Annotated in this window: 104 protein-coding genes, 2 pseudogenes and 3 riboswitches (2 of these 109 cut by a window edge); of the genes and pseudogenes, 24 read left to right on the top strand and 82 right to left on the bottom strand. The window is 27.2% G+C overall.

The window, feature by feature from the left end; all coding sequences use genetic code 11:
• The 4 genes from clpX to Q1K13_RS08810 all read right to left on the bottom strand — a co-directional run.
• Nucleotides 1-1,081 carry the 5' portion of an ATP-dependent Clp protease ATP-binding subunit ClpX gene (gene clpX / locus Q1K13_RS08825; RefSeq protein WP_300349681.1) on the bottom strand. The gene continues 227 nt to the left of window position 1, outside the view, so 1,081 of the gene's 1,308 nt are visible here — the first part of the coding sequence; its start codon is at nt 1,079-1,081; its stop codon lies off the left edge, out of view.
• A 39-nt stretch (nt 1,082-1,120) separates the two neighbouring features.
• Nucleotides 1,121-1,705, bottom strand: a complete 585-nt coding sequence (clpP, locus tag Q1K13_RS08820) for an ATP-dependent Clp endopeptidase proteolytic subunit ClpP (RefSeq protein ID WP_300349678.1) — start codon at nt 1,703-1,705, stop codon at nt 1,121-1,123.
• A gap of 191 nt (nt 1,706-1,896) precedes the next feature.
• Nucleotides 1,897-3,174 carry a trigger factor gene (gene tig / locus Q1K13_RS08815; RefSeq protein WP_300349674.1) on the bottom strand — a complete coding sequence of 426 codons (1,278 nt, stop codon included), beginning with the start codon at nt 3,172-3,174 and terminating at the stop codon, nt 1,897-1,899.
• Nucleotides 3,175-3,300: 126 nt separating this feature from the next.
• Nucleotides 3,301-4,089: a sugar phosphate isomerase/epimerase family protein gene (locus Q1K13_RS08810; RefSeq protein ID WP_300349671.1), complete on the bottom strand. Its 789-nt coding sequence runs from the start codon at nt 4,087-4,089 to the stop codon at nt 3,301-3,303.
• A gap of 204 nt (nt 4,090-4,293) precedes the next feature.
• Here Q1K13_RS08810 and Q1K13_RS08805 point away from each other — a divergent pair, with 204 nt between their 5' ends.
• Nucleotides 4,294-5,883, top strand: a complete 1,590-nt coding sequence (locus tag Q1K13_RS08805) for a DEAD/DEAH box helicase (RefSeq protein ID WP_300349668.1) — start codon at nt 4,294-4,296, stop codon at nt 5,881-5,883.
• Nucleotides 5,884-5,926: 43 nt separating this feature from the next.
• On the opposite strand, the gene Q1K13_RS08800 is transcribed toward Q1K13_RS08805, so the two are convergent.
• A complete protein-coding gene (locus Q1K13_RS08800; RefSeq protein ID WP_300349665.1) occupies nt 5,927-6,163 on the bottom strand; it encodes a hypothetical protein in 237 nt (78 codons plus the stop codon).
• A gap of 198 nt (nt 6,164-6,361) precedes the next feature.
• On the opposite strand from Q1K13_RS08800, the gene deoD reads away from it, so the two are divergent.
• Nucleotides 6,362-7,069 carry a purine-nucleoside phosphorylase gene (gene deoD / locus Q1K13_RS08795; RefSeq protein ID WP_300349662.1) on the top strand — a complete coding sequence of 236 codons (708 nt, stop codon included), beginning with the start codon at nt 6,362-6,364 and terminating at the stop codon, nt 7,067-7,069.
• 39 nt (nt 7,070-7,108) lie between these two features.
• On the opposite strand, the gene Q1K13_RS08790 is transcribed toward deoD, so the two are convergent.
• From Q1K13_RS08790 to Q1K13_RS08765, 6 genes are all read right to left on the bottom strand, one after another.
• Nucleotides 7,109-8,404 carry a TcaA 3rd/4th domain-containing protein gene (locus Q1K13_RS08790; protein ID WP_300349659.1) on the bottom strand — a complete coding sequence of 432 codons (1,296 nt, stop codon included), beginning with the start codon at nt 8,402-8,404 and terminating at the stop codon, nt 7,109-7,111.
• A 10-nt stretch (nt 8,405-8,414) separates the two neighbouring features.
• The gene (locus Q1K13_RS08785; RefSeq protein ID WP_300349657.1) at nt 8,415-8,759 is read right to left on the bottom strand and encodes a hypothetical protein; all 345 of its coding nucleotides are present in this window, start codon (nt 8,757-8,759) and stop codon (nt 8,415-8,417) included.
• Between the two features lie 333 nt (nt 8,760-9,092).
• Nucleotides 9,093-10,004, bottom strand: coding sequence for an exonuclease domain-containing protein (locus Q1K13_RS08780; protein WP_300349654.1), 912 nt, complete (start codon nt 10,002-10,004; stop codon nt 9,093-9,095).
• A gap of 229 nt (nt 10,005-10,233) precedes the next feature.
• Nucleotides 10,234-13,155: an insulinase family protein gene (locus Q1K13_RS08775; protein ID WP_300349652.1), complete on the bottom strand. Its 2,922-nt coding sequence runs from the start codon at nt 13,153-13,155 to the stop codon at nt 10,234-10,236.
• 267 nt (nt 13,156-13,422) lie between these two features.
• Complete coding sequence (locus tag Q1K13_RS08770; protein WP_300349650.1) at nt 13,423-13,617, bottom strand: hypothetical protein; 195 nt, start codon at nt 13,615-13,617, stop codon at nt 13,423-13,425.
• 94 nt (nt 13,618-13,711) lie between these two features.
• Complete coding sequence (locus Q1K13_RS08765; protein ID WP_300349647.1) at nt 13,712-13,981, bottom strand: hypothetical protein; 270 nt, start codon at nt 13,979-13,981, stop codon at nt 13,712-13,714.
• 165 nt (nt 13,982-14,146) lie between these two features.
• On the opposite strand from Q1K13_RS08765, the gene Q1K13_RS08760 reads away from it, so the two are divergent.
• Nucleotides 14,147-15,301, top strand: coding sequence for an amidase domain-containing protein (locus Q1K13_RS08760; protein WP_300349644.1), 1,155 nt, complete (start codon nt 14,147-14,149; stop codon nt 15,299-15,301).
• A 136-nt stretch (nt 15,302-15,437) separates the two neighbouring features.
• Here Q1K13_RS08760 and Q1K13_RS08755 read toward each other — a convergent pair whose 3' ends face one another.
• Nucleotides 15,438-16,160 (bottom strand): N-acetylmuramoyl-L-alanine amidase, encoded by a 723-nt coding sequence (locus Q1K13_RS08755; RefSeq protein WP_300349641.1) that lies wholly within the window; start codon nt 16,158-16,160, stop codon nt 15,438-15,440.
• A 191-nt stretch (nt 16,161-16,351) separates the two neighbouring features.
• On the opposite strand from Q1K13_RS08755, the gene Q1K13_RS08750 reads away from it, so the two are divergent.
• The gene (locus tag Q1K13_RS08750; protein WP_300349638.1) at nt 16,352-16,936 is read left to right on the top strand and encodes a flavin reductase family protein; all 585 of its coding nucleotides are present in this window, start codon (nt 16,352-16,354) and stop codon (nt 16,934-16,936) included.
• Nucleotides 16,937-17,084: 148 nt separating this feature from the next.
• On the opposite strand, the gene Q1K13_RS08745 is transcribed toward Q1K13_RS08750, so the two are convergent.
• Nucleotides 17,085-18,656, bottom strand: a complete 1,572-nt coding sequence (locus tag Q1K13_RS08745; RefSeq protein ID WP_300349635.1) for a ClC family H(+)/Cl(-) exchange transporter — start codon at nt 18,654-18,656, stop codon at nt 17,085-17,087.
• Between the two features lie 260 nt (nt 18,657-18,916).
• Between Q1K13_RS08745 and rsxC the strand changes: the two genes are divergently transcribed.
• Nucleotides 18,917-20,230, top strand: coding sequence for an electron transport complex subunit RsxC (rsxC, locus tag Q1K13_RS08740; protein WP_300349632.1), 1,314 nt, complete (start codon nt 18,917-18,919; stop codon nt 20,228-20,230).
• A 13-nt stretch (nt 20,231-20,243) separates the two neighbouring features.
• On the top strand, nt 20,244-21,236 hold the full coding sequence (locus Q1K13_RS08735) for an RnfABCDGE type electron transport complex subunit D (protein ID WP_300349775.1): 993 nt from the start codon (nt 20,244-20,246) through the stop codon (nt 21,234-21,236).
• Nucleotides 21,237-21,544: 308 nt separating this feature from the next.
• Here the strand turns inward: Q1K13_RS08735 and Q1K13_RS08730 are convergent, their stop codons facing one another.
• The 4 genes from Q1K13_RS08730 to Q1K13_RS08715 form a co-directional block, all read right to left on the bottom strand.
• Nucleotides 21,545-21,799 (bottom strand): DUF1653 domain-containing protein, encoded by a 255-nt coding sequence (locus Q1K13_RS08730; protein ID WP_300349629.1) that lies wholly within the window; start codon nt 21,797-21,799, stop codon nt 21,545-21,547.
• A gap of 169 nt (nt 21,800-21,968) precedes the next feature.
• A complete protein-coding gene (locus tag Q1K13_RS08725; RefSeq protein WP_300349626.1) occupies nt 21,969-22,406 on the bottom strand; it encodes an ACT domain-containing protein in 438 nt (145 codons plus the stop codon).
• Between the two features lie 285 nt (nt 22,407-22,691).
• Entirely contained in the window at nt 22,692-25,271 is a 2,580-nt protein-coding gene (locus Q1K13_RS08720) for an alpha-mannosidase (protein WP_300349623.1), read from the bottom strand.
• A 207-nt stretch (nt 25,272-25,478) separates the two neighbouring features.
• Nucleotides 25,479-26,321: a homocysteine S-methyltransferase family protein gene (locus Q1K13_RS08715; RefSeq protein WP_300349621.1), complete on the bottom strand. Its 843-nt coding sequence runs from the start codon at nt 26,319-26,321 to the stop codon at nt 25,479-25,481.
• Nucleotides 26,322-26,688: 367 nt separating this feature from the next.
• On the opposite strand from Q1K13_RS08715, the gene Q1K13_RS08710 reads away from it, so the two are divergent.
• The gene (locus Q1K13_RS08710; protein WP_300349618.1) at nt 26,689-27,420 is read left to right on the top strand and encodes a lysophospholipid acyltransferase family protein; all 732 of its coding nucleotides are present in this window, start codon (nt 26,689-26,691) and stop codon (nt 27,418-27,420) included.
• Nucleotides 27,421-27,464: 44 nt separating this feature from the next.
• Here the strand turns inward: Q1K13_RS08710 and Q1K13_RS08705 are convergent, their stop codons facing one another.
• Nucleotides 27,465-28,856 (bottom strand): alanine/glycine:cation symporter family protein, encoded by a 1,392-nt coding sequence (locus Q1K13_RS08705; RefSeq protein ID WP_300349615.1) that lies wholly within the window; start codon nt 28,854-28,856, stop codon nt 27,465-27,467.
• A 73-nt stretch (nt 28,857-28,929) separates the two neighbouring features.
• A riboswitch (glycine riboswitch) is annotated at nt 28,930-29,014 on the bottom strand.
• Nucleotides 29,015-29,016: 2 nt separating this feature from the next.
• Nucleotides 29,017-29,096, bottom strand: a riboswitch (glycine riboswitch).
• 61 nt (nt 29,097-29,157) lie between these two features.
• Nucleotides 29,158-29,817: an HD domain-containing protein gene (locus tag Q1K13_RS08700; RefSeq protein WP_300349613.1), complete on the bottom strand. Its 660-nt coding sequence runs from the start codon at nt 29,815-29,817 to the stop codon at nt 29,158-29,160.
• 296 nt (nt 29,818-30,113) lie between these two features.
• On the opposite strand from Q1K13_RS08700, the pseudogene Q1K13_RS13045 reads away from it, so the two are divergent.
• The 4 genes and pseudogenes from Q1K13_RS13045 to Q1K13_RS08685 form a co-directional block, all read left to right on the top strand.
• A pseudogene (locus tag Q1K13_RS13045) lies at nt 30,114-30,536 on the top strand (ECF transporter S component); the annotation flags it as partial.
• 63 nt (nt 30,537-30,599) lie between these two features.
• Nucleotides 30,600-30,866 (top strand): ECF transporter S component, encoded by a 267-nt coding sequence (locus Q1K13_RS13040; protein ID WP_366522627.1) that lies wholly within the window; start codon nt 30,600-30,602, stop codon nt 30,864-30,866.
• A 78-nt stretch (nt 30,867-30,944) separates the two neighbouring features.
• Nucleotides 30,945-31,922, top strand: a complete 978-nt coding sequence (locus Q1K13_RS08690) for a P1 family peptidase (protein ID WP_300349607.1) — start codon at nt 30,945-30,947, stop codon at nt 31,920-31,922.
• Nucleotides 31,923-32,203: 281 nt separating this feature from the next.
• Nucleotides 32,204-32,383 carry an alpha/beta-type small acid-soluble spore protein gene (locus Q1K13_RS08685; protein ID WP_300349605.1) on the top strand — a complete coding sequence of 60 codons (180 nt, stop codon included), beginning with the start codon at nt 32,204-32,206 and terminating at the stop codon, nt 32,381-32,383.
• Between the two features lie 41 nt (nt 32,384-32,424).
• Here Q1K13_RS08685 and Q1K13_RS08680 read toward each other — a convergent pair whose 3' ends face one another.
• The 5 genes from Q1K13_RS08680 to clpB form a co-directional block, all read right to left on the bottom strand.
• Nucleotides 32,425-32,865: a gamma-glutamylcyclotransferase family protein gene (locus tag Q1K13_RS08680; RefSeq protein ID WP_300349772.1), complete on the bottom strand. Its 441-nt coding sequence runs from the start codon at nt 32,863-32,865 to the stop codon at nt 32,425-32,427.
• On the bottom strand, nt 32,865-33,506 hold the full coding sequence (gene pcp, locus Q1K13_RS08675) for a pyroglutamyl-peptidase I (RefSeq protein WP_300349603.1): 642 nt from the start codon (nt 33,504-33,506) through the stop codon (nt 32,865-32,867). The genes Q1K13_RS08680 and pcp overlap by 1 nt, the downstream gene beginning before the upstream one ends.
• Before the next feature lie 131 nt (nt 33,507-33,637).
• Complete coding sequence (locus tag Q1K13_RS08670) at nt 33,638-34,567, bottom strand: DUF979 domain-containing protein (protein WP_300349601.1); 930 nt, start codon at nt 34,565-34,567, stop codon at nt 33,638-33,640.
• A gap of 3 nt (nt 34,568-34,570) precedes the next feature.
• Nucleotides 34,571-35,263 carry a DUF969 domain-containing protein gene (locus Q1K13_RS08665; RefSeq protein ID WP_300349598.1) on the bottom strand — a complete coding sequence of 231 codons (693 nt, stop codon included), beginning with the start codon at nt 35,261-35,263 and terminating at the stop codon, nt 34,571-34,573.
• A 244-nt stretch (nt 35,264-35,507) separates the two neighbouring features.
• A complete protein-coding gene (gene clpB / locus Q1K13_RS08660; RefSeq protein WP_300349595.1) occupies nt 35,508-38,108 on the bottom strand; it encodes an ATP-dependent chaperone ClpB in 2,601 nt (866 codons plus the stop codon).
• Nucleotides 38,109-38,490: 382 nt separating this feature from the next.
• On the opposite strand from clpB, the gene Q1K13_RS08655 reads away from it, so the two are divergent.
• Entirely contained in the window at nt 38,491-40,032 is a 1,542-nt protein-coding gene (locus tag Q1K13_RS08655) for a GTP pyrophosphokinase (protein WP_300349592.1), read from the top strand.
• A gap of 83 nt (nt 40,033-40,115) precedes the next feature.
• Here Q1K13_RS08655 and hemL read toward each other — a convergent pair whose 3' ends face one another.
• From hemL to Q1K13_RS08615, 8 genes are all read right to left on the bottom strand, one after another.
• Nucleotides 40,116-41,393, bottom strand: a complete 1,278-nt coding sequence (gene hemL, locus Q1K13_RS08650) for a glutamate-1-semialdehyde 2,1-aminomutase (protein ID WP_300349770.1) — start codon at nt 41,391-41,393, stop codon at nt 40,116-40,118.
• A 32-nt stretch (nt 41,394-41,425) separates the two neighbouring features.
• Entirely contained in the window at nt 41,426-42,391 is a 966-nt protein-coding gene (hemB, locus tag Q1K13_RS08645) for a porphobilinogen synthase (RefSeq protein WP_300349590.1), read from the bottom strand.
• Nucleotides 42,392-42,445: 54 nt separating this feature from the next.
• Nucleotides 42,446-43,924, bottom strand: coding sequence for a uroporphyrinogen-III C-methyltransferase (gene cobA / locus Q1K13_RS08640; protein ID WP_300349587.1), 1,479 nt, complete (start codon nt 43,922-43,924; stop codon nt 42,446-42,448).
• A 10-nt stretch (nt 43,925-43,934) separates the two neighbouring features.
• Complete coding sequence (gene hemC / locus Q1K13_RS08635; RefSeq protein ID WP_300349584.1) at nt 43,935-44,810, bottom strand: hydroxymethylbilane synthase; 876 nt, start codon at nt 44,808-44,810, stop codon at nt 43,935-43,937.
• A 24-nt stretch (nt 44,811-44,834) separates the two neighbouring features.
• Nucleotides 44,835-45,509, bottom strand: coding sequence for an NAD(P)-dependent oxidoreductase (locus Q1K13_RS08630; RefSeq protein WP_300349581.1), 675 nt, complete (start codon nt 45,507-45,509; stop codon nt 44,835-44,837).
• Nucleotides 45,473-46,675: a glutamyl-tRNA reductase gene (gene hemA / locus Q1K13_RS08625; protein WP_300349579.1), complete on the bottom strand. Its 1,203-nt coding sequence runs from the start codon at nt 46,673-46,675 to the stop codon at nt 45,473-45,475. Before hemA ends, Q1K13_RS08630 begins: the two co-directional genes overlap by 37 nt.
• A 248-nt stretch (nt 46,676-46,923) precedes the next feature.
• Nucleotides 46,924-47,544: a DUF2238 domain-containing protein gene (locus tag Q1K13_RS08620; RefSeq protein ID WP_300349576.1), complete on the bottom strand. Its 621-nt coding sequence runs from the start codon at nt 47,542-47,544 to the stop codon at nt 46,924-46,926.
• Nucleotides 47,522-47,800 carry a GIY-YIG nuclease family protein gene (locus tag Q1K13_RS08615; protein ID WP_300349574.1) on the bottom strand — a complete coding sequence of 93 codons (279 nt, stop codon included), beginning with the start codon at nt 47,798-47,800 and terminating at the stop codon, nt 47,522-47,524. The genes Q1K13_RS08620 and Q1K13_RS08615 overlap by 23 nt, the downstream gene beginning before the upstream one ends.
• 139 nt (nt 47,801-47,939) lie before the next feature.
• Here Q1K13_RS08615 and Q1K13_RS08610 point away from each other — a divergent pair, with 139 nt between their 5' ends.
• Entirely contained in the window at nt 47,940-50,000 is a 2,061-nt protein-coding gene (locus tag Q1K13_RS08610) for a helix-turn-helix domain-containing protein (protein WP_300349573.1), read from the top strand.
• Between the two features lie 318 nt (nt 50,001-50,318).
• Here the strand turns inward: Q1K13_RS08610 and Q1K13_RS08605 are convergent, their stop codons facing one another.
• The 8 genes from Q1K13_RS08605 to Q1K13_RS08570 all read right to left on the bottom strand — a co-directional run bounded on the left by Q1K13_RS08605 (nt 50,319) and on the right by Q1K13_RS08570 (nt 58,591).
• The gene (locus tag Q1K13_RS08605) at nt 50,319-51,584 is read right to left on the bottom strand and encodes a helix-turn-helix domain-containing protein (protein WP_300349571.1); all 1,266 of its coding nucleotides are present in this window, start codon (nt 51,582-51,584) and stop codon (nt 50,319-50,321) included.
• Between the two features lie 16 nt (nt 51,585-51,600).
• A complete protein-coding gene (locus Q1K13_RS08600) occupies nt 51,601-52,902 on the bottom strand; it encodes a helix-turn-helix domain-containing protein (protein ID WP_300349569.1) in 1,302 nt (433 codons plus the stop codon).
• A 300-nt stretch (nt 52,903-53,202) separates the two neighbouring features.
• Nucleotides 53,203-53,364 (bottom strand): YtxH domain-containing protein, encoded by a 162-nt coding sequence (locus Q1K13_RS08595; RefSeq protein ID WP_300349566.1) that lies wholly within the window; start codon nt 53,362-53,364, stop codon nt 53,203-53,205.
• 80 nt (nt 53,365-53,444) lie between these two features.
• Nucleotides 53,445-54,083, bottom strand: a complete 639-nt coding sequence (locus Q1K13_RS08590; RefSeq protein WP_300349564.1) for a ribonuclease H1 domain-containing protein — start codon at nt 54,081-54,083, stop codon at nt 53,445-53,447.
• 11 nt (nt 54,084-54,094) lie between these two features.
• Nucleotides 54,095-55,066: a YkvA family protein gene (locus Q1K13_RS08585; protein WP_300349562.1), complete on the bottom strand. Its 972-nt coding sequence runs from the start codon at nt 55,064-55,066 to the stop codon at nt 54,095-54,097.
• Between the two features lie 242 nt (nt 55,067-55,308).
• On the bottom strand, nt 55,309-56,346 hold the full coding sequence (locus Q1K13_RS08580; RefSeq protein ID WP_300349560.1) for a rhomboid family intramembrane serine protease: 1,038 nt from the start codon (nt 56,344-56,346) through the stop codon (nt 55,309-55,311).
• Between the two features lie 17 nt (nt 56,347-56,363).
• A complete protein-coding gene (gene pepF, locus Q1K13_RS08575) occupies nt 56,364-58,163 on the bottom strand; it encodes an oligoendopeptidase F (RefSeq protein ID WP_300349558.1) in 1,800 nt (599 codons plus the stop codon).
• 29 nt (nt 58,164-58,192) lie between these two features.
• Nucleotides 58,193-58,591: a DUF6762 family protein gene (locus Q1K13_RS08570; protein ID WP_300349555.1), complete on the bottom strand. Its 399-nt coding sequence runs from the start codon at nt 58,589-58,591 to the stop codon at nt 58,193-58,195.
• 164 nt (nt 58,592-58,755) lie between these two features.
• Between Q1K13_RS08570 and Q1K13_RS08565 the strand changes: the two genes are divergently transcribed.
• The 3 genes from Q1K13_RS08565 to Q1K13_RS08555 all read left to right on the top strand — a co-directional run bounded on the left by Q1K13_RS08565 (nt 58,756) and on the right by Q1K13_RS08555 (nt 60,655).
• Nucleotides 58,756-59,091 (top strand): hypothetical protein, encoded by a 336-nt coding sequence (locus Q1K13_RS08565; protein WP_300349552.1) that lies wholly within the window; start codon nt 58,756-58,758, stop codon nt 59,089-59,091.
• A 73-nt stretch (nt 59,092-59,164) separates the two neighbouring features.
• A complete protein-coding gene (locus Q1K13_RS08560; protein ID WP_300349549.1) occupies nt 59,165-59,839 on the top strand; it encodes a metal ABC transporter ATP-binding protein in 675 nt (224 codons plus the stop codon).
• A 3-nt stretch (nt 59,840-59,842) separates the two neighbouring features.
• Nucleotides 59,843-60,655, top strand: coding sequence for a metal ABC transporter permease (locus Q1K13_RS08555; protein WP_300349547.1), 813 nt, complete (start codon nt 59,843-59,845; stop codon nt 60,653-60,655).
• Nucleotides 60,656-60,722: 67 nt separating this feature from the next.
• On the opposite strand, the gene Q1K13_RS08550 is transcribed toward Q1K13_RS08555, so the two are convergent.
• The 3 genes from Q1K13_RS08550 to Q1K13_RS08540 form a co-directional block, all read right to left on the bottom strand.
• On the bottom strand, nt 60,723-63,146 hold the full coding sequence (locus Q1K13_RS08550; protein ID WP_300349544.1) for a chitobiase/beta-hexosaminidase C-terminal domain-containing protein: 2,424 nt from the start codon (nt 63,144-63,146) through the stop codon (nt 60,723-60,725).
• 179 nt (nt 63,147-63,325) lie between these two features.
• Entirely contained in the window at nt 63,326-64,720 is a 1,395-nt protein-coding gene (locus Q1K13_RS08545) for an NCS2 family permease (RefSeq protein ID WP_300349768.1), read from the bottom strand.
• A 109-nt stretch (nt 64,721-64,829) separates the two neighbouring features.
• A riboswitch (purine riboswitch) is annotated at nt 64,830-64,931 on the bottom strand.
• A gap of 73 nt (nt 64,932-65,004) precedes the next feature.
• A complete protein-coding gene (locus Q1K13_RS08540) occupies nt 65,005-65,415 on the bottom strand; it encodes a Fur family transcriptional regulator (RefSeq protein WP_300349542.1) in 411 nt (136 codons plus the stop codon).
• Between the two features lie 381 nt (nt 65,416-65,796).
• Here Q1K13_RS08540 and Q1K13_RS08535 point away from each other — a divergent pair, with 381 nt between their 5' ends.
• The gene (locus tag Q1K13_RS08535; RefSeq protein WP_300349539.1) at nt 65,797-66,999 is read left to right on the top strand and encodes a 6-phosphofructokinase; all 1,203 of its coding nucleotides are present in this window, start codon (nt 65,797-65,799) and stop codon (nt 66,997-66,999) included.
• Nucleotides 67,000-67,109: 110 nt separating this feature from the next.
• Here Q1K13_RS08535 and Q1K13_RS08530 read toward each other — a convergent pair whose 3' ends face one another.
• On the bottom strand, nt 67,110-68,402 hold the full coding sequence (locus tag Q1K13_RS08530; RefSeq protein ID WP_300349536.1) for an aminotransferase class V-fold PLP-dependent enzyme: 1,293 nt from the start codon (nt 68,400-68,402) through the stop codon (nt 67,110-67,112).
• Nucleotides 68,403-68,563: 161 nt separating this feature from the next.
• On the opposite strand from Q1K13_RS08530, the gene abc-f reads away from it, so the two are divergent.
• On the top strand, nt 68,564-70,495 hold the full coding sequence (gene abc-f, locus Q1K13_RS08525; RefSeq protein ID WP_300349533.1) for a ribosomal protection-like ABC-F family protein: 1,932 nt from the start codon (nt 68,564-68,566) through the stop codon (nt 70,493-70,495).
• Nucleotides 70,496-70,676: 181 nt separating this feature from the next.
• Here abc-f and Q1K13_RS08520 read toward each other — a convergent pair whose 3' ends face one another.
• The 3 genes from Q1K13_RS08520 to Q1K13_RS08510 all read right to left on the bottom strand — a co-directional run bounded on the left by Q1K13_RS08520 (nt 70,677) and on the right by Q1K13_RS08510 (nt 72,400).
• The gene (locus tag Q1K13_RS08520; RefSeq protein ID WP_300349531.1) at nt 70,677-71,141 is read right to left on the bottom strand and encodes a dUTP diphosphatase; all 465 of its coding nucleotides are present in this window, start codon (nt 71,139-71,141) and stop codon (nt 70,677-70,679) included.
• A 114-nt stretch (nt 71,142-71,255) separates the two neighbouring features.
• A complete protein-coding gene (locus tag Q1K13_RS08515) occupies nt 71,256-71,771 on the bottom strand; it encodes a hypothetical protein (protein WP_300349528.1) in 516 nt (171 codons plus the stop codon).
• A 74-nt stretch (nt 71,772-71,845) separates the two neighbouring features.
• On the bottom strand, nt 71,846-72,400 hold the full coding sequence (locus Q1K13_RS08510; protein ID WP_300349525.1) for a DUF1836 domain-containing protein: 555 nt from the start codon (nt 72,398-72,400) through the stop codon (nt 71,846-71,848).
• A gap of 230 nt (nt 72,401-72,630) precedes the next feature.
• On the opposite strand from Q1K13_RS08510, the gene trhA reads away from it, so the two are divergent.
• A complete protein-coding gene (trhA, locus tag Q1K13_RS08505; protein WP_300349523.1) occupies nt 72,631-73,278 on the top strand; it encodes a PAQR family membrane homeostasis protein TrhA in 648 nt (215 codons plus the stop codon).
• A gap of 44 nt (nt 73,279-73,322) precedes the next feature.
• Here trhA and Q1K13_RS08500 read toward each other — a convergent pair whose 3' ends face one another.
• Nucleotides 73,323-74,207, bottom strand: a complete 885-nt coding sequence (locus Q1K13_RS08500; RefSeq protein ID WP_300349520.1) for a LysR family transcriptional regulator — start codon at nt 74,205-74,207, stop codon at nt 73,323-73,325.
• 11 nt (nt 74,208-74,218) lie between these two features.
• Nucleotides 74,219-74,509, bottom strand: a complete 291-nt coding sequence (locus tag Q1K13_RS08495; RefSeq protein WP_300349518.1) for a hypothetical protein — start codon at nt 74,507-74,509, stop codon at nt 74,219-74,221.
• 182 nt (nt 74,510-74,691) lie between these two features.
• On the opposite strand from Q1K13_RS08495, the gene Q1K13_RS08490 reads away from it, so the two are divergent.
• Nucleotides 74,692-75,429 (top strand): polysaccharide deacetylase family protein, encoded by a 738-nt coding sequence (locus Q1K13_RS08490; RefSeq protein WP_300349516.1) that lies wholly within the window; start codon nt 74,692-74,694, stop codon nt 75,427-75,429.
• A gap of 18 nt (nt 75,430-75,447) precedes the next feature.
• Here Q1K13_RS08490 and Q1K13_RS08485 read toward each other — a convergent pair whose 3' ends face one another.
• Both Q1K13_RS08485 and Q1K13_RS08480 read right to left on the bottom strand, forming a co-directional pair.
• On the bottom strand, nt 75,448-75,981 hold the full coding sequence (locus Q1K13_RS08485) for an N-acetylmuramoyl-L-alanine amidase CwlD (RefSeq protein WP_300349513.1): 534 nt from the start codon (nt 75,979-75,981) through the stop codon (nt 75,448-75,450).
• Nucleotides 75,982-76,175: 194 nt separating this feature from the next.
• Nucleotides 76,176-76,808, bottom strand: a complete 633-nt coding sequence (locus Q1K13_RS08480) for a hypothetical protein (protein ID WP_300349510.1) — start codon at nt 76,806-76,808, stop codon at nt 76,176-76,178.
• A gap of 216 nt (nt 76,809-77,024) precedes the next feature.
• On the opposite strand from Q1K13_RS08480, the gene Q1K13_RS08475 reads away from it, so the two are divergent.
• The gene (locus Q1K13_RS08475) at nt 77,025-78,677 is read left to right on the top strand and encodes a SulP family inorganic anion transporter (RefSeq protein WP_300349507.1); all 1,653 of its coding nucleotides are present in this window, start codon (nt 77,025-77,027) and stop codon (nt 78,675-78,677) included.
• A 52-nt stretch (nt 78,678-78,729) separates the two neighbouring features.
• On the opposite strand, the gene Q1K13_RS08470 is transcribed toward Q1K13_RS08475, so the two are convergent.
• The 7 genes from Q1K13_RS08470 to Q1K13_RS08440 form a co-directional block, all read right to left on the bottom strand.
• The gene (locus tag Q1K13_RS08470) at nt 78,730-78,882 is read right to left on the bottom strand and encodes a hypothetical protein (protein ID WP_300349504.1); all 153 of its coding nucleotides are present in this window, start codon (nt 78,880-78,882) and stop codon (nt 78,730-78,732) included.
• An 84-nt stretch (nt 78,883-78,966) separates the two neighbouring features.
• Nucleotides 78,967-79,932, bottom strand: coding sequence for a carbohydrate kinase family protein (locus tag Q1K13_RS08465; protein ID WP_300349501.1), 966 nt, complete (start codon nt 79,930-79,932; stop codon nt 78,967-78,969).
• A gap of 39 nt (nt 79,933-79,971) precedes the next feature.
• Entirely contained in the window at nt 79,972-80,166 is a 195-nt protein-coding gene (locus Q1K13_RS08460) for a DUF4250 domain-containing protein (protein WP_300349498.1), read from the bottom strand.
• Between the two features lie 256 nt (nt 80,167-80,422).
• Complete coding sequence (locus Q1K13_RS08455; protein WP_300349495.1) at nt 80,423-81,751, bottom strand: MATE family efflux transporter; 1,329 nt, start codon at nt 81,749-81,751, stop codon at nt 80,423-80,425.
• Nucleotides 81,752-82,058: 307 nt separating this feature from the next.
• A complete protein-coding gene (locus Q1K13_RS08450; protein ID WP_300349492.1) occupies nt 82,059-82,244 on the bottom strand; it encodes a hypothetical protein in 186 nt (61 codons plus the stop codon).
• Nucleotides 82,245-82,320: 76 nt separating this feature from the next.
• On the bottom strand, nt 82,321-82,512 hold the full coding sequence (locus tag Q1K13_RS08445; protein ID WP_300349489.1) for a hypothetical protein: 192 nt from the start codon (nt 82,510-82,512) through the stop codon (nt 82,321-82,323).
• A gap of 142 nt (nt 82,513-82,654) precedes the next feature.
• Nucleotides 82,655-83,512: a hypothetical protein gene (locus tag Q1K13_RS08440; protein ID WP_300349487.1), complete on the bottom strand. Its 858-nt coding sequence runs from the start codon at nt 83,510-83,512 to the stop codon at nt 82,655-82,657.
• A gap of 166 nt (nt 83,513-83,678) precedes the next feature.
• Here Q1K13_RS08440 and Q1K13_RS08435 point away from each other — a divergent pair, with 166 nt between their 5' ends.
• On the top strand, nt 83,679-84,101 hold the full coding sequence (locus Q1K13_RS08435) for a hypothetical protein (RefSeq protein WP_300349485.1): 423 nt from the start codon (nt 83,679-83,681) through the stop codon (nt 84,099-84,101).
• Nucleotides 84,102-84,344: 243 nt separating this feature from the next.
• Here Q1K13_RS08435 and Q1K13_RS08430 read toward each other — a convergent pair.
• From Q1K13_RS08430 to uraA, 9 genes and pseudogenes are all read right to left on the bottom strand, one after another.
• Nucleotides 84,345-85,208 (bottom strand): annotated as a pseudogene (locus tag Q1K13_RS08430) (tRNA 2-thiocytidine biosynthesis TtcA family protein); the annotation flags it as partial.
• A gap of 154 nt (nt 85,209-85,362) precedes the next feature.
• A complete protein-coding gene (locus Q1K13_RS08425) occupies nt 85,363-85,866 on the bottom strand; it encodes a QueT transporter family protein (RefSeq protein WP_300349480.1) in 504 nt (167 codons plus the stop codon).
• A 306-nt stretch (nt 85,867-86,172) separates the two neighbouring features.
• The gene (locus Q1K13_RS08420) at nt 86,173-87,006 is read right to left on the bottom strand and encodes a ComEC/Rec2 family competence protein (RefSeq protein ID WP_498038041.1); all 834 of its coding nucleotides are present in this window, start codon (nt 87,004-87,006) and stop codon (nt 86,173-86,175) included.
• A 227-nt stretch (nt 87,007-87,233) separates the two neighbouring features.
• On the bottom strand, nt 87,234-88,562 hold the full coding sequence (locus Q1K13_RS08415) for an ATP-binding protein (protein ID WP_300349474.1): 1,329 nt from the start codon (nt 88,560-88,562) through the stop codon (nt 87,234-87,236).
• Nucleotides 88,556-89,266, bottom strand: a complete 711-nt coding sequence (locus Q1K13_RS08410; protein ID WP_300349472.1) for a LytR/AlgR family response regulator transcription factor — start codon at nt 89,264-89,266, stop codon at nt 88,556-88,558. The genes Q1K13_RS08415 and Q1K13_RS08410 overlap by 7 nt, the downstream gene beginning before the upstream one ends.
• 152 nt (nt 89,267-89,418) lie before the next feature.
• Entirely contained in the window at nt 89,419-90,471 is a 1,053-nt protein-coding gene (locus Q1K13_RS08405) for an N-acetylmuramoyl-L-alanine amidase (protein ID WP_300349470.1), read from the bottom strand.
• Nucleotides 90,472-90,683: 212 nt separating this feature from the next.
• Nucleotides 90,684-91,613 (bottom strand): glutaminase A, encoded by a 930-nt coding sequence (glsA, locus tag Q1K13_RS08400; protein ID WP_300349466.1) that lies wholly within the window; start codon nt 91,611-91,613, stop codon nt 90,684-90,686.
• A 345-nt stretch (nt 91,614-91,958) separates the two neighbouring features.
• The gene (locus Q1K13_RS08395) at nt 91,959-92,972 is read right to left on the bottom strand and encodes a resuscitation-promoting factor (protein WP_300349463.1); all 1,014 of its coding nucleotides are present in this window, start codon (nt 92,970-92,972) and stop codon (nt 91,959-91,961) included.
• A gap of 398 nt (nt 92,973-93,370) precedes the next feature.
• Nucleotides 93,371-94,672 carry a uracil permease gene (gene uraA, locus Q1K13_RS08390; protein WP_300349460.1) on the bottom strand — a complete coding sequence of 434 codons (1,302 nt, stop codon included), beginning with the start codon at nt 94,670-94,672 and terminating at the stop codon, nt 93,371-93,373.
• A 190-nt stretch (nt 94,673-94,862) separates the two neighbouring features.
• On the opposite strand from uraA, the gene Q1K13_RS08385 reads away from it, so the two are divergent.
• Entirely contained in the window at nt 94,863-96,446 is a 1,584-nt protein-coding gene (locus Q1K13_RS08385; RefSeq protein WP_300349457.1) for an ABC-F family ATP-binding cassette domain-containing protein, read from the top strand.
• 74 nt (nt 96,447-96,520) lie between these two features.
• On the opposite strand, the gene Q1K13_RS08380 is transcribed toward Q1K13_RS08385, so the two are convergent.
• From Q1K13_RS08380 to Q1K13_RS08320, 13 genes are all read right to left on the bottom strand, one after another.
• Nucleotides 96,521-97,504, bottom strand: a complete 984-nt coding sequence (locus Q1K13_RS08380; protein ID WP_300349454.1) for a polysaccharide deacetylase family protein — start codon at nt 97,502-97,504, stop codon at nt 96,521-96,523.
• 185 nt (nt 97,505-97,689) lie between these two features.
• Nucleotides 97,690-99,873 (bottom strand): DNA topoisomerase III, encoded by a 2,184-nt coding sequence (locus Q1K13_RS08375; protein ID WP_300349451.1) that lies wholly within the window; start codon nt 99,871-99,873, stop codon nt 97,690-97,692.
• A gap of 146 nt (nt 99,874-100,019) precedes the next feature.
• Nucleotides 100,020-101,438: a PH domain-containing protein gene (locus tag Q1K13_RS08370; RefSeq protein WP_300349449.1), complete on the bottom strand. Its 1,419-nt coding sequence runs from the start codon at nt 101,436-101,438 to the stop codon at nt 100,020-100,022.
• A gap of 9 nt (nt 101,439-101,447) precedes the next feature.
• A complete protein-coding gene (locus Q1K13_RS08365; protein ID WP_300349446.1) occupies nt 101,448-101,882 on the bottom strand; it encodes a PH domain-containing protein in 435 nt (144 codons plus the stop codon).
• A 141-nt stretch (nt 101,883-102,023) separates the two neighbouring features.
• Nucleotides 102,024-102,416 (bottom strand): hypothetical protein, encoded by a 393-nt coding sequence (locus Q1K13_RS08360; RefSeq protein ID WP_300349443.1) that lies wholly within the window; start codon nt 102,414-102,416, stop codon nt 102,024-102,026.
• Nucleotides 102,417-102,560: 144 nt separating this feature from the next.
• Entirely contained in the window at nt 102,561-105,851 is a 3,291-nt protein-coding gene (locus Q1K13_RS08355) for a ligand-binding sensor domain-containing protein (RefSeq protein WP_300349441.1), read from the bottom strand.
• A gap of 79 nt (nt 105,852-105,930) precedes the next feature.
• Nucleotides 105,931-107,031 carry a DHHW family protein gene (locus Q1K13_RS08350; protein ID WP_300349439.1) on the bottom strand — a complete coding sequence of 367 codons (1,101 nt, stop codon included), beginning with the start codon at nt 107,029-107,031 and terminating at the stop codon, nt 105,931-105,933.
• Nucleotides 107,032-107,054: 23 nt separating this feature from the next.
• On the bottom strand, nt 107,055-108,419 hold the full coding sequence (locus Q1K13_RS08345; protein WP_300349436.1) for an MBOAT family O-acyltransferase: 1,365 nt from the start codon (nt 108,417-108,419) through the stop codon (nt 107,055-107,057).
• Between the two features lie 148 nt (nt 108,420-108,567).
• Nucleotides 108,568-109,062, bottom strand: a complete 495-nt coding sequence (locus Q1K13_RS08340; protein WP_300349433.1) for a DUF4358 domain-containing protein — start codon at nt 109,060-109,062, stop codon at nt 108,568-108,570.
• A gap of 244 nt (nt 109,063-109,306) precedes the next feature.
• The gene (locus tag Q1K13_RS08335; RefSeq protein ID WP_300349431.1) at nt 109,307-110,554 is read right to left on the bottom strand and encodes a DEAD/DEAH box helicase; all 1,248 of its coding nucleotides are present in this window, start codon (nt 110,552-110,554) and stop codon (nt 109,307-109,309) included.
• A gap of 35 nt (nt 110,555-110,589) precedes the next feature.
• Nucleotides 110,590-110,901, bottom strand: coding sequence for a hypothetical protein (locus Q1K13_RS08330; RefSeq protein ID WP_300349428.1), 312 nt, complete (start codon nt 110,899-110,901; stop codon nt 110,590-110,592).
• A 248-nt stretch (nt 110,902-111,149) separates the two neighbouring features.
• Nucleotides 111,150-112,496, bottom strand: coding sequence for an NADP-specific glutamate dehydrogenase (gdhA, locus tag Q1K13_RS08325; RefSeq protein WP_300349425.1), 1,347 nt, complete (start codon nt 112,494-112,496; stop codon nt 111,150-111,152).
• A 43-nt stretch (nt 112,497-112,539) separates the two neighbouring features.
• On the bottom strand, nt 112,540-113,034 hold the full coding sequence (locus tag Q1K13_RS08320) for a DUF6106 family protein (protein ID WP_300349423.1): 495 nt from the start codon (nt 113,032-113,034) through the stop codon (nt 112,540-112,542).
• A 204-nt stretch (nt 113,035-113,238) separates the two neighbouring features.
• On the opposite strand from Q1K13_RS08320, the gene Q1K13_RS08315 reads away from it, so the two are divergent.
• Nucleotides 113,239-114,264 (top strand): branched-chain amino acid aminotransferase, encoded by a 1,026-nt coding sequence (locus tag Q1K13_RS08315; RefSeq protein ID WP_300349420.1) that lies wholly within the window; start codon nt 113,239-113,241, stop codon nt 114,262-114,264.
• Nucleotides 114,265-114,437: 173 nt separating this feature from the next.
• Here Q1K13_RS08315 and Q1K13_RS08310 read toward each other — a convergent pair whose 3' ends face one another.
• On the bottom strand, nt 114,438-114,983 hold the full coding sequence (locus tag Q1K13_RS08310) for a hypothetical protein (protein ID WP_300349417.1): 546 nt from the start codon (nt 114,981-114,983) through the stop codon (nt 114,438-114,440).
• Nucleotides 114,984-115,271: 288 nt separating this feature from the next.
• Nucleotides 115,272-115,343, bottom strand: the 3' portion of a protein-coding gene (locus tag Q1K13_RS08305; protein ID WP_300349414.1) for a hypothetical protein. 861 nt of this gene lie beyond the right edge of the window; the window shows 72 of its 933 coding nt (coding positions 862-933); the start codon falls outside the window, past its right edge; its stop codon occupies nt 115,272-115,274.

The following is a 115,343-nucleotide window of genomic DNA, read 5'->3' as shown; positions in this document are numbered from 1 at the left end:
CAATAGCCTCATCAGCGATTGCTTTTAAAGCATCATCTGTAAACTCTAGCTTTACATTATCAAGTTCAAATAACTTTTTATATTGTTTAACTAAAGCATTCTTAGGCTTAGTTAAAATACTTACAAGAGCTTCATTGTCTAAAGCTTCTAAAGTTACTAATACAGGAAGTCTTCCTACAAATTCAGGAATTAATCCAAATTTTAATAAGTCTCCAGGCATTATTTCTTTTAAAAGTTCTCCAACATTTTTCTCATGTTTTCCTTTAACATCAGCACCAAATCCTATTGAACTCTTGGTACCTCTTTTTTCTATTATCTTATCAACACCATCAAATGCTCCACCACAAATAAATAAAATATTTGAAGTATTTATTTGTATGAACTCTTGATGTGGATGTTTTCTTCCTCCTTGCGGTGGTACTGAAGCAGTTGTTCCCTCTAATATTTTTAATAGAGCTTGTTGAACCCCTTCTCCTGAAACATCCCTTGTAATAGATGGATTTTCTGATTTTCTTGCAATCTTATCAATCTCATCTATATATATTATTCCTTTTTCAGCTCTCTCAACATCATAATCAGCATTTTGAATAAGCTTTAAAAGAATATTTTCAACATCTTCTCCAACATAACCAGCCTCTGTTAATGTAGTAGCATCAGCAATCGCAAAAGGTACATTTAACATCTTTGCAAGTGTTTGTGCAAGTAATGTTTTACCAGAACCTGTTGGCCCTAATAAAAGAATATTACTTTTTTGAAGTTCAACATCATCCTCTGCTTTATTAGCATTGATTCTTTTATAATGGTTATAAACAGCTACAGCTAAAGATTTTTTAGCTCTTTCTTGACCAACAACATATTGATCTAAGTATTCTTTTATTTCTTGTGGTTTTGGTAAACTACTTGAATCTAGTGATGTAGATGATGTGTTTCCCTCAAATTCATCTTCTATTATTTCTGAACAAAGTTCTATACACTCATCACATATATATACACCAGGTCCAGCTATTAATCTTTTAACCTGTTCTTGATTTTTACCACAAAAAGAACATCTTAATTGCTTTTTATCTTCAAATTTTCCCATCTTATCCACCTCAACTTTCAATAAGACTTAAGTTGTAGATTATTTTCTCTCTATAACTTTATCTATTAATCCATATTCTACAGCTTCTGATGCTTCCATGAAATAATCTCTTTCAACATCTATCTTTATTTTATCAAGAGGTTGATTTGTATTCTCGCTTAATATTTGATTTAATTTATCTTTAATTCTTAATATTCTTTTAGCATGAATATCTATATCAGTTGCTTGCCCTTGGAATCCACCTAAAGGTTGATGTATCATTATTTCAGCGTTAGGTAATGCAAATCTCTTTCCTTTTGCTCCTGAAGATAGTAAGAATGCTCCCATTGAAGCTGCCATACCTACACATATTGTAGATACATCAGGTTTGATATATTGCATTGTATCATAAATCGCCATCCCTGAAGTTATAGAACCACCTGGAGAATTTATGTAAAGATATATATCTTTATCTGGATCTTCACTCTCTAAAAATAATAGCTGTGATACAACAAGGTTAGCTGATACATCATTAACCTCTCCACTTAACATTATTATTCTATCTTTTAATAATCTTGAGAATATATCATAACTTCTTTCGCCTTTGCTTGTTTGCTCAACTACCATAGGTACTAAATTACTCATGAAATTCCCTCCTTTTAAAACTATAATTATAATATTGCCATTTATACTACTAAAACATACATCATCATAATTATTATATAAAAAAAATAGTATTTTGTTAATTAATGTTTTTTCAACATTCTTTTAAATTTTAAAATAATTGCCAAGAAATACTTCCTGGCAATTATCTGAAAGTTCTATTTTATTATTAATTATTTTAATAACATATTTAAAGTTTTTTCTCTTTTAACATCTAACTCTAAAGCATCTCTTTGAGCGTTTAATAAAAGTTCAACCATTTTCTCTGATTGCTCTCCATTTGAGTACATTTTAGCAACCTCTTCAGCCTTAGCTTTTAATTCTTCTTCAGTAGCTTCTATGTTCTCAGCTTTCATGATAGCATCCATAACTAATTCAGTCTTAACTTTTCTTCCTGCATTTTCTTTCATGTAAGACTTCATTTTATCTTCTGAGCTTCCAGTGAACTCGTAGTATTGCTCTAAGCTTAGTCCTTGTTGTCCTAATCTCATTTCTAAATCTCTTACCATGTTTTCAACTTCTCTGTTTACCATAGCTTCTGGAATTTCTACTGTTGCGTTATCAACTATTGTATTTATAACTTTTTCTTCTTTTTCTCTCTTAGCTCTTATTTCGTTAGCTTTTTCAGCTTTTTCTTTTAAATCAGCTTTTAAAGCTTCTAAAGTATCAAACTCTGAAACTTCTTTAGCGAACTCGTCATCTAAAGCAGGTAATTCTTTAACTTTTATTTCTTTTACAGTTACTTCGAATTTAGCTTCTTTTCCGTTTAAATCTTCTTTTCCGTAAGCCTCTGGGAAAGTAACAAGAACGTCTTTGCTTTCTCCAGCTTTTAATCCGATTAATTGCTCTTCAAAGTTATCTATGAAGCTTCCTGATCCGATTTCTAATGGGTAATCATGTCCTTCTCCACCTTCGAACGCTTCGTCACCTATAAATCCTTTGAAGTCTATAACAGCTATGTTTCCATTTTCAACTGTTCCTTCTTCTTTAACTTCTACTCTAGCATTTCTAGCTTGCATATCAGCTAATTGTTTTTCTATATCTTCTTCTTTAACTTCGTATGAAACTTCTTCAACTTCTAATCCTTTGTACTCTCCTAAAGTAACTTCTGGGTAAGTAGTAACCTTAGCTTTGTAAACTAAGTCTTTTCCTTCTCCAACTTCAACTACTTCTATTTGTGGGTAATCAACAGGTTTTATGTCATTAGCTTCTAAAGCAGCTCCATAAGTTTTATCTATACAAGTATTTATTGCATCATCAAATAAAACTTCTACTCCGTAGAACTTCTTAACCATGTTCATTGGAACTTTTCCTTTTCTGAATCCTGGTATGTTAAAGTTCTTTGCATTTTTATTGTAAGACTTCTTTAAAGCTTCGTTAAAGTCTTTAGCATCAACTTTGATTTCTAATTCCACAACATTTGTGTCTATTTTGTTCATTTTAGCTTCCATTGTATATTCCTCCTGTAAATAGCCTTTAAATTCATAATATATATGAATTAACTAGGCAATTATAACATATAATTTCTTTTTTTATCAAATATTTCTTAAATTTTATGCTTACATTTATACATTTTATCATAATAGTAGATTTTTTTCTATAAAATATTTGACTTCTTTTAATTCTTCATATTTTTTAAAATTTTCTCTATAAACTTCAAGTATTAAAGGACCATTATAATTAACTTTTTTCAGTTTATCTATTATCTCTTTATAATTAACATTCCCTTTTCCAGGCAACATACAAACTTTTTCTTCGTTTCTATCATTTATGTGAAAGTTTATAAGTTTATCCCCCATAATATCTATATATTTAAGAGGATTTTCATTAGCCTTGTATGCCTGTTTAATATCAAATGTATATTTTATATCATATTTTATGTTGTTTTTTAAAAGTTTTAAAAACTCTAAATCTGAAGACATGCACCAAGATACATTTTCTTGAGATAAATATATATTATTTTCTCTAGCTATATACGCTAATTCATTATATATATCTAAAATTTCTTTCCTATTAATAACACCTAACTCTCTTTTTCTCATTCCATGAAAAGTATATGATTTAGATCCTAGTTTATTTGTCGCTTTACAAATTTCTTTAAATATTTTAAAAGAATCATCTCTTCTTCTTTTGTAATCATCAAACAAATACGGTTCATACATTGATGAAAAGAAATGTAGAGATTTTATATCAAAATTATATTTTTCTTTTTCTTCTATTAACTTTTTTAAAAATTCCTCGCTATATTCATAATATGTGTTTAAAAATAATTCTCCAAAATTAAATCCTAATTTTTTCATTGTTCCAATTGATTTTTCAAGTTCAAAATCAGGATAAAAACAAGCTGATGAAATTCCTACTTCCAATATTTTTCAACTCCCTTCATTTCATTTCCTATTATTATACATTATAGTAAACCATTAAATAAACTTTTAAATTTCATTTTAAATAATACCATTTGCTAATCTAATAATACTGTGATATGATTAGCTTTGTTTGATTGTGAGAATTTTTTAAAAATAAAATAAATTAAAAAAAACTAAAATATACGAAAAGAAAGAGGATAAAGAATGAACAATATAAAATTTGATGACTTAGGTCTTAAGGAAAGCTTACTTAAAGCTATAAAAGATATGGGATTTGAAGAACCATCTCAAATACAAGCTGAAAGTATTCCTGTAGCCCTAGAAGGACACGATATTATCGGTCAAGCTCAAACTGGTACTGGTAAAACAGCTGCTTTTGGATGTGCAATAATAAACAATGCTGATTTTTCAGGAAAGAAGAAATCACCTAAAGCACTTATTTTAGCACCAACTAGAGAGCTTGCTATTCAAGTTAACGAAGAACTTGTAAGACTTGGAAAACATGAAAAACTTTCTGTATTACCTATATACGGTGGTCAACCAATAGATAGACAGATGAGAGCATTAAGAAACGGCGTTGATATAGTTGTTGGAACTCCTGGTAGAGTTTTAGACCATATAAGAAGAAAGAGTTTACCACTTAAAGATATTAAATTCTTAGTATTAGATGAAGCTGATGAAATGTTAAACATGGGATTCATCGATGATTTAGAAGAAATTGTAAAATCATTAAATACTGACAGACAAACTCTTTTATTCTCAGCTACTATGCCTCAACAAATTAAGAAATTATCTAAGAACTACATGAAAGAAGATACTAAGCATATAGCTATCAAGAAAAGTTCTTTAACAGTTTCAAAAATAGAACAATACTACTTTGAAATAAAACACAGAGATAGATTCGAAACACTTTGCAGAGTTTTAGACTTTGATGAACCAAACGCTGCTATAATCTTCTGTAAGACTAAAAAAGGTGTTGATGAAGTAGTAGAAAAAATGCAAGCTAGAGGATATATGGTTGAAGGTATGCACGGAGATATGAGTCAAAACCATAGACTTCAAACTTTAAGAAAATTCAAAGAAGGAAGCTTAGACTTCTTAGTTGCTACAGATGTTGCTGCTAGAGGAATCGACGTTGAAAGTGTAACTCATGTTATAAACTACGATTTACCTCAAGATAATGAAAGCTATGTACATAGAATCGGAAGAACAGGAAGAGCTAACAGAGAAGGTGTTGCTTACTCATTAGTTACTCCAAAAGAATACATAATGCTTAAACAAATACAAAAACATACTAAGAGTAAAATAGTTAGAAAAGCTGTTCCTACAGTTGATGAAATATTCCAAAATAAGCACAATAACATAATAAACAATGTTAAATCAACAATTGAAGAAGCTTCAGAAGATTTCCAAAAATTCATTCCAATAGCTACTCAATTAGATGAAGATTATAGCTTAGTTGATGTTGCTGCTGCTCTTCTTAAGATAGTATTTGATAAAGAATCATCATTTGATTATACTTCAAATGCTTTAGAATCACCAGAAATGATGGAGGAAACTAGATTATTCTTATCAATAGGAAGAAGAGATGGGGTTACTCCAAAATCACTTGTAAACTTCTTAAAAGAAACTGCAAGAATAAACCCTAAGCAAGTTGGAGATATAGATTTAAAAGAAAACTTCTCATTTGCTAATGTTGCTACAGAAAGTGTTAACAACATAATGAAAAAATCAAATGGTAAAAAACTTAACAGAAGAACTGTTAATATAGAAGTTGCTAAAAAAAGAAAATAATAATGTAATATAAAAAAACATACTCAATTGAGTATGTTTTTTATTATCTCTTTTTACAACATCCACCTAATTTTTGAGAACAACTTCCACATCCATCCTTAGAGTTTTTAGGGCAACCTCCATTCTCTTTTTTAGAACATCCTCCTCTACTACAACAACTTTTCTTTAAACCAAGTTCCATTAACTCTTCCTCAGTTAAGTATTTTAATGGAAATTCATTCCCCCCAAAACTTTCATATTCTGGAGTATTCTTTATATTATTTTTATCTATATTTATCAAAATAATCTCACCTCATAAATTATAATTTTAAAAAATATAATCATATTAATTAATTTCATATTAAATTATTAATAATATAACATACTCTAATTTTATTAACCATAAAATTATTTTAATTTTTTCTATTATTTTAGATTTTTTCATTTATTTATGTTAAAATTTACTTATAAAAACATTTACATTTTAGGAGGTATTATTATGAGCGTTCATATAGGTGCAAAAGAAGGTCAAATTGCAGAAACTATTTTATTACCAGGAGATCCTCTTAGAGCTAAATTTATAGCTGAAACCTTTTTAGAAAATCCTGTTTGCTATAATAATGTTAGAGGTATGCTGGGATTCACAGGAACATACAAAGGAAAAAGAATATCAGTTCAAGGTACTGGTATGGGAGTCCCTTCAATCTCTATTTATGTTAATGAACTTATAAAAGACTATGGAGTTAAAAATCTTATTAGAGTAGGTACTGCTGGAAGTATGCAAGAGAATGTACATGTTAGAGATTTAGTTTTAGCAATGTCATCACATACTGATTCAGCTATAAACAAAGTTAGATTTAATGGTCTAGACTTTTCTCCAACAGCATCATTTAAGCTTTTAAAAGCTGCCTATGATACTGCTATAGAAAAAGGATATGATCCTAAAGTAGGAAGTGTATTCACAGCTGATAGCTTCTACAATGATAATCCAGATGCTTGGAAACAATGGGCTAAATTTGGAACTATTGCAGTGGAAATGGAAACCTCTGCCTTATATACATTAGCTTCTAAATATGGAGTTAATGCCTTAACTATACTTACTATAAGTGATCACTTAATCACAGCTGAAGAAACTACTTCTGAAGAAAGACAGACTACCTTTACTAAGATGATGGAAGTTGCTTTAGATACAGCTATAACTTTATAATAAAAAACCAGATTGAAATACTCAATCTGGTTTTTGTATTTACTCTTTTTTATTAATTGATGTTCCTGCTTCATCTAATCCTGGTAATGAAAAATCTTGAATATTATAAACTATCCAACTTCCATTTTCATATTTCATCTTAGTAAAAAAGTTCTTTTCCTTTGATTCACTCTTAATATCAATTCCTAAAAGTTTTTTCTTTATTTTATATGATACATTAACAACTATATTAGCTTCATATACCCCATGATTAAGCTCTATTGAACTATTCTCCATTTTTATTTGTAAATCACTTATATCATAATTATTTTTAAATAAGAAATACTTTTGGCTTAGTATTGAATAAACATTCTCCTTAACATCACTTGTTGAATTTTTTATACCATTCTTATCTTCAGAATTTAATGAATAAAATACACTATTATAAAATTCTCCTACTGCCTTATCTATCTCATCTTTTACAGGAGTATTTTTTAAATCTAAATCTATTTTTAATTCTGGATGATCTTTAATATAAACTTTTTCACTGTTAAGTTCTCCCCATGGAGTATCACATTTTATTGTTAAATACGTTGTTCCATCAGTTGGAAAAGGACCTACATCCTTAAAATCTTTCACCTTTATCTTAGAATTTTCTCCATTTATATAGACAATTCCATCCTGAAAACTACTTCTAACAGTTACCAAAACCCCATTTAAAGGAATATCAAACTTTTCTTTATCCATAAAAACAATTTTTTTCTCTTCTTTCAGATTAGAATTATATGATTTTTTCTCAACTTTAACATTATATAAACCTGGAAACTTGTTTACTATATTAAGAATTCCAGAACTGTTAGTTGTACCAATAAAATTCTCATCTAAATAAACATTAGAATCTTGAAAATTAGAACTTATTTGCATGTCTTTTTCTTTTAAACTAACAAACCATTTTTTCCCCCAAAAAGTATTTCTTGATTTTAATTTAGTTGAATATAATTCTTCACCTTTATCTAAGGCATAAACCAATTTATTAACCCTATTTTTATCTTCTTGAAAGAATCTTATGTATGGCACTAACTCTCCCTGAGTTATATGATTTCCATCATTTCCATCATTTAAAAGATTAATAAGTGCTCTCTCATTCCCTTTATTTAATGAGTTTGCTAGCTGTTCTACCACATCACTTTTCTTGCTAGTTACATTACCATATAAGAATATTATAACCCCTATAATTACAATTACTCCAACTATAATAACCTTTGGATTTTTTTCCTTTATTATAAGTTTTCCTCTGTCAGTATAATCTAAAACCTTCTCTTTAACTCCTCTTAAACTCTCTTTAAACTTTTCCATATGTTAAAGTTTACTCCTCTAATAAATTTATCATCCACTTGTTACATCCTATACATTTATAAACTTGAATTCCAAAAGGATATAACATTTCATCTTTAAACTTATCATAATTGCTTCTTAATTCTTTCAATGTATAGAAGTCATCATCTTCTGTTAAAGCTCCAACAAGCTCACATATGTAATTTTCTTTTGTGCTAAAACAGCAATCATTTTTATCAGTACACTGTATTTTCTCTATTTTCAACTCCCCTTGGAAGTCTTTTAATATGCTAACTATATCTTGAAACTCATTTATATCATCTTGAAATTCCTCTTCAAAAAACTCTATTCCATTTACTTCAAATAATTTATTCATTTTACCACCTCTAAAATATAAATATTTCATAATTACTATTTAAGTTTATTATTACATAAAATAATTAATTTTACTAACTTATTTTAGCATAATAATACTTATTGTAAATATATAAGGTTCTAAATAAGATTTATTTTTATGAATTAATTTTACTAGTATAGAAACAGATGTCTTATATAACGGCTATAAAATTATTTTTAGCCATGATCTATTTAAATTTTTTATTAACTTTTTATAATCCACAATATAGAAGATGCTTTATCTTTCTCATTCACCTTACTAAATAATCTTAACCCTAAAACAAAAAGAAGTACTCATATTAGAGCACTTCTTCTACTTTCCTATCATCAATAAAAATTCATCTTCATCAATTATTCTAATCTTATTGAAATCTTTTTTTAATTTTTCTGCCTTCTTTAACTTTAAACTTTTTTCTGATTCTTTAAGTTTTTCTACATCTCTTATCCCTGTAATAAGAATATCTGTTTTTTTACTTACAGAATTTGCAACGTCTCCTCCACATCTTATAACATTTCCAATAGCTTCAGCTCTAGACATAGAACTTAAAGGCCCAGTGAAAACAACATTCTTACATTTTAAAGAACTTGCCTCATTATTTACTTTTTTCTTATAATTTAAAGAGCTTATATATCTACATTCTCCCATTCTTCCAGCTGATTTATATCCTTTTTCGTAAACCTCTCCTATTCTTAAAGCTAATTTGCTTGATAACTCATCTAAAGTCCTTATATTTAATTCATCACATATATTCATAAGTATATTAGCACAAGCCTTTGCATCCTCTCCTGCATGGTGATGAGAAAATTCAAATCCTAAAGCTTCACTTACAGTTCCAAGCTTATGATTAGGTAAATTCTTATAAAAATTCTTAGCCATAGTAACTGTGCATGCATATTTAAAGTTTGGATAAGGAATATTATAAAAATCCAAAGTTTTTCTTAAAACACTAATATCAAAAGCTGCATTGTGAGCAACCACTAAACTTCCTTCAAAATCATCCTTTATTTCATTCCAAATCTCATCAAATGTTTTTTCTTTCTCAACATCTTCTGGTCTTATGCCATGTATCCATATATTCATAGGTTGAAATCTCATTTCACAAGGTTTTATTAAAAAATATTTTTCTTCACAAATCTTATTATCCTTAACAATAGTCAATCCAATAGAACAGGCACTATTCCTCTTCTCATTAGCTGTTTCAAAATCTATTGCAATAAAATCCATCTTCTGTCCTTCTCCCTTTCCATTTAGCAATAGTACTATTATAACATAAATCTTTTTTTATTTTTAATAAATTAAAATATACTATTTTCCCCGCTAACTTATAAATACATAAAATATAAATTCTGTTTAATGATAAACTTAAAATTTAATTATTATTTTCAAATAAAAAAATCCTAGTTTATAGATTTTATAACTTCTACCTAACTAGGATTTTTAAATATCTACTTAATTATTTAATTACTTTTTTTATACTATTAAATAAATTTTTATTTTCTTTTATCTTTTCTTCATTTCCTATTACACAGATATAATCTTCTTTCATTAAATCTCTTATCATAGGAGCAAAAGATTTAATAGTATTAATATCTGCTGAAAGTATTTCTTCTCTTTCTTTTTGAAGCTCTTCATAACTAAAATTACTTAAATAATAAGAAACAGCTATATCCCCTTTTATTCCATTGCTTATAGGTTGATCATACTTTCTTATTGTTCCAATTATATATTTAGTCATTTCTCTTTCATCAGCCTTAAACTCTTCTAAATATGATGGTATGTTATCATATGCATTTAATGTATCTAAAATATTAGGATCTCTATAAGAAACAAAGTATGCTCCTCCATCTCTTCTAAAGTTAGAGAACACCCCATAAGCTCCACCTTTTACTCTCACTGTATTCCAAAGATAATCAAATCCTAAAATACTTTCAAGTAATGATAATGCACCTGAATATTTATATCCTTCTGATTTATAGTTTCCACCTTTAGCAACATATTGAACATTCCCTTGAGTTAGAAGCCCTTCATTTTTATTTCCTAAATCAAAATTATATTCTACCTTATGGAAAGTTTCATCGCTTATATTATCTAGTAATATTGATGCTTTTTCTTTGAAATTTTGAAACTGCTCTTCTTTTCCTGAAAAACTTATAAGCATATTTTCCTTTGTAAATATTAATTCTCTTACTTTATTTAACCTTTCAGAAATTATAGCTTTTTTAGAATCATCATCTATTGAAACTAAGAAATCATAATAATCTAATCCATTTATCTTCTCTTCATATGCACCTCTACTTGTACAATATGATAAAACTTTTTTCATAGAAACTCTATGACCACCATCAAATATAGCACCTTCTAATCTTGATTTCTTTTCTCTTATGATTTGCATTATTCTATTAGTATCATTTAAATCAGTTTTATTTATTATTTCATGGACTAACTCTAAAGCTTTATGAGTTTTACTACTTAAAGCTTTGTATGATACTTCTAAATATGGAAGGAACACATCTTTTTCATTTAAGTTTGCAAAGGTTATTGCTCCGAAACTTACTCCTCCAGTATTTATATTTGTCATATTAGAAAGCTTTGAATAATCATAATCATAAGTACCACACTTACCTAATATATCACATAAAAGCCCTATATAAGGTATTAAATCTTGTGGAACAGCCTCTGTTTTAAAGAAGAAGTTAACATAATCAATTTTATTTGTCTGAAAATCATGATGAAGTGCTTTAATGCCATTTATATTCTTTTCTTCCATCGGTATTTTTTTAGCTTTTTTATCTATATCATCTAAAGATAACATAGGAATACTTTCTAAATCCTCTTTCTTATCAGGAGTACTTTGTCTTTTTTTAAGCTTCTTACAATTTTCAATTATTTCTTCTAATGTTTTTTCATCAAAACTATTTTTTAGTTTTTCTAAGTTTTCTTTTAAATTTCTAGCTTTCTTTTCATTTACCCCTCTCTCAGGATGAAGAGAAACTAAAGAAGCATGCTTATTATTAATCATATATTTATCTATTAATTTCTCAAAATAATCTGTAGTTAATGCAGTTTTTATCTTTTTAAGATTTTTCTCAAACTCTAAATGAATAAATGGATTTCCTTCATAAAGCCAACTATCCATTATTTTTAAATAATAAATAAGTCCTTTTGGATATGAACCAAAATCTCCTTCTCTTAATTCAAATTCAACTCTATTAATAGAAGCCTCTATTAGTTCTTTGTCTATACCTTCACTAACTAATTTTTTAAGAGTTTCCATTACTATATTTTTAAATTCTTCTTCCTTGTTAAGTTCTGCATTTTTAACTAAAACAGAAAAAGTTGATTGTCTAGATGAATTATCAAAATCTCCTGAAACAGCATTACCTATTTTAGAATCTATTAAGGCTTTCTTTAAAGGTGCTGCATTGCTTCTAGTTAAAAGATAAGCTAATACATCAAAAGCCAATCCTAATTCTCCTTCTGTTGCATCTCCAATAGCAAAATTAAAACTATAATAACTTTTATTATTTAAATCTTCATTTTCAGCTATTCCATAAGTAAAACTTTCTTCTCTAATTTTATCAAAAGGTTTCTGTGATTTTATTTCTGAATTTATTTTCTTATATTCAAAGTCTTTTAAATATTCATCATTTATAAAACCTAACTCTTTTTCTGTATCCCCATTACCATATAAAAATATATATGAATTTGATGGATGATAATACTTTGAATGAAAATCTAAGAATTCCTCATAACTTAAGTTTGGAATTTCATCTGGATCTCCACCTGAAGATAAAGCATAACAAGTATCTGGATATACTGTGCCTGCAATTTTTCTATAAAGAAGGGAATCTGGTGAAGAATATGCCCCTTTCATCTCATTATAAACAACACCATTATACTTTAATTCATCCTCCTTATTTTCTATATAATAATGCCATCCCTCTTGCATAAATATTTCCTTATGCTTATATATATTAGGATAAAGAACTGCATCTAAATATACATCCATAAGATTCCTAAAATCCTTATCATTTCTTGAAGCTACAGGATATATTGTTTTATCAGGATATGTCATGGCATTTAAGAAAGTGTTTAAAGAACCTTTTAAAAGTTCTACAAAGGGTTCTTTAGTGTTAAACTTTCTTGAACCACATAAAACCGAATGTTCTAATATATGTGGAACTCCTGTGCTATTTTCAGGAGGAGTTCTAAATCCTATAGCAAAGCATTTATTATCATCTTCACTCTCTATTTTTATAAGTTTAGCCTTTGTTTTTTCATGTTCAAATGTTAAGGCTATTCCTCCTATTTCATCTAAATTTTCTATTTTTAAAAGCTTAAATCCATTATAACTACTATTTTCTTTAAAAATCATATGTCACACTCCTATGGAAAAATATTCTTTTCTCATCGTTTTAAATTATTGTACCATAATTATACTTTATTAAAAAGTTAGTTGCTACCATATATTTATTTATATCCAAAGAAGTTTTAATTTATTTAAATTTAATTTATATTTTATATTCATAAAATAGTAAAATCCTCTAAAATATGCTTTTCTCTAAAAACAAATAAAATTTTCAACATATATCCTTAAATAAAAAAGAAACAGTGTAAAAATTACACTGTTTCTTTTTTATTTTTAATGTTCTTTATAATTATTTAATGTTGTTTGAGCACATTGACATGCTTTTTCAACAGCTTCTAAAGTATTTTCGATAGCATGCTTATTCTCTGATTTTTCAACAGTTTTTAATGCATCTTCTAAAGAACATTTTTCTTGTTTTAAATTACATAGTGTTGATTCAACTCTTTCTCTAGCATTTTTCTTTAGCATTTTTAAACGCCTCCTCTTAAAAGATTCATTAATATTATGTGCTTTTAAGAAAATTAAATACTAGAAATTAAAACCAATATTATAAAAACATTTCCTACAACACCCCAATTGCCCTTGCAATAACATAAAGTATTATTGCACCTCCACCTAAAAAACTATATTTAGCATTTCTTTCAGATTTAGCAATCTTAAGTTCAAATACTCCTCTTAAAATAAGTATTACCCCTGTTACAATTCCAATCCATTGATTAGTTATAAACCACAAAGGCCTTGTATATGTATAAAAATATCCTATTATCAATGGAAATATGAAGCTTCCAAATATACTTCTTATAAATGGTACCTTACCTTTTCTTAACTTCATCCTTTGTAATTCTCCTTTACTTTTTCATTTACACAATTAATTTTAACAATAATTCTTTTAAATTTAAAGGTTTTCTATTATCTATATTAATATTTTTATAAGCTATTATTTTTTCTTATTATGTATCATATATATAATTGAATTATTTCTTGTAGGGGGAAAGGAATGCAAAAAAAACGAAAATATATTTTAATTACTACTTTATCTGTTCTTACCATATTTATAATTTCTTTAGGGGTATTTTTAAGAAAGGAAAATAATCCTGAAATTTCTAAAGAAATTATATCTCTTTTAGAAACACCTGAAACCTGTAAAAATAGTGAGTTAAAGATAAAATTTGAAGAAATATTAAATAAATTGTTTAAAAATAGAAACATATCAATACTTAATAATGATTTAGAAGAATTAAAAAACTTCTATAACTTAAATAAGAAAATTAGCCTTTTTGCTTATGAAAGTGAAAGTAAAAAGATTAAATATTTAAATAACTGGTCTCAAAAGCAAGGTGTTGTATTTAATGATATAAACTCCAAAATACTAATAAAAAAAATTAAAGAAAGAGAACCCGGACTCTATGGAATAATATGTAGTGTGTCTACTGAATTTACATATTATTATTTAAATGACCAATTCAATAATAATAAATTTAACCTTGGAACATACCATTATTTGAACATAAAAGAGGATCGTGATAGATATATTATTGAAAAGGAATGGTATACAGACCCATTTTCCGATTCTTTAGATTTAAATAATATAAAATCTGACGAAATAAAATCCTATATATTAAACAGTTCAAAACCTGATTATAGTATTGATGAGAGAACTCAAAAAGCTTTAGATTATGCACATACTTACTGTGGTGTACCATCTAATGATGAACTTTGTTTTAAATATAATAAAAATTATACTGATTTTAATTCAGCTGGTGGAGATTGTGCAAACTTCGCTTCTCAAATTCTCTTTGAAGGAGGGGGTTTTAAGAAAAATTCAACTTGGAACTACTCAAATGGTGAAGGTTCTAAAGCATGGGTAAATGCACAATCTTTTAAAAATTATATGGTTTATAGTGGACGTGCTTCATATATATCAAAAGGAAAATATTCTGAAATATATAAAGCTTCATATAATCTAAGACCAGGTGACTTTGTAGCTTATGAAAAAAACGGCCGTATTACTCATATTTCAACAGTTACTGGATTAGATAGCAAAGGGTATCCTCTTGTTACCTGTCATAACACAGATAGACTTCTTGTTCCCTTTGATTTAGGCTGGAGTAACGATAATATAACCTTTCATCTTATAGATGTTCACTATTAACAAAAAATTTCATATTTATGCTTTCAATATATTTAAAATAAATCTTTTTATTATTTTATTTCATAAATTAAGGAATATATTTATTTTTATTTTATAATGTCTTAAACAAATAAAAATTTAATATATTCCTTTTTTCTTATTTATTTTCTACATATTTATTGATTGATTTTATTATTGAATTTACTATTTTCTCTTGATATATTTTATCTCCTAACATCTTATCATCTTCAAAATTACTCATAAATCCCATCTCTAAAATAACAACTGGTCTTTGTGACCAGTTAAATCCTGTCATATCCTTTCTTTCAAACACTCCATTTATCTTTATACCATCTTCTTTAAAACTATTTTTTAAAATATCACCATATTCTTTACTACTCATATAAATACTATTTAGCTCCTTAGTTTCTGAGGATGGTATAAGAATAGATGCCCCTCTTTTTCCTCCATCCTTTGATCCATCACAATGAAGTTTTAATGTTAAATCAGCTTTAGCATTATTAGAAATCTCTGCCCTCTCTCTATTACTTAAAGAAACCTTATTATTTTCTCTAGTCATAACAACTTTATATCCTTCTTTTTCCAAAAAACTTTTTAACATCATACCAACTTCTAGGTTTATTTGATACTCTTTATTTTTCGTCCATACCCCTGCTGTTCCAGAAGATACTCTAGGTTTCTTTAAATTTGACCAAGGTGCCATAGATTCTAGTCTTCCATCACCATGTTCTTGATGTCCTGGATCAATACAAATTATTATTTCTTTCTTTTCTTTACCATAGACATTTGTTCCACACCCTAAAACTATTCCACTAGCAATTATTAAAAGTGTAAAAACTGATAATATCCTCTTTTTCATATACTAAATTCCTTTCTAAATTCAAATAATATTAGTATGTAAAATTATACTAAAAATTATTTATTATTTTACATATATTTTTTTCATGTTATAATTTTAAAGTCATAAACATAAAAAAGATTTCAATAAAAATTTTATATATGATAATATTTTTAGTATAAATTTAATACTTTATTTTAAAGGAGATACATATGAAAAAAGTTAATTTTAAAGGAAGTGTAATGCTTAACCCTACACCAGTAGTTCTTGTTACTTCAAAAAATAAAGAAGATAAAGTTAATGCATTTACTGTTGGTTGGGTAAGTACAGTATGTACAAAACCTCCTATGATAGCTATGGGAATAAGACCTGAAAGACTTTCTCATGAATATATAAAAGAAAGTGGAGAATGTGTTATAAATCTTCCCTCAAAAGATATGGTTAAATTTGTAGATTTCTGTGGAGTAAAATCTGGTAGAAAAGTAGATAAGATTAAACACTTTGGATATGAATTAAATAAAGGCGTTGCCATAGACACCCCTTCTTTTGAGAAAGCAAAAGTAGCTTTAGAATGCAAAGTTAAATCAATAACTCCACTTGGAACTCATGATATGTTCCTATTTGAAGTTTTAAATGTAAAAGTAGATGAAAGTCTTATTGATGAAAAAGGCAAAATCCACTTTAACAAAGCAGATTTAATGGCATATAGCCATGGAGAATACTTTGGTCTTAATGCAAAACCACTAGGTTCCTTCGGTTATTCAATAAAGAAAAAGAAAAAAACTACTAAAAGATAAAAAGAAGGTTAAAATTAACCTTCTTTTTCATTTCTAACAATTTAATATAATTCATAATATCCTCATAATATAAGCTTAACTTAATTATCCAAATTATATTTTTTTAAATACTTATGCATAAAAATAAAGCTGTGAATAAATCACAACTTTAAATTTCTTCTTTAGCAGATGTTAAGAACTGAATTTCTTCAAGCACAGAACTTGCTCTACTTTCATCAACCATTACAACTAAATAATCTCCACTGTGTATTTCAGTGTTTCCTTTAGGCATAATTTCATTATTTCCTCTTTTTATAGCAACTAAAAGTGCAGCTTCTGGCCATTGAATATTTTTTATACAATTACCTGCTACATCACTTCCTAATTCTACAACAATTTCTAATAATGTTTTATTATTAGAAGTTTCATCAGGTTCAGATCCTGCCTTTTCTATCCATCTATCTAATAATGATTCGTAGATTGGCTCACTCTTTAATAAATCCGATGTTACATATGATATTATAACAACTACTGATAATGCTAGCATATGCTCAAATGATCCAGTCATTTCAGTAATAAGTATAATACCTGTTATTGGTGCCTTTACTATGGAAGCAAAGTTACCAGCCATAGCTAGAATTATAAAATCAATTATGTAATGACTTGGAATTCCAAATGCATTAACACTTATTAATCCAACTATATTTCCTATTACTGCACCTAAAAGTAGTAATGGGAAGAATATACCTCCTGGTGTTCCTGCTCCAAAACTTGTTATTGTTAGTAAGAATTTCACCAATAATATGGCTAAAAGAATTTTAAGAGTAAAGTTTTGAGTTGTTAAATCCATTATAAGCTCATGGCCACCACCTAATATTATAGGTGCAAATATTCCTAATATACCTGTTAATAAAAATGGTACCATAACTTTAAATTCAACTGGCACTTTCTTAAAACTTACATATAAACTTTGTACTTTTAAAATTCCTTTAGAGAATATAGCTCCTCCAACTCCTAATACTACTCCTAATATAACCAAAATCCAATAATATTTTAATGGTAGAACAGGGATACTTCCCATTCCTAAACTAGGATTCATACCTAAAAACTGCTTTGAAACAAAGTCAGAAACTAGGGATGCAGCCATTGCAGATACTAATACTAAAGGTGAAAAGCTCTTATGTACTTCTTCTAAAGCGAATATAACTCCTGATAATGGTGCATTAAATGCTGCTGCTAAACCGGCTGATGCCCCTGAAGTTATAAGATATTTCTTTTCTATGTTTATTCTTTTTAAGCTGTTGCTAAATCCTTCACCAACGGCAGCTCCCATTTGTACTGATGGGCCCTCTCTTCCTAATGATAGACCAGCTCCTAAAGCTATTACTCCACCTAAAAACTTATAAACTAATACCTTTATCCAATTCATTCTAAGTTTACCTATTAATTCACCCTCAACTTGTGGGATACCACTTCCTGAGATCATAGGTTCTCTTCTAACCATAAATCCTACTATAGCACCTAATAATGCTAAAATACCTAAGACTACTATTAAATTTAAAGCACTTAATGATGCCCATGCATATAGTTTCTTAAATAAAGGAAATATATAATTTACTATTAATCTATTTACAACCAACACCAATGAACTTAAAAGACCTATAGCAGCTCCTTCCAGAACTAGCTTAAATCTTAAATCCTTTCTATGTGACAGTACTTGTTTCGTACTCTCATTACTCAAAGTTTTTCCCTCCTCACTTTACATTTTATTAACATTTTTATTATACTCTTATGTTTTTACATATTCAAATTTAATTAAACTACAAAATTAAATCTTTTTTCTAAAAATATTGAATGTAAACATTATCTACTCCATTTAATATACTTTTTACATAATTATTAAATTTATATTTTAAAACAATATTCTAAAAATATGTAATTTATTAAATTTAATAAACATAGTATTAAAATATGAAGATTATATGAAAGGATGTGCATTGAATGAGTCTTTTTACATTTAAAAAAGGGATCCATCTGCCTTACAATAAAGAATTTAGTAAAGATAAATCTATTGAATATGTTGCTCCAAAAGATGAATTAATATTCCCTCTTTCCCAACATATAGGTGCACCATGTGAAAGTTTAGTAAAAATAGGTGATAAAGTTTTAGTTAACCAAAAAATTGGTGATTCAAATAGTTTTATTTCTTGCCCTATCCACTCTAGTGTTTCTGGAATAGTAAGTGAAATAAAAGATATAAAATATTTTAACGGTTCAAAGATAAAGGCAATTATAGTAAAAAATGATTTTAAATATGAATCTATCGAGATTAAAGAGTCACCTTTTGACTATAAAACTTCTTCTCTTAAAGATTTATCTTCATTTGTTAAGGAATCTGGTATTGTTGGGCTTGGAGGTGCTACTTTTCCTTGCCATGTAAAACTTAATGTTAAAGATGAGAAAAAAGTTAAATATATAATTATAAATGCTGCTGAATGCGAACCTTATTTAACTTGTGACCATAGAGTTATGGTTGAATATACTAATGAAATAATTACTGCTTTAAATATATTGCTTGAATTTTTTAAAGAAGCTAAGGTTTACATAGGAATTGAAGATAATAAACAGGATGCTATAAATTCATTTAATAAAATACTCCTTAATAATTCTAAAATAAAAGTTATTCCCCTTGAAACTAAATATCCTCAAGGCTCTGAAAAACATTTAATATATGCTATGACAAAATTAGAAGTTCCATCTGGAAAACTGCCTTTAGATATTGGGTGTATAGTTCATAATATTTCAACAATCTACCAGCTTTATAAGAGTTTAGTATTAAATCTTCCATTAACAGAGAGGGTTTTAACTGTTACTGGAGACTCTATAAATTCGCCTAAAAACTTATTAGTAAAAATAGGTACTCCATTAAAAGAAGTCATTAAATATTGCGGTGGTTTTAAAACCCCTCCATCAAAAATAATTTTAGGGGGTCCTATGATGGGATTTACAGTAAATTCTTTAGACCTTCCTGTTACTAAAGGAACTTCTGGAATACTTTGCTTAGGAAACCCTGATACATCTTTAGAAAGTCATTGTATACGATGTGGAAAATGTATAGATGTTTGTCCTATGAATTTGCTCCCTCAAAAACTTAATGAACTATCTAATAAAAATAAGCTTAATGAATTTAAAGAGTTTAATGGTATGGACTGTATTGAATGTGGATGTTGTGCCTTTTCCTGTCCTGCTAAAATTCCACTAGTTCAAAATTTTAAAAAAGCTAAAATATCAATTAGAAATAATTCTAAAAAATAAAGAGGTGAAAAATATTATGGAAACAAAACAAGAAAACATGGATTCACTCCTATTAAACAATGAAGATTTATTAATAACATCATCTCCTCATATAAAAGAAAAACATTCAACTAAATCAATAATGAGAGATGTTATAATAGCTTTAATTCCAACTTCATTAGTGGGAACTTTCTTTTTTGGTTTAAGAGCAATATTTTTAATAGCAACCTGCGTTATATCAGCTGTACTTTCTGAATATATCTTTCAAAAGATAACAAAAAAAAGTATTACAATTAGTGATTTAAGTGCCGCTTTAACAGGAATCTTACTTGCATTAAATCTTCCTGTAAACACACCTCTTTGGGTTGCTTTTATAGGTTCTATTGTGGCTATAATACTTGTTAAACAAATTTTTGGTGGTATAGGATGCAATTTTATGAATCCTGCATTAGCTTCTAGAGCCTTTATCTTAGCCTCTTGGCCTGAAGCTATAAGCATTTTTGAATTAGATGCTGTTACTACAGCTACTCCACTAGCTATATTAAAAAGTGGAGAAGGAAATCTCCCTTCTATAAGTAATGCATTTTTAGGAAATATTCCTGGATGTATTGGAGAAGTTTCAGCTTTAGCTATATTAATAGGTGGGATTTATCTATTATATAAAAAGATAATAACTTGGCATATTCCTGTTGTTTACATTGGAACTGTACTTATATTAACTACAGTAATAGGAAGAAATGGATTCTTTAGTGGAAATGGAATTTATGAAATATTTACAGGTGGATTATTCTTAGGTGCATTCTTTATGGCAACAGACTATGTAACAAGTCCAATGACTAAGAATGGGCAAATATTATTTGCCTTTGGATGTGGTTTAATAACAACTCTTATTAGAATTTTTGGTGGATATCCAGAAGGAGTTTCTTATTCTATATTATTAATGAACCTATTAGTTCCTGTTATTGATTATTATTTTAAACCAAAAGCCTTTGGTCATGTTAAAGAAATAAATAATTTTAATATATAATTTATCTAACTAAAAAAATTATATAACTTAGTATATAAATATTATTATTGTCAATAATAATATTGTAGAGTATTTATCTAGACAGCTGTTCCTATAAAAATTTCTCTACCTTTAGAGAGTTTTTCTTTAAGGCTACACTCTAAAATGTACGTGTTATTATTTTAGTGTCTTAAAGTTCTCTAAATATATTTAATTATTATAGCTATTTATGCTATAAATTCTTTTTCATTAAGATAGCTCAGAAAAAGTTCCTAATTCTTTTTCTGAGCTATTACGTTTTTTAATATAAATTATAATAAAACTCTTATTTATCTATTTAAACTCTTAACTTCAAATTCCTCAAATCTATATTTTTGCCCTGTTGGATTTTCTTTTCCTTTTGGAACCTCTTCTAAAAACATTTCATAAGGTCTAACAAATTCTCCACACTGACCATATAAAGCTTTATAAAGTACAAGTTTCTCTCTTGTTTCAGAATGAGTAACAATTCCCTCTACTAAATATAAGTCTCCTTTAAAATGTCTAAAAATTTTTCCTATTCTATTTTCTATATTTCTACTCATATTTTCCTCCATAATTACAGATTAAAACCTAACTTATTCTTTTTAACTTGAATAATACTCTAATTTTAATGTGTTATCAAATTTAATTGCTTATTATATATTTTTAAAATATACCTCTCTTCTATTAAAAGAAAAAGACCTAATCTTTCTAGACTAAGTCTTTCTTATTTTATTCCATAGCAACAAATTCTACTTTTTCAACACCACGTACAAGTTCAACTTCATTTAACATTTCCTTTATGTCACATTTCATTGATGATATATCTATTGTGAAACTTACATGAGCTAATCCATGTATAGGTAATCCTTGATCTATTGTAAGTATATTTCCTCCAAACTCTGATAAAAGGTTTAGTACTGATGATAACACTCCCTTTTCATGAGTAACTACCATATTAAATATAACTTTTCTTCCTTGAAGAGTTTCCACAAATTCAAATATGTAATCCTTATATTTATAGTAAACACTTCTACTTATACCAGCTTGCTTTGTAGCCTCTGTTATCTCTTTTACTTTTCCTTCTTTTAAAAGCCTTTTAGCATTAATAACCTTCTCGAAAACCTCAGGCAATACTCTTTTATCTATAACTAATAAATTTCCTTCCATAGGACTTCACCTCTTCTGATTTTATAAAATAAAAAATTTTTAATATTAAAATTATTTTTATCTTAATATAAAATATCATCTATATAAATTTTTTTCAATAATAAGATTCTTTTTAAAGTTTTAATTATACCTTAAAACTAAACTTAAAAATCTAACTTTGAATTTTATTACTCTTTAAAAAAAGTATATCACTTAGAGAAAATAAATACAAATGTTCTTCTTATACATACACAATAAATTAATAAAAGGGATGCCTAAATCTCAAGCATCCCTCAAATAAAAGTATTAAAGTACTATTTCAAATGTTTTTATTTGTTTCTTAGAAAGTACTCCATTTATACTATTTTCTTTAACTTCCATAGCCTTTAATATTTCTTCATTTAAATTTACTTCGTTTATTTCTTTAACATCTCTCTTAACTTTTATTTTAAAATTTTCTTCTTTATCTGAAATATTAAATATTCTTAATATTATAGAGTCTCTATCTTCAGCTTTCTTAAATGCTGATAGCAAAACATTTTCTCCTCCTATAGATATTAATGAATCTTCCCCCTTAGAATCTCCTTGAAGAGCAAGCATTGGAGTATTTAAGTTGTAAGCCTCTTCATATGCTTTTTCTCCAGTATAATCTCCTTCATGAGCTATAACTGAGTATTTTGCTACATTCTTTCCTAAGCATTGAGCTTCTGGTGTAGGGAATACTCCCCAATCACCTAATTCTCCTACAGATCTTAATATTGTTAGAGCTATAGTATTTTCTCCATCTCTTAAAACTTCGTATTCAGGTAATCCTTTATTAGCAATCATAAGACCAATCTTAGAATCATTTACATCAACAAAGTTAGTTTGCTTTTGACAGTTAGATGGATTTTGCCATCCTTTCCATGGAGTTGTTTCTCTTTCTATAACATCAAAATGTCCTTCTGCAAAATGAGTGCTTGTCTCTATTCCCGTTGGGAATAAAGCTCTTATTCTATGATCTTTTGCTGTGTTATCTATTTCAACTTTAATATCTACTCTCTTAGAAACTTCACTTAAAATTATTGTAGAAACTAACTTAACTTCAGTAATTTCTTGAGCTCTTCTACTTTCTTTTTTAATAGCTTCTACTGGAACTTCTAATATATTTTTAACTTCTATTACCTTTTCTATGGCATTATCTTTTAAAACTTTAATCTCTGCTTTATTTTCTAAAGTATTTACTACTAAATCTTTCTTAGGAGCTATAAATATATACTCATCTCCAACATCTCCACAATCTTCAAAGGCATTTAAGTTTTTATACTCTTTCTTTGTTCCTTTATGAAGTAAATCAAATGTTCCATTCTCATTAAACTTTAATGAGAAGAATTTATTTTCAAAGGTTAATTCTTGTTTAACTTCTTTTTCTTCTAGTTTTTCACATGGAATTATTTTGAATGATTTAAATCCTAAAGCCTTAATATTACTTGCTAAGAATTTAACCTTAAATCTATTTGCATACTCAGGCTGTCTAAATCTATTATTTGGTAAAGTATATTTAAAAGTTTCTCCTAAAGCTTCTACTACTGATGGAACTTCTTCTCCACTTTCTGTTAAAACTTTAAAGTTTTCTATTCCTGAATCTTTATTTAAATCAACAGTAGCTTCTACTACCTCACTTCTATCCCATCCTAATGTATTAAATACTACTAAACTTTCTCTATCAGTAGTTGTTCCATTTATTAGATTTAGCATATAATCTGTACTTCTATTAATCATTTCTTCTGATATTTGCATACTAGCTTTAAATCTAGTTACCATGTCTTGATGAACTTCATCAATACTACATCCACAAATTGAATCATGAGGATGATTTTGTATTAAATATTTCCATGATTGAAGTATGAAATCACTTTCGTATTTTTTTCCTTCTAATGAAGCCATAACTCCTAGTGGCTCAACATATCTTTCTAAAAGTACTTGTGATTTATTGTTCATTTGCTTTAAATAAAGTCTTGCTGAAGCAGTGTTACATAAAGTCCACCAACCATCTGTATATTGGCCATTTAATTCTCCCCTAACTTCTTTTAAATCCCTAACCTCTTTTTTAACATCATTAATATAATCAACTAAGTTGCTATGAACTAACTCAAAATCAACGTCTTCTTTTACATTATCTATGATATCCCCAACATTTGTTTGAACTGGTTGGTGGTCACATCCATTCATTAATAATATTTGGTTTGTTGTAGCATACATATCTGCTTTATTTACTCTATCATTTAAAAATTCAATTGCTTCTTTTTTATCCTCTGGAATTTCATTTCCATTACTATACCAGTTAGCCATAAGTATTCCTAATACTTCTGATCCATCTGGAGATTTCCATAAGACCTCTGAATGATATTCATTTTCTCCAACTTCTTCAACTTTTTTATTATCAAAGGCAATTGGAGTTATTCCTCTTCCAAAGACAGCATTGTCAATTCCAAATCCTCTTAATATTTGAGGGGCTTGAGATATATTACCAAAAGAATCTGGAAAGTATCCTATTTTAACAGGCTCTCCAAATCTCTTTGCAAATCTCATTCCTAAAAGCATATTTCTTACATTTGCCTCTGCACTTATTAAATACTCATCTTGAAGAACATACCAAGGTCCTACATGAAGTCTTCCTTCTTCTATTAATTTCTTAACTCTATCAAACATATATGGCTTTATCTCTAAGTAATCATCTAAAGCTATAGTTTGTCCATCTAAGTGAAAATATTTAAAATGTTCATTATTCTCTAAAGTATCTACTAATGAATCCATAAAATCTACTAATTTAACTCTATGTTTTTGAAATGGTATGTACCATTCTCTATCCCAATGACTATGTGAAACTACATGTACTTTTTTCATACCTAATCTCTCCTTATAAAAAAGTTCTTTAAACCTCACCTAGATTATATACGTTTACAATACATTTTTTCAATTTTCATTCTTATATGTTTAGTGGACTTTTTATAGGTTATTTATTTTTTTACTTTATTTATTATGACACCTATAACACATTCCTCTTCCTAACAATGTAACTATTTTTAATATTACCAAAATATTTTCTTAGTTTTATATATTTTTTATAGACTCTATATAATCTTTAGTAGTTCCACAACATCCTCCTATTATTTTAACTCCTAGTTCTTTAGCCTTTTTTGAAAACTCCTTAAACTCCCTAATCTCTTGAGAATATTTAAGTTTTTCTCCCTCTCTTTTAGGTATTCCTAAATTAGGTTTTATCATTATTGGGAGTTTTGTATTTTTCTTAAAAACCTTTATTCCTTCTAACACCTTACTATATTCAGTACAATTTATCCCTAAAGCACTTATTCCACTATTGTTTAAATTTAAACATACATCTTCTAAAAAACACTTAACATTAATTTTCCCAGCTAATGTAAATGAACATATTATAGGTTTAAAAGTTAATTCTTTTGCTTTTTTAATAGCTATTTTACTTTCTTCTAAACTCCCAAATGTTTCGAAAATAACTAAATCAAAATTATCTTTACCAGCTTTTATTATTCTTTCTGTATTATCCTCAATAATTTTCTTAAAAGATCCATCTTCATTATTCATATAATATGAAAGCGGACCTATATCCAAAGCTAGAAATGTTTCATCCTTGCAAACCTTTCTTCCAATAGATAATGCTTTTTCTACAACTTCTTCTAATTTATAATTATTTTTCTTTTCATTTATTATATTACACATAAAAGTATTAGAAAGTATTATATTAGAACCTGCCTCTACATATTCCTTATGCACTTTCTCAATTAATTCTGGATTATTTAAGTTTAAGGTTTCCACTGAATTTTTTCTTAAATCAACTCCAAGTTCCATAAGTCTAGTCCCCATAGCTCCATCCCCAATTAAAAATTCTCTATTTAAATCAATTTTATTTTTTAACATCTATACACCTCTTATATTTTATTTTGTTTATTAATCATAATTATAAAACTGAAATTATACTTATACTAATACCTTTTATTTAATAGATAACAGCTAACTAAATTTAAAACAAAAGTACTACTTACATTCTTATAATAAATCAATACTATTTAAACTGTTTTAAATTAATAAGTAGTAACCATTTCTTTTTAAAGCTAATTTATTAATCTAACTTTTTATAAATCTTCCTTTATTATATCTTAAAATTATTAATTTTAGCTTTTGAAAAATTTATTAATACACATAATAATTCACTCTCATTATTTGATATTTTTTAAAACCTGTTATAATATTACTTAGTACTAGTTAAATTAAAGGGGCGAAATATATGTTTAGATCTATATATTGGTATGGAAAAGGATATGCATGGACATTAATAAAATCAATATCTGATATAAAGAAAATAGATAAACTTGAGGTAGAAGGAAAAACAGAAGAACGTGAAGAGTATATTTATAAGTGTAGTAGAAGAATAGTTAAAGATTTCTTAGATCATGCAAATGTTAAAGTAAATGTAGAAGGATTAGAAAATATTCCTAAAGGACCAGTTTTATTAGTTGGTAACCACCAAAGTAATATGGATATTCCTGTAATTATGTACTACATAGATAAACCTAAAGGATTCATAGCTAAAAAAGAACTTGAAAAAATGCCAATCCTAAAATACTGGATGAAGTTTTCAAGAGGAATTTTCATAGATAGAGAACATCCAAAGAAAGCTATGGCTGGTATTTTAGAAGGAATAAAACACCTAAAAGAAGGATATTCAATGGTTGTTTTCCCAGAAGGAACAAGAAGTAGAAGTAGTAAAATGGCAGAATTTAAAGCAGGTAGTTTCAAGCTAGCTACTAAATCAAAAGTTCCAGTACTTCCATTTACTATTGATGGAACATACAAAATAATGGAAGCAAATCATTATTTTATAAAGGGAGGACAAGAAGTAAATCTTTATATCCACCCACCAATCTACACTGATAAACTTACTAAGGAAGAAATTTTAGAACTTCCAAAAAAAGTTGAAAACATAGTTAGAAGTAAACTTCCTAATGAAGGAAGATAAAATAAAAACCATGAGTAATTATTTTACTCATGGTTTTTCATATATTAACTTAAGACAGTTTCATTTAATCCTATCTTTTCTCTTTCTTCTTTTAATGATTTTTCCTTAAAGAATTCCTCTGTTTCTTCAACCACTACTTTTCTAAGGCCTAAAATACCTACAAGGTTTGGTATTGCCATTAATCCATTAACTATGTCTGCCACTATAAATATTAATGTTAGTGGTAAAAATGAACCTACTCCAACTAAAACAATATATAAAATTCTATAAGGTTTTATAGCTTTTACTCCAAATAAATACTCAATGCATCTTTCTCCATAATAATTCCATCCTAATATAGTTGTAAAAGCAAAAAACATAAGTCCAATGTTTACTATATATGTTCCTATATTACTAATTGGAAGTCCCATTTCAAAAGCTTTTGTTGTTAAAGCTACTCCCTCTAAATTTCCTGCATAAGCCCCTGTTAGAACTATTACTATTCCTGTCATTGTACATATTAAAATTGTATCAAAGAAAGTTCCTGTCATAGAAATTAAACCCTGTTTTACAGGTGATTTAGTTTTTGCTGCCGCTGCTGCTATTGGTGCACTCCCAAGTCCAGCTTCATTTGAAAATATTCCTCTTGCTATTCCGCTTTTCATAACAGTTATTATACTAATTCCAACGGCCCCACCTATGGCAGCCTTAGGATTAAAAGCACTTTCTATTATTAATTTTATGGCATTTGGTATATTATTAAAATTAAATGCTATAACTAATATTACTCCTAGTATATAAAGTCCAGCCATTAAAGGAACAACTTTTTCTGATACACTAGATATTCTTTTTATTCCACCTAATATAACTAAAGCAACTAATATTGTTACAATAGCTGCCGTTACTAAAGTAGGCACATTAAAGGTAATACTCGCTGCGTCAGTAATTGATTTAACTTGTCCAAAAGTTCCTATTCCTAATAAGGCAACTCCTACTCCAAAAAATGCAAAAAGATTAGCAAGCCAATTTAAACCAAGACCATTTTTTATATAATACATTGGTCCTCCAGCCATTTGACCATTTTCATCTATTGTTCTATATTTTATAGCAAGTACACCCTCTGCGTATTTAGTTGCCATTCCAAAAAATGCAGCTATCCACATCCAAAATAATGCACCAGGTCCTCCAGCCTTTATGGCTGTTGCAACTCCTACTATATTTCCAGTACCAATAGTTGCTGAAAGTGCTGTACATAAAGCTCCAAAACTTGAAACATCTCCCTCTACATCAGAAGAAATCTCATCATCTTTTCCAAAAACATATTTTAATGCTAATGGTAGCCTTATAATTTGTAATAATTTTAATCTTATAGTCAGGTAAACACCTGTTCCTACAAGTAGTATAAGAAGTGGTGCTCCCCATACTAAATTGTCGATTTGATTTAATAAGTTTTCCAAAAAAAAATCCTCCTAAAAATTAATTTGCGGAGGAGAATAAGGATACTTAAAAAATTTAAGTAACTAGCCTTATCCTCTGTCCTTTTACCTGAGAGTTTCAGTTAATAAAATTTAACCTTGCTCCTTCGGTGCTCTTCTTACAAGAGTCTCTCCAGAGGCTCGTCCAGTAACGGTCCTAATACCTGAAAGATTTCCCTCTTCGGTGGATATAAAAATATATCTCTCTCCCATTACCTTCATCCGAACATATTGAATTTTAATTTATAATAATTATTATATGAGTTTATTTAATGAAAATCAACTAGTTATTTTTTAGTATATTTAATATTTTATAGTGTTTATTGGTTATTGAGTTTATCTTTTCTATAAATTTATTTATAGATCTAATTATTTCCCTCTTCTCTACTAATGTTTTTTCACCTCTTCCAACCCTATCACAATATGTTAATAAAGCCACATCATATATATCAGAGTCTAGTATTATATCTTCTGGTTTTACAAATGGTAAATTCTTAACAATGTAAAGGTATGACATATGATATTTTATTAAGTTTTTAACATCACTTATAAACCTTTCATCTTCAACTACTTTTTTTAAAAGAACATAAGACCTCTCAGCCCCTACTTTATCATGTTCATAAGCTGTCCATCTCCCTTTTCTCATTTTAGTAGTTTCCTTTTTTCCTATATCATGAAGCAATGCTGCCCACATAAATTCCCTTTTATTATTAGCATTATTTCTTAAATTTGCTGCCTCATCAACAACCTGCATACTGTGAATCCATACATTTCCCTCTGGATGATATTTCTTTTCTTGTTGAACTTTTTCTAAGTCTTCTAATATGCTTAAAAATGATTTTTTCAAATTCCCACTTTCTTTTAAATCTTCTAAAAAAACTGATGGCTTTTCATCTTCTAATAAATGTTTTTCTATTTCGTAAAAAAGTTCTTTGTCATTCATACTCTTTCTCCTAAATAGTGTTTTTTATCTATTTTAACACTTTTTCTAAATAAAATTCATCTTTTAAATTATCAGAAAATTACTTCTTTATGCATTACAATCCTCTAATTACGCCATTTTGTCTTTTTTACCTTATATATATTTGTACAAATTTTCCTTTTTATATTGAATTACTTAAAAAGATAATGTTAAAATATTATCGTCGGTATTCTATTATTAGGAGCTGAACACATTTTACGGTTAAAAATTTAACAACCGAATTATATCCTAAAAGGAATAAGAACGGAGGAGAATCAATGAGCGCAGTTTATCAAACACGACAAAAAACAAGAAAACTAGTTATTGTTGGTATGCTATCTGGTATATCAATCTTTCTAGGTTTAACAGGGTTAGGATTTATAAACATCCCACCTGTAAAAGCTACTATAATGCACATACCTGTAATTATAGGTGCTATTATTGAAGGACCCATAGTAGGTGGCTTAATAGGTTTAGTATTTGGTCTATTTTCAATGTACCAAGCTTTCACTGCCCCACTACCAACTAGTTTTATGTTTTGGAATCCTATTATAGCTTTAATTCCAAGAGTACTTATAGGTGTTGTAAGTTACTATGTTTATAAGTCTATGATTAAAGGAACTAAGAAGAATTTAAAAATTACAGCTTTAATAAGTTCAATAATTTTAGCACTACTTTTATTTTTAAGTATTGAAGGATTAACAAATTCTTTAATACCATCAGCTATTATTTCTGTAATATTCTTCTTAATAAGTGTAGTCTTTATGATAAAATTTAAACACAACAATAAAGAAGAGGCCTTATCAATAGGTACAGCTTCAGTCCTTGCAACTTTAACTAATACAGTTGGTGTTTTAGGTTTAACATATATTTTCTACTTAGAAAGATATGCTACAGCTTTAGGAATTTCTGAACATGCTGCTAAATTAACTTTATTAGGAATAGGTGTAACAAACGGTATTCCAGAAGCATTTATATCTGCTTTAATTTCAATACCTGTTATACTTGGAGTTAGAAAAATATTTAAATAGTCTTATATAGAATTCATTTTAGCGTATAACTTTTAGTTATGCGCTAAAACTTTATTATTTTAAAGAGGTGTACTAAATATGTTTGAAATAAAAATTACTGATATAGAAGGATTTAAACTTGGACATGCACAAAATAAAGAAGGTGCTACAGGATGCTCTGTTTTAATATGTGAAGAAGGTGCATCAGGTGGTGTAGATGTTCGCGGTGGTGCACCAGGGACAAGAGAAACAGACCTTTTAAATCCTATGGAGATGGTTGATAAGGTCCATGCCGTTTTATTGTCAGGTGGTTCAGCCTTTGGACTTGATGCTTGTTCAGGAGTTATGGAATATTTAGAAAATAAAGAAGTCGGATTTGATGTTGGAGTTTCCAAAGTTCCTATAGTTTGTGGTGCTGTTTTATTTGACTTAATCTGTGGTAATCCTAAAATAAGACCTGATAAACAGATGGGGATTGATGCTTGCATAAATGCTGAATTCTTTGATGACTCCATAAATGGAAATATTGGATGTGGAACAGGTGCAACAGTTGGAAAAGCTATTAATCCTAAATTTGCAATGAAAGGTGGATTTGGAAGCTACGCGGTTCAAATTGGAGATTTAAAAGTTGGTGCTATTGTTGGAGTTAATAGCCTTGGTGATATAGTAGATCCAAATAACAACAATAAAATAATCGCAGGTGGATTAAGTGAAGATATGATGTCATTTATAAATACTGAAGAAAGTTTAATAAAAAGTTGTTCTAAACCTAAAAATGTATTTAAAGGAAATACCACAATAGGTGCAATTGTTACTAATGGTAATTTTAATAAAGCTCATATGAATAAAATTGCTTCTATGGCCCAGAATGGATTTGGAAGAACTATAAGACCAGCTCACACTATGTTTGATGGTGATACAATTTTTGCCTTATCTTCTAACCATGTTGAAGCTGATATAAATGTTGTTGGCCTTCTAGCAGCTAAGGTTATGGAAAAAGCTATTTTAAAAGCTGTTAAGGAGGCTGATTCTTCTCATGGCTTCACTTCATTTAAAGATTTAAATTTTATTGTATAAAATTTAAGGCTCAAGCAAATAGTAATTTTGTTTGAGTCTTTTTTATGTTTTAAATCATTTTTATTTAAATTTATTCTTAAAAGAAACTATTTTTTCTTCTCTACATTTTTTATTTTATCATTTTTTATATTCAGATATTTTTACCATATATAATTATTTTTACCCCAATTGGTGTTTATTTTATAGTTTATAAAAAACATTTCTGCACATCATAATAGCGAAAGGAAAAGAAAAACTTATCCTTTCAAAAGATCTTATTAACTTAAAAGGAGGAATTCAAAATGACAAAATTAGTTCCAGAAGCAAAAAACGGATTAGCAAAATTTAAAAATGAGGTAGCAAACGAAATGGGTGTACCATTCTCAGACTATAATGGAAACCTAAGTTCAAAACAATGCGGAAGCGTTGGTGGAGAAATGGTTAAAAGAATGGTAGAAAAATACGAAAAATCAATGCACTAAAAATAAAATAAGAAGAGAGGAAAATTCCTCTCTTCTTATTTTTAATAAACCTTTTTAAGCATAAAATCTCTCCAATTTCCATTTTCTATTAAAATACTATTTTCATAGAAAATCTCTTTATTATTCATAGCATAATAATAAACATAACATTTTTCAGTTGTTTTTTTCCCGATTACCTCAACTTCCATCTCTAATCTATCGTACTCATTATTTTTATTATTAATCCCTAAATATCCTTCCATTAAGTCCATTTCATTTATAACATTTTCATAATCTAAAATTGTCATAACTTCTCCATAAACCCAAGTATCACCTTCAATCAAAGCAGGATATCCTTTGTTATTCATATGAAAAAGCTTACCTTTAATTCTTCCTAATTCACTTTTTAAAACTTTTCCTTTTAAGTATTTATCATAGTTGAAAAATCCTGTTCTTAAACTTCCATACACAAAAATTTTTCTTTTTATCTTAGGTTCTAACATTAGCAAACAGTTCCTCCTACCACTTTAATATCCTCTTTATTTAAAACTATAGCTTTTATAGAAAGTTCTAACCCTTTTGATATATCAGTAATTGACATAGAAGGTGTATTAGGTTTATTTATAACTTGATTTGGTATATAAGGTACATGAATAAATCCTGCCCTTATATTTTTATACTTAGTATTTACCAAATATAAAACTCCATACATAACATGATTACATACAAAAGTTCCTGCTGTATTTGATACCGTTGCTGGAATACCTCCCTCAATCATTTCTTTCACCATAGCCTTTATTGGAAGATTACTAAAGTAAGCAGACTCACCATCATCATATATTGAAATATCTATTGGCTGATTTCCTTCATTGTCTTTTATTCTTGCATCATCTATATTTATAGCAACTCTCTCTGGGGTGATTCCAAATCTTCCACCAGCTTGCCCTACTGATATTACAACATCTGGATTTACTTCCTCTATTTTTTCTTCTATTTTCTCAAGAGATTTTCTGAAAACTGTAGGTATTTCTAATTTTATAACCTCAGCTCCTTCTATATTTTCTGGTAACATTTTTACAGCTTCTAAAGCTGGATTTATACTTTCTCCTCCAAAAGGATCAAATCCTGTAATTAATACCTTCATTTTTTAATTCTCCTTTTAATAAAATATGTTTTTTTCTAAAAACTTATATAAAATCCAAAATTATATTAACCATTGTTAATTTTAAGAGAGTAATTTTTTATATTCTCATAAAAATAAACTTTTAAATATTTTTAAAATGCTAAAAAGTACATTAATCCTATATGTATAATAAGTAGTAATATAGCAAATAAACTCTGACACTTCATAACTATATTTTTATCCTTAGTTTCTAAAAGTGCTGCTGGCATAACATTAAAATTAGCTGCCATAGGTGTAAGTAATGTTCCGCAATATCCAGCAGTCAAAGCCAAAGCCCCTGCTATTGCTACATTTGCCCCTTGTGAAAATACAAATGGAAATCCAATTCCAACTGTTATAACCGAAAAAGCTGCAAAGGCATTTCCCATTATCATTGTGAATACTGCCATACCTACACAATATGCAGTTACTCCTATTAAAATATTTCCTTCTGGTATAAAGTTTGATATTCCTGAAGATATAACATCACCTACCCCAGCTGCCGTAAATACAGTTCCTAAAGCAGCTAAAAGCTGAGGTAATATACTTGTAGAACCAACTGACTGAACCATTCTATTACTATCTTCTAGTAAATGTCTAGGCTTAGCTTTTAATATAGTAAAGCTTGATATGACTGCTGCTAAGGATGCTATTCCAATTGCTACAGTACCTGATAAATTCGTAAACTGAGCTATTACTAAAGATCCAATAGCTATTACTATTGACGGTATAAATATTTTATTTTTCAGCTTTTCAGCTTGCATTTCAGCAAAATCTATATTAGGCATTTTAAGATTTCCTATATTAACTTGTTTGCTGGCTGTTAATACACCTATTACTAAAAGTAATATCCCTACTATTACTGGTGGAATATTTGATCCTGCAATGAAAATTACAGCTAATATACCCCAAAAAAATGCCGTTCCAATTCTTGTTTTATGATTCTTATCCTTTAATGTATCTATTGTAGTATTTAACATTAAAAGACCAACTACTATATAAAAGATTTCAAGTAATACATTAGAAATCATTTTCATATCCATATCTTACTTCCTCCTTACTTTAATATTCTCTTTATTCTTTGATAAATTTTTACTTAATCTCTTATCTAAAATATAATTTTGTAAAAAACCTAGAATTAAAGCCACTATAGCTATTGGTATTGATGCTTTTGCTATTTCTAAAGTGCTAACATTATAACCTAATTCTTCTAAAGTTCCTGCTATTAAAAGAACTCCTGAACTTGCTAAAAAAACATTCTGACCAAAGAAATTACCATAGTTATCCATAGCTGCCGCTGTTCCTTTTATTAAATCTTCATTTTTATCATCTATTTTTCCATATTTACTAACAGCCGCTCCTTGAGCCATTGGATTTATAAGAGGTCTTATAAACTGAGCTTGTCCACTTAATCTTAAAGATACAGCTGTTCCAACTTCTCTAATAAGAAGATAACAACTTAGAAGTTTTCCAGTAGACATATTTTTGATACCTTTTATTAAAGTTATAGCTCTTTCTTTAAGTCCAAATCTCTCACACATTCCTATTACAGGAAGTGTTAAAATAAATAAAGTCATATGTCTTTGACTTACAAAAGTTGAACCTAACTTTTCTAATATTTCAAAAACACTCATATTTGCAACTATCCCTGTTGCTAGCCCTGCTACTAGTACAACTGCTATTGTGTCAAGCTTTAAAGCAAATCCTATTATTACGATTAATATCCCTATTAGTTCCACTTTTCTCACTCTCCTTTTTAAATTTATCACAATTTAATTTTTAAAAATTCATCTTATGCAAACAATTATAATAATAAATTTATTAATTTTCCACAATATTTTATGAATATATTTTAAAAAATTACTGTTTTATTTAATATTTCCATAATATTTTTATTTCTTTTTCAATTTATTAAAAATTTCCATAATAAAAAGAGCCTATATATCCGCTTAACACATATATAGACTCTTTATTTTCAGCTTATTATTTTCTTGTAACAGTTATTCTTCCATCTACTCCATTTATTAATGCAATAGATCCATCGTAGATTTCTCCACCTATTATTTTTTTAGCTATTTCAGTTTCTAATACATTGCTTATATATCTTTTTAATGGTCTAGCTCCATAAATTGGATCATATCCTTCCTCTGCTAATATTTCTTTAGCAGCATCAGTAACCTCTAAAGTTATATTTCTTTCTCTTAATCTATTTTCAACATCTCTTAAGAATATATCTATAATCTTCTTAATTCCTTCACTACTTAATGGTCTAAACATTATAATGTCATCTACTCTGTTTAAGAATTCCGGTTTGAATCTTAACTTCATTTCATTCATTACATTATCTCTAACATCTTCTTCAACACCATCAGCAGACTTATTTTCTAATAAGTAACTACTTCCTATATTAGAAGTCATTATAATTATAGTATTTTTAAAGTCAACAGTTTTACCTTTGTTATCTGTTAATCTTCCATCATCTAATATTTGAAGGAATAGATTAAATACATCATCATGAGCTTTTTCTATTTCATCGAATAATATTACTGAATATGGATTTCTTCTAACAGCCTCTGTTAATTGACCACCTTCTTCATATCCAACATATCCTGGAGGAGGTCCTATTAATCTAGATACTGCATGTTTCTCCATGTACTCTGACATATCTATCCTTACAATATTTTCCTCACTATCAAATAGATTTCTTGCTAATGTTTTTGCAAGTTCTGTTTTACCAACACCAGTAGGTCCTAAGAATATAAATGAACCAATTGGTTTTCTTTCATCTTTTAGTCCTGCTCTTGCTCTTATTACAGCATTGGCAACAGCTGTAGTAGCCTCATCTTGACCTATTACCCTTTCTCTTAATTCCTCTTCTAATCTTAAAAGTTTTTCTCTCTCACTTTCAACAAGTTTAGTAACAGGAATTCCAGTCCATTTTGAAATTATTTCTGAAATTTCATTTTCAGTAACTTCTTCTTTTAATAATGCACCCTCATTATCTTTTTCCATGTTTTCTTCTTGTTCTTTTATTTTACGCTCAAGTTCTGGAATTTTTCCATATTTAAGTTCTGCAACTTTATTTAAGTCATACTCTCTCTCATATTTCTCAGCTAATCCTCTAGCTTCATCTAACTCAGCTTTTAAATCTCTTACTGCTGAAATATGAGATTTTTCTTTTTCATACTTAATTGTCATTTCATCATTTTTATCTTGAAGTTCAGCAAGTTCTTTTTCTAAAGAAACAAGTCTTTCTTTTGAAGCTTCATCACTTTCTTTTGATAATGCTTCTTTTTCAGTTTCAAGCATTAAAACTTTTCTTCTTATAATATCTAATTCAGTAGGTAGAGAATCTATTTCACTTCTTATCATTGCACCAGCTTCATCTATTAAGTCAATAGCTTTGTCTGGTAAATATCTATCTTGAATATATCTATGAGAAAGTTTAGAAGCAGCAACAATTGCTGAATCATGTATTCTAATTCCATGGTGAATTTCAAATCTTTCTTTTAATCCTCTTAAGATTGATACAGTTTCTTCAACTGTTGGCTCTTCAACTATAATTGGTTGGAATCTTCTTTCTAAAGCCTTATCTTTTTCAATGTATTGTCTATATTCATCAAAAGTTGTAGCACCTATACAATGAAGCTCTCCTCTTGCAAGTAATGGTTTGATTAAGTTACCTGCATCCATAGCCCCGTCTGTTTTACCAGCTCCAACTATTGTGTGAATCTCATCTATGAATAAAAGTATTTTACCTTCTGAACTTTGTACTTCTTTTAATACAGCTTTTAATCTTTCCTCAAATTCTCCTCTGTATTTTGCACCAGCAATTAAAGCCCCCATATCTAATGAAATAATTACTTTATCTTTTAGTCCTTCTGGAACATCTCCTCTTACAATTCTTTCTGCTAATCCTTCTACTATAGCAGTTTTACCTACACCAGGTTCTCCTATAAGTATTGGATTATTCTTAGTTTTTCTTGAAAGAATTCTAACAGCTCTTCTTATTTCTTCATCTCTTCCTATAACAGGATCTAATTTATGTTGTTTAACAAGTTCAATTAAATTAGTTCCATATTTATCTAAAGCTTCATAAGTTCCCTCTGGATCTTGTGAATCAACTCTTTGACTTCCTCTAACCTCAGTTAAAACTTTAAGGAAACCATCTTTAGTTATATTGTTTTTACTTAATATACTTCCTACTACTCCATTTTTATCTAATTCCATAATAGCAAGCATTACATGCTCAACACTTATATATGAATCTTCAAATTGTTTTGAAATTTCTTCTGCTTTTATTAAAACTTCATTTATTCTTCTTGTAGCAGTAACCCCTGAAGATTGTGCTGCCTCTCCTAAAACTTTAGGCATTCTATCTATTTGAACATGAATGTCTCTTTTTAATGACTCTATATTAACACCCATTTTTTCAAATATATTAGGAATTAAACCATCTTTCTGATTCACTAATGCTGAAAATAAGTGAACTATATCTAATTGTTGATTGTTATATTTAACTGCTATTTCATAAGCATCATTTAAACTTTGTTGTACTCTTAATGTCATTTTATCTGCATTCATTTTATCACCTCAATATTCTCTCGTGTTTTTTTCTATGTATTAATAATACTATAAAAGTCAAAGAAAGTCAAAGTCTATTTTTATTTTTTTGAATTATTATTATTATTTATTATGAAATCATTTTAAATTCATTTTTTAATATTAAATCCCCTTTTTTATTAAAAAATTAATTATAAAAATGGATATAAGTCTAAAATTTTAAATGGCTTTAGTAAAAAATTATTTTAAAATTTTATTTAAAGTCAATTTTCTCTTGTTAATTAAACTTCTTATTAAATTAATTAACATATTCATCTTATGCTACTTTTATACTTACTATATCTTTGATATTATTAAAATATAATGACTTTTTAACGACAACTACAAGGATGGTGTTTTAAATTTGGAATTAAAAGTTTTTGAATTTACTAAAAGTACTTTAGATTTACTAAAAGATATAAAAAAAGATTTAGCTTATAGTGCAAACTTACTTGATGATTTTTTCTACTCCCTACTTGAAAATTCTTGTGAAGGATTCTTTAATATTTCAACTAGAGTAAAATCAGCATCAAGCTTAAAAGAAAAAATAATAAGACATAATTATTATTTAAAATACAATACACCTAATGAACTTTTTAATAATTTATCTGATTTAATAGGTGTACGTATAGAATGTAGATTTATTGAAGATGAGGAACACATATTTAAATTTATAAAAACTATTTTTAATTGCAAAGATGAAAATGGATACTCCTACTCTTCTCAAAATCCAACTATATTTTTAGACCTTAATGAACATCAACCTTTAAAACAAAAAAATGGTTTTGAACTTTATAGGATAGATGGGTTTATATTTAATGAGGGTGAAAAATATAACTTCGAACTTCAAATAAAATCAATGGTAAATAACTTTTGGGGAGAAATAGAACATAAGATTATTTATAAAAACTATAATATGATTTTTGGAGATAAATTTTATAAAAATATACTTCATTCTATAAAAAACAATCTCTGTTTAATAGATAATCAGCTTTTAACAATATTTAATCATGTTAATTCACATATGGAAAATTCTCATGATATGAGTTTAAAAAAAGAAGAAATAGAAATCTTACTTTCCAAAATGATATATGATATTTATTCATCTAAAGTAAAACATGATTTAGGAATATCAGTTGATTTTAGAAATGCCTGCGATATTATAATTGACTATATTTTCTCAAAAAACAACTGTAATACTCCTCAAGAATACTATAATACCTTCGTTAATACTTCTGTTAGGTTAAATGAAGTGTTTAAGGATTCTATTTCATTTAAGAATAAACTAAGCATAGGGAATAAACCCCTAGACTTTGATTCAAACTTCTCTAACTCTGTAGGAAGTAACTTAGCTAATGCCATGAATTATGATTTTCACTGGAATTTATTCTTTAAAATATTATTCCAAATAGAACCTGGTAATAACAGAGAAGACTTTGATTCATTTATTAAATATTTAGAAACAATATTCTCAAAAAGAGACTCTTACTTAAACCTATACTTAAAATTCAATTCTGATGAAGTATATACAATTAAAGAAGATATTCTTTCTGTTTTAAGTAAAGCATTCTTAGAAATTAATTCATTAAAATTTATTTATAGAGATAGACTTTCTGAAATATTTAACAACATAGACGAATACGTTAAATTTCTTTGTGATAATTTAGATACTTATGATGATTATAAAAATCATAAATATCTTTATACTCAATATTTATACCTAACTATTTTAAGTGTATTTAACAAAGATATAAAAACTCAAGCTGTCTTAGAATTTGCAAATGCACTAAAAAATAGTAGCTGTAAGCTTAGAATAAGCTATAAAGGAATCAAACTTTTAGCATCATCTAATGGTAATCAAACAGTTAACACCAATGAACTATTAGAACAAATATATATAAGATAGAAAAAAAGAGGGCATGTATCAAAATATAATAATAAAACTTATTTTGATACATGCCCCTTTTTTTAATTATAAGTTTAATTTTACTATCCCTCAAAGGATTCAAAAGCTTTTAGGAATTTTTCTACATGTTCCTCTGTATGTTTTACACTTAAGAACATAGCTTCAAATTGTGAAGGTGGTATGTTAAATCCATTTTCTATCATATGTAAGAAATATCTTTTAAATCTTTCTCCATCACAAGTTTTTACATCATCATAAGAATTAACTTCTTTTAAATCTGTAAAGAACAGTGTCATCATTCCTCCTTGTCTATTTATAACAAGTCCTATGTTCTTTTTAGCCGCTATTTCTAAAATTCCCTTTTCTAATTTTGCCCCTATTTTTTCTATATGATCATAGTATGATGGATTTTCATTTAATTTTCTTACTGTAGCAAGCCCTGCAGCCATAACTATTGGATTTCCTGACATTGTTCCTGCTTGATATACTCCTCCTATTGGTGAAAGATTTTCCATTATCTCTCTTCTTCCACCATATGCTCCACATGGAAGTCCACCACCCATGATTTTAGCATATGTAACTAAGTCTGGTTTCACATCAAATAAAGTCTGTGCACCCTTATAAGCTACTCTAAAGCCACTCATTACCTCATCAAATATAAGAAGAGCTCCAAATTTATCACATAATTCTCTAATCTTTCTCATGAATTTAGGGTTACATTTAACAACCCCCATATTCCCTGCTACAGGCTCAATAATTATGGCTGCTATATCTTCTCCGTACTTATTGAATAATTCCTCAACTTGATTTTCATCATTGTATATTCCTATAAGTGTATTTTTTATGCTATCTTTAGGAACACCTAAACATCCTGGTATTCCTTCTGTTAATACTCCAGAGCCTGCTTCTATTAAGAATCCATCAAAATGACCATGATAACATCCTGCAAATTTTATTATTTTATCTTTTTTAGTGTATCCTCTTGCAAGTTTTATGGCACTCATAGTAGCCTCTGTTCCTGAGTTCACCATTCTTATCATATCTATATTATCTAGTGTATCACATAAAAGTTTAGCTAAATCTAATTCTAATTTTGTTGAAGCACCAAAAGCTATGCTTTCAGCCGATGTTTTTTGTATAGCATAAACAACGTCTAAATCACAATGTCCTAAAATCATTGGACCCCAAGCTAATACAAAATCTATATATTCTTTTCCCTCTTCATCTTTTAAAATAACACCTTTTCCACTTTTTATTATAGGTGGATTTATTCCTACACTTCCAAAAGATCTAACTGGACTATTAACTCCACCTGGCATATATATTCTTGATTCTTCAAAAATTTCTTTGTTTAAACCCATTGTTATTCTCCTAACTAAATCACTTAAATCTCTTATTCTTGTAACCATCTAGATGCTTCTAAGGCATAATAAGTTATTATCATATCAGCCCCTGCTCTTTTCATTGATAAAAGCATTTCTAAAGCCACTTGTTTTTCATTTATAAGACCTAATTTTCCAGCATTTTTAACCATAGCAAATTCTCCACTTACGTTATAAACACATACTGGAACATCAACCTTATTTCTAACTTCTCTAACAACATCTAAATATGATAAAGCTGGCTTAACCATTACAATATCTGCTCCCTCTTCTATGTCTTGAAGAACTTCTTTTATAGCTTCTCTTGAATTTGCTGAATCCATTTGATAAGTTTTTCTATCTCCAAATTGAGGTGCTGAATGAGCCGCCTCTCTAAAAGGTCCATAAAATGCTGAACAATATTTTGCAGAATAGCTCATGATTCCTACATTAAAAAATCCTTCTTTATCTAAAGCTTTTCTCATACTTTCTATTCTTCCATCCATCATGTCAGAAGGTGCTAACATGTGAGCCCCTGCCTTAGCATGAGAAACTGCTATTTTATTTAAATATTCTAAAGTTATATCATTATCAACTTCTTCTCCATTTAAAATTCCACAATGACCATGACTTGTGTACTGACACATACAAACATCTGTTATGATTAAAAGATTTTTATAATCTTCTCTTAATTTTTTAACTGCCTTCTGTACTATACCATTGTCTGCATATGCTTCAGAACCACATTTATCCTTATGTTCTGGTACTCCAAAAACTATAACTCCTTTTATACCAAGTTCTGTAACCTCATCTATTATTTCATTTAATCTATCTAAAGAAACATGATAATTTCCAGGCAAAGAGCTTATTTCTTCTTTTATATTTTCTCCTTCTACAACAAATATAGGAAATATAAAATCACTCGCATTTAATGAATTTTCTCTTACTAAAGCTCTCATCTCTTCATTTATTCTTAATCTTCTTCCTCTTTTTATCATTTTTCTTACACCTCTTCCTGTAATAAAATATTAATAACTTAATTTTATCACAACTTAATTTTTAAATTCTCTAAAGAATTCCTCTATTTCATCTAAAAAGCCCTCTTCTGAATGAATTTTACACTCTTTACAAGGTATTCCTCTTTCATTTAAAGCTTTTGAAGTAATTGGTCCAATAGATATGCTAAGTTTTTCTTTTAAGGCTTCTCTTCCTAAAAGAGATTCCATATTCTTAACTGTAGATGGACTTGTATAAAGCACAATATCAACCTCACTAAAAGCTCTTGGATTCTTTAATTTTCCACAAACCGTATCATATATATTTACTCTTTGAACCTTAGCTTTTAATTTACTTAATTCATTAAATAAGTAATCACCACTTAATGATGAACATGGTATAAGTATTTCATCATCTTTTTTAATATTATCTTTCAATTCATTAAAAAGTCCATAAGCAGTAAATGATTTTCCAACAATACTAGGAATCATTCCTCTTTCTATTAAAGCTTTCTCAGTTGCCTTTCCTAAAGCCGAAATCTCTCCTTTAATTCTTCTTATATCAATCTTATTTTTTACTAAATAATCAAAAAATAAATTCACTGCATTAATTGATGTGAAAATAATATAATTATATTTTTCTAAGTTATCTATATAATCCTTTAAGTTGTAGGAAGTATCTTTTATCTCTATTGAATTTATCTCTGTTACCTCTGCACCTAATTCTTTAAGCTTCCACTTTAATGAATTTGACTGTTTCTTAGATCTAGTTATACATATATTAGCACCAAATAAAGGAAGCTTTTCATACCAATCTAGCTCTTCATTTAAAGAAACAACCTCTCCCACAACAATTATACAAGGTGATTCAAGCTTAGCTTCTTGAACTTTTTTAACTATATTCTCTAAATTTCCTACAACTTTTCTTTGTTTAGAAGTAGTTCCTCTCATTAAAACAGCACAAGGAACTTCTTTTGACTTTCCATTTTCAATCAACTTTTTAACTATTAACTCTAAATTAGAAAGTCCCATCATAAATACTAAGGTTCCATTTTCCTTAGATAATGCTTCCCAATTTATATTTAAAGTCTTAGCAGACATTCCTGTTACAATATGAAAACTTTGAGAAAGTCCTCTATGTGTTATTGGAATTCCTCCATAATTCAAAACAGAAATTGGAGAAGTTATGCCTGGAATAACCTCAAAAGGTATATTTTCTTTTTTTAAAGCTAATACCTCTTCTCCTCCTCTTCCAAAAACATAAGGATCTCCCCCTTTAATTCTTCCAACTATATGTCCTTTTTTAGCAAGTTCTACTATATTATCATTTATTTCTTCCTGAGTTTTATAATGACATCCTGGTTCTTTTCCACAATAAAAAATTTCACATTCATCATTTAAATAGTTTAAAATATTATTTCCTACTAATCTATCATATAAAACAGCTGTACACTTACTTAAAGAATTTATCGCTTTTAAGGTTAGTAATTCTTCATCCCCAGGTCCTGCTCCTATTATGTATGCTTTTCCTTTCATATTTTTCCTCCTAAGCATTTTTTAAAATCTTTTCCGCTAGTTTTTTTCCTAATAAAATATTATCTTCTTTATTTCCAAGTATATCTTTTTTAACTATTTCTCCATTTACAGTAAATGTTCCTATCATATATAAGTCATTTCCTTTAACCTCTGAATATGCACCTATTGAACTATGACACCCTCCATTTAACTCCCTCATAAAACTTCTTTCAGCCTCAACTCTTATTCTAACTTCTTTATTATCTAAAGATTTAAAATAATTGTTATATTCCCCATTTTTTATACACTCTATTCCAAGAGCCCCCTGCCCAATAGCTGGTATAAAATCTAAGGGATTAAAATAATCACTTATAATATCTTCTAAACCTAATCTTTTTAATCCAGCAGCAGCTAGTATTATTCCATCTAAGTTTTCTTCAGTTATTTTCCTAATTCTACTTTGAACATTTCCTCTAATAGGAATTATTTCTATATCTGGTCTAAGTAATTTTAGCTGTTCAGCTCTTCTTATACTACTAGTACCTACTCTTGCGCCCTTTCTTAAAGTACTTAAAGTTGATCCATTTAAAGAAATAAAGGCATCTCTTATATCTTCTCTCTCTGGCATTGCCACAAGTTCAAATTCTTCAGGTAATTCATAAGGAACATCTTTCATACTATGAACAGCACAATGTGCTTCTCCCTTTAAAAGTGCTAACTCTATTTCCTTAACAAAAAGACCTTTTCCACCTATTTTATTTAACGAAACATCTAGCCTTCTATCTCCCTCAGTCATAACCAAAAGTTTTTTGCTATCCATATTCACTTTTTCTTTCAAAAGTTCCATGACTCTCTCTGCCTGAACCTGTGCAAGCTTACTTTTTCTTGTTCCTATTATTAAATCCATTAGCTCTGCTCTCCTCTAGTAATTTTATATTTTTAAATCACTCTTTAAATCTAATAACCTTTTAGATATTTCTTCCCCAAAAGTTTTATTTAAAAGAGCATACCCTTCTCCACAAAAAAATGCTTTCTTAAATAACTCTCCTGATACAAATTCTATTATTTCTTCTTTTCTTTTTTCCTTTTTAGCTTTTCTTCTTATATTCCCAACTATTATAGAGTATTCGTCATTTTCTTCTACTATTTTTTCAATCTCTCTTCCTATTTCTCTTGTAACTTTTGGAGAACCAATCTTACTTCCAATAGAAAAGCTTAGGTTTTTATAACTTTTACTATAAGGTATTATTCCCACTCCTTCTCTAAAATTAGAAGCATTAATATATACTTTATATTCTTCTTCACAGTCATTACAAATTTTTTCACAAATAACTTCATCATCAACAGCTATAATTACTAAATGACACTTCTTTATAAACTCTTTATAATATTCTCCCTCTTCTAAAATAATATTTTCTTTTTCTAGCTCTAAAATATCCTCTGAAAAATCCTTTGATAAAATGTGAACTAAACACCCTTTTTCTAATAACCCCTTAGCTTTTATATAGGAAGCTCTTCCTCCTCCAATAATCTTAACCTTAATTTTATTACTTATTAAATTTAAAGAAACTAAGTTAAAAATATCTTCTCTATTATCTCCACACAAGATTTCTCACTTCCTTTTAAAGCTTCCTCTTTTAAAAGTTCTATGGCTCTATTTACATAGGCATCAGCTGTACTTCTTATCATCCTTTCAGCTAATTTTCCATCTAAACCATGCCCTTTATTTTCAAAAGTTTTTATTCTTTCACTACAAAGTTCATTTTCTCTTATTTTTATTTCTCTTATTCTACTTGATATTTCTCTTGTCTTAAGCCACTTTATGTATTCCTCTATACTTTCCTTTACTATGTACTTATATTTATTCATTCTTTCTTTTCTTATTATTTTATTCTTATCATCAATCTTGCTTATTTCATCTATATCCATAAGCTCTATTCTTTCATATTCTCCAAGTTCTTTTTCTACATCTCTTGGAACTGCTAAATCATATATGTAAATCTTCTCTCCAAAAAGCTTAATATGCTGAGTTTTAACTACATTATGAGGTGCAGAAGTACAGGAAACTATACAATCTACATTGTTTATGTATTCATTTTTTTCGGTAAAATCAACTATATTTATTCCTTTTTCAAGTAAATCACTTGCCTTTGATTTATCCCTTAATACTAAATATACCTCTTCAATCTTATGAGAAATTAAATGTTTTATAAAAAGCTTTCCAATCTCTCCATACCCTAAGACCATAAATTTTTTACACCCATTCTCCAGAGCATTATTTAAAGAAACTGAAACTGAGGATACTGGTATTTCATGTATTTTACAAGCTGTTTTAAATTTTTTACCACAGGAAATTGCACTTTCAAATAACTTTTGTAATTTCCCCGAAACACTCTTATCCTCTAAACTTTTTTTATATGCCTCTTTTATTTGTCCTAATATTTGATCTTCCCCTAAAATTCTTGAATGGAATCCACATATTACCTCCATTAAATGAGTTATAGCCTCTTCATCTTTAGCTAAAAATAGGTTCTCTCTTAGGTTTTTATCCCATTTAAAGGCTTCAAATATATTTTCAAAGATTTCTTCATCACTAAATTCATTTTTAAGACTAAAATATATTTCTGTTCTATTGCATGTGTTTACTATTACAACCTCCTCAAAAAAATTTAATAAATCCTCTAAATATTTCTTATGTCTTTTAGGATATAAGGCTAATTTTTCTCTAATCTCTATTCTAGTATTCTTTTTAATCCCTATAAGTCCTATCATCTATTTCCTCCTAAAGATTCTTTCTTCTTTATTAAAATCTATATTTATGATATCATAAAAATTTAAATTCTTGGTACAAAATCGATATATTAGTAATATTGAAAATATAGATTATTATCATAATTAAATACTTATATACTTTTTTTGAAAATAGCTTTGTTTTAAACATACTCCTAAAATATAAACAAAATAAAAGTCATAATTAAAAGTCTATTATACTTTTAATTATGACTTAACTATTTATTAAATTATTTTTTCTTATTATTTTCTTTCATAAAATCAGTTAGTTCTTGAAACAATTTATTTTTCTTTCCTTTTAAGAAATTGTTTAAGCTTTTAGATAATAATATTGGGAATATACTTCCTGTTATTATATCCTTCATAGTATCAAAAAGACTTATTTGAGCTGTTAAACCAAAGGTCTGATCTGTGAAAAACTCCCAAGTTTCCCATACTGCTGTGCAAGCTATTCCAAATACAAGTGAGAAGACAACTATTACATTTTTATTTACATTGTCAGTCTTATAATCATTAAGTACTAAAAACAACATATATCCTAATATAAATGTAAGTATTCCTGATAATGTATGTAAAAATGTATCCCAATTTGGTATGGCATAGAAATTGTTCATCTTAGCTAAAAACATTGATATAAATATAAATCCAATAATCATAGCATTTAAAAACGGTGAAAGTTTTATCTTAAATATCTTACACACTACTCTTGGTATTGCTAAAGTAATAAATGTTAATAATGTTGAAGAAAATAATATCATATCTTTACTAAAAAGTGAATATATAAGATATACAACTAATAATATGTAGAATATTATTTCAAAATAAATATCATAGGTTAATTTTCTTTTCATAAAAATCCTCCTTCTCCCTACTATCTATAAGTTCTAATTTTTGTTTTTTTGTAAGTTTTTTTATTTTGTACTCTCTACTTTGTGCTTCTCTTTTTTCTTCAAATTCCTCATAATAGACAAGCTTAACTGGCCCTCTTCCTCTTGTGTATTTGGCGCCAGTTCCATTATTATGAGCTTTTATTCTATTTTTTAAATCATTGGTCCATCCTGTATATAGAGAATCATCTTTGCATTTTAATATATATACATAATTCAATTTAATCACCATATTTATATTAAATAATATTTTTTTATTTATCAACTATATATTTTGCCTGTTTTCCAAATTTTATTTTTTAATTTTATTAGGCTATAATAATAATGTAATAAAAATAACTTACAAAGGAGGCTTTAACTTGAGGAAAGAATATGTAAATTATCCCTCTGATATTCCAGTAAGCATATATTACGCAAATATAAAAAACTATCCCCTGCATTGGCATGATGCCATAGAAATAATCTATGTTCTTAAGGGAAGTATTTTAGTTGATATTGATACTGACAGTTATGAAATACTTGAGGATGAAATAGAAATAGTAAATACAGAGCAAACACATAGAATATACTCAAATGAAGATAATAGAGTTTTAATTTTTAAGATAGACCCTCACTTTTTTGAAAAGTATTATAGCGATATTGAAAATATGTTTTTCTATACTAATACATCAGATGAAGGCGCTCAAAGTGATGAAAGATATGATACACTTAGAATTTTTCTTTCTCAAATAATATGTGAAGAAGCTCAAAAAGTTGATGATTATGATAAGTTCATAGAAAAATCTCTTGTAGAACTTTTATTCCATTTATTAAATAATTTTCATTATCTACTTTATGAAAATGAAGATATAAATGAAAATAATATGCTTCTTGAAAGATATCATAGAATTTCTAAGTATATATTTAATAACTACAACAAAAATATAACACTTAAAGATATTGCAAACACAGAATTTTTAAGTACTCATTATCTTTCTCATGAAATTAAATATGCTACAGGACTTAGCTTCACTGATCTTTTAAATTTAACTAGAGTTGAGGAATCTGTAAAACTCCTTTTAGATAGTGATAAATCTATTTCTGAGATTTCCTATGACATAGGATTTTCTCATACTAGATACTTTAACAAACACTTTAAAGCCTATTATAATTGCACGCCTCTTCAATTTAGAAAAAAACATAAAATAAGTGAAAAAGAGTATGAAAGTCAAAAAAAGATAATTTATTATGAATTAAAAGATAGTTTAGAAGAACTCTCTTACTATTTAGATGATTATCCTAGATTCAACTATGAAGATAAGATTCATAAACTCACTTTTAATATGAAAAATGATGGAGAAGAATTTTCTCCCTATTTTAAGGAAGTTTTAAATGTTGGTGATGCCTTTGATCTTCTTTTAGAGGATAACCAAGATATTGTGGAGGATTTACAAGATCAAATAGGATATAAGTATGTAAGACTTATAAATGTATTTTCTTCTGATATGGGCATATTCCCTGGCTCTAAATTTTTTAACTGGACTCGTACAAATGATATTTTTGAATATATATCTTCATTAGATTTAAGTCCATTGATTGTTTTAGATAGTACTGGCTATTCTGAAGAAAATTTTCTAGATATGATTAAATCATTTATAGACTTTTTTAGTGAAGTTGAAAGCTTAGAATTAAAAAATGTAAAATTTCAATTATCATCAAATTTTAATAAAGATTATAAAAAGTCTATATGCTCTCTTTTACAAGAAAATGAACTTACATTAATAGATTATGACTATACTCCAAATAATAATATTGATTTAATTTATGATACAGCTTATATGTTACCTTTTATTATTCACAATACTATTAATTCATCAAATAAACTTAATTTTATAAAGGCCTTTGATGAATTAGACAGGCAAATGGATATAACAAATGAAGTTTTCTTTGGATATCCTGCTATGGTTAATGATAAAGGAATAAAAAAGCCCTCTTATTATGCCTATTACTTCTTAAGCAAACTTGGACATTCTCTTCTTTATAAAGGAGATGGGTATATTCTAACTAAATCAGAGGATGAATATCAACTTCTTATATACACTTACAATGAAGAGGTAAACTCCTTAATAGATTTTAAAGACTTCACAAAGCTTAGAGGTATGAAAGATTTAGTTGATAAAAAGATTTCATTAAACCTTATTGATCTTGATAGTGATGTTAGAATAACAAAATATACAATTGGAGAAAATTTTGGTTCTTCATTTAATTACTGGCTATCAATGGGGAAACCAAAAAGATTAAAAAAAGAGGAGAAAGAAATCTTATTTAAAGCTTCTTTCCCTAAAATAGAATTTGAGTATGCAAAGAAAAATACAATTTTAAACTTACAAACAACCCTTCAAGGGTACTGTGCTGAGTTATTTATACTAAAAAAAGTGTAATTTCGTATAATAACCTTTTAAAAAGAGTACTTTTTTGCCATATTGATCATAAAATTAAGATACTACTTCTCATATTTGTACTTTTTTTTAAACATATATGAAGATTACTTTATGATACTATAAGGTATATAATTTAATTAAAGAGAAGATATGAAAGAAGGTATTATTTATGGCAAGGCTAAAAAAATTTTTTAGACCTATTAATTTAAATTGTTTTAATTGCAAACTAAGTTTTTTACAACAAACAATGGATATTTTTTACAGAGATTAATTATATATACTTAAAAAGCATCTAAGATTTACTTAGATGCTTTTTTATTAATATAGTTTATCCATTTCTTTAATTGAAAAACTTAAATATTTTAATGCTTCATTTGTATCATCTAGGTAATGATATAAATCAGCCATTTCTAAATATCTAATTTTCTTTTCCTCATAAGATCCAAACTTCAGTAAAAGGTCTGTAGCTAAATTCATATACATTTCCCATTGCATATCATTTTTTTCACTTTTACTTAATTCCCCTTTAAAATAATAACTTCTTTCTATAAAGAACATATTGTTTTCATTTATAGAAAGTTCTAAAGATAGTTCACAGTATTCTCTTACTTTTTCTATACACTTATTTTTATTATAAACCTCTATTATAAATAAAAGCATTTCTATGTATGCTATCTTATCATTCTTATCAATATTTTCTATTGAGTCCTTTGTAAGCTTTTTCGCATCTTCAAATCTTTCTAAACTTAAAAATGCATCTATTATTAAACTGTTTATTCTCTTAAAGTTGTATGATTTATAATTTGCCCTCTTATTATATTTATAAAAATTATCTTTAAATTCTTTTTCATTTCCTTCTTTTAATGCTATTATACTTAAAAGCCCAAAAACTTCTCCAAGTAATTCATCATCTAATGAAATTCTATTAATTGAAAATACCTTATCTAAAACCTTTTTGCTATTATAAATATCTCCTAATATATAATAACAAATTGATAAACATACAACATTTCTTATGTAAGATTTTTTATTATTTTCAATACCTTCTTTCAAAAGCAAATCTAAAAGCATATTATAATGAGTTATAGCATCCTCAAATTTCTTTCTAACCATAAAATATAAAGCTAAATCTTCATAATATTTCTTTTTACTATTTTTATTATTTTCATATATAGTTGAATAGTCACTTAAAAGCTCCTTAGCTTTTTTAAAATTTCTAAAATTAGTATAATTTCTAAATAAAATATGCATAAGTTCTGATGATATTTCATCATATTCCTTATTCATAGAGTATTCAAGATACTCTTTTATTTCTTCTGCTTCATTCTCTTCTAACCTAATTTTATGTGAATATTTTTTAATTAAATTATTAAGCTCAGTTATGTCATCACATAAAAGATATTCTAAGTTCAACTCTAATCTATTAGCAACTAATTCTAAAACCCATCTATCCGCATTAACTTTTCCATTTTCAATACAACTCATTCTAGAGATAGATATGTCTTCTTTACAAAGTTGCTTTAATGTTAATCCTTTATATATTCTAGCTCTTTTTATTTTCTCACCAGTAGATAAAAAATCCATTACTCTCACCTATACCTTAACTTTTAATTACACCTAAATTTTTCAAATTGTTAATTCCATTATCTAAATATTTAGCAGCTTCATAATCTCTCTTAAGTTCTAAATAAAACTTACCTAGCCTTATTGATATGTCTGCTTCTTTCTTCTTCATGTCATTTCTCTTTGCAATTTCAAGTGTATCTAATAATATACTCTCTGCTTCTTTTAAATTGTTTTGTAGTACTTCAATTCTAAAAGTTAATATCTTATAATCAATAAGTCTTTCTACATCACTTACATTTAGCTTATTCTTTATTTCATTAAGTACTTCTATACACTTAACCATATTTTTAGTCTTAATGTGGTTTTCACATAAATTAAACAAAGTATCTAAAAGTTTAGAGTCAATATTTTCTTCTCTAATTTTTATAGCTCTATTATAATGCTCAAAAGATTCCTCTATATTATCAAATTCAAAAAATAATTTTCCTAAAGAATCCTCAATTGATCCAATCTTTTCTAATTGTTCTAATTCTTTATAAACATTTAAGCTTTGTTTTGAATATGCTATGGCACTTTCTAAATCTCCAACCTTAGCATGTTCCTCTGCAAGTAATTCTAAACTCTTTGCATAAGCCTTCTTATTATAAACTTTTTCAAACTCACTTTTTGCTAAAAATGCAAAACTTATTGCTTTTTGCATATTTTCAATGAAGAAATATGTTTTTGATATTAAATAATATATTTCTCCTAATAATAAATCTTCCGTTAATTTATTGCTTGTATATATTTTTTCAGCTTCTCTTAAATATGAATTAGCTGAATAATAAGCTTTTGAATGTATGCTTATTTTAGCAATATTTAAATATGTTTTGACCATATCTATATTACTGTTTATTTGTAAAAACAACATATTTGCAGAAAGGAAATATTGCTGTGCTAAAACGTATTCCTCATTCTTTAAAAAGATTTCTGCTTTCAAAGCTAAATTCTTAGCTTTTCTGTATGTTAAATCATACTTATCAGCATAATATATTGCGTACTCTATAAATTTTTCACCCTTTTTAATATCACCGTTTAAAATAGATCCCTCAGCTATTTGTTCATAATATAAGCATATCTTTTCTGCTTGAGTTTTTTCAGTTTCCATTAAATATTCCACTGAAGTGTTTAATGTTGTTGCAATATACTCTAAAAGGTCCATAGAGGGATTAGATCTACCTGACTCAACAAGACTTATTTGTCCTGGGGTTATTCTTTCACCTGCTAATTCCTTAAGAGTCATATTAAGTTCTTTTCTTCTTCTTTTAATTTTTTCTCCCAATGATAATATTTCCATAGCTTAAATCATCCTCTTACTGTTATTATTTTAACATCTATAACCAATTAAATTATACCATAAATTTAGGTTTTCATGTCAATTATTAATTATTTTTGTAAAAACATACTTAACTTTGTGTATTTTTTAACTTTTTTGATAACTTACTTAAAAATTTATAGTTCAAGTTATTAATTTTTAAGTCTCTACACATATTCTTTAAAATTATTATATATTATATTTGAAAAATTCTCCATAGTTCAAAAAAATTTCTATAAATATACAAAAAAATAAAAAGACGGTCTTTTGACCGTCTTTTTATTACTTCATCCATTCCATTTGACAATTAGCTGCATTCATCATTCTTTTACTAGCTTTTTTAATGGCTTTTTGAGTTCTTCTGTCTAAATTTGGTGTAATCATTACTCCTACAGCTGCACCTATCATACCTGCTGCTAATGTTGAAATTAATTTATTTCCCATAATAATCACCTCTTTATAATAATAATTTCATAGTTAGTTTGGCTAAATATATCTTATTTTATAAGAGGTAATTCATAGCATTAAATACTTTCTAATGCATTTTTAGCAAGTATATCTGCTCTATCATTAAATTTATTTCCAGAATGTCCTTTTATTTTTTTGAAAATAATATTTATTTCATTAAATTTTTCTTGCATAAAAGCATGATAATTTTGAGTTATTTTATTATTTCTCTTCCAAGTTCCTAAGGCCCAACTTTCTATTCCTTGATAATCATAACAAAGAACAATATCTTTATATCCTTTTGATATTGCATATTCTGTGGCTTTCATAGCCCCTTCAACCTCACCTGATACATTTCTTAAAGCTATGGCCTCTTCCTCATTCCCAATTCCATTTTTCTCAAATAATATTTCATTATTTTTAACCACTAAAAATCCATAAGAATAATTTCCTTTGTGTACCATGAAACTTCCATCTACATATATATAAATTCTATCATCATTTATATCTTCTTCATTTCCTTTTACTTCATTACAAGCTATTTCTCCACCACCTAAATGAAGCGCTATAAATTTTTCAGCTTCCTCTCTTGATTGAAAACTTTTATATTTAGCTCCCTTACATCCAATAACTTCTTTTTGACATTCAGGCCAAGTTAAAACTATTTTTGGTTCTCCTGATTTTCCCTTTGCTATAGCGTAATATTTTTTTGCCATTTTTTTCTCCTTTAATCCGTCATAGTATCTATAACTTCATATATATTATCTAAATTATTTGCTCCTGTAAATCCACTTAAAAAGTCTACTGATTTTCTAAGTATAACAACAAATTCATTTTTTCCTTGCCAGTTTTCAAGTATTATATCTATATCAATATCATTTATTATTCTATTTAGAGCAAAGAATATAATACTTATATCATCTAAGGCACCTATAAATGGTATTTTATCTGGAAGAACATCAAATGGACAACTTACATAAGCTAAGGATGCTCCTACAACAGCTTTTGTTTTCATTGGTACCCTTTTATCTTTTAAAATCCTAAAAATCAAAGCTATAATATCTGGAACAAACATTATATAATCTTTATAATCTTGTGCTTTCTCTGGAATATGATTAACCACATATTCTCTACCATTTGTGTACATATCCTGAACTTTTTCTACATTTATACTCATTATATAGTCGTCTGATTTTTCTTCCTGTTCAATTTCTTCTCTTACTTCTATTTCTAAAGCTGGTTCTTTAACCTTTGAAAGTTCTACATTTACTTCCTTAACACCAACTCTTAAAACTTCTCCTTCAATAAATAATTCATTGAAATTTAAATTTAAAAATGGTATTTTTCCTAATATTTTTTTATAATTTATTAAAATCTTATCTTCCTTAACTAAAATCCCTTGCTCTTTAAAACCTTTTAATGCAATCTTAAGTCCTATTTTTCTAAAAGGTTTTAAAATTCCAACACTCATAAGCTTAGCCTTTGAAAACCTTATAGCTATATTCTCCTCTTCCACCCCTAAAATTTCCAAAGTTCCTTTAAACCCTAAGGCTAATACTTTTCTAAATACCCCTTCTACCTCTATCTTGTTATTTATTTTTAAACTTTTTATTTCTAATCCTTCAATTTTCACAAAATCATTAATAAAACTCATTAAATCATTGCCGCTTAATTTTACATCTATATTTGAAATTTGCAAAATACTCTCCCCTTATTTATTCATAGTTAACCATCTTTTAGTATATATTATTTAATTCTAATTTTAAAGACCATTTATTCACAACTCGTATTAGAAAAATTCATATAATTTCTTAAAACTTATATTTTATAATACTTGTTTTCTTAAAAATTTATAACTTTTAATTACCTAATAACTAATATATATAAAAAATCCTCTGTCAAGTATTTGGCAGAGGATTTCTTGTTTTTTATTATTTGTATTTAATTATTAAGTTTTTTTACTATTCTATACTTTGTGAAAAATATCCCTAAGATAATACCTGCTAAGAATCCACCTAAGTGAGCTGATATATCTATACTTGGTAAACTAAATCCAATAACTACGTTTAATAATATTATAACAATTAAATTAGTTATTAAAGCTTTACCTATTCTTTCTTTCTCATAATAAGCAAATACTAAAACAGCTCCTAAAAGACCAAATATAGCCCCTGATGCCCCAACGCTCATTAATGGTGATAAATATAGACTAAATATACTAGCTGTTATTCCTGAAATAAAATAAATTAGCAGGTATTTTTTAACTCCATATATTTTTTCAACTAAATCTCCTAAAATATATAAGGCATACATATTAAATAGAAGATGTAATATTCCACCATGTAAAAACATTGATGTCACAAGCCTATAATATTGACCTCCTAATAAAATAGCTCTATTATGTTTTGCACCCATAAGATATAAAACTTCTGGATGAATCTCTATTAAATTATCCAAAAATCTACCTGTTAAAACTGTAGCTAAAATAAGAGTTGCTATGAAAGCCAATACATTTAATCCTATAAGAATTGAAGTTGCCTTTCCACATCTTAATCTTTTATACCAAGGCACTATAGGCTCTTCCTGTTTACTTAGAATAACCATCAATCTTTTTACCAAAGGATATGAGGCATTATCACTTTTAATAACCATCTTTCCCTTAACATCAACTACTATTCTATGATAATTCTTATCTACATGAAAATCTTCTTCACGCTCTTTTTCATCCTCATATTCTTTATAAAGGATTATATTATGAAGAGAGTATTCCTTATTTAAACTCTTTAAATATTCATCTGCTATAGTAAAGTTTTCTTCCTCCTCAGTGGATTTAGATATTATTACTGCATATTTTCCATCATTATCTACTGTTTTTATGGCTATCCATAATTCTTTATCATCTTTGCCTTTAAGTTCTTCTACATAAAACCCACTTTCATTTATAAGCAGGTTAAAATAGTCCTGTTCAAACTTACTCATAGCCTATCCTCATTTTTCTAAATTATTTTCTCTAACATATCTAAAAGTTCATTAAATCTTTCAAAGGTATCATTAAGTGGTTTAGCTGTTGTCATATCAACCCCTGCCATCTTTAATGTATCTATTGGATACATTGAACCACCAGCTTTTAAGAAACCTTTATATTTTTCAACAGCTTTTTCTCCTTCTGAAAGGATTGAATTTGCAAAAGATGCAGCCGCTGCATATCCTGTTGCATATTGATAAACATAGAAATCTGAATAGAAATGAGGAATTCTTGCCCATTCTATTGCTATTTCTTCATCAACAACCATATCTTTTCCAAAATATTTCTTATTTATATCCATCCATATATTGCATAAATTCTCTGAAGTTAAAGAATCTCCATTTTCAATGGCTTCATGTGTTCTAAGTTCAAATTCTGCAAACATAAGCTGTCTAAATACAGTGGTTCTTATTTGTTCTAATTCTTGATTTATTAAGTATAACTTCTTATTCTTATCCTCTTCATTTTCTATTAAATGATGAATAAGTAATATTTCATTAGTTGTAGATGCAACCTCTGCACAGAAAAGACTATAATCTCCATATACATAAGGTTGATTCTTTCTTGTATAATAAGAGTGAATTGAGTGGCCCATTTCATGAGCTAAAGTAGAAGCATCATTTAATTCATAATTGTAGTTTAAAAGTACATATGGCATAGTATCATATGAACCCCATGAATATGCTCCTCCTCTTTTACCTTTATTTTGGTAAACATCTACCCATCCTGAGTTTATTCCTTCATTAAATATGTCTAAATACTCTTTTCCTAAAGGTTTTAGTCCAATTTTAACTAAATTAACAGCATCCTCATATTCTAAATGTTCTTTTTTAGCATCTATAACTGGAACATATAAATCATACATGTGAATTTCATCTAAGTTTAATAACTTTTTCTTTATTCTTACATATCTATGAAGAGCATCTAAATTCTCATCAGCAGTTTTTAATGCATTCTTATAAACTTCAACTGGTATATTGTTAGGTTTTAAAGAAGCCTCTAAAGAACTATTATATTTTCTTATTTTACTTTCAAAGACAAGATTTTTTATTGAACTTGTTAAACTTGTAGCTAAAGTATTTTCATACTTTTTATAGGTTCCAAATAAAAGTTTGAAAGCTTCCTCTCTTACTCCTCTATTCTTGCTTTTTATGAAAGAACTATAATTTCCCTCTGTAAGGTCAACCTTATTTCCATTTTCATCAGTAATTTCTCCAAATGTCATATCTGCATTAGTAAGCATTGAATAAATACTTTCGGCAGCACCTAAACAATCTGATACTGAAGCTAAAACTCCCTCAACTTCCTTTGATAATACATGAGGCTTCTCATTTAATATCATTTCAAAGTATATTTTATACTTTTCTAAATCCTTATCTTCTTTTATAAATCTTTCTATTAATCCATCTTCTAAACTTAATATCTCAGGCACAAAATAAGCTGTATAACTTGAAAATTCAGCTGAAAATGGATCAATCTTATTAACTAAAGATTGCATATCAGTATTTCCTGTATCCTCATGACTTCTCATATGAGCATAAACATAAAGTTTTCCTAATTTTCTACTTAGTTTTTCATTTAATTTAAGAAAGTCTTTTAAACTATTCTTATGATTTAGTTTTCCTTCAAAGTCTTTTAAAGCTTTGGCTTCTTTTTTAATGTCTTTTAAATCCTCATCCCAAGCCTCTGAATCCTTATAAATTTTATCTATTCTCCACTTATATTCCATAGGAATTTCTTCTCTTGTTCTTAGTTTTTTAACCTCATTCATTTTAAATTCTCCTTTCAATATATATTTAATTACTTATATTCCTCTTCTTTACCCTTTATCTTTTCAAAAACTTTATTCATTTCATCATTTACTATTTTGCAGATTTCATTTATAACTGCTCTCATTTCTTCATGTTCCTCATCAAACTTAAAGTTAACTATCCAAGTTGGATTATATTCTTCATCATCTTCCTCTACTTTATATCCTAGTGAAGTAAGAACCTCTAAATTAAATAAATCATATATTGCTGAAAATTCCCATTCTAAAACATCTTTATCTGTATCAAAGACTAAACTAACATCTCCATCTATACAATAAAGTTTTCTTACATAGTTAGCTCCGTCTCCTACTGAATAACTTCCTAAATTGCCCTTTATAGCTCCTGTTTCCTTATCTTTTTCCATTATAACTAATGAAGAAAAATCCATACTATATCATCCTTTCCTGTTTTGTCATATATACTAATTATAAATTTTCTATTTTTATTTTCAAGTATATATTACTTCTTAAATAATATATACATTATTTATACTTTATTATCCAAAGAATATTTGGTAATATATTCCTATAATTAATTTCTAAGGAGGATTTTATGAATAAGTTTGTGATTAGACGTATTTCTTTTCTTATATTTGCATTTTTCATTTTAATTTTTTCTTGTATTTTTACATTTAAAAAAATATATATTAGAGAAAAATGTAAAGATCTTTATTTTGCAACTGAACACCTAACAACTAAAGGAAATGTAGAAAATAGCCTATTAACAATTCATAACTTTGAATTATCATTTTTAGATGATGAATTTGCCATAGTTAAAATAAGTGGACTAACTTATGAAAAACCTCATGAATCTATTACTTGTAATGCCTACTTTCAAAGGAGAGAAAATTCTCTTTGGGATTTAAAGGAGATTATCCCCTTAACTTAGAATGCAAATTATTTGCACTTACTTACTTTTCAATGTATAATCTATTTTAGAATTATACTAGGAGTGATACAATTTGATAAATATAAACAATCTATGCTTTTCCTATAGCGGTTCTAAGCCATATCAGCTTAATAATATAAACTTATCTTTACCAGAAAACGAGTTTATATCCATAATAGGAGAAAATGGTAGTTCAAAAACTACTCTTTTAAAACTTCTTTTAGGATACCTAAAACCAATTGAAGGGAATATAGAAATAAATTTAAATAGTGTTGGATATGTACCTCAAAAGGTTGATAACTTCAACTCACAATTTTCAATTACTGTGTTAGAGGTTTTAAAAATCCATCTAAAAACATTAAAAATAAAAGATAAAACTGAAATAGATAGGGTTTTAAAAGCTGTAAATATGTTAGAATTTAAGAATAATCTTATAGGTTCACTATCTGGTGGTCAACAACAGAGAATTTTTATTGCTAGGGCATTAATTGGACATCCAAATATCCTAATTCTAGATGAACCATCAACAGGTATAGATGAAAAAACTCAAAAAGATATTTATGACTTAATATACAAATTAAATAAAAAGAAGGATATGACTATTATTTGTGTTGAACATAACATTGAAAAATCTATAAGATATTCTTCTTATATATTAGAACTTAAAAATTCCTCAGCTACTCTTTTCAAAACTGAGGATTTCGTAGAAAAACTTGATAAAATAAAATTAAATAGAAAGGGTAACTAAAAAATGTTAGCTAATCTTCAAACTTTATTTCAACTAGACTTTATTCGTAACGCCTTTATTGCTGGATTTATAATATCTATACTTTGTCCTTGTATAGGATTATTCTTAGTATTAAAAAGATACTCAATGATAGGGGATACCCTTTCTCACTCATCCTTTGCTGGTGTTGCCATAGGTTTAGTATTTGGATTCAATCCACTTTTAAGTGCATTTGTATTCACAACAATTTGCGCGCTACTTATAGAAATTTTAAGAAATTATTACAAAAAATACGCTGAATTATCAATGTCAATAATACTTACTTTTAGTTTAGGTTTAGCCTTAATACTTGTAAGTACAGGAAAAGCAAGTACAACTGTAAACTCTTTTCTCTTTGGAAGCATACTTACAGTTACAAAAAGTGATTTAATTATAATTGCAGTTGTTTCAATCCTTTGTCTTATAGGAATATTTTCTTTATATAACAAATTAGTTTATACAACATTTGATGAAGAGGGAGCAAGAGTTTCTGGTATTAATACAAAACTTATAAACTATGTTTTCACAATAATAGTTGGTGCTACAATTTCAGTTTCAATTAGAGTTATGGGAATACTAGTTATTTCTTCAATAATAGTTATGCCAGCTGCAACTTCAATGCAATTTAAAAAAGGATTTTCAAAATCACTTGTTATTTCAATAATTATAGGAATTATAGATGTTTTAGGCGGACTTTTAATTTCATCATTATTAGACTTTGCACCTGGTGGTACAATTGCACTTACATCTGTTGTAGTTCTTATATTGTCATTAATAATAAATCATAAGAAACTTTAATATAAAAAACAAAAGCTATGAGTAGACTAATTTCTTCTGCCTCATAGCTTTTTTATATTTAATAATTTTATCTTACTGTTATTTGGTCAATAAACATAAATGTTGGCCCTTCCCCTGGATTAATACTCCATGAAGGACACATTCCTTCATTTTCTGCAAATACTTTAATATATCTAGCTTTAATTTTTTTACTAATCAATAAATCTATTTTTCCTATTTCTACTCTCTTTTCATTAATATCTCTTATGTTTTTACCCATAAGTTCAAAATTTTCTCCATCTAAAGAATAGTAACATTCAATACGTTTAGGATAGTAAATCCAAGCTCTTGTATCTTGTAAGAAACCAGCCATAACCTCTTTTATTTCTTTCACTTCTCCTAAATCAACAATAACAACCATATCTCTTCTATATCCAAGCCAATTTCCATCAGTATAATGTTTACTTCCTTTTTTACCGTCTATTAAGTCATAAACTCCATTTTTATTATAAAGAGGATGATTTGTAGGCTCTGTTAACCCTTTAATATCTTTTATTTTAATAGTATAATATATTCTACTTTCAACAGTATCACTTGGTTTGTACCCCTCTTTAAATACCTTGGCTTTTAAAAATGTAGAATCACTTATTTCTATTGGCCCTTTATATAAAGTAGAGTCTTCAGTAGGTTCTGTTCCATCTAATGTATATCTTATCTCTCCATCTTTACATCTTTTCCCTAAAAGTATCTCCTCCTTAAATGGTTTATCAAAGAGCATAGTATCAATATTTACTATTGGTCTAAAAGCTCTTAATTTCACTCTTGATTTTTGATTTGTTCTTTTATATTTTGGAATATAATAATCACCTAACTTCTCATCAAAAGATTCATCTTTTCTAAGAAATTTTTCCACTTCATTTTCAACCTTTGTAGTGTTTAAATTTAATATTATTTCTCCCTCTTCTGGTTTTAATATAACCTTAAAATTTTCATCTAAAGAAAATTCTCCCTTTAATAACGAAACTCCATATTCAAAATTATTATGTTTACAAATTAATCCTTTTGAATTTAATTCCTTAAGAACAGGTAATGTATTTATGCAAAGCATTCCTTTCTCTTTTAACTCTCCTGTAAATTTAAATGCAATAGTTTCTTCCTTAAGACATATTTCTACTTTTCCTAGCCCATCTACTTCCCATTGAATTAAAGAAGAATCATTTCCATTTTTTCTATATGTCATGTTTTCTCCCTTAAGTTTTTCATATACACCTATTTTCTTCTCTTTAACTATACTTATTTCTGGTCTTTCTTCAATTTCATTTCTCCAATAGTGAGGAGTCATTAAAGGAAGAGTGTCAAAAACACTCTCATTATTATTTAAAACTCCATCATAATATCTAGATACATACTTTTCATCAAAAAGATGTAGATCTCTTATTACTAAGGAATTATTTTCAAATAAGAAACTTGTTCTAAAAAATCTACTATTATACCATAATGTTTTCATATTAAAATAATTCCAATCTTTTTTTGCACCAAATGTAGTAGGCGGTGTTAATCTATATTTATTCTTATACCAAAGGGCACTCTCTTTTAATGTTTCAACTCTTATTTTCCCTTCTTTATCTAACTTTGATAAATATTCTATTTGAACCTCATACCCTTTGTACATTGTATTCCAAAGATAAGTATTTTCCTGTCCAATCTGTGCATAAGAAAAACCTAATACATCTTCATCAGTTAAACATTCAAAAAACCAATGTACCCATTCCTTATTTTGGCCTATTATCCAAGCTGGTTCTAAAGTATGAACTCCATTTAATTCTTTTCTTAAACCATCCTCAAAATTATATATTGGATCTGGTCCTAAAAGTCTAAATATAGGTAAATCTAATTGCATCTCTTCACTCTGTGCTGGAACATACTCATTTAATTTACTTGGATAATAAGCTTTAGTAAAATATCCTCCCCAAAGTGTGAAACCATCAGTTCCTATTTGATCTCTACACATTGCAGCCCCTAAAACACCATACTTCTCTTTAAAATAAGTTAAAGTAACTATATCCATAACCCATGAACCTACAGTTTTAGGATAATAACCAAATATTTCTTTAAAATCTTTCATATAAGCATCAACTAATTTTTTTCTATCCTCTTTAGAATAACCTAATGAATACCCCTTATGAACATGATCATCAATAGGAGTTTCCCCCTTCCAAGTGACTCCTGCTTTTTCACAAAGTTCTCCTGTAATCTCAAACCAAGCTCCAACTTCATCATAATCATCTACAGAATCTTTAATTAGTTTCACAAAATTTTCATCCATTAAGGCATCATGTTTTAATGCATAGGTTGCTGGAAATCCATATTGCTTAATAAGCTCTATTTCCTTTATTACAGTTTCAAAATCATCTTGTACAAATTCACCACTTGGATAAACAGTTTTTCTTATAAAATTATAAATATTTACAATTGTTATATTTCCATTTTTCTTTTTTTCAAGTTTAATCATAAACCTCACCCCTTTGCCCCTCATTTTAAGTAATATCTATTCTTTAAACAATGGATAAATTTAAGATTTAATTAATATTTTCTCTATATATTATTTTTTGTAATTTTATACAAAATTAACTTAAATTTAAATAAAAAAACTAGAAAATAATTTTTCTAGTCTCCTCATAACTTTTTATATTAATCTGGCATTAATATAAATCTTAATATAAATAATACTGCAAATATATATATAACTTTATGTACTTCTTTTCCTTTTCCTGTAACTACTTTCATTATAGGATAAAATATCATTCCAATAGCTATTCCATTAGCTATTGAATATGTAAATGGCATCATAGCTATTGTAAAGAAAGCCGGCACAGCCTCAGTAAAATCATTAAAATCAATCTCAGTTATAGCTCCCATCATTAAAACGCCAACTATTATTAAAGCAGGTGCAGTGGCACTTTGAGGAACTATTCCTATTAATCCACTAAAAAATAATGAAATTATTAATAATATACTAACTATTACATTAGAAAGACCTGTTCTAGCTCCTGCTGATATACCTGCCGCTGATTCAACAACCGTTGCTAGTGTTGTTGTTCCTAATAAAGATGCAAGTGTTGTGCCTACTGCATCTGATGCTAAAGCTTTTCTTAAATTTTTGACTTGTCCATCTTCATCTATCATTCCTGAGCTTTGAGCTGTTCCAACTAAAGTTCCTATTGTATCAAATAGATCTACTAAACTTAAGGTTATTACAACCATAAATATTGTAAGTAATGCTCCAAAAACTCCATCTCCATTGCTTATTAAAAGACCCTTTAAATCCATAGCAAAAAACGTACTTCCTATATTAGGTAATGAAAATAATTTCATTCCTGTTAAATTAGTAACTCCCATTGGAATACCTATTATTGTTGTTATTATTATTCCTAAAAGCATTCCACCAGTTATTCTTCTTGCTACTAAAATTGATGTTATTATAAGTCCTATTATTGTAAGTAAGACATATTTATCTGTAAAATCTCCAAAAGCCACTAATGTTGCTGGATTTGCTTTTACAATACCTCCACTTTTTAATCCAATTAATGCTACGAAAAGTCCTATTCCAGCTGTAATGGCGTATTTAAGATTTTCAGGTATTGCTTGTACAATTTTTTCTCTTATTGAAGTAAGCGTAATAATTATAAATAATACTCCTGATATGAATACTGCTGCTAATCCTTCTTGCCATGAAAATCCAAGTTTTATACAAATATTATAGGAAAAGAAAGATACTAATCCTAATCCTGGTGCTAATACAAATGGTAAATTAGCATAAAAGGCCATTATTAATGTTCCTAAGGCAGCTGCTACACAAACAGAAGCAAAAGCTGATGATATTATTGGATCACCAGCCATAGTTAAATTGGCTGCCGCATCTCCTTTAATACCTAATGAATTCATACCTCCAATTTTAAGTATGTTTGGAATAACTAATAATGCATAGGCAAAAGTTACGAATGTTGTTAACCCTCCAATAACTTCTGTTTTTACATTAGTTTTATTTTCTTTTAATTTAAAAACCTTCTCTATCAAATTCAATATGTTTCTCCTTCCAAATTTAATATATTCATTATTCGTTTTTTAAGTAAAAGTAAAGAAAAAAGTTAGTATTGATTCAAAACAGGTAAATCAATACTAACTTAAAGTTCATTAATATGTCCGACTTACCCATAGCGAGAATATTTACGGTTATCTCGTAGAAACATCTAGACCCTATCTCCAGAAATATATGGGGAATGTTTTTAATTTATTATTAATGATTATACGTCTTTATTCTTTTTTTGTAAATACTTTATCCAAGTTTTATTTAATAATTTGTATTTATATTATTTTTCATTCTCTTTTATACATTGCTCACATATACCTTTTAGCGTAAGATTATGTTCTTTAATCTTAAAACCAGTTTGATTTCTAAGAAGTTCTTCAATTTGTCTCATAGGACATGGAACCTCAATTTCCTTATGACAAAGATCACATTCTAAAATATGTTTATGTAAGTTTTTCTTTTTTAAATTATAGGAACTCTTTCCATCTCCAAGTTCAAATTTATCAACTAAATCTTTTTCTAAAAAGATTTCTAAAGTTCTATAAACAGTAGATAAATTTATTCCAGTACAATTACCATATATATAATCAGCCGTTATACTTCTATCAGTTTCTTTTAATAATTGGTATATTAAAATTCTAGCCTTAGTGACTTTTATGCCCTTAGCTTTAAATATTTCTTTTACTTCCATAACATTCTCCTAAATAAATATTTAAATAACTATGTTAAATTATAACACAACAAAACAAATTAATTATTATATTTATAAATTAAAATTTATATTTTAAATTTCATACTTAATTAAACATAAAAAACTTATTTTCAAGCTAGTCGAATTCAAAATAGTGTAGCATATTAAATTTAATTAATCATCTTTTCAAATATATTTCCTTTTTAGTATAGCTCATTCAACAAAAAACCTTTAAAAATTATTCTTTTTTTCATAAAAAAGGTTTATTTATCATAAAATTTAGTGTATATTAATAAATAGAGTATTACATTTAATGAATTAGTATAACATATTTATTTTTACACTAATTAATTGTATGACACAAAGGAGAGATTTTTTAAAATGAATTGTATAATTGCTCAATCAGGTGGGCCTACTTCAGTAATAAACGCTAGTGTTTATGGGTTACTTAAAGCTAATAAAAAACTTAACTTATATAATAATGTTTATGGTGGATTAAATGGAATTGAAGGTATATTAAATAAAAATATTATAAACTTATCAGAGCTAGATGATCTTCAGTTAGAAAGATTTAAAAATTCACCTGCTTCTGGATTAGGAGCTTGTAGATATAAATTAAAGAAATTAGAAGATAGTGAAGAAGAATATTTAAAACTTCTTGAAATTTTAAATTCTCTTGATATAAAAGCATTTTTCTATGTTGGTGGAAATGATTCAATGGATACTACAGCTAAGCTTAATGCTTTTGCTAAAGCTAAAAATATAAATATAAAATTTTTTGGAATTCCTAAAACAATAGATAATGATTTAATGTACACAGACCATACACCAGGTTTTGGTAGTGCAGCTAAATTTATAACAACTTCTGTTTTAGAAACTTTCTTAGATTCTAAGGTTTATACAAACAATGGTATATTTATTATTGAAACTATGGGAAGAGATACAGGTTGGCTTGCAGCTTCTTCTGCTTTAGCTAATATAAATGGAGAACAATGTGCAGATTTAATTTACTTACCTGAAAGCAAATTTTCAGTACATCAGTTTTTAATTGATGTTGCTAGAATATATAAAGAAAAAAATCATGTTTATATTGTTGTTTCTGAAGGAATAAGAAATGAAGAAGGAAAGTTTATTACTGAAACAATCTCATCTAAGGATTCCTTTGGTCATGCCCAATTAGGTGGTGTAAGTAATTACTTAAAAAATTTAATAATACAAGCAAGTATAACAAATAGAGTGAAATCACTAGAACTTGGCACTCTTCAAAGATGTGCTATGCATTCATCATCAAAAATAGATATTAAAGAGGCTATTATGGTTGGAAAAGCAGCTTTAGAAGCTTCTATAAACCAAGATGGCGGATATATGATTTCAATTAAGAGAGAATCTTCTTTCCCTTATAAGAGTTCTACTTTCTTAGTTGAAGCTGATAAAATAGCCAATAATATAAAATACTTTCCTACTGAATGGATTAACAAAGAAGGCAATAATATTACCGAGGAAGGTTTAAATTATTTAAGACCTTTAATAAGCGATTTTGAGGATAGAGATTCTCTTCCTCTTTATCATAGTTTTGTATTATAAAACAAATTAATATTTTTCTTAATTTACCCACAAAAAAGACATGCAATAGCATGTCTTTTTAAATTTATAAACTAACTATTAACTTGTAAATAATAATATGAACCTTATTATTAAAATTTAAAATCTTTGCTTTTTACTATTTCTAAAGTATTTAAAAACTCATCTACTTCTTCTTTACTATTATAAAGACCTAAACTAGCTCTAAGCATTCCTGGTCTTTTTTTATCACTATAGGCGTATTTACAAAATTCTTCATCTTTTATATTTAAAAGTCTTCTAGCATATGGATGAGCACAAAAGGTTCCATTTCTAATTGCTATTCCTCTTAAATTTGCTAACCTTTCAGCTATTATATCATGATGTATATCTTTAACATTAAAAATAGCAATTCCAATTCTATCCTTGCACTTTGAATCTCCATATGTTATTATGTCAGGCATATTTTCTAAACCATATAACAAATAATTTTTAAGTTTCTCCTCTTCTTCTTCAATTTTCTGAAATCCAATTGAACTTATTATTCTTATGGAAGATAATAAAGCACAAACTCCTATTATATTAGGTGTTCCAGCTTCAAATCTTTCAGGTTCAGTATCTAAATATACCTTATTATCAGAAACTAAATCAACTGCTCCTCCACCTCTTAATAGTGGCTCCTTATCTTCAATACATTCTTTTCTTGCAACTATTACTCCACAACCAAAAGGCGCATACATCTTATGAGCAGAAAAAACAAGAAAATCTATATAATCATCCTTTTCATTTCCATTCATATTTATTTTTTTATGTGCTACTAACTGCGCAGCATCAACTATTATCTTCATTCCATTTTCATGAGCAATTTTTGCAATTTCATTAATTGGATTTAAATATCCAGTAACATTGGATGCCCCTGTTATTGTTATATACTTAGCTTTTCCTCTATTTTTTCTTATGATATGCTCTACTTTTTCTTTGTTTAAAAATCCTTTTTCATCTACATCTATATATATAACATTACTACTAATTCTCCAAGGTAAATCATTAGCATGATGTTCCATTCTAGTACTTATAATATATTCTTTCTTATTACCTAAGGCTTTAGCTAATAAATTTAATCCCTCAGTTGCATTTTTAACATAAATTACTGTGTAATCTTCTGTATTTTTAACATTAAAAAACTTTAAAACCTTTTTTCTTGAACTTTCATAAAATTCATTACAAAACTTAGCTTTATATCCTTTACCTCTTCCAATAGAACCATAAACATAAAGCATATCAGAAACACATTTCATACATTCTTTTAAGGAAGGTGTAGTTGCTCCATTATCTAAATTTATAGGAACAAATTTCTTACCATTACAAATAGTTATTTCATCATCAATGCCGATAAACAGCTTTCTATAATTATTAGTATTATTCATAATTTATCACTCCAATAGTATATTCTATTCTAAAAATTAATTTTAGGTTCTTAAAATTAAACTCTAAAAATTTATATAAATATATAATAATTTGATGAATTCCCCCTTTATTAGTATAATTGTAATGATTGATACTAATATATAATGATAGGAGTTTTAAAATGATTATTTTAAGCTGTAGACATCTTAGTAAAAGTTTTGGTATTGATGAGATTTTAAGAGATGTAACATTTAATATAAATGAAGGAGATAAGGTTGGTTTAATAGGGCCAAATGGAGAAGGTAAATCAACTTTATTTAAAATTCTTACTAAACAACTTGATTATGATAGTGGTGAATTATTCTTAGATAAAAATAAAACTTTAGGTTATCTCTCTCAGAATTTATCTCTAGATAGTGAAAATACTATTTATGATGAGATGCTTTCTGTATTCTCCTCTTTAACTGAACTTGAGAATAAGATTAAAACTTTAGAAGGAAAACTTAATGAACCTTATGATGCTTCAAATGAAGATTATCATAACAAACTTATAAAAGACTATACTCTTTCTCAAGAATTATATGAAAATAGAGGTGGTTACACATTTAGAGGAGAAATTTCAAGAGTTCTTAAAGGACTTGGCTTCTTAGAAGAAGATTTTAATACTAAAATCATAAATATAAGTGGAGGACAAAAAACAAGACTTGCCCTTTGTAAACTTCTACTTAGAAAACCTGATTTACTTCTTTTAGATGAGCCTACTAACCATCTAGATTTAGAGGCAATAAGTTGGCTTGAGGAATACCTAAATTCATATAAAGGAACTGTTTTTGTTATTTCCCACGATAGATTCTTCTTAGACTCTGTAACTAATAAAACCTTTGAACTTATAGGTGGTAAAGTACATTGTTATAATGCAAGCTATACTAAGTTTTTAGAACTTAGAAAAAAAGATATTGAAGCTAGACTTAAAGCTTATAATCTTCAACAAGCTGAAATTAAAAGACAAGAAGAAATCATAGAAAAATTCCGTTCTTTTAATAGGGAAAAAAGTATAAAAGCTGCTGAAAGTAGACAAAAATCTCTTGATAAAATAGAAAGATTAGAAGCACCAGAAGTAATAAAAGCTGCATCTAAAATAAACTTTGAAACAACAGTTAAAAGTGGTAATGATGTTCTTCATATAGAAAAATTAAAAAAAAGCTATGAGAATTTGCTTTTCCAAAATGTTAATCTTGATTTAAAGCGTGGAGAAAAAATTGCTCTTATTGGAGAAAATGGAAGAGGAAAAACTACTCTATTCAAAATAATAATGGATATGGTTAAAGCTGATTCTGGTTCAGTGTCTCTTGGTAAAAATGTATTTACAGGATACTACGATCAAGAGCAATCTAATTTAGATATCACAAAAACAATCATAGATGAGGTTTGGGATGATTTTCCTCACCTTACCACTACTGAAGTAAGAAACTACTTAGCATCATTTTTATTTACTGGTGATGATGTCTTTAAGGAAATTTCCTTATTAAGTGGTGGAGAAAAATGCAAAATAAACCTTTTAAAGCTTATGCTTTCAAAAGCTAACCTACTTCTTTTAGACGAACCTACAAACCACTTAGATATTATGTCTAGAGAGGCTTTAGAAGATGCTATATTAAGTTATGATGGAACTTTAATAGTAATCTCTCATGATAGATACTTTTTAAATAAGGTTATAAGTAAAATTGTAGAACTTCAAGAAGATGGTCTTAAAACATATCTTGGAAACTATAACTATTTTGTTGACAAAAAAGCTAATCCTAATAGATATGAAGATTTAGATGAAGAAATTAACCAAGGTAAAACTAAAACTCAAATTAAAGAAGAAAAGAAAAAGAAAAAGAATGCTGATAAATCACTAAGGGCATTAAGAGCTCAGTTAAGAGATGTTGAAAAATTAATTCCTCAAAAGGAAGAAGAACTTGAAAATCTTCAAGGAATGCTTTGTAAAGAAGAAGTTTATTCTAATGCAGAAGAAAGCATAAGAGTAAATAATGAAATAAAAACTGTTCAAGAAGAAATTGAAAATCTTTATAAAACTTGGGAAGAACTTTCAGAATCCCTAGAAGATTAATTTATCATTCTTTTATAAAAAGACATTAAATAAAAAGGGCATGTATCAAAATAACTTTTTATAAAACTTACAAATAATAGGAATATATTTGTAAGTTTTATTATTATATTTTTGATACAGCCACATTTTTCTATCTTTTAAACAATTTAATTTAAAAAAACACTTAAATTTAAAATCACTATTAATTAGTTCCAGTACTTCCAAATCCCCCACGATCTTCATTTCCAAAAGAGTGAACCTCTTCAAATTCGATTTCTGGCATAACTTCCATTATTCTAAATTGTCCTATCTTATCTCCCTTTTTTATTAAAGTACCTTTTTTAACTACTCCACATTCTTCTAAAGAATCTTTTCCTTGTAAACAATAAACAGGCATATGCCACTGATCATTATCTCCTATATATGTATCATCAACAACTCCAACAGAATTTGTTTGTATAATTCCCCAAGTTTTAAAAGTTGAACTTCTTGGTGCTAAATGCCCTTCCCATCCACTAGGTAACTCTAGTGCAAAGCCTAATGGGACCATAGCCCTTTCCCCTTCCTCCACAAAAATTTCTTTATTTGAATAAACATCAATCCAATTACCTTTTACTATTTTTTTAAGCTTAGTAGCTCCTTCAAAATATTTTATTCTTATTTTCATCTTAATAAAACCCTTTCTTTGATTATAATCTGTTTTATATTATATAATTTTCATTAAATATTTTAAAGCCCACAGAGTTATATACTGTGAGCATTATTAAAGAAATATATTTAATTATCTACAACCTTCAGTTTTGCATCTACAACGAATTGGAGGTCTATTACAATTTTCTCTTTTCTTTAAATTATTTATAATACAAACTCTTCCAAACTTATTTCTTGGAGAAATGCAAACTTCATAACATGGATAATATTCTGGAGCTTCAAAATAGCAAGGGTCTACAGGTTGTTTAACTGCATATAGTCCATCATCTAAGCACTTAAATACAGCTTTTCCACAACGATCTGTATATTTACAATCAACAAGTTCAAATCCAGTATTACAATCTATTTTATATAATTCAATAGGAACTCCACTTATTGGTTCCCCATCAGAACATCCTAAAAGACTTTGTACTTCTATTATACCTTTCTTTGGCATTGGTTTTGGTTGTGGTCTTCTACAATATTTTCTTGGATCTTCATGGCAGCCACAGTCATATCCACCATCACATCCTAAACCTTCAAATAATTCATCTAATTCATCCATATCTCCACATTGACAGTTACATCTATAATCTTTGTAGTCCATAACTTACCTCCTACTTTTTTATCATATGATAGTATATATTATGACTACATATTACAAATTGTTACATTTTCCCACTACTCTTCATCTAATATTTTTTCAGCAATTCTCTTGTACATATTTGCCTTATCTACTAATATTGAAGCTAGTAACATCTTTTTTTCATTTTTTTCTAAGTCTTTAAATCCATCACCTAAATTATCTATATGTATATTTAAACTTTCTTTTATATCACTAATATTTTTTTCATGTCCTAAAAGATAAAGATTATACAAATTCCTTATTTCTTCTTTTGAAACTTCTTCTTTATTATATCTCTCTACAATATCACCTAATGCTAATTTTATATCATTTAAAGCAAGTATACCTTTCATATTATATATTAAAGACATAAGAATAATGTGTTCTTTACTATACTTCTTATTCTTTATATCCATTAATAATTTACCCTTAGCATAGTTATTAATCATGGTTTTAGTAAGTATCTTATCATCTTCAAACCTTTTAGTTTCTGCAAATTCATTTTCGAAAAGTTGAATAACCTGGTCCATATATAAATCTAATTCAGGTATATCATTAAGTTTTATTGTTTTATCTAACTTTAATTCATCTATTAAACAACTCAAATTCATAGTTTCACTCCTTGTTAACTTAATATAGTTTTTAAAACTACTAATTGTTATATCCATATACTATATTATTAGTATTTTATAATAAATTCAAGATATCTAGCACTATTCTATTAAAATTCTAAAAAAACACTAAAATTTAAAGCTTGAATTTACTTTTAAATTATAAGATAATTATAACATACTATCACATAGTTTTTAAAACTACATGTTATTTTGTTAGGAGGTAAATTATGAAAAACTCATTTTTTAGAGAACCTATAAACGGATTTACTCATTTATTTGGTGCTATAATGTCTCTTATAGCCTTAGAAGTATTAACAATAAAAGCAACTTATATATATGGTATAGGACTTCCTCTTATCTCTGTAATATTATTTGGATGTTCACTTGTACTTCTTTATACAGCATCTACTGTTTATCATCTTGTAAATGTAAAAAAAGAGACAATTTCATTTTTAAGAAGGCTAGACCACTCTATGATATTCATACTTATATGCGGAAGTTATATGCCTTATTGTTTAATTGGACTTTATGGAAAGCCTAAAGTATTTATAACAACATTAATAATAGTCTTAACCATATTAGGTGTTTTGTTTAAAATGATTTGGTTTAATTGTCCTAGAATACTTTCAACACTAATGTATATTGGAATGGGTTGGATTTCTCTAGGTGCTATTCCATTTTTTAAAAATATTCCAACTAAAGCCTTAGTTTGGCTTGCTATTGGTGGTGTTATATATACTTTAGGTGGTGTTATATATGCACTTAAGCCTAAATTCCTTAAATTTAAACATCTAGGATTTCATGAAATATTTCATATACTAATATTATTAGGTAGTTTATGTCATTTTATATCAATTTTCTTTTACTTATTATAAGAAAAAGAGTATCAAAATTAAAAATTTAATTTTGATACTCTTTTTTATATTTTAACTTTTTTTATTTCTTCTATGAATATTTCCATATTCTTAGATATAAACTTATCCTTATGATAAATAAGATAAAGATCTCTACTTACTTTAACATTTTGAATTTTTATATCTTTAATAGATCCATTATTTATTCTATCTCCAATTGCTTTAAATGATACACAGGCTATTCCAAGTCCTGACTCAACAATTCTTACAATAGCCTCAGTATTTCCAAGTTCCATATGTATATTGTAATTACACCCATTATTTTTAAGGTAATTCTCTACTATTTCTCTAGTTCCACTTCCAAGCTCTCTCATTATAAACTTTTCTTTTTCTAAATCATCTAAAGTAATCTCATCCTTTAAGAAGATTGTATTTTTAGGATTTGCAATAAATACAAGTTCATCTTTCCCAACACTTTGAACTTCTAACTCAGTAGATGTAACATAGCCTTCTACTAAGGCTATATCCACCTTGTTTTCCATAATTAGTTTTTCTATTATTTGAGTATTTTCTATTATTAAGGATATCTCTATATTTTTATATAACTCATTAAATTCCTTAATTATTTCTGGAAGTATGTATATTCCTATTGTAGTACTTGCCCCTATTACTATTTTTCCTTTTTGTCCACTTACACTATTCTTTATTGTGTTATTAGCCTCTTCATATAGGTTTAATATTCTTCTACTATATTCAAAATATATTTCTCCTTCATGAGTTAAATATAACTTCTTTCCTATTCTATCAAAAAGTTTTACATTTAAGTCATTTTCAAGCTCTGCCACAGCTTGACTTATTGATGGTTGACTTATGTACATAGATTTTGCAACCTTTGTCATATTTAAACATTTTGCAGTTTCAAAAAATATCTTTAATTTTCTAAAATTCATATGATCAATCCTTATTTATCATCTTTTACTTCTTCAAAATCAACATCTATAACAGGGCCATCATCTTCATACTGTGCCTCTGTTTTCTTTTCTTCCTTAGTGAAAGTATATGTATATTCTTCACTTTCACCTTTCTTTTCCATATACTTAACAACGTATTTTCTTATGAACTTAAAGTATATCCAACCTACAAGCCATAATACTAATATTCCACCTAAAACCCAAGGTAAGATTAATAATCCAACTTGAATTACAACAATTAGTATTATGATTCCTAATGCTATCTTTAAATACTTCTCCATACCTTATCACTCTCTTTATGTTTCATATTTTTTTATTTTATTTATTATAACATAAAGTTAAATAAATAAAAAAGAATAATTATTTAATAAAATTTATATAAAAACTATTATATTTAATATTTTTTTGAAAATACTAATAAAAGCAAATTAATTTAAACTAATCAATTAGAGGATGTGATTCAATGAAAATTTTAAAATTATTTTTTTCCACTTTTTTAATTTTTCTATTTATTTTGCCTATTAATACTCCTTTTGCTATGATAACACAAAACAAAAATAGTACTCGTGCTTTAGATTCTAATGAAAAAACTATTTATTTAACCTTTGATGATGGTCCTGAAGAACCAGTAACAAGTGATATTTTAAATATTTTAAAAGAAAAAGAAGTTAAAGCCACATTTTTTTTAATAGGTAACTTAGTAGAAAAGAATCCAGAATTAGTTAAAAGATTAAATGATGAAGGTCATGCTTTAGGTCTTCACACATTCACTCATGAAAGAAATCTTATTTATAAAAATAACAACTCTTTTCTTGAAGAAAATTTAAAAACTCAAAAAGCAATAGAAAATATAATAGATAAAAAGGTCTTTTTACTTAGATTTCCTTTCGGATCAAATAATAGTACATACACATTAACAAAATCTATGGTTGAATTACTTCATCAAAATAAATTTAAAATATATGATTGGACAGTTGATAGTACAGATGGCTTAAATCCAAAACTTTCTCCAGACTCAATTTTAAGAAAATCTATTAGTAAAGATCCTAATATTGTTCTTCTTATGCACTGTGGAAATGCAAATAAAAATTCAGCTAAAGCACTTCCATCAATAATAGATTACTTTAAGAATTTAGGATACTCATTTAAAATAATTGATGAAAACACAAAAGAAATATATAGACTAAAAAATAAAGGCTGAGTTAATTCTCAGCCCTTGTTATTTAGTTCCTAAACTTTTTATTGCATCTACAATTATCCTAGAAATAAATGAAGCTTTTTCTATATTGTCTATTTCTTCTTTTTTCAAAGCAAACTCCACTATAATTGACGGATTGTTTGTATATAGCAAATTATATACTTCTGCCCTCTTTACCCCTTTATTCCTATAACTATATTTTTCAAAAGCTTCACAGATTTTTTCTGCAAATTTTAATCCTTTATAATCATACTCATTAACTAAGCAATAAATAGAATTTTCTTCTTCAAATTTTATTTTTAATGTTATGTGCAAGGAAGATTCACTTAAATTAATTCTTTTAACTCTATTTTTCAATTCTTCCCCCTTTGAAAAAAAAACCTCATCATAAGGGGTACAATCAATAAAACCTAAATTTTCTTTTGTAATGTATTTTTTTAGAAAATACATTATACTCTCTTTAAGTTCTTTTTCTAAATTATCTACTGTACTCTCCCCTATAATATGCCATTCACCTAAGTCCACACTCACAATTGCACCTTTAGCCAAATACATATTATCCTCCTATGTTAAAAATATTCTATACTCTATAATATGTATTTAAATTAGAAAATGTCATAATCTTACGAAATTTGAATTTATTTTGCCTTTATAAATATATAGCATAAATCTAATTTATTAAAAGCTTAGTAGCTAAAAAATTTAAAAGCCAAAATAATAATAAAATATTACTTTAGTTTCTAAAGATCCTATTCTTCTATTGAAAATTCTCTATTTTTTAATTGAACAAATTTAAATCTTGAATTTAATTCATTTACAAAAGCTTTTATCCATAAGCTTCTTAAATAATGAAATACCTCTACATCACCTAAAACTTCATCCCAAAATCTTTTATGTAAGTCTTCTCTCATTCTCCAAGAAACTTTTTCTTCTGAATTTACTATTATTTCATTTATCCTATCACAAGGCATTCCATCTAAAATATAGTTATTTATATTTGTATATATATCCTGTGCATTCCACTCTTCTTTTTGTACCTTGCATTCATTAGCATTAAGAACTCCATTTTCAGAATATATTTTACCAATTTCTTCTTTTATTGAAGGTTCTATTTTTATCATTTCAGTTATGTAATATGCTCCCCTTCTCTCTGCAGATTGTATTCTACTTTCTAGCCAACCGTGAATATTTCCTTCATCTATAAGATTATCTAAAGGTTTGTTTGGAGTTATCTCTCCAAAATTTTCACTTGTATAATTAACCCATTTATCTACTGGCATATTATGTTCCTTAGCTAATTCTAAGACCTCCAATTCTATATTTTCAAACCATCTTATCTTGTCAAATAACCAAAAATGTATTTTCCCTAAAAATAAACTCATTTTATTCACCTCTTAAATTTTATATTTTAATTATATTTTATATTTTTCAAAAATTCTGTAACATATGTTACTTTCAACAAATATTTTGTAAACTTTTTGTTAATAAACACCTTTGTGTTATTGATAACGTTTCAAATCGTTTTGCTAAATTGTAAAACATAAATTTCAGTACTATAATATAAATCGACTGTTTTTATAAGGAGTGAATATATTTAAATGTACAAACCAAAGTTACTCTCTTTACTAGGTGATAAAGAGAATGGATTAACAAAAGAACAATTTTTAAAAGATTTCGTTTCAGGTATAATAGTTGCTATTATTGCCTTACCACTATCAATTGCCTTAGGTATCTCATCTGGTGTATCCCCAGAGAAAGGTCTTATAACTGCAATTATAGCTGGATTTATAATTTCATTATTAGGCGGAAGTAGAGTTCAAATTGGTGGACCTACTGGTGCTTTCGTTGTTATAGTATTTGGTATCATCCAAGATCACGGTATAGACGGATTAATAATAGCCACATTTATGGCAGGTATTATCCTTATTTTATTTGGTATTTTAAAATTTGGTAGTCTGATAAAATATATACCTTACCCAATAACTGTAGGATTTACATCTGGTATAGCTGTAACTCTTTTCTCTACACAAGTTAAAGATTTTTTAGGACTTACTATGACTAAGGTTCCTTCAAAATTTTTACCCAAATGGGAAGCTTATATTGCTCATATGAATACTACTAACTACTATACATTAGGAATTGGTATTTTAGCTTTAGCGATACTTATTTTCTGGCCAAAAGTTAGTAAAAAAATTCCTGGTTCATTAATAGCTTTAATTATAACTACTTTGATTGTATTTTTCTTCAAACTACCAGTTGCAACAATAGGAAGTCAGTTTGGTAAAATAAGTTCTGAACTTCCTATGCCTCATATTCCAGCTTTAAATATTGGTACATTTAAGGCCTTAATAGGCCCTGCATTTACAATTGCACTTTTAGGTGGAATAGAGTCATTACTTTCTGCAGTTGTTTCAGATGGTATGATAGGAGATAAACACAACTCAAATGCTGAACTTATAGCTCAAGGTTTTGCAAACATAGGTTCCTCATTATTTGGCGGAATTCCAGCAACAGGTGCCATTGCAAGAACTGCCGCTAACGTAAAAAATGGTGGTAGAACACCAATAGCTGGTATGATCCACTCAATAACATTATTACTTATAATGGTTATATTTATGCCACTTGCAAAATTTATTCCATTAACCACTCTTGCTGCCATATTAATGATAGTTTCATACAATATGAGTGAGTGGAGAAGTTTCAAAGCCATACTTAAAGCTCCCAAAAGTGATATTGCAATATTATTAACTACTTTCTTCTTAACAGTATTTTTTGATTTAGTAATAGCAATCGGTGTAGGTATGTTAGTTTCAATGTGCCTATTTATGAGAAGAGTTGCTACTTCAATAGAAGTTAATGAATTAAATGAGGCTGACTGTTCTGATAGAATAGATGGTGATATGAATAACGTAAAAGTTGGAGAAAATGTTCTTGTTTACGATATAAGAGGACACCTATTCTTCGGTGCTGTAGATTCATTTATGAATACCATGAAAGAAGTTAATAGAGATGCTTCTGTTCTTATTTTAAGAATGAGACATACTAAAACTTTAGATGTTACTGGGTTTAAACAAATTAAAAACATAGCATTAAGCTGTAAAACTCATAATATTACATTAATAATATCCGAAGTTCAAAAACAACCTAAAAAAGTTATGAGACTTATGGGCTTTATAAACAAACTTGGTGAAAATCAATTTGCAGATAGTTTCAATGAAGCTATAGAGAAAGCTAATTCATTAGTTAAATAATTTAATAAAAAAACACCAGAATAAAATCTGGTGTTTTTTTATTAAAGATTTTTTAATTTTCTTGACTTACTTCTTCAAAGTTTACTTCTAAAGAATCTAATTCATTTTTCTTTTGTTGCTTTTTATCATAAAGTAAAGATGCAACAAATGCACTTCCTGCTAAAGCTAATAAAGCAAGTTTACCTTTTTTTATTTTTTTACCCATAATCTCACCTCATCATATTAAATATATTTTACCTATGTAACTCTCTACCTAAAATCAATTTAATATAAATATTATTCAGTTAAATTATTCACTTAAATCGTATTTTTCTTCTTCCCAAGTTGTATTCTCTAATTTAGCTAAAACTGTTTCTAATGCCATATCTGGATGTATAGTTTCTTCATGAGATATTGTTATATTAGACATTGTTATTGCAAATTTAACTGTATCTTCTATTGATAAATTATTCATATATCCGTGTCCTAATCCAGCTACAAATGAATCCCCAGCTCCAGTAACATTTTTAACCTCAACCTCAGTTGCTTTTATCTTTCCACACTTTTCTCCATCGTTATAGAATATTCCATCAGCATCTAAACTTATGAATACTTTTTTGATACCTAAACCTAAGAAATATTTACTTGCTTTTATTAAATCCTCTTTGTCTGTTATAGGGAATCCTGCTAATATTTCAGCTTCATGTCTATTTGGCTTTATAGTGTGAAAATCCTTTATTAAGTGTTTTATCCAACTTGCTTTCTCAGCTGAAACTGGATCTAAGATAAAGTTTGTCTTATCTTTAAAGTTTGTTAGTAAGTACTCCATTATTTCTGGATTATCTGAATCTAAAACTGTATATTCTGCATTTTCAAATATTTCTCTCTTAGAATCTATAAAATCTTTATTCATAGCTCCTATGCTTTTCATATCAGCAATAGCAGAAACCATTTCTCCATTCTCATCTAGTATAGCTAAGTATGTTGGTGTTGAACCACCTTCTATAACCATAGAATCATCCATATAATATCCTATTTTTTTAGAATGTTCTATTATACTTCTTCCATTTTCATCATCTCCTAGAATTGACATAAAGTTTGTATTTACTCCAACTCTAGCCATATTCTCAGCTATATTTCTACAAACTCCTCCAAAAGATATTTTTACATGTCCTGGTGTTGAGTTGTATGGTCTGTACGTAGCTCTACTAAATCCAAATATATCAACTACTGAAGCTCCAAATACCAATAAGTATGGTTCTTTTCTTAAGTTCATTTAATTAATCCTCCCTATTATAAAAAAACATAAATTATATTATTCAGCAACAAACTGATTGTTTTCACTATTATATATATATCCACATGCCTTTAATCTATCTTCTATTACTTCTTTTTTTATATCTAAATCATCACACATATTATCTAAATCACTGTAATAATCTCTTAATTTTAAGTTAGCTATACTAAGAAGCATGTATGGATCCATTTTATCATAATTTTTGATATTCATTATAAAATTTTCTCCTTATAAATAAAACTTTACTATTATTATATACAACTTATTTAAGTTCTACAATTTTTTATTTAATTTATTATCAGAAATACACAAAATTTCATATTATATTATTAGGTTTATTGTAAACTAATACCTCATTTATCATAACTTAACCTTTTGTTTATAACTCATTATAAAATTTACTACATTATATTAATTCTTTGCATTTACAATAAAAACCGTTGAAACAAATCAACGGTTTTTATTGATTCTAAACAGATTTCTTTTTCATTATAAATTCAAAGAATATAAATAACAAAAGAGTTATAAATTCAGCACTAGGAATTGTTAACCACACTCCCTCTACCCCTAAGAATCTTGGAAGTATCATAATAAATACTATTATGAATATTAATCCTCTTAAACTAGATAATAATGAAGATTCCTTTGATTTCTCAACAGCTTGTAGGTATGCAACATTAACCATATTAAGACCGTTAAATAAAAATGCAATAAAGTATAGATAAATTCCCCTTTTAGTTATTTCTAATAACCTTCCTCTATCATTTGTAAATATAAAAATCATCTCATCTGGGAATAATAATCCTAAAGATAAAAATATAACCCCTAAAATAAAAGCTATTTTTCTTGTTAAACTTAAAAACTCAATTACTCTTTCCTCTTTTCCAGCGCCATAGTTTACACTTATTAAAGGCTGCACTCCCTGTGAAACCCCATTAAATATAGCAACAAAAATAAGAACTATATTTGTTATTATTCCATAAGCTGATACCCCTAAATCTCCCTCAAATTTATATATTACAATATTAAATATAAATATTACAAACCCAGCAGAAATTTCTGTTAAAAAGCTTGGCACTCCATTTCTAAGAACTCTTCCAATATGACCTAGATTTATTCCGCTTAATTCTAAGTGCATTGAATTATTCTTTTTTATAAAGTGTATTGATAATACCCCTAATGCCATGAATTGTCCAATAGAAGTTGCTAAGGCCGCTCCAAACATACCCATATTTAAAATATATATAAATACATAATCTAAAATTATATTTGTTGTGTTAGAAGCTATTACAGCATACATAGCGAGTTTTGGTTCTTTGTCATTTCTAACAAAAACTATAAATGAGGATGCAAATATAAAGGCTGAGTTAAAAGTTAATATAACCTTTAAATAATCTCTAGCTAATTTAAATGTTGCCTCTGATGCCCCTAGCATATATACTATTTTATCTAAAAAGAAAAATTCCAGTATATTTATTATTAAACAAAATATAATTGCTGCAAACACCGCAGAAGTAAATATCCTATTAACCTTATGATTTTTCTTCTGCCCCAGAGCAATGGATAAAGTGGTAGCACCACCTACACCTATTGCTAATCCTATTGCATTATATATATTATATGTTGGAAGTGCTATATTTAAAGCAGCTAAACCTAAATCTCCTAATTTATGACCTATGAACATAGTATCAAACAATATACAAACTGAAAGCCCAAGCATACCTGTCACAGAAGGTATCATATACTTTCTTAATAATGTACTTTCTTTATCCTTTATCAAATCTAAATTTTTACTCAAGCAATCCTCTCCTTTGTATTAATATTTATTATTATAGGAATAATAACAAATATTAATACAACAAAAACTAAATAGGGAGAAGGTAAATTCCCCTTACTCCCAAATAATCAAACTATATATCTGCCATATACTAAAATATATAAATGTTTTTAAAATTCATTGTAATGTCCAATATAATCATTTTTAACATTATTAAAATTTTTACTTACTAAATGATCTTTTTCTATGAAATTTGATTTAGGTCACCCAATATTATACTAACCTATTTTTTCTAAAAATTTATTTAAAGATGCTACTATTTATAACCTTATTTCTTTTCTTGAATTCTTTTTATTAAATCAGCTTGGATAAGTTCTGATTTTGAAAAACCTTTTCTAAAGTATCTTATTTGCTTGTATTTGATTTCATTCATTTCAAAATCTAATACATCTATTCTATCCCCGCTATAAACTACGGGATCTCTTCTTCCCTTAAGATATATTGAAACTTCCATCTTTTGCTCCTCTTTTCTTTTATTATTTTATAGTAAATTATTATAACATATATTTCTTATTTTAGAATAATTCGCTCTAAAATTTTACCCCCGTAGCTTTAAATATAATTTCTTTATCAACATTTAACTCTCTAAGCTTTTTTGCTATAATAATTCTTTCATCTTCTCTAATTAAGGTTTCTTTATCTTTTTCACAATCTATACTTTCACCATTAATATTAAGCATATGCTGCCAAGTTTTAAACATATTATTGTCAAATTTACTCATAAATCTTTCCCTCCAAATAACAAATTAGTTCTATTAAAAATTCTAAATAAAATATGCTTAGCTATCTTTTATTTAAAGTTTTAATAGAACCACCTAAATAAATTTATTCTCTTAAATTTAGTATTATACTTAAATACAAAAACTATCCTTGTGCGTTTTGAAGTTCATATATTTCTTCAACAGTTATTCCTGTTTTCTCAGCTATTAATTCTACTGATAATATTCCTACAAGATTTTTTGCAATTCTTAACTGTTCTTCTTTTTTAGCATGTTTAACAGCTAACTCTTTCTCTTCAGTATATAATCTATCAATTTTAGTCATCTCTAACAACTCCTTAAACTCTTTAGCTTGCTTTTCATCAATAAATTTATCGCTTGATTCAATTATTCCATTTAAAACAATAGCCTCATCTCTTTCTGTCTTTATTGATTTAGCAAGTTGAACACTTTCTCTTATTATATTTAAATGTTCATTTTCATTTTTCATTAATGGAAGCATCATAAATTTAATTTTATCTGCTTGAGTAAGGTTGTCCTCTAAAACCTTAACTTTTAGTTCGCTTAAAACTTTCTCTACATTTAATTCTGACATAAATATACTTTCTGAACAAATAAGTATATCTCCAAAACTCAATGTATTTCTAGCTTCCTTAACTTTTTGATTATATATTATAGCCATTCTAACCTTAGGAAAAGTCCCTCTATGTTTATAATATCTTTTTATAACCTTCACAGCCACCTCTAAATAAATAAACATATTTTCATCTATATTTTTATCATTTTCAAACCCAAATAATAAAATTGATCCATCTTCTAAAATAAATATATCATTTGGCCCACCCTTTGAAACTTCTCCTTCAAAGAAATTTCTTGGCAATCTATCTAATATCTTTGGAATATCATTAACCCCAAAAACTTCTAAAGGTCTTCCTTTATAAAGTTGCCCCATTAATTTATATAATATATCCTTTGCTCCATAACTTAACTTAGTTTTTCCCATACTTTTATCACCTTCACCTTGCTGAAAATATGTTTCTTTGCTCATATTATATCATATTTTGTAAAATGTAACTTAAATATTATCCCCATAAAATTATCATTGTTTACACAATATTTTTTATGTAGTACTCTAAAATTATTAAAAAATAATAAGGAGTGTATATTTTATGGAAACACTTAAAGATATTTTATCTCTTGACTTAGATAACTGTAATATTTTTAATTTAACAGAAGAGCATTTAATTACATTTAAAACAGAAGATTTTTACACACAAAATAATTTTTATTTTTATCTCTATAACAGACTTATTTCATTTTCTGATTCTATGGTTAAAGAAAAAGCCTATTGTAATTACTTAATATCATATTATTTATTTATAGTAATGACTCCCTTAAACCATGAGGAAATATCATTTTATCATGGTAAAAAAGCCTTTGAACTTCATAATTCCTCAAAATATATGGAATGGTTATTATTATTTGGCACCTTGGAAAAACCACTACTTACATATGAACTTTGCGCTAAATTAGCTAAAGAAATTCTAAAGGAAAATCCCAATTCAAACTTAGCAAATTTCTTTCTTTCATAAAATAAAAGTAGGGTGTAATAGAAGAAAATTTCTATTACACCCTACTTTTTATTTTTATTCACGCCAAAATTAATCATTCAACTTCATACTTTTTATTTCTTTTAATGATAATCCTGTTTTTTCAGCTATAATCTCATCATCTAAAAGTCCTATAAGATTTCTTGCAATATTTTGTCTTTCATAATTAACAGCCTCATTAACTAAACCTTGTTGTTTTAAATCAGCAGTTGATTTAAGTAAGGACTCTTCATCATAAAAATCTAAATATGAATAATGTTTCTCATCAATATCCCATCCTAAAATAGAATCAACACTTACATTTTGCGCTGCTCTAAATATTGATTTATCAACGCCATCAAACTTCTCTTTAAATTCTTCTATCATATCTTTAATTTCAAAACGCTTATTTCCAATTTTCTTAGCAGCTACCATACAAGCACAATTTAAAGGCCATATCCCAGCTCTTTGAATCCATCTTTTTATATACTTTTCTTCTATGTAGTATAAAGGTCTTATAAGCTCCATACCATCAAAATTAGAGGCCTTAAGCTTTGGAAGCATTGTCTTAAAATTACCTGCATATAAAACATTTAGCATAGTTGTTTCAATTACATCATTAAAATGATGTCCTAATGCTAGCTTGTTGCATCCAAGTTCCTTTGCCTTTCCATATAAAGATCCTCTTCTCATTCTTGCACACATATAACATGGATAATCCTTAGCTATTTTGTCTACAACTTGGAATATTCCAGAATCATAAATATGTACTGGTATATCTAAGTACTTACAATTATCCTCAAGTAACTCTCTTATTTGAGGATGATATCCTGGATCCATAGCTAAAAAAACAAGCTCAAAATTAATTTGACCATGTTTTTTTAACTCTTGGAAAAGCTTAGCCATAATAAGCGAATCTTTTCCTCCAGAAATAGCTATTGCTATTTTATCTCCCTCTTCTACTAATTTATAATCCTTTATAGCTTTTATAAATTTTGACCAAACTTGTTTTCTATATGTCTTAACTAAACTTCTTTCTATCTCAGCTAAAGGTCTTCTCTCATTAAATGGTACTAAAATCTCGCATCCTTCTCCTGCTACACCACTCATTTAAATCACCTCACAAATAAAACTCTTTTGTTATTATAACAATTTTATCTTATTTTGTCTTTAAAAAAATAAAAGAGTAAAAATATATACTATACTTTTACTCTTTTAGAAAAATTTTAAATTTTAATCTTTTTATATAAATTTATTGACTAACTTATTTCATTAAAGCCCTTAATTTATTAGGATATTTACTTTCTATAAACTTAACTACTGGCACTCCTATAATTGTTATAACTACAAATTCTCCTATAGCTACCTCTGCCATTGATAAAAAAAGTGGTAATCCATAAACATAGTTAAGCATCCAACCAATTATTAAGCCATTAAAAATTGTTGGCCATACTGATGCAATCCACATAGATTTTTTGCCTTTAATATATTTTCCAGTTAAATATATAGCCCATACACTTATAAATGTAGCAAAAGTACCTAAAACCACATCAACTACTCCATTTGGCCCAAGTATATTTGAAATAAAACATCCTAATGTTAAACCAACTATATAATCTGAGTTAAAAAATGCTAATAAAACCATTATCTCTGCTACTCTAAACTGAACTCCACCATAACTTATAGGTGCCAAAGCTAATGTTAAAACTGCATACAAAGCTGCTATAAGTGCTGATACAACTATTCTTTTAATATTTTTATCCTTCATAATTCCTCCTAAATCACCACAAATTCGTAAGTTTCCTATTAACTATGCTGTTTTAAGAACAAAAAATTCACTACTAATAAATGATATTTCAAAATATAAATATCATTTTAATTCTAAAAAAATAAAACCGCAGAAAAAATCTACGGTTTAAAGTATGCTAACTAATATTATATTAAAAACTATAATTCACTTAAAACACCGTAGTTTTATTTAAAGACAGGAGGCTTCCGAACTGTCTATATGCTATTTTCTAGGCAATTATATACTATATACCATCAAAAATCAACATTCTGCTTTGTAATAAATTTAATTAGTATTTTCACTATGTAAAGTAACTCCTAAACTTTTCCCATTTGATGTTATTGTTATATCACCATCTTTAAAAGTTTCATAAACTTTCACTTTGGAATTTTTAAGCTTAGTCATTGTTTCCTTATGTGGATGACCATATTTATTATTTTTAGCACAAGAAACTATTGCAATACTTGGGTCTACAGCTTTTAAAAAAGGCTCACTAGTTGATGAATTAGAACCATGATGTCCAAGTTTTAAAACATTTGCCTTTAAATTCTTATGTTCTTTCAAAGCTTCCTGCTCTGCTTCTTTTTCAGCATCCCCTGTAAACATAAATGCAGTTTTTCCATAAGAAATCTTCATTATTGGAGAATAATTATTTAAATCATCATAACTTGATTTAACTGGTGTATAAACCTCTATATCAACACCTTTTCCTAAATCTAATTTTGTTCCTTCTTTTATTTGCTTAAGCTTTATACCCTCATTTTTAATTGCCTTTAGCATATTTTCATATGTTTTTGTAGTATGGGCTACCTTAGGTGCATAAAAAGATTTAACATCAAAATTTTCTAAAACCTCATCCATTCCTCCAATATGATCTTCATGAGGATGAGTTGCTATAGCAATATCTATAGTTTTAATCCCTCTTTCTTTTAAATCTTTAACAAGTTCATTAGCATTTGAATTTGGTCCAGCATCTATTAACATTGTTTTCCCATTAACTTCAACAAGTTCACTATCTCCTTGTCCAACATTTAAGTATGTTACTTTTAATTCCTTCTTAATCGAAGCATTAACATTATTTTTTACTCCCTGAGATGAACATCCCACAAAGCTAAGCATAGTAATTGTACTTATTATAGCTAAAAATTTTTTCAAATTAATTTCCTCCATATATTTTTATTTATTAAAAGAATATATAATTATTCCTTTAGTATTTACTTAATATTATATAATAATATGTGATTTATAAGAAGATGTCACTAAAAATCACTCTTCTAAAATTTTTAAAAATGTACTATAATTATCATAGTCACCAAATATATAAATAATAAAAGAAGCTTTGAAACTTAATCGTTTCTTGGCTTCTTTGATTTTATTGGTATTAATATTTTCAAAGTAAATTTATTTTCTTTTGACTCAACAATCATTTCTCCACTATATTTTTCTACTGCATTTCTTATGTTCTTAAGTCCTATGCCATGGAGAAATCTATCCTTTTTATCTGTTAAAAAATCAAAATTCACCTTTCTAAGCTTATTAACCTTTGAGTTTTCTATTTTTATTATGTAAAAGCTATTTACATATGTTCCTTTTAAAGATATGTATTTTTTTCCTTCATAAACCTTATTGCAAGCCTCAATAGCATTATCTAAAGCATTTGAAAATATTGTGCATATATCAAAATACTCTATAAAATCTATTTTTGAAAAATCTATAACTACTTTTAATTCTATGTTATTATTTTTACAAGTTTCATTTTTGTTATTTAGTATAATATCTAAAGCCTCATTTCCAGTTTTAAACATAAGAGAAAATTTATTTAATTCTGAATTTATATGGTCTATATACGCCCTTTTCCACTGATAGTCATTTTCTTTTCCATTAAGACATATAATATGATTTTTCATATCATGATAAAGTCTCTTTACTCTTTCTTCATTCTCACTCAAATTTGAATAATACTTACATTCCATCTCTAATTTATTTTTTATAAATTCATTTTCTAGTTTTAATTTATTATTCTTTATTATTTTTCCTACTATAAACATTATAGATAGATTTGACATAAGTAATAATATTGATAAGAGAAAAATAGATGCTCTACTATAAGCTTCATTTTTACTTTCACTAAATATATATCCAAATATTACAAGAATAACTATTATATTAGTTATTATGGGCATTAAAATACAAAAAAATTCTCCTTTTCCAATCTCTATATGTAAATTTAAACACTTTAATACAATAATTAAAGAAATCAGTATAATCTTTGATAATAATATGGTTTCTACTCTATAGAAAGTAGGATTTAATATTTCACTCATATTGCTTATCCCATTAAACTTAACAATTAAACTTATGGCTAAGGCTTCAGCACTTATCATAAATAACCAAAATAAAAGTGATATTATTATAGATTTTATGTTATTTACATTAAAATTAACTTTATAAAAAACTAATCCAATAAAAAAACAAATTATTATTCTTCTATTTGGATATACGTCTAAAACTTTTAATAATAATGTTAATATTAAAACTACTATAAAAGAAAAGCATATGTACTTCTTATCGTGTTTTCTACTACTAAAATTATCAATAACAACTAAAAAGCTAATCCATTCAACTAGAATAGCTAACGTCTCTATCATATCCCAAAACATAATATTTTCTAACATATTAAATCACCTAAAACACTTGTAAGCTTTATCTTTAAATTCTTCATTCTATACTTACTTACAGGAAGTACCATTGAATTTATAATTAATGAATCTTTCTTAAGTTCTTCAATCTTAGATACATTTACTATATAGCTTGTATGACATCTAAAAAAGCCTAAACTTTCAAGCTCTTTTTCTAGCTTACTCATACTTGCTTTTACCTCATAATCTTCTGAATAAGTATGTATTATAACTTTTCTATTAAAAGTTTCAAGAAATACTATATCATCCGTTTTAATTTTTAATATATTTCTTTTATCTTTTATTGTTATAAATGAACCTCTTTTTTCCATTACACTTTCTATACAAGCATCCACTTGCTCTTTTAACTCTTTAAAGTGTAAGGGTTTAATTAAATACCTAAAAGCCCTAACTTCATATCCCTTTTGTACATACTCCCATAAAGCTGTCAAAAATATTATTTCAACTTTATTATCATAAATTCTAATCCTTTTAGCGGTTTCCATTCCACTTAACTCACCCATTTGAATATCCAAAAACAATATATCAAGTTTTTTAGGATAATTGTCTATTAAAGCTTCTCCAGTTTCAAATGAATATATTTTGTGTTCAATCCCCATATTTTTTAAAATTTTTTCTAAGTTTTCTTTTAAATTTTCTCTTTGCAAGAAATTATCTTCACATAAAGCAATATTTATCATGCTAATAATCTCCCCCAGTTAATATATTGTACTTTTGTAATTTTATCATATTTTATAATAAAAAATCATATTTTATTATAAAATACAAACCTATTGTTTTATAATGTAGAAAGAAAGATTCAAGAAAAATCGCCTGAATCTTTCCATGTTATTTAATCCATTTTAATATATTTTGCTGTAAACCAAGCTGTCTTATATCCCTTTCCAGCAAAATAAGTTGCTAATGCATATCCATTTTCAATCTTATGAACATATAATCTTTCATTATTATTTACATACCCCATTCTATTTGAGCTTTGTGAAGGCATATATCTTGCATCGAGCTCTGTAACTATATTAAAAGAGGTTGCATTAGTATCTATTTTTAAATAACTTTGCCTTGAATTAATCCAAACCTTTGAAGATTCTGAATTACTACCATCTTTCCAATAAGCTACTGGCAAATAATCTTTTTTATCGCAAACTTCAGGAATAATTCTTATTCTTTCTCCTTTATATATTTCACCTAAATCATTATAATTATTGCTAGGATTACTTCTTGGATCTAGATTAACTAAGGCTTTAGCATTGGTTAATTTTAAAAATTCACTTTTCTTATTGTTATTTTCTGGAATTTCAACATCTGGAATTTGAGGTTCAACAAAATCTGGTATTGAAGGTTCATCCCCTTCTATAGACTTATTTGAAATCCCTTCAGCAATCAACTTCCCTATAAAATCTGAACCTTTTTCTCTATATATTCTAACATCTTCTGTAGCTTCACAAAAACAGACTTCAACAATAACTGCTGGCATAGAAGTTTTTCTAAGTTCATAAAGTCTTGAATTATACTTTACACCTCTATTTTTAAGTCCAGTTCCACTTGAAACTCTATTAACAATATTTCTTGCGTATTTTTCTGCTTCTCCCCCTTTAGACATAACCCAAGTTCCAGTACCTAAAGCCCCATTATAACTACTATAAGCATTATCAAAATGTATTGAAACAAATAAATCAACATCATTCTCTTCTGCTTTTTTAACGCCTAAATATAAATCAGTATTAGCATTACAATCTCCTGGAGTAACATCAATAACAACATGTCCAGCTAGTCTTAAATATTTTATTAACGCTTTATAAACCTTTCTATCTTCTTTAGTTTCATCTATTATACCTGATGCTCCTCTTGCCTTAAAATTATGTCCTCCTCTTACTGCTATTTTCATATAATTACCTCCTTAAAAATATCTCTTTACTATATAAATATTTTTAAGAAATGCTTTCAGTTACTCTATTAATTAAAATTCTTCATTTTATAACAATTATCTGTGTTTTCAAAATTTATTTTTATTATTTAAAGTAAATAATAAAAACTGGTTAAGCAATACAAATCTTACATTTTATATATCTTAACCAGTTTATAACAATCTATAATTTATTATTCAAATATATCAAGAACTAACTCTTTTGATAATTCTTGAAGGATTTTAACCCCTGCTGTACTATTACCCTGTTTATCAATAGCTGGACCAAATATTCCTATGCCCATTTTATTAGGTACACTTCCTAATATTCCTCCACCTACACCACTTTTAGCTGGTATTCCTATATGAACTGCAAACTCTCCTGATTCATCATATAAGCCACAAGTAGTCATTAAGCTTTTGATTATTGTACAAACTTCCATAGGAATAGCTCTTTCTCCATTCCAAGGCATTATTCCTTTATTTGCTAAAACTGCACCTATTCTTGCTAAATCTAGTGTATTTACTTCTATTGAGCATTGCATAAAATATGCATCTAATATATCTTCAACGTCTCCTTCTAACATATTATGACTTTCCATATAATATGCTAAGGATCTGTTTGTATTTCCTGTTCTTTTTTCAGATAAATAAATTTCTTTATTTACACATATATTATCATCATTTGTGATCATTTTCATAAAGTTTAAGATTCTCTCAATTTTTTCCTCACTATTTTTTCCTTTTATTAATGAAGTTACTACAATAGCACCAGCATTTATAAACGGATTTGTTGGTTTTTTACTATCTCTTATTTGCATATTTAAAATTGAATTAAAAGCAAAATGAGTAGGTTCAGTTCCAACTTTATTAAATACATACTCTAAACCATTGTCTAATATGGCAAGTGCTAAAGAAATCACCTTAGATGTACTCTCAATTGCAAATCTTTTGTCATAATCTCCAACAGAGTATTCATGATATCCATCACACCTTATATCAGCTAATGAAATCCCTAAAAGATTAGGATCGACTTTTCCTAATGCAGGTATATAAGTCGCAACTTCTCCATCTTTTATGTACTTTCTATTATTATCAACTATTTTTTCCAATAACTCTTTCATAAAAGACCACTTCCTTAAACATTTATTTTTCTATAAGTATACCCTTGAAAAATCAAACTTTCAAATACTAAATAATATATAAATAAATATTTAATCCCTGTAACTTCTAATAAAATACAATTAAATAAGCCTTTAATTAACACTTTATTCATATTCACCATTCAAATTATCATCTTAATATTTTTACTATATAAAAATATTAATTATAAATATAATTTTGAATTTTAAATTAAAAATAAAATAAAAAATTAATAAATTATAACTTCTTTTTAAGTTCTATATTTTACTCATTATACCTTGATATATAATAAAAAAACAGATCTTAAGATCTGTTTTTTATCGTAGTTAATTTAATATATAAATGTCTAGATTTCTAACTCCCCAATTAGATACTTCAGCCTCTGTATTAAAGTAAAGATCTATTTTATTTCCTTTAATAGCACCACCTGTGTCTGCAGCAATAGCATATCCATACCCTTCTACATAAACTTTTGATCCTAATGGAATTACATTAGGATCAACAGCTATTGTACTATATCCTCTTGGATTTCTAAGAACATGCACTCCTGATGCTGTATACTCCTCTTTAGATCCACTTTCATGAGTATAAGCAGTGGATTTAACACTTAATTTCTTTTTGAAATTAATGCTCTCTCCTCCTCTGCTTAATGTCTGAGTTTTATTAGTACCTTTGACAACTTCTTTATTTACAGGCTCCTTAACAACTAACTCTTGTACCACACTATTACTTACTTCTTTTCCATTTTCATAAACAAGCTCACGAGTTACTTCTTTTTCTCCATCTTGTCCATCTTTTAAAACCTTAGTATATGATTGTGGTTTTGAATTATCTTTTTTAACCTCTGTAGTGAACTCTATTGGCTTAACTTCTTTTATCTTTTTAACATCAACTTTTACCACTTTAACATTCATCCCAGGTTTTAGCTTTTCATATTTTCCTGGCAAAATCTTATCATTATCATCAAAAGCTATTCCCTCAGCTTTTAACATATCACAAACATTATCTTCCGCACTAACAACCTTTAATTCCTTACCTTGTGATTCAACACTTAAGTTTACTGCAGTATTTATAGTGATTGTTTCATTTTTTGATATCTTACTTCCTAATGAAGGTTTTACTTTATCTTTAGGTGCTACTTTTATTCCATTATCGTGTAAAGCCCCTTGTACTGTCCCCTTGTATGTGACAATCTCTTTTTTTTCTCCATTAACTACTATATTTAGAGTTTTTCTCATTGAAAATACTGTTACTCCAGTTACAACAACTAATCCCATTAAACAAGCTGCTATACTTTTATTTCTATTTTCCTTTGAAAATAACTTTTTAATATTTACCATAATATCTCCTCCTTCTGGCAAGTAAAAGTTATACGCTTCCATGCGAAAGTTTTACGCTTTTTCTGTATGTCAGAAGGGATTTTACACTTTATCAAGCAAAATATCTTTTCTTATTGTAACTTATTTGTAATAATTAATCAAATAGACTATTTAATCTTTATTTCTTTTATTTCTATAAATTAATAGCCTAATATGCTAAAACTTTAATTTAATGCTACAAATACTCCTCTATTCTCTTATCTGCTTAATAATTCATATCAATATGTACTATTTGTTAAAAATTCTGATAATTCTTTATTTTCATTCTTTTAGTTTTTTGTTAAATTAATTTAAATTTTATTAAATTATAACAAAAGAAAAGCTAGAGATAACTCTCTAGCTTTACACATTTCTACAAATTATTCTTTTTCATTCATTAAGCCTAATTTGTCAAATAACATGAATGATATACTTAAAATCATAGCCACGATTGTAGCTAATCCCATTCCTTTAATCTCTATTGCGCCAAATCTTACTGCAATACCACTTAAACCAACTATCATTATTACTGATGTTAAAATCAAGTTTCTTGATTTAGAATAATCAACTTTTTCTTCAATAAATGTTCTAAGTCCTGATGTTGCTATTGTACCAAATAAAAGTAAACTTACTCCTCCTATTACTGGAGTTGGAATACTTCTTATTAATGCAGATAATGTTCCAGAGAATCCTAGTACTACTGAAAGTATTCCTGCCCCGCATATTACATATGAACTATATACCTTCGTTAAGGCCATAACTCCTATGTTTTCACCATAAGTAGTTGTTGGAACAGACCCAAAGAATCCTGAAATTATTGTTGATAAACCATCTCCTAAAAGAGATCTATTAAGACCGGGATCTTTTGATAAATCTTTACCAACAATACTACTAGTTACTACTAAATGTCCTACGTGCTCTGCTACCACAACAAATGTTGCCGGTAAAATAGTTAATATAGCATTTAAACTAGGTTTTGCAATATGTATTTGTGGTACCACGAAAATACTAGCTTCTTTAACTGGTGTAAAATCAACTAATCCTAAGAAACAACTAGTTAAATATCCTACAACTATTCCTATTAATATAGGAATTACTTTTAAGAATCCTCTTAATAATACTGAAGCTAAAATTACTGTTATTATTGTAGTCATTGAAACAATAACCCATGTTGGATTTAATTTTGGTGAGTTAGTTAATCCTACAGGAAATCCTGCCATATCAGCCGCTGTTGGTGCAAGTTCTAATCCTATGATAGTTACTATAGCCCCCATAGCTGCCGGTGGAAATAACTTTCTAATCCATCCTGTTCCTACAAATCCTACTATTATGGCTATTGTAGCAAATAATATTCCAGATACTACAAATCCACTTTGTACTTGTGTAAATGAATATCCTTGTCCCATTAATAATAAAACTGGTGATATAAATGCAAAACTTGATCCTAAATATGCTGGAATTTTCCTTTTTGTAATGAATGCATATAATAAAGTTCCTATTCCATTAAAGAAAAGAACTGTAGCTGGATCAATATTTAAAAGAATTGGTACTAATACTGATGATCCAAACATTGCAAATAAATGTTGGACACTTAAAGGAATTGCCTTCTTTAGAGGTACTTTATCCTCTACTCCTATAACTTCTAGAAGTTCTACCTCTTGATTTTTTTTAAATTGAGCCATGTTATTTCTCCTCCCTTTTCTAGACTCTCAGGTCTAAATTAAAAGTTTATATAGAATATAGCACACCATTTATAATAATTCAATATTTTTTTATCTAATTTTATGTTATAATAAGTATTCATGTGCATAAAACTATGTTTTTGCATTAATAATTTAATTAAAAATACAAAAAAAGAAAGGACAGAACTTAATGATTACAGTAAACAATGTAAGCTTAAGATTTGGTGGAAGAAAACTTTTTGAAGATGTTAACTTAAAGTTTACTCCTGGAAATTGCTACGGAGTTATTGGCGCAAATGGTGCTGGTAAATCTACATTCTTAAAAATATTATCTGGAGAGGTTGAACCTAATACTGGGGAAGTTTCAATTCCTGCTAAAACTCGAGTTTCTGTTTTAAAACAGGACCATTATCAATATGATGACTGTGAAGTTTTAAAAACAGTTATAATGGGAAATCCAAGATTATTCGAAATAATGGAAGAAAAAGATGCTTTATATGCAAAGCCTGATTTTTCTGATGAAGATGGAATTAAAGCTGCTGAACTTGAAGCAGAATTTGCAGATTTAGATGGATGGGAAGCTGAATCAGAAGCTTCTTCATTATTACAAGGTTTAGGAATATCTACTAGCCTTCACTATAATACTGTTGGTGAACTTAAAGGCGATGAGAAAGTTAAAGTTCTTTTAGCTCAAGCTTTATTTGGTAAGCCAGATGTACTTATACTTGATGAGCCTACAAACCACTTAGATATAAAAGCTATAACTTGGCTTGAAAATTTCTTAGGAAACTTTGAAGGAACAGTTATAGTTGTATCTCACGATAGACACTTCTTAAACATGGTTTGTACTCAAATATGTGACGTTGACTTTGGAAAGATCAAGTTATATGTTGGTAACTATGACTTCTGGTATGAATCAAGTCAGTTAGCTCTTCAAATGGCTAAAGATCAAAATAAAAAGAAAGAAGAAAAAATTAAAGAACTTCAAAACTTTATTGCTAGATTCAGCGCTAACGCTTCTAAATCTAAACAGGCAACTTCTCGTAAGAAGTTATTAGATAAAATTACTTTAGATGATATACAACCTTCAAGCAGAAAATATCCATTTGTTGGATTTAAACCTGAAAGAGAAGTTGGAAATGATATCTTAGAAGTTAACGGAATTTCAAAAACTGTTGAAGGAGTTAAACTTCTAGACAATGTAAGCTTCAGAATAAATAAAGGTGATAAGATTGCTTTCGTTGGAAATGAAAGATCTGTAACTACTTTATTTAAAATAATAAATGGTGAAATGGAACCTGATTCAGGAGATTACAAATGGGGTGTAACTATATCAAATGCTTACTTCCCTAAAGATAATACTGAGTTCTTCGAAGGATGTGAATTAAACTTAGTTGATTGGCTTAGACAATTCTCTGATGAAAAATCAGAATCATACTTAAGAGGATTCTTAGGAAGAATGTTGTTCTCAGGTGAAGAAGCCTTAAAACAAGCTTCTGTATTATCAGGAGGAGAAAAGGTTAGATGTATGCTTTCTAAATTAATGCTTAGCTCTGCCAACGTTTTAACTTTAGACCAACCAACTAACCACTTAGACCTTGAATCAATAACAGCTGTAAACAACGGATTAAAAGATTACAAGAGCGTTTTATTATTCTCATGTCATGACCATCAATTCGTTGAAACTATTGCAAACAGAATAATTGAATTAACTCCAGAAGGAATAAAATTCGATAAACTTTGCACATATGATGAATACTTAGAAACTAAGTAATACTTTAAAGGGGCTGTATCAAAATACAATAAAACTTATTTTGATACATGCTCTTTTTTATTTAAAGCTATGTTTTAAAAATCTGAATCTGTAATTGTTTTAAATTCATATCCATTTTCTTTATAAAATTTTATTACATCTTTAAGCATACTTACTGTCTTTTCTTTTCCATAAGTATCATGCATTAATAATACAATTTGATTTTTTCCATCAGAAGTTTTCTTTACATAGTCAATCATTTCTTCCTTTGTATAATTTTTTCCTTCTGCATCCCCATTTAAAGAATTCCAATCCACACTAACTATTCCTTTTTCTTTTAAAACTGAGTTTAACTCCTTTAAATTTTTATCATTGTAATAAACTCTACTATTATATCCACCTGGCATTCTTAAAACTCTAGTATTAAATTCATCTCCTAAAACTTCTTTCATAATATTATTTGTTTTGTTAAATTCGTCCATAAAATATTCTATGTCTGTAATATTTCCTGGATAAAGCTTTTTAAAATCATGGCTATAACTATGATTAGCTATAGCATTTCCTTCTTTAATTGCTCTTTTTAAAGTATCTTTAGCCTCTTGTCCAGATTCTATCATATTTCCAAGCATAAAGAATGTTCCTTTAACACCTTCTTCTTTTAATATGTCTAAAACCTCATTAGTTAAGGGGCTTGGCCCATCATCAAATGTTAGAAAAACATATTTTTCATTTCCTTCATAAGTGCCTGATATCATTTTTTCAACCTCTTCTGCCTGTATAGCATATTCTTCCCCTTCAAATATTATGTTTTTCCCTGGAATTATATCTGTTTTATTATAATTTTGTGTTTCTAGCTCTAAATTTTCTTCTTCATCTTTTATTGAACTTTCAATATTGTTATTTTGTTCACTCTCTAAATTTCCACTTATAGTTTCATCATATGTTAAAGTTAATTGTAATCCTATAATAATAAAAAATAATATTAATCCAAAAGCAAATATTATTTTAATCTTATATTTTTCTTCAGTTTCGTTTTCTTCTTCTTTTTTATTTTTTTCTTCTAATTTAATTTTACTCACATCACCTTTCATTTTAAACTTAACTTTTATAAATAAATAAAAGCTTTTTATTTGTTAAACACTCTATATATTTATATTATATTTTTATTCTTTTATTTATACATTTTTTTAAATATAAATTAAAGCTCTACATTTTTCTGCAGAGCTTTAATTTCCTCTTCAATAATATTTAATTTTAAAAATAATTATTCAAACTTAAATCCACTTAATAAATCTTTAAATGGATTGTTACTCTCTTCATTAGCCTCTTTTTTCATCTTTTGCATTATTTTATTTACTTCTCTTTTGTTCATTTTATTATTTTTATCAAATCTTTTCTTAAATACAGATTCTTTCTCTCTAAAATTACAATTTGTCCCTGGACAAACATATATTTTACCTTCTCCATGTCCTCTAAGTTCTAATCTCTTTTTACACTCGGGACATCTTGCATTTGTTATTCTTGCTATATTTTCTCTATATCCACATTCTCTGTCTTGGCATACATTCATAGTTCCATTTTTTCCTTTAACCTCAAGCATATATTTACCACAATTAGGACATTTCTTACCAGTTAAATTATCATGATGGAATTTACTTTCTCCAAGCTTAACGTCTTCTACTAATGCAACAGCATAGTTTCTTATATCTTTTATAAATCTTTTAGAGTCTTCTTTACCTTTACTTATCTTATCTAACTTTTCTTCCCATGAAGCAGTTAAAAGAGGAGATTTTAAATCTTTTGGAACTAAATCTATAAGCTGTTTTCCTTTTGAAGTTGGAATTATTTCTTTTCCTCTTTTTTCTATAACAAAAGATTTAAATAATTTTTCTATAATATCTGCTCTGGTTGCTACTGTTCCAAGGCCACCAGTTTCTCCCAAGGTTTTTGCTGAATTTTTATCAACAGTGATAAATCTTTGAGGATTTTCCATAGCAGACAATAAAGTTCCTTCATTAAATCTTTGAGGTGCCTTAGTTTCTCCCTTTTTACAAACTATATTAAGTATTTTAAATTCTTCACCCTCATTTAATTTAGGAAGTTCTTGTGCTTTAATATCCTCCTCTAGTTCCTCTTCATTCTCTCTATCATAAAGTTTTTTCCATCCTTTAGATTTTAAAACCTTCCCTTTAGCTACCACCTTTTCTCCATTTATTTCTCCAATTAAAGTTGTTTGTATGTATTCAAATGGAGGCATTAACACACTTAAAAATCTTTTTATAACAAGTTCATATACTCTTCTTTCATCTTGACTTAAGTTTGATAATATGCCCTTTTCTTCTGTTGGTATTATGGCATGGTGATCTGACACCTTTTTATCATCAACATAGTTTTTATTAGCTTTTATTTCACCCTTTAATAATTCACCTGCTATATTTCTAAATTCTCCAACAGAAACAGCCTTTAGCCTATCTTTTAATGTACCTACTATATCCTTTGAAATATATCTTGAATCTGTTCTTGGATATGTAAGAAGTTTGTGATTTTCATATAATCTTTGCATTATGTTTAAAGTTTGTTTTGCTGAATATCCATAAATCTTGTTACAATCTCTTTGAAGTTCAGTTAAATCATATAATTGAGGTGCAAATTTCTTTTTATTTGCTTCATTTACACTTACTATTTTTCCACTTTTGCCCTTTAATTTTAAAAGTAATTTTTCTCTAAACTCCTCATTAAATATTCTTGAATTGTTATCCTTGTTAATCCATGTAAAAGAACATTTATCTGTTTCAACTAATATAGTGTTATAAGTTTTAGGTTTAAAATTTCTAATATCCTCTTCTCTATTTACTATCATAGCTAAAGTAGGTGATTGTACTCTTCCTGCTGAAAGTTGAGCATTATATTTACAAGTTAAAGCTCTGGTTACATTTAATCCAACTAACCAATCTGCCTCAGCCCTACATTCTGCAGCCTTATATAAATCATTATAATTTTCACCAGGTTTTAAATTTTTAAATCCATCTAATATGGCTTTATTAGTTTGAGAAGAAATCCATAATCTTTTAATAGGCTTTTTAATATTTGCTTTCTCTATAATCCATCTAGCTACAAGCTCTCCTTCTCTTCCAGCATCTGTAGCTATTATTATTTCACAAACATCTTTTCTTTCCATCTGTTTTTTAACTTCATAAAACTGTTTAGTTCCTTTTTTAATAACTTTAAGTTTCATGTGTTTTGGTAACATAGGAAGTGTTTCCATTGACCAAGTTTTAAGTTTGTTGTCATAATCCTCTGGAGATTTTAATTCAACTAAATGCCCTAAAGCCCAAGTTATAATATAATCCTTTCCTTCTATATAACTTCCTTTATTGTTATTACATTTTAAAACTTTGGCAATTTCTCTTCCAACGCTTGGTTTCTCTGCTAATACTAATTTTTTCAAATAAAATCATCCTTTCATTATGTTAAAAGATTTAAACACTCCTCTTAAGACTATTCTTAACTCTCTATTCCTATTAATATACTACATTAAATACCTAAACTTAACAAATAAAAAAGATGCTTAATAAAAATTAATTATTAAACATCCTAAGACCATTCTTTTATTTTATCATATATTTCAAGTTTTAAATTTTTAAGCTTTATTCTATTTCCTCTTTTTTGAGAATAAAATTTTATTTTAAAGTTACCAATTTTCTTTCTCACTTGAAATGGATTTGATGTAAATTTTAATTCTTCTATGCTTGATTTTCTTATTATAAACTGTCTCTTATTAAGGGATTTATAACTTATATAACATAAATCATTTCCAAAACCAAGTTTAGTATTTTTATAAAGAAGTGTCCTCTCAAATATAACTAAAGGAACAGAAAATAATAAAACCCATATTTCTCCTGTAAGAAAAAATATTAAAATACTTATATAAAAAGCTATTTGGAGAGGTACTGTATAAAATCTTCTCATAACTTTTTTCTCTGGCTCGTATATAACTCCATCAAATATAAACTCTGGAATTAAATTTCTTAATATATCACTATATCCTTTTTCACTACATAAAGGAAATATTAATTCGTCCTCCTTAAATGTGTTTCCATAACCGACAACACAACATTTCAAGGTGTAAAAATTAAATATTTGATTTATTATGTTCTGTTCAATTTTTAAAGCATGTACATTTTCTGTAGGTATTGAATAACTTCTTCTATTTATGAGTCCATATTCAACATTTAAGTAATTGTTATTTCTATATATAGTAAACTTATAGTACTTAGATAATATTGCACATACTGAGAAAATCAATATTATTATTAATATAATAGTAAATATAAAAAGTGCTGATAAAAATATAGCTAATATTGTATTTCTAGATATGACATTTTCCTCAATAACATTCTTAAAAAATCCAAATAATTCTTGATTTAATCCCCTATATATCTTACTCATAAAATGTATGCTGGAATATAAAACACCAATTCCAAGAAATATGTTATTTCTAAGCATAGAAAGTAATATTAAGTGAATTGCTGATATGTTATAAACTAAAGTTTTATTTATCTCTCTTTCTTCATGAATAAGATTTTTTATTCTTTTACTTAAATTATTATATAAAAATTCTATATCTTTCTTTTTAAGCACCATTATTATTTCTGCCCTTTTCTTAGAAGAAGGATAAACACTATCTATCTTCAACTTTCTAAGATTAAAAATCCTGTATATTATATTTCTTTCAAGTTCAATTAAAGAAATATTTTTAAGAGGAACAACTAATTCTTCTTTAAATATAGCACCCTCTCTATATATTAAAAATTCATCTTCTATTGTTATTATTGTATTGTACCATTTTAAAGTTGAAAACACTAAAATTAGGGTTACAAAAATAGCTATACTAAATACCCTATCATCATTAAATTTAACTGCTAAAAATATCATTACAGGCCAAAGACTTTTAATAAGTTTAAATACTGTTATGAATATGTTGTACCAATGATTTTTCTTGTAAAAATTCATATTTCACCTCTAGCTTTTTCTTTTAACCATATTATAAAATCTAATTGCCTGCTTTTTACTTACTGAAGGTATAATAATTCTTCCACCTGCAGTATAAATATGAACACTTCTTAAATTCAATAACATTTGTATAGGGTCTTCACATAAATTTATGTACTTTATTTTATCAATCTTTATACATATAAACCTTTTGTAAAACACCCCATATTTAATTTCAATAGTATCGTCAAATAAAAAATATGACCAAAAGAAAAACTCTAAAATAGGGCCTATTATTCCAAGTAAAAGATAAATGCTTATTAAAAAAATTTCTCCTATTTGTGAAATTTCATATAATCCATATTTCTTTACACAAAAATTTAAAACAACTTTTAATATTAGAAATATTAAAGTTCTCCATATAATATTTCTAATGATAGCTAATCTACTTATCTTATATTTCATAAAACCCTCCATTTTATAAAATAATTTCAAATATAAAAAACCTACAAGAAAAATCTCATAGGTACTTTTCTATGCTATAAATTTAAAACTTAATATATAACATTTTACCATATTATCTTTTTTATTAAAATAATTCTCCCTCTACTTTACATACATGCACATAACTTCTTTTTTCAACTTTGATTCGATAAAGCTTATTAATCTATCCTTATTATTTTCATCTACACATTTTTTAATATCCTCATAGTTATCAAGTAATACCTCTATTATAAGCTTTATCCACTTAACAACATTCTTCTCTGTTAAAGTAATATAATCATATGATATAATAGTTTTCATGTTATCATAGTCAAAATCAATGCCTTTTATTCCTTCCATTAAAAATACTGATTTAATTACTAACTCCTCATATTCTTTGTTTTTTAATAACCCTTTCATTATTAAATCATTTTTTAAAAACACTTTACCTCTTTTACTTTCCAAAACTTTTATATTTGAGGCCATCTTTATAGCACATCTTTTTAAATCAAACATTTTTCTCTCCTATTAATCACTTCAATAAATTCTATGAAAGTCACTAATATTAAATTACCAAAAAAACTATTTGATATTTATTTAAGTAAATAAAAAAGAGAGTATATTTCCATACCCTCTTTTCACTATACCTCTTCACCTTTCTTATTTAGGTTGATTTATTGGAAGAGTTATTATAAATGTACTTCCTTCTCCAACTTCACTTTCAACTATTATAGTACCATGATGAAGTTCCACTATACTTTTTACAAGAGCTAATCCTAATCCACTGCTCTTATACGCTTCTTTTGCTTTATTATCTGTCTGTCCAAATCTATCAAATATAACATCTTGTTTATCTTTAGGAATTCCAAGTCCATTATCTTTTATAGATATTTCTACAAACTCTTCTCCAATTTCTCTCATATAAACTTCAATCAATCCATCCTCAGATTCTTCCTTAGTATATTTTATTGCATTAGAAAGTAAATTTGTAATACACCTTTCTATTTCTTTAGAATCAAACTCTACATTTAACTCTTCTATTTCTGGATCTACTATAAGATTCATATTATTAGATTCAATATAATCCTTAAGTCCTAAAGCTGTATCTTCAACTAATGATATGATATCTTTTTTTTCTATATTAAGTTTATATGTTCCTGATTCTATTTTGGAAGCATCTATTATATCGTCTATTATACCAAGCAACTTTTTACCATTTCTTTTCAAACTTTCACTATAGCTTGATATTTTACACTTTTCTAAAGAATTCTTTTCATTTAGTTCCTTTAGTGTTTGTGCAGTAGAAATAATAACATTTAATGGTGTTCTGAGATCATGTGACAAATTAACAAAGTAATCATTCTTAAACTCCTGTTTCTTTATAATCTCATCTTTTAATTTATTAGCTTCTTTTAATAGATTTTCTTTTTCTTTATAAAGCCTCTCATTTTCTTTAGCTTCCTTTTTAAGCTGTTCAGCTCTTCTTTTTACAGTTTTCTCCAAAGCCGTAACATAACTCCACATTAAAAAAATAATTATCAAAGCAGTAATGAAATATATTAAATATGCCGTTGGTGTTCTCCAAGGTGGTGGTGCTACTTTTATATCTAAACTTGTAACAGGAGTTAAATCTCCATGATTATCTCTAGCTCTTATTAAAAGCTTATATTTACCAGACTCTAAGGTTGTATAATTTGCATTATTTCTTTTATTTGCAAAAATCCAGTCCTCATCAACTCCTTGTAATTTATATTCATAAGTAATTTTAGAGGCATTTAAATAATCTGGTAGAAAAAAGTCTATTGATATATTATTTTGATTATATTTTAAATTTAAAACACCACTATAATATGGATATAATTTATTATTTACAAGCACTTTATCTATAACAACCTTTGTATTACTTTGCTTTCCTATAAATTTTAGGACTTCTTTAGGATAAAATGCTGTAACTCCATTAATTCCTCCAAAATATAATTCTCCATCCTTACTCTTAAAATAGGATCTTCCATTAAATTCATTACTCTGAATTCCATCCATTACTGTATAATTAGTAAACTTATTGCTTTTTGTATTTAATCTAGATAGTCCTCCATTTGTACTCATCCAAAGGTTTCCTTCATCGTCCATTAAAATTCCATAAATTAAGTTATTAATCAATCCATCCTTCACTGTGTAATTTGTAAAGTTTCCTGTTTTAATATTTAACTTGCTTAAACCTCCATCAGTCCCTATCCAAATATTCCCTTTTGAATCTATGGCAGAACAGCGAGCACTATTATTTATAAGACTATTTTTATTAGAATTATTATGAACATATCCTTTTATGGCACCTTTATTTTTATCAAATTCTACAACTCCACCATTTATACCTATTGTAATCCATAACCTTTTAGTTTTAGGGTCTTTATTTATGCTTGTTATAGCAGTTTCTTGAATGCCTACTGATTTAAATGCATTTGAATAATCAGTAAATTTTCCCGTTTTACTGTTATAAGATAACAATCCACCTCTACTTCCTATCCAAAGCATTCCATCTTCATCTAAATAAAGATTTCTAGTATTTAATTTGTTTTTTTCTTTAAGATTTTCTGGATATTTAATCCTTGTTACTTTACCACTTTTTTTATTAAGTTTATCTAATCCCTCTTGAGTTGCAACCCACAAATTTTCCTTATCCGCTTCACAGATTTGCCATACAACATTACTACTTAAAGTCTCTTCATTATTTGGATCACTAAAAAAATTCCTAATATATCCAATTTTAGTATTAATCGCATTTAATCCCTTTGAATTTGTACCCAACCATAAAATTCCTTCGGAATCCTTATAAATACCACTTATACTGTTTTCGCTTATGGAAGTTTTTTCATCTGGTTCTCTTTTATAATGTTTAAAAGGTTGATTTGGATTAAGCAAACTTATTCCATTATAAGTTCCAAACCATAAAAGACCGCTCTCATCCTCATAAGCTGTAAGTACGTTATTATTAACAAGACTTGTTATATCATAATATTTGTTTTTATATAAAAAAGCTTTATCAGTTTCTTTATCATATTTAAGAATTCCATTTTGAGTTTCAAACCAATAATTTCCATAAGTATCGTTATACATACTATTGACACTGTTTGGATCTACATTAAAGGACTTTAATTTATTATCCATAAGCTCAACATTTTTATAATCGTCACTAACTTTAACTATATGGCTATCGAATATTACCCATATATTATTTCCTCTATCCCTATAAATTGTTGATACTGACTCATTTTCTTTATCCAACAGGTCATTTATTTTTTGAAATTTACTTGTTTTAATATTGTAAAAATTTATTCCAGCATTTGTACCGACCCAAACATTTCCATTTTTATCTTCACATAAAGATGTTATAGTATTACTTTTTAAGGAATTTTCATTATTTTTATCTTTAAATAATTTCTTAATTTCATTAGAGTGTTCATTACAAATATTTAATCCATCTGGAGTTCCTATCCATATATCTCCATTTGTATGTTTTATTAAATCCCAAACGTTATTGTTTGATAACTTAGTTCTTCCATCCTCATTTTCAAATAGCCTAGACACTTTATTTGTCACTATATTTACAGTATCTACCCCTTTACTTGTACCAACTAAAATATTATTTTTATCATATCCAACTATAGCTGATATATATCCTGAGTTAATGCTATTTTTATCATTTTCTTTTTCTCTAAATATTGTAAAATCTCGCCCATCATATTTATTAAGTCCATCAGAGGTACCAAACCACATATATCCTCTGCTATCTTGAAATATTCTATTTACAGAAGACTGCGATAACCCATCTTTAATAGTTATATTACTAAATTTTAAATCTGATTCTCCCAATGCAAATATATTTTTAAATGGGATCATTAAGAATATTATTGATAAAAATATACATCTTTTTATTATTGTTTTTATATTCAATTTTGTTACTCCTCTAAAACTAAAATCATAATTTAATTTTCTCAAAAAAGAAGAATAATGTCAAATCATGTCATAATTCTCAATATTTTAACTTCATTAAATTTACATCATAAAGAAAATTTTCTAAACTATAAAGTATAAGACACTGATTAAAATCTGTATTTTTTAAATATTCACTAACTTTATATGGAAAACTTCTTAAATCAATAACATGAATTTCCTCAAAATTATTTGTAAGGAATGGAACAAATGAATTTCCAAAAGAATCTTTAAAAACAACTAATTTTTTATTATTTTTAAGCTTTTCATTTTTAATAACTGTAAGTCCATTATTCCCTCTTATAAATGCAGAATACTTATCCCTACTTTTGAGTTTTTCAAAATCATATAAACTATTTAATTTTTCTCCTTGTATATCCATACTAACATTTTCAAAGTCATAATATACAAGTATATCTCCCTTAGCATTAAAATTTTTAGCTCTAGAAAAATAAGTTCCATAAAACTCGCAAACTAAATTCTCATTTAAATCTTCTAAAGAAACCGGATTTTCTCCTATATTTTCAATGTATTTACAATAAGCTAAATATGCTCCGTATGTTGTCCAGTGGTGATCTGTCTTATAATAAATATACTCATTTTTATAATTCTTAAACAAATCTATTAAATCTATATTTCCATCTTTTAAATTACTTTCATATATTTTATTTATAAGTGATTTTTGATTTAAAAGATTTGCTCCAAAGGGAAGATATTCATCATATATCTCATAAGAATTAGGCACTATTATTGTTTCTATATTTATTTCACTTCTATCTATAAACTCATTTAAAGCCTCTAAATTTTTATTAAATCTTTCTTCATTATAAAATTTAATCTTATCAAAAAGATAATTTTCCTCTCCATATATTATATTGTTATTTTCAATCTTCCCTAAAGCATGCTCACTAATAGATTTTAAACTTATCCATTCATCCCTTAGAAAAAACTGATCATCTACATATTTTTCAAAATCTTTCATGTATTTTCCGCTAAAGATATCTTCTAAATTAAATATTGGTTTTTTTGAAAGTTTTCTATTTTCAAGTTCTGAAAACTCCTTGTCTAAAGTTAATATATCTACTAATGAAAATCCTAATATTAAGATGCAAAAAACATAAAGAATAGGGTTTTTCTTCATTCACTTCCTCCTATAAAATTTAACTAAAATCTAAAATACAAAAATGGATTATATGTTGAATCAACTAAATAAGAAATAGATATTATGAAAATCCCTATAAATAATACACATTCTACCAATTTATTTTTCTTTACTCTTTCATAAAAGTTTTCTATTAATTTTGTTGAACTTATTATAGCTATGATAAAAATCAAAAAATAATTTCTTAAATAATAAAATACATCCCATCCAAAATTAAAAGCAAATAAATATTTTAAATTTCTAAGATCTATAAAAACAAATAATGCCCATCCAAATACAATTGATAAAATAGCATATATATGAGATAAAACCTTATATTTATTTAAATATTTAAGAAGAAATACTTTTTCTATTGCTATTAATACAAAAAAATATAATCCCCATAAAATAAAGTTATACTCTGCCCCATGCCAAAATCCAGTTAAAAACCATACTATAAATAAGTTTAAAAACATTCTTTTTTTACTTCCCCTATTTCCACCTAAAGGAATGTACACATACTCTCTAAACCAACTTCCTAAAGTTATATGCCATCTTCTAAAAAACTCTGTCATACTCCTTGATATATAAGGAAAATTAAAATTTTCTGGAAATACAAAGCCAAGCATTTTTCCTAGTCCAATAGACATAGATGAATATCCACTAAAGTCAAAATAAATTTGAAAAGAAAAAGCAAATATTCCAAGCCACAAAAGAGGAGTTGATACTTTTTTAAAACCTATACTACAAATCTCATTCCAAAGCATTCCTATATTATTTGCTATTAAAACTTTCTTTCCTAATCCTATGATAAATTCTTTTATACCCTCCTCAATCATATCCTTATTTAATGTTCTTTTTTTAATCTCTTTACTTATGTCAGAATACTTAACAATAGGTCCTGCTATAAGCTGAGGAAAAAGGCAAACATATGCTCCAAAATTTATTATATTTCTTTCAGCTAAAACCTTATTTTTATAAACATCTAAAGTATATGATAGGGTTTGAAATGTATAAAAACTTATTCCTAAAGGGAGAGTTAATTCTATAAAATATAAATTTGTTCCTAAAAGTAAATTTATATTTTCAATAAAAAAATTTATATATTTAAAGAAAAATAACATACCTATATTAAAAATCACAGAAATACCTAATAAACTTCTTTTTATGAAAATATTCCCCTTATATCTTTCTATTCCTCTACTAACTGAATAATCAACTAAAATAGATACTATTATCAATATTAAGTATTTAGGCTCTCCCCATGAGTAGAAAATTAAACTTATTGCTAAAATAACTAAATTTTTAAATCTTGATGGTGCTATATAGTATATTAAGAATGCTAAAGGTAAAAATCTAAATATAAATAAAATACTACTAAATACCATATATTTCTCCTTATAATTTATGAATTAAATTACTTAAAACTTATATAAGATTATAGAGTAATTTACATAATAATTAGTTAAAAATATTTATAAAAATAGCATTTGATAATATTTAATTAATATCAAATGCTTTATTTAAAATTATTTTTTATTTAAAAGCTTCTTCATATATTTTATTAGCTTCATTTAAAGACTCTTCTGGTAAAATAAATAAGGATACATAGTCTCCATTTACCTTGACTTCAGAGGATTCTGCTACCTCTTTTTCTTCTGGATAAAAAGCTTTCCCTATTTTATCCTCTAATATTTTATTAAGAGATTCTTTAACTGAATCCCTCTTTCCTTCCTTAGCTTTTACTATAACCACCGTTGCAACTCCAGGAGATATGCCAGTTTCTGCAATACCATACTCATAAATATCCTCTAGGTTTAGATGATAAACTTCATTTGCCATTTTGTCATCAACTGGAATGGGCATACTAACTATATCCTTGTCTACTAATTTATTAACAATATCACTGGCACTCATTGATAAATTAACATGTTCTAATTTAGTATCATTGTCTCCCTTAACTCCACTACATCCTGTAAAAGTAGCACCTATCATAACAGCTGTTAAAATACTTATAAAAAACTTTTTCATTTTTAAATTCACCCCTATATAACATATATTATGCTAAAAATATTATACTTTATAAAAAAACGCTATCCAACATGCTTGAGTAAATGTTAATCATTTAGTAACTTTTCCATGAGTAATCTCATAAAAATATAAATTTATTCAAAATAAATTCATTTCTAAACAATTTAAGCTTTTGTTTTTAAAGAATATAAAAAAGACAAAATAGCTTTTGTAATAATAAAAAGCTATTTTGCCTCTATTTTAATTATTTTCTTTTTAAAGTTTTTTTATAAGAAGCTTTCTTTGATGAAGACTTTTTCTTGCTTCCCTCATTCTTTTTAAACTTATCTTTCTTGTCATTTAACTTCTTAACATCACTTTTTTCTATCTTTCCCTCATAAAGATATAATCTAGGAATTTTTATTTTTAATTGTCTTTCGCATTTTCCTATTATTTTTTCTTCTTTATAATCTGCTAAAGAATATGCAACTCCCTTTTCTCCAGCTCTTCCAACACGACCAACTCTATGTAAATAATTTTGTGAATTCATAGGAATATCTAAGTTTATTATGTGAGTAGCTCCCTTTATATCAAGCCCTCTTGCAGATACATCTGAAGTTATTAAAACCTTAGCTTTTCCTTTTCTAAAATCTTGAAGTGCATTTTTTCTATCAACTTTGTTATCACTTCCATGAAGTGATACAGCATTTATTTTATTAAACTTTAATTTTTGAATTACGTTGTTTATGTTATAACTATTATTTATAAATACTATTACCTTTTCATCTTCTCCCATAGTATTTATAAGCTTTCTTAAAAAGTTAATTTTATCTCTTAACTCAACCTGAAAATATCCATGACTTATGTTAGAATTAACTTTATTTAAAGCTTTAGCCTGTATAAGCTCACTTTCTCCAATTAATTCATCTGCAGTGTCTAAGGCTTTCTCATTCATAGTTGCAGAGAATATAAGTTTTTGAACATCTCTTTTACAAGATTTAACAACACTTCTAACATCCTTTATATTTATAAAATCTAAAAGCTTATCTCCCTCATCTATTACTATAAACTTAATAGTATTAGCTGAAATCTTCTTTTTATTTATAAGCTCTAGGATTCTTCCTGTAGTTCCAACAAGAATATGAGGTTTATTCTTAAGTTTTTCTATTTGTCTTTTTATATTTCCACTACCAACTAAAGTTGTTGATGTTATTTTCTTTCCTAATCCTCTTTTTAAATCATTTAAAACATTATTTATTTGTACCCCTAATTCATGAGTTGGAGATAAAATAATTGCCTGCATCTCATTTTTAGAAGAATCTATTTTTTCTATTATAGGAAGTAAATAAGCTAAAGTTTTTCCTGTTCCTGTTTCAGCTTTTCCTATAACATTTTTACCATCTAAAATTATTGGTATAGCTTTTTCCTGTATGTCAGTAGGCTCACTTATACTAAGTCCTTCTAAAGATTTACAAACCTCTTCACTTAATCCTAGCTTTAAAAATTTTTCCATTGGCATCCCATCCTTTTATTTTTTTATCCTTACGTCTAAAGTTTAATCTTATTATTTTTCAATATGTTTTCACAAAGATATTCAAAGTGAGAAACATCTACACCCTCTTTTTTAATTTTAGAAAGTCTAGCATTTATTCTTTCTAAAGTTTCTTTACCTTCTCTCTTATCTCTTTTCTTTATACATGTATTAAAATAATCTACTAAATAATCTATTTTTATAACTTCATTAGCTAAATCTTCTCTATTATCATTAACAAGATCTATTAATAACTGATATACCTTAGGTGAAGTTGAGTTTCTATGTGTTTTTAAAAAATCACTATTTCTACTTGTTATTTTTGCCATTTTATTTTTCCTTTCCTTTGTAATCTATGTAAACTATCATATATTCATATACTAAATAACATTCTTTAATATATCATAAGTACGAAAAAAAAGACAGAAAACTTAATTAATTTAACAAAAAAATACCTGCATATATTTTAACAAATTATTTTTCATTAATATATACAAGTATTTTAATATAATTTTTTATGATTTTTAAGACGAAATCAAATGCCTTAGGAAATTAATTTCTGTATAATATTCTCTTTTTATACTATTCCTTGGGCAATCATTGCATCTGCAACCTTTTTAAATCCAGCAATATTAGCTCCCACAACAAGATTACCTTCATTTCCATACTCTAAGGCTGCATTTTTTGAATTTATATAAATATTCTTCATTATTTCTTTTAACTTTTCCTCAACCTCTTCAAAAGACCAAGACATTCTTAAACTATTTTGACTCATTTCTAAAGCTGATGTGGCAACACCACCTGCATTAGCTGCCTTTGCTGGGGCAAATAATATTTTATTATTAACAAACAATTTTTGAGCTTCTAAGGTGGAAGGCATATTGGCACCTTCTCCAATTGCAATAACTCCATTATCTATTAATATTTTAGCACTACTTTCATCTATCTCATTTTGAGTTGCACAAGGAAGTGCTATATCACATTTTATACTCCAAATTCCTCTACATCCCTCTGTAAACTTAGCATTTTTAACATAGTTTGTATATTCTGAAATTCTTCCTCTTTTAACTTCCTTAATATCTTTTACAACAGCTAAATCTATTCCATTTTCATCATATATATATCCTGATGAATCAGATAAGGCAATAACTTTCCCTCCAAGTTCCTGAGCCTTTTCACATGCATATATGGCAACATTTCCAGAACCTGAAATAACTACTTTCTTTCCTTTTAAATCTAATCCATTATCTTTTAACATTTCTTCCACAAAATAAACTAATCCATATCCAGTTGCTTCTTTTCTAGCTAAACTTCCCCCATAAGTTAAGCCTTTACCAGTTAAAACACCTGAATCAAAAGAATTTCTTAGCTTCTTATATTGGCCATACATATAACCTATTTCTCTACCTGAAACCCCAATATCTCCTGCTGGTACATCTATATTAGGTCCTATATGTCTATATAATTCATTCATAAAACTTTGGCAAAATCTCATTATTTCTCTGTCAGATTTTCCCTTTGGATCAAAATTTGATCCTCCTTTACCCCCTCCTATTGGAAGAGTAGTTAATGAATTTTTAAATATTTGTTCAAATCCTAAAAATTTTATTATGCTTAAATTAACTGATGGATGAAATCTAAGTCCCCCTTTATAAGGACCTATTGCACTATTAAACTGAACCCTATATCCTCTATTTACTCTAACCTTTCCCTCATCATCAACCCAAGGTATTCTAAACATTATAACTCTTTCTGGTTCAACAATCCTTTCTAATATTCCTTCCTCAATATATTGTGGATTTTTTTCAAGGACAGGTATTAAAGAATACAAAACCTCTTCTGACGCTGCTAAAAATTCCAACTCTCCAGGATTATTCTTCTCTAATTCTTTCATTAAATTATCAATATATTGTTTTACTTTCATATTAATGCCCCCTTATTTTGATACTTACCTTTTTGCAAATTTATTATCTTATAACTTTTTGTGGGTTTGAGAAAAAGAATAAATCAATCATTTTTTGATCTAGTAAAAGCTCATATGCAAACATCTTGCTTTCTTCTCTTACCACCACAACATACACTTTTTTTCCTTCTTTAGGTATAACATAACATTTTTTACTCTTAGCATTTGAATATCTATTAAGTTCAGCATGTCCTAAAGGTGCTGCTATTTCTATATCTTTTAAATTTATATTACCTTTTACTTTTCTTCTAACCCTTTCATATATAGCACTTATGTCTAATTCCCCATCTGTAAACTCATAATCATATTCAACCATAGACAACCTCTTACACATAAATAATGGTAGAGATATTATTACTAAAAATACAATAGCTGGTATAAGACCTAAGAAAATAAATATTCCTGCAGCTAAAAATAATGATATTATTGTTGCTGGTGTTAATATTTTATGTAAAGTTGATTCTTCTTCTCTTATACATAATTCATAAAATTTGTCCATGTCAATCCCCCTTAAGTATTTTTATTTTATTATATCACAAAATTTTCTTTAATTTCATTATATATGCTTTTAAACACTATTAATTAATGTAATTTTTACACTTTCATAAAATATAAATTTTGCAATTTTTTTATTTAGATATTTCATTTTTAAATATAAAATGATAAAATGTTAACATACAAAAGATTGATAGGAGTGTTAAAGATGAATGAAAATATGACTATTGACTGGAATAACCTTGGTTTTTCCTATATAAAAACTGACTACCGTTATATATCACATTTTAAAGATGGTAAATGGGATGAAGGAAAGCTAGTTACAGACAACAAATTAAGCATAAGTGAAGCTTCAACGGCTCTACATTACGGACAACAATGCTTTGAAGGACTAAAAGCATATAGAACAAAAAATGGAGATATTCAACTTTTCAGAGTAGATGAAAATGCTAAAAGAATGAACAAATCATGTGATAAACTTCTTATGCCAGAAATTCCTGTAGAAAAATTCATAGATGCTTGTATGCAAGTTGTTAAAGCTAACGAAAGATTTATACCACCATATGGAACTGGTGCTACTTTATACATAAGACCATTTATGATTGGTGTTGGAGATAATATAGGTGTTAAAACTGCCCCTGAATTCATATTCTCAGTATTCTGTGTTCCAGTTGGAGCCTATTTTAAAGGAGGTTTAAAACCAGTAAACTTCATGATTGCTGATTACGATAGAGCAGCTCCTAAAGGAACCGGGGCTGCCAAAGTTGGTGGAAACTATGCAGCCAGTCTTAAAGCTCATGAAATTGCTGCAAAAAAAGGATATGCAGATTGTATATACTTAGATCCATCAACCCATACTAAAATTGAAGAAGTTGGAGCTGCAAACTTCTTTGGAATAACAAAAAAAGGTGAGTTTATTACTCCATATTCAGAGTCAATACTTCCAAGTATAACAAAATACTCTCTAATGACAATTGCTAAAGATTATTTAAAAATGCCTGTTTTTGAAAGAGATGTTTTAATAGACAACTTAGATGAATTCTCAGAAGCTGGTGCTTGTGGTACAGCAGCTGTAATAACACCAATAGGTGGTATTGATTATAAGGACAATCTTCATGTATTCTATAGCGAAACTGAGGTAGGTCCTATAACAAAAAAACTTTATGACCTTCTATATGGAATGCAATTTGGTGATGTAGAAGCTCCTAAAGGATGGATTTTTAAAGTAAAATAATTTTTAATTATTAGCATTTATAAAACTTAAGAAGGAATCTGTATTCTCTTATTTATAGATTCCTTCTTTTTAACTTTAAAGCTATTATTAACTAACCCTATTTAATCTTTATCAAACTTCTAGAATTAACTTCTTTTCATTTGCTTTTGTTATTACCTGCCCTTATTTAATCCCTATCTAATAACTACTCCTCTAATCTCTAGATTATTATTCTTAGCTATTTTTTCATATTTTCTTAAAACACTTTCTTCTTTAAAGAAAACTGGAAAACTTAATTTATAATTTCCCCATATTGTCATTTCATACTTTTCAAAATATACTGTACAAAAAAATAACTCTTTAGTATTTAATCTAGTAATAAATCTCATAAGTTCTTTTGAATCAAGTGTAAAATAAACACTCTTCATATTATCAATTTCATCAATATGTCTTTTTAATATTTCTCTATCTTCCCCTTCTAAAAACTTTAATAATCTTACTTTGCTTTCTTCATCTAATTTTTTTATGTAAAAGTCAATAACTACTTCTTCATTTAAATCCAAAGCATCTTCAAAAAATCCTATAAAAGAAGATTCAACATTTTCAAAACTTTCATCAGTATCTTTATTTTCTAAAGTACCATTTGAATATAAATCTAATCCATCTAATATATTATTAAATCTTATTTTTACTCTATCTTTAAATTCCTCTTCACTTATTGATTTTAATAATTTACCCAATTAGTTGTCCTCCCTTTATTAATATTCACATTAATATAAATACTATTTTAATCTAAATTTCTATGAATAACCAATCCTTTTGTTCTCATCTACAAAATATAATTTAAACTTAATTCCTAAATCTAAAAAATTTATGTAAAAAAATTGACTGTACTAAGTATTTTTATACTAAATTTAATCTTAGTACAGTCAAGTATTTATAAAACCAAACTATTCTTTATACCTTATCATAATATCTACTAATAAATTATTAAAAATTTTCATATAAAATAAATTTTATTGTTCTTGTTAATCAGATATAGGTTCAAAAATCTCCTCTTCATAATCATATATATCATAGGTTTCCCCGCCATGTTGAAC

Source organism: Clostridium sp., assembly GCF_029267215.1.
Taxonomy (GTDB): domain Bacteria; phylum Bacillota; class Clostridia; order Clostridiales; family Clostridiaceae; genus Sarcina.
This window is presented reverse-complemented; position numbering and strand designations above follow the sequence as displayed.

Coding starts and splice junctions, on each gene's coding strand:
- Q1K13_RS08805 (WP_300349668.1), top strand. CDS start 4,294: ATGAACAATATAAAATTTGATGACTTAGGTCTTAAGGAAAGCTTACTT.
- Q1K13_RS08590 (WP_300349564.1), bottom strand. CDS start 54,083: ATGGCAAAAAAATATTACGCTATAGCAAAGGGAAAATCAGGAGAACCA.
- Q1K13_RS08395 (WP_300349463.1), bottom strand. CDS start 92,972: ATGGTAAATATTAAAAAGTTATTTTCAAAGGAAAATAGAAATAAAAGT.
- Q1K13_RS08750 (WP_300349638.1), top strand. CDS start 16,352: ATGAAAAAAGTTAATTTTAAAGGAAGTGTAATGCTTAACCCTACACCA.
- Q1K13_RS08535 (WP_300349539.1), top strand. CDS start 65,797: ATGAATTGTATAATTGCTCAATCAGGTGGGCCTACTTCAGTAATAAAC.
- Q1K13_RS08440 (WP_300349487.1), bottom strand. CDS start 83,512: ATGGGAAAAACTAAGTTAAGTTATGGAGCAAAGGATATATTATATAAA.
- Q1K13_RS08760 (WP_300349644.1), top strand. CDS start 14,147: ATGCAAAAAAAACGAAAATATATTTTAATTACTACTTTATCTGTTCTT.
- cobA (WP_300349587.1), bottom strand. CDS start 43,924: ATGAAAGGAAAAGCATACATAATAGGAGCAGGACCTGGGGATGAAGAA.
- Q1K13_RS08420 (WP_498038041.1), bottom strand. CDS start 87,006: ATGCTTAGCTTTGTGGGATGTTCATCTCAGGGAGTAAAAAATAATGTT.
- Q1K13_RS08775 (WP_300349652.1), bottom strand. CDS start 13,155: ATGATTTTTAAAGAAAATAGTAGTTATAATGGATTTAAGCTTTTAAAA.
- Q1K13_RS08600 (WP_300349569.1), bottom strand. CDS start 52,902: ATGGAAATATTATCATTGGGAGAAAAAATTAAAAGAAGAAGAAAAGAA.
- tig (WP_300349674.1), bottom strand. CDS start 3,174: ATGGAAGCTAAAATGAACAAAATAGACACAAATGTTGTGGAATTAGAA.
- Q1K13_RS08425 (WP_300349480.1), bottom strand. CDS start 85,866: ATGAAGGATAAAAATATTAAAAGAATAGTTGTATCAGCACTTATAGCA.
- Q1K13_RS08595 (WP_300349566.1), bottom strand. CDS start 53,364: ATGGGAAATAAATTAATTTCAACATTAGCAGCAGGTATGATAGGTGCA.
- Q1K13_RS08480 (WP_300349510.1), bottom strand. CDS start 76,808: ATGAGTTTATTTTTAGGGAAAATACATTTTTGGTTATTTGACAAGATA.
- Q1K13_RS08720 (WP_300349623.1), bottom strand. CDS start 25,271: ATGAAAAAAGTACATGTAGTTTCACATAGTCATTGGGATAGAGAATGG.
- Q1K13_RS08540 (WP_300349542.1), bottom strand. CDS start 65,415: ATGGAAGTAAAAGAAATATTTAAAGCTAAGGGCATAAAAGTCACTAAG.
- Q1K13_RS08315 (WP_300349420.1), top strand. CDS start 113,239: ATGAATGAAAATATGACTATTGACTGGAATAACCTTGGTTTTTCCTAT.
- Q1K13_RS08785 (WP_300349657.1), bottom strand. CDS start 8,759: ATGAATAAATTATTTGAAGTAAATGGAATAGAGTTTTTTGAAGAGGAA.
- Q1K13_RS08465 (WP_300349501.1), bottom strand. CDS start 79,932: ATGAACTTAAGAAAAGAACCATACTTATTGGTATTTGGAGCTTCAGTA.
- Q1K13_RS13040 (WP_366522627.1), top strand. CDS start 30,600: ATGATAAAATTTAAACACAACAATAAAGAAGAGGCCTTATCAATAGGT.
- Q1K13_RS08500 (WP_300349520.1), bottom strand. CDS start 74,207: ATGAATTTTAGAAAATTAAAGATATTTTTTGAAACTGCAAAATGTTTA.
- Q1K13_RS08730 (WP_300349629.1), bottom strand. CDS start 21,799: ATGAGTAGAAATATAGAAAATAGAATAGGAAAAATTTTTAGACATTTT.
- Q1K13_RS08770 (WP_300349650.1), bottom strand. CDS start 13,617: ATGCTAAAGAAAAATGCTAGAGAAAGAGTTGAATCAACACTATGTAAT.
- trhA (WP_300349523.1), top strand. CDS start 72,631: ATGAAAAACTCATTTTTTAGAGAACCTATAAACGGATTTACTCATTTA.
- glsA (WP_300349466.1), bottom strand. CDS start 91,613: ATGAAAGAGTTATTGGAAAAAATAGTTGATAATAATAGAAAGTACATA.
- pcp (WP_300349603.1), bottom strand. CDS start 33,506: ATGAAGGTATTAATTACAGGATTTGATCCTTTTGGAGGAGAAAGTATA.
- Q1K13_RS08470 (WP_300349504.1), bottom strand. CDS start 78,882: ATGGGTAAAAAAATAAAAAAAGGTAAACTTGCTTTATTAGCTTTAGCA.
- Q1K13_RS08700 (WP_300349613.1), bottom strand. CDS start 29,817: ATGAATGACAAAGAACTTTTTTACGAAATAGAAAAACATTTATTAGAA.
- Q1K13_RS08485 (WP_300349513.1), bottom strand. CDS start 75,981: ATGTATTTGGCTAAAGGTGCAATTGTGAGTGTGGACTTAGGTGAATGG.
- Q1K13_RS08510 (WP_300349525.1), bottom strand. CDS start 72,400: ATGAATTTGAGTTGTTTAATAGATGAATTAAAGTTAGATAAAACAATA.
- Q1K13_RS08690 (WP_300349607.1), top strand. CDS start 30,945: ATGTTTGAAATAAAAATTACTGATATAGAAGGATTTAAACTTGGACAT.
- Q1K13_RS08345 (WP_300349436.1), bottom strand. CDS start 108,419: ATGGTATTTAGTAGTATTTTATTTATATTTAGATTTTTACCTTTAGCA.
- uraA (WP_300349460.1), bottom strand. CDS start 94,672: ATGGCTCAATTTAAAAAAAATCAAGAGGTAGAACTTCTAGAAGTTATA.
- Q1K13_RS08530 (WP_300349536.1), bottom strand. CDS start 68,402: ATGAATAATACTAATAATTATAGAAAGCTGTTTATCGGCATTGATGAT.
- Q1K13_RS08755 (WP_300349641.1), bottom strand. CDS start 16,160: ATGAAAAAGAGGATATTATCAGTTTTTACACTTTTAATAATTGCTAGT.
- hemA (WP_300349579.1), bottom strand. CDS start 46,675: ATGATAGGACTTATAGGGATTAAAAAGAATACTAGAATAGAGATTAGA.
- Q1K13_RS08435 (WP_300349485.1), top strand. CDS start 83,679: ATGGAAACACTTAAAGATATTTTATCTCTTGACTTAGATAACTGTAAT.
- Q1K13_RS08370 (WP_300349449.1), bottom strand. CDS start 101,438: ATGAATTTTTACAAGAAAAATCATTGGTACAACATATTCATAACAGTA.
- Q1K13_RS08570 (WP_300349555.1), bottom strand. CDS start 58,591: ATGGATTTTTCTTCATTAGTTATAATGGAAAAAGATAAGGAAACAGGA.
- hemB (WP_300349590.1), bottom strand. CDS start 42,391: ATGATAAAAAGAGGAAGAAGATTAAGAATAAATGAAGAGATGAGAGCT.
- Q1K13_RS08710 (WP_300349618.1), top strand. CDS start 26,689: ATGTTTAGATCTATATATTGGTATGGAAAAGGATATGCATGGACATTA.
- Q1K13_RS08460 (WP_300349498.1), bottom strand. CDS start 80,166: ATGAATATCAAAAATTATGATAAAATGGATCCATACATGCTTCTTAGT.
- Q1K13_RS08790 (WP_300349659.1), bottom strand. CDS start 8,404: ATGGAAAAGTTTAAAGAGAGTTTAAGAGGAGTTAAAGAGAAGGTTTTA.
- hemC (WP_300349584.1), bottom strand. CDS start 44,810: ATGGATTTAATAATAGGAACAAGAAAAAGTAAGCTTGCACAGGTTCAG.
- Q1K13_RS08350 (WP_300349439.1), bottom strand. CDS start 107,031: ATGAAGAAAAACCCTATTCTTTATGTTTTTTGCATCTTAATATTAGGA.
- Q1K13_RS08765 (WP_300349647.1), bottom strand. CDS start 13,981: ATGAAGTTAAGAAAAGGTAAGGTACCATTTATAAGAAGTATATTTGGA.
- Q1K13_RS08515 (WP_300349528.1), bottom strand. CDS start 71,771: ATGGACTACAAAGATTATAGATGTAACTGTCAATGTGGAGATATGGAT.
- Q1K13_RS08330 (WP_300349428.1), bottom strand. CDS start 110,901: ATGGCAAAAATAACAAGTAGAAATAGTGATTTTTTAAAAACACATAGA.
- Q1K13_RS08335 (WP_300349431.1), bottom strand. CDS start 110,554: ATGGAAAAATTTTTAAAGCTAGGATTAAGTGAAGAGGTTTGTAAATCT.
- Q1K13_RS08725 (WP_300349626.1), bottom strand. CDS start 22,406: ATGGAAGGAAATTTATTAGTTATAGATAAAAGAGTATTGCCTGAGGTT.
- Q1K13_RS08410 (WP_300349472.1), bottom strand. CDS start 89,266: ATGATAAATATTGCTTTATGTGAAGATAATTTCTTGCAAAGAGAAAAT.
- Q1K13_RS08580 (WP_300349560.1), bottom strand. CDS start 56,346: ATGAGTAAGTTTGAACAGGACTATTTTAACCTGCTTATAAATGAAAGT.
- Q1K13_RS08360 (WP_300349443.1), bottom strand. CDS start 102,416: ATGTTTGATTTAAAAAGATGTGCTATAAAGATGGCCTCAAATATAAAA.
- Q1K13_RS08340 (WP_300349433.1), bottom strand. CDS start 109,062: ATGAAAAAGTTTTTTATAAGTATTTTAACAGCTGTTATGATAGGTGCT.
- Q1K13_RS08780 (WP_300349654.1), bottom strand. CDS start 10,004: ATGGATTTTATTGCAATAGATTTTGAAACAGCTAATGAGAAGAGGAAT.
- gdhA (WP_300349425.1), bottom strand. CDS start 112,496: ATGAAAGTAAAACAATATATTGATAATTTAATGAAAGAATTAGAGAAG.
- clpB (WP_300349595.1), bottom strand. CDS start 38,108: ATGAATGCAGATAAAATGACATTAAGAGTACAACAAAGTTTAAATGAT.
- Q1K13_RS08565 (WP_300349552.1), top strand. CDS start 58,756: ATGAATAAGTTTGTGATTAGACGTATTTCTTTTCTTATATTTGCATTT.
- Q1K13_RS08605 (WP_300349571.1), bottom strand. CDS start 51,584: ATGGATTTTTTATCTACTGGTGAGAAAATAAAAAGAGCTAGAATATAT.
- deoD (WP_300349662.1), top strand. CDS start 6,362: ATGAGCGTTCATATAGGTGCAAAAGAAGGTCAAATTGCAGAAACTATT.
- Q1K13_RS08495 (WP_300349518.1), bottom strand. CDS start 74,509: ATGGAGAAGTATTTAAAGATAGCATTAGGAATCATAATACTAATTGTT.
- Q1K13_RS08385 (WP_300349457.1), top strand. CDS start 94,863: ATGATTACAGTAAACAATGTAAGCTTAAGATTTGGTGGAAGAAAACTT.
- Q1K13_RS08365 (WP_300349446.1), bottom strand. CDS start 101,882: ATGAAATATAAGATAAGTAGATTAGCTATCATTAGAAATATTATATGG.
- Q1K13_RS08670 (WP_300349601.1), bottom strand. CDS start 34,567: ATGGATATGAAAATGATTTCTAATGTATTACTTGAAATCTTTTATATA.
- Q1K13_RS08520 (WP_300349531.1), bottom strand. CDS start 71,141: ATGAAAATAAGAATAAAATATTTTGAAGGAGCTACTAAGCTTAAAAAA.
- Q1K13_RS08715 (WP_300349621.1), bottom strand. CDS start 26,321: ATGTTAAAAAATAAAATTGATTTAAATAGAGAATTTTTAATTGGGGAT.
- Q1K13_RS08445 (WP_300349489.1), bottom strand. CDS start 82,512: ATGAGTAAATTTGACAATAATATGTTTAAAACTTGGCAGCATATGCTT.
- Q1K13_RS08680 (WP_300349772.1), bottom strand. CDS start 32,865: ATGTTAGAACCTAAGATAAAAAGAAAAATTTTTGTGTATGGAAGTTTA.
- Q1K13_RS08550 (WP_300349544.1), bottom strand. CDS start 63,146: ATGATTAAACTTGAAAAAAAGAAAAATGGAAATATAACAATTGTAAAT.
- abc-f (WP_300349533.1), top strand. CDS start 68,564: ATGATTATTTTAAGCTGTAGACATCTTAGTAAAAGTTTTGGTATTGAT.
- Q1K13_RS08450 (WP_300349492.1), bottom strand. CDS start 82,244: ATGGAAGTTTCAATATATCTTAAGGGAAGAAGAGATCCCGTAGTTTAT.
- Q1K13_RS08415 (WP_300349474.1), bottom strand. CDS start 88,562: ATGTTAGAAAATATTATGTTTTGGGATATGATAGAGACGTTAGCTATT.
- Q1K13_RS08405 (WP_300349470.1), bottom strand. CDS start 90,471: ATGAAAATAGCAGTAAGAGGAGGACATAATTTTAAGGCAAGAGGAGCA.
- Q1K13_RS08620 (WP_300349576.1), bottom strand. CDS start 47,544: ATGAAAAGAAAATTAACCTATGATATTTATTTTGAAATAATATTCTAC.
- hemL (WP_300349770.1), bottom strand. CDS start 41,393: ATGGGTTTAAACAAAGAAATTTTTGAAGAATCAAGAATATATATGCCA.
- pepF (WP_300349558.1), bottom strand. CDS start 58,163: ATGAATGAGGTTAAAAAACTAAGAACAAGAGAAGAAATTCCTATGGAA.
- Q1K13_RS08490 (WP_300349516.1), top strand. CDS start 74,692: ATGAAAATTTTAAAATTATTTTTTTCCACTTTTTTAATTTTTCTATTT.
- Q1K13_RS08320 (WP_300349423.1), bottom strand. CDS start 113,034: ATGGACAAATTTTATGAATTATGTATAAGAGAAGAAGAATCAACTTTA.
- clpP (WP_300349678.1), bottom strand. CDS start 1,705: ATGAGTAATTTAGTACCTATGGTAGTTGAGCAAACAAGCAAAGGCGAA.
- Q1K13_RS08685 (WP_300349605.1), top strand. CDS start 32,204: ATGACAAAATTAGTTCCAGAAGCAAAAAACGGATTAGCAAAATTTAAA.
- Q1K13_RS08475 (WP_300349507.1), top strand. CDS start 77,025: ATGTACAAACCAAAGTTACTCTCTTTACTAGGTGATAAAGAGAATGGA.
- rsxC (WP_300349632.1), top strand. CDS start 18,917: ATGAGTCTTTTTACATTTAAAAAAGGGATCCATCTGCCTTACAATAAA.
- Q1K13_RS08555 (WP_300349547.1), top strand. CDS start 59,843: ATGTTAGCTAATCTTCAAACTTTATTTCAACTAGACTTTATTCGTAAC.